87 protein-coding genes (1 of these 87 cut by a window edge) are annotated in these 85,905 nt (G+C 63.8%); 44 read left to right on the top strand and 43 right to left on the bottom strand.

The features are described 5' to 3' along the window. From P4U43_RS03520 to P4U43_RS03465, 12 genes are all read right to left on the bottom strand, one after another. Nucleotides 1–697: CaiB/BaiF CoA transferase family protein (locus P4U43_RS03520; RefSeq protein ID WP_277357461.1), on the bottom strand; the 697-nt coding region annotated here is incomplete at its 3' end. A 100-nt stretch (nucleotides 698–797) separates the two neighbouring features. Further along, complete coding sequence (locus P4U43_RS03515; RefSeq protein WP_277357460.1) at nucleotides 798–1,661, bottom strand: fumarylacetoacetate hydrolase family protein; 864 nt, start codon at nucleotides 1,659–1,661, stop codon at nucleotides 798–800. Next, the gene (locus P4U43_RS03510) at nucleotides 1,661–2,434 is read right to left on the bottom strand and encodes an SDR family oxidoreductase (protein WP_056544655.1); all 774 of its coding nucleotides are present in this window, start codon (nucleotides 2,432–2,434) and stop codon (nucleotides 1,661–1,663) included. Before P4U43_RS03510 ends, P4U43_RS03515 begins: the two co-directional genes overlap by 1 nt. Then, entirely contained in the window at nucleotides 2,435–3,325 is an 891-nt protein-coding gene (locus tag P4U43_RS03505) for a dihydrodipicolinate synthase family protein (protein WP_277357459.1), read from the bottom strand. It lies immediately after the preceding gene. Next, complete coding sequence (gene lhgO, locus P4U43_RS03500) at nucleotides 3,322–4,548, bottom strand: L-2-hydroxyglutarate oxidase (RefSeq protein WP_277357458.1); 1,227 nt, start codon at nucleotides 4,546–4,548, stop codon at nucleotides 3,322–3,324. The genes P4U43_RS03505 and lhgO overlap by 4 nt, the downstream gene beginning before the upstream one ends. Then, on the bottom strand, nucleotides 4,545–5,774 hold the full coding sequence (locus P4U43_RS03495) for an MFS transporter (RefSeq protein WP_056544647.1): 1,230 nt from the start codon (nucleotides 5,772–5,774) through the stop codon (nucleotides 4,545–4,547). Before P4U43_RS03495 ends, lhgO begins: the two co-directional genes overlap by 4 nt. After that, the gene (locus P4U43_RS03490) at nucleotides 5,771–7,951 is read right to left on the bottom strand and encodes a TRAP transporter permease (protein WP_277357457.1); all 2,181 of its coding nucleotides are present in this window, start codon (nucleotides 7,949–7,951) and stop codon (nucleotides 5,771–5,773) included. Before P4U43_RS03490 ends, P4U43_RS03495 begins: the two co-directional genes overlap by 4 nt. Continuing rightward, nucleotides 7,948–8,448 carry a hypothetical protein gene (locus P4U43_RS03485; RefSeq protein WP_277357456.1) on the bottom strand — a complete coding sequence of 167 codons (501 nt, stop codon included), beginning with the start codon at nucleotides 8,446–8,448 and terminating at the stop codon, nucleotides 7,948–7,950. The genes P4U43_RS03490 and P4U43_RS03485 overlap by 4 nt, the downstream gene beginning before the upstream one ends. A gap of 12 nt (nucleotides 8,449–8,460) precedes the next feature. Continuing rightward, on the bottom strand, nucleotides 8,461–9,471 hold the full coding sequence (locus P4U43_RS03480; protein ID WP_277357455.1) for a TAXI family TRAP transporter solute-binding subunit: 1,011 nt from the start codon (nucleotides 9,469–9,471) through the stop codon (nucleotides 8,461–8,463). Nucleotides 9,472–9,533: 62 nt separating this feature from the next. Continuing rightward, entirely contained in the window at nucleotides 9,534–10,127 is a 594-nt protein-coding gene (locus P4U43_RS03475; RefSeq protein ID WP_277357454.1) for a carboxymuconolactone decarboxylase family protein, read from the bottom strand. Beyond that, nucleotides 10,120–10,848: an SDR family NAD(P)-dependent oxidoreductase gene (locus P4U43_RS03470; RefSeq protein WP_056544634.1), complete on the bottom strand. Its 729-nt coding sequence runs from the start codon at nucleotides 10,846–10,848 to the stop codon at nucleotides 10,120–10,122. Before P4U43_RS03470 ends, P4U43_RS03475 begins: the two co-directional genes overlap by 8 nt. 294 nt (nucleotides 10,849–11,142) lie before the next feature. Next, complete coding sequence (locus P4U43_RS03465) at nucleotides 11,143–11,805, bottom strand: GntR family transcriptional regulator (protein ID WP_056544631.1); 663 nt, start codon at nucleotides 11,803–11,805, stop codon at nucleotides 11,143–11,145. A gap of 174 nt (nucleotides 11,806–11,979) precedes the next feature. On the opposite strand from P4U43_RS03465, the gene P4U43_RS03460 reads away from it, so the two are divergent. After that, nucleotides 11,980–12,522, top strand: coding sequence for a hypothetical protein (locus P4U43_RS03460; RefSeq protein WP_277357453.1), 543 nt, complete (start codon nucleotides 11,980–11,982; stop codon nucleotides 12,520–12,522). Nucleotides 12,523–12,561: 39 nt separating this feature from the next. Here the strand turns inward: P4U43_RS03460 and P4U43_RS03455 are convergent, their stop codons facing one another. Next, entirely contained in the window at nucleotides 12,562–12,831 is a 270-nt protein-coding gene (locus tag P4U43_RS03455; protein WP_056544625.1) for a hypothetical protein, read from the bottom strand. 4 nt (nucleotides 12,832–12,835) lie between these two features. Here P4U43_RS03455 and P4U43_RS03450 point away from each other — a divergent pair, with 4 nt between their 5' ends. Next, nucleotides 12,836–13,120, top strand: a complete 285-nt coding sequence (locus P4U43_RS03450) for a hypothetical protein (protein ID WP_277357452.1) — start codon at nucleotides 12,836–12,838, stop codon at nucleotides 13,118–13,120. Between the two features lie 46 nt (nucleotides 13,121–13,166). Here P4U43_RS03450 and P4U43_RS03445 read toward each other — a convergent pair whose 3' ends face one another. Next, nucleotides 13,167–13,952 (bottom strand): response regulator transcription factor, encoded by a 786-nt coding sequence (locus P4U43_RS03445; protein WP_277357451.1) that lies wholly within the window; start codon nucleotides 13,950–13,952, stop codon nucleotides 13,167–13,169. 12 nt (nucleotides 13,953–13,964) lie between these two features. After that, a complete protein-coding gene (locus P4U43_RS03440) occupies nucleotides 13,965–15,617 on the bottom strand; it encodes a sensor histidine kinase (RefSeq protein ID WP_277357450.1) in 1,653 nt (550 codons plus the stop codon). Nucleotides 15,618–15,777: 160 nt separating this feature from the next. Here P4U43_RS03440 and P4U43_RS03435 point away from each other — a divergent pair, with 160 nt between their 5' ends. The 7 genes from P4U43_RS03435 to P4U43_RS03405 all read left to right on the top strand — a co-directional run bounded on the left by P4U43_RS03435 (nucleotide 15,778) and on the right by P4U43_RS03405 (nucleotide 26,421). Beyond that, entirely contained in the window at nucleotides 15,778–16,974 is a 1,197-nt protein-coding gene (locus tag P4U43_RS03435; RefSeq protein WP_277357449.1) for an ROK family protein, read from the top strand. Between the two features lie 418 nt (nucleotides 16,975–17,392). Beyond that, the gene (locus P4U43_RS03430) at nucleotides 17,393–19,363 is read left to right on the top strand and encodes a heavy metal translocating P-type ATPase (RefSeq protein ID WP_277357469.1); all 1,971 of its coding nucleotides are present in this window, start codon (nucleotides 17,393–17,395) and stop codon (nucleotides 19,361–19,363) included. Between the two features lie 20 nt (nucleotides 19,364–19,383). Then, nucleotides 19,384–19,974, top strand: a complete 591-nt coding sequence (locus tag P4U43_RS03425; protein WP_277357468.1) for a DUF305 domain-containing protein — start codon at nucleotides 19,384–19,386, stop codon at nucleotides 19,972–19,974. 175 nt (nucleotides 19,975–20,149) lie between these two features. Further along, on the top strand, nucleotides 20,150–21,511 hold the full coding sequence (locus P4U43_RS03420) for an extracellular solute-binding protein (protein WP_277357448.1): 1,362 nt from the start codon (nucleotides 20,150–20,152) through the stop codon (nucleotides 21,509–21,511). Nucleotides 21,512–21,633: 122 nt separating this feature from the next. Beyond that, complete coding sequence (locus tag P4U43_RS03415; protein ID WP_318532998.1) at nucleotides 21,634–22,488, top strand: carbohydrate ABC transporter permease; 855 nt, start codon at nucleotides 21,634–21,636, stop codon at nucleotides 22,486–22,488. Then, nucleotides 22,485–23,393: a carbohydrate ABC transporter permease gene (locus P4U43_RS03410; protein ID WP_277357447.1), complete on the top strand. Its 909-nt coding sequence runs from the start codon at nucleotides 22,485–22,487 to the stop codon at nucleotides 23,391–23,393. The genes P4U43_RS03415 and P4U43_RS03410 overlap by 4 nt, the downstream gene beginning before the upstream one ends. Nucleotides 23,394–23,397: 4 nt before the next feature. Then, nucleotides 23,398–26,421 carry an alpha-mannosidase gene (locus P4U43_RS03405; protein ID WP_277357446.1) on the top strand — a complete coding sequence of 1,008 codons (3,024 nt, stop codon included), beginning with the start codon at nucleotides 23,398–23,400 and terminating at the stop codon, nucleotides 26,419–26,421. 41 nt (nucleotides 26,422–26,462) lie between these two features. On the opposite strand, the gene P4U43_RS03400 is transcribed toward P4U43_RS03405, so the two are convergent. Both P4U43_RS03400 and P4U43_RS03395 read right to left on the bottom strand, forming a co-directional pair. Next, complete coding sequence (locus P4U43_RS03400) at nucleotides 26,463–28,103, bottom strand: HNH endonuclease signature motif containing protein (protein WP_277357445.1); 1,641 nt, start codon at nucleotides 28,101–28,103, stop codon at nucleotides 26,463–26,465. Nucleotides 28,104–28,172: 69 nt separating this feature from the next. Beyond that, a complete protein-coding gene (locus P4U43_RS03395) occupies nucleotides 28,173–28,664 on the bottom strand; it encodes a DUF4386 family protein (protein WP_277357444.1) in 492 nt (163 codons plus the stop codon). A gap of 392 nt (nucleotides 28,665–29,056) precedes the next feature. On the opposite strand from P4U43_RS03395, the gene P4U43_RS03390 reads away from it, so the two are divergent. Next, nucleotides 29,057–30,355 (top strand): ATP-binding protein, encoded by a 1,299-nt coding sequence (locus tag P4U43_RS03390; protein WP_277357443.1) that lies wholly within the window; start codon nucleotides 29,057–29,059, stop codon nucleotides 30,353–30,355. Between the two features lie 26 nt (nucleotides 30,356–30,381). On the opposite strand, the gene P4U43_RS03385 is transcribed toward P4U43_RS03390, so the two are convergent. The 5 genes from P4U43_RS03385 to P4U43_RS03365 form a co-directional block, all read right to left on the bottom strand. After that, complete coding sequence (locus P4U43_RS03385; protein WP_277357442.1) at nucleotides 30,382–31,137, bottom strand: ankyrin repeat domain-containing protein; 756 nt, start codon at nucleotides 31,135–31,137, stop codon at nucleotides 30,382–30,384. A gap of 217 nt (nucleotides 31,138–31,354) precedes the next feature. Next, the gene (locus tag P4U43_RS03380) at nucleotides 31,355–31,645 is read right to left on the bottom strand and encodes a hypothetical protein (RefSeq protein ID WP_277357441.1); all 291 of its coding nucleotides are present in this window, start codon (nucleotides 31,643–31,645) and stop codon (nucleotides 31,355–31,357) included. Further along, entirely contained in the window at nucleotides 31,635–31,904 is a 270-nt protein-coding gene (locus tag P4U43_RS03375) for a type II toxin-antitoxin system RelE family toxin (RefSeq protein WP_277357440.1), read from the bottom strand. Before P4U43_RS03375 ends, P4U43_RS03380 begins: the two co-directional genes overlap by 11 nt. Then, nucleotides 31,901–32,149 carry a type II toxin-antitoxin system Phd/YefM family antitoxin gene (locus P4U43_RS03370; RefSeq protein WP_277357439.1) on the bottom strand — a complete coding sequence of 83 codons (249 nt, stop codon included), beginning with the start codon at nucleotides 32,147–32,149 and terminating at the stop codon, nucleotides 31,901–31,903. The genes P4U43_RS03375 and P4U43_RS03370 overlap by 4 nt, the downstream gene beginning before the upstream one ends. A 270-nt stretch (nucleotides 32,150–32,419) precedes the next feature. Next, on the bottom strand, nucleotides 32,420–33,535 hold the full coding sequence (locus tag P4U43_RS03365; protein ID WP_277357438.1) for a 3'-5' exonuclease: 1,116 nt from the start codon (nucleotides 33,533–33,535) through the stop codon (nucleotides 32,420–32,422). A 175-nt stretch (nucleotides 33,536–33,710) separates the two neighbouring features. On the opposite strand from P4U43_RS03365, the gene P4U43_RS03360 reads away from it, so the two are divergent. Together P4U43_RS03360 and P4U43_RS03355 are read left to right on the top strand one after the other, a co-directional pair. Continuing rightward, nucleotides 33,711–34,058 (top strand): hypothetical protein, encoded by a 348-nt coding sequence (locus tag P4U43_RS03360; protein ID WP_277357437.1) that lies wholly within the window; start codon nucleotides 33,711–33,713, stop codon nucleotides 34,056–34,058. 184 nt (nucleotides 34,059–34,242) lie between these two features. Continuing rightward, nucleotides 34,243–34,569, top strand: coding sequence for a hypothetical protein (locus P4U43_RS03355; protein ID WP_277357436.1), 327 nt, complete (start codon nucleotides 34,243–34,245; stop codon nucleotides 34,567–34,569). Here the strand turns inward: P4U43_RS03355 and P4U43_RS03350 are convergent. From P4U43_RS03350 to P4U43_RS03335, 4 genes are all read right to left on the bottom strand, one after another. Next, complete coding sequence (locus P4U43_RS03350) at nucleotides 34,559–36,418, bottom strand: glycoside hydrolase family 13 protein (protein WP_277357435.1); 1,860 nt, start codon at nucleotides 36,416–36,418, stop codon at nucleotides 34,559–34,561. The genes P4U43_RS03355 and P4U43_RS03350 overlap by 11 nt on opposite strands. 6 nt (nucleotides 36,419–36,424) lie before the next feature. Further along, nucleotides 36,425–37,360 (bottom strand): sugar ABC transporter permease, encoded by a 936-nt coding sequence (locus tag P4U43_RS03345; protein ID WP_277357434.1) that lies wholly within the window; start codon nucleotides 37,358–37,360, stop codon nucleotides 36,425–36,427. Continuing rightward, entirely contained in the window at nucleotides 37,360–38,955 is a 1,596-nt protein-coding gene (locus P4U43_RS03340) for an ABC transporter permease subunit (protein ID WP_277357433.1), read from the bottom strand. The genes P4U43_RS03345 and P4U43_RS03340 overlap by 1 nt, the downstream gene beginning before the upstream one ends. A 136-nt stretch (nucleotides 38,956–39,091) precedes the next feature. Next, nucleotides 39,092–40,387 (bottom strand): sugar ABC transporter substrate-binding protein, encoded by a 1,296-nt coding sequence (locus P4U43_RS03335; protein WP_277357432.1) that lies wholly within the window; start codon nucleotides 40,385–40,387, stop codon nucleotides 39,092–39,094. A gap of 281 nt (nucleotides 40,388–40,668) precedes the next feature. On the opposite strand from P4U43_RS03335, the gene P4U43_RS03330 reads away from it, so the two are divergent. Then, a complete protein-coding gene (locus P4U43_RS03330) occupies nucleotides 40,669–42,348 on the top strand; it encodes a glycoside hydrolase family 13 protein (protein ID WP_277357431.1) in 1,680 nt (559 codons plus the stop codon). A 38-nt stretch (nucleotides 42,349–42,386) separates the two neighbouring features. Beyond that, complete coding sequence (locus P4U43_RS03325; RefSeq protein ID WP_277357430.1) at nucleotides 42,387–43,403, top strand: LacI family DNA-binding transcriptional regulator; 1,017 nt, start codon at nucleotides 42,387–42,389, stop codon at nucleotides 43,401–43,403. A 9-nt stretch (nucleotides 43,404–43,412) separates the two neighbouring features. Here the strand turns inward: P4U43_RS03325 and P4U43_RS03320 are convergent, their stop codons facing one another. The 8 genes from P4U43_RS03320 to P4U43_RS03285 all read right to left on the bottom strand — a co-directional run bounded on the left by P4U43_RS03320 (nucleotide 43,413) and on the right by P4U43_RS03285 (nucleotide 51,158). Beyond that, entirely contained in the window at nucleotides 43,413–43,691 is a 279-nt protein-coding gene (locus P4U43_RS03320; RefSeq protein ID WP_277357429.1) for a hypothetical protein, read from the bottom strand. 8 nt (nucleotides 43,692–43,699) lie between these two features. Beyond that, nucleotides 43,700–44,419 carry a GAF and ANTAR domain-containing protein gene (locus tag P4U43_RS03315; protein WP_277357428.1) on the bottom strand — a complete coding sequence of 240 codons (720 nt, stop codon included), beginning with the start codon at nucleotides 44,417–44,419 and terminating at the stop codon, nucleotides 43,700–43,702. A 42-nt stretch (nucleotides 44,420–44,461) separates the two neighbouring features. Next, nucleotides 44,462–45,235, bottom strand: a complete 774-nt coding sequence (locus P4U43_RS03310; RefSeq protein WP_404800692.1) for a GAF and ANTAR domain-containing protein — start codon at nucleotides 45,233–45,235, stop codon at nucleotides 44,462–44,464. An 85-nt stretch (nucleotides 45,236–45,320) separates the two neighbouring features. Further along, complete coding sequence (locus P4U43_RS03305) at nucleotides 45,321–46,058, bottom strand: GAF domain-containing protein (RefSeq protein WP_277357426.1); 738 nt, start codon at nucleotides 46,056–46,058, stop codon at nucleotides 45,321–45,323. Nucleotides 46,059–46,534: 476 nt separating this feature from the next. Continuing rightward, the gene (locus P4U43_RS03300; protein ID WP_277357425.1) at nucleotides 46,535–48,256 is read right to left on the bottom strand and encodes a M23 family metallopeptidase; all 1,722 of its coding nucleotides are present in this window, start codon (nucleotides 48,254–48,256) and stop codon (nucleotides 46,535–46,537) included. Between the two features lie 263 nt (nucleotides 48,257–48,519). Further along, nucleotides 48,520–49,422 (bottom strand): diacylglycerol/lipid kinase family protein, encoded by a 903-nt coding sequence (locus P4U43_RS03295; protein ID WP_277357424.1) that lies wholly within the window; start codon nucleotides 49,420–49,422, stop codon nucleotides 48,520–48,522. 82 nt (nucleotides 49,423–49,504) lie between these two features. Then, nucleotides 49,505–49,996 carry a Cys-tRNA(Pro) deacylase gene (gene ybaK / locus P4U43_RS03290; protein WP_277357423.1) on the bottom strand — a complete coding sequence of 164 codons (492 nt, stop codon included), beginning with the start codon at nucleotides 49,994–49,996 and terminating at the stop codon, nucleotides 49,505–49,507. Between the two features lie 4 nt (nucleotides 49,997–50,000). Further along, nucleotides 50,001–51,158: a GGDEF domain-containing protein gene (locus tag P4U43_RS03285; RefSeq protein ID WP_277357422.1), complete on the bottom strand. Its 1,158-nt coding sequence runs from the start codon at nucleotides 51,156–51,158 to the stop codon at nucleotides 50,001–50,003. A gap of 114 nt (nucleotides 51,159–51,272) precedes the next feature. Between P4U43_RS03285 and P4U43_RS03280 the strand changes: the two genes are divergently transcribed. Both P4U43_RS03280 and P4U43_RS03275 read left to right on the top strand, forming a co-directional pair. Then, nucleotides 51,273–52,580: a cation:proton antiporter gene (locus P4U43_RS03280; RefSeq protein ID WP_277357421.1), complete on the top strand. Its 1,308-nt coding sequence runs from the start codon at nucleotides 51,273–51,275 to the stop codon at nucleotides 52,578–52,580. A gap of 58 nt (nucleotides 52,581–52,638) precedes the next feature. Beyond that, a complete protein-coding gene (locus P4U43_RS03275) occupies nucleotides 52,639–53,301 on the top strand; it encodes a DUF2071 domain-containing protein (RefSeq protein ID WP_277357420.1) in 663 nt (220 codons plus the stop codon). 6 nt (nucleotides 53,302–53,307) lie between these two features. Here P4U43_RS03275 and P4U43_RS03270 read toward each other — a convergent pair whose 3' ends face one another. Continuing rightward, complete coding sequence (locus P4U43_RS03270) at nucleotides 53,308–53,586, bottom strand: acylphosphatase (protein WP_277357419.1); 279 nt, start codon at nucleotides 53,584–53,586, stop codon at nucleotides 53,308–53,310. After that, entirely contained in the window at nucleotides 53,583–54,278 is a 696-nt protein-coding gene (locus P4U43_RS03265; RefSeq protein WP_277357418.1) for an SDR family oxidoreductase, read from the bottom strand. The genes P4U43_RS03270 and P4U43_RS03265 overlap by 4 nt, the downstream gene beginning before the upstream one ends. A 164-nt stretch (nucleotides 54,279–54,442) precedes the next feature. Between P4U43_RS03265 and P4U43_RS03260 the strand changes: the two genes are divergently transcribed. The 7 genes from P4U43_RS03260 to P4U43_RS03230 all read left to right on the top strand — a co-directional run bounded on the left by P4U43_RS03260 (nucleotide 54,443) and on the right by P4U43_RS03230 (nucleotide 60,976). Then, a complete protein-coding gene (locus P4U43_RS03260) occupies nucleotides 54,443–55,414 on the top strand; it encodes an aldo/keto reductase (protein WP_277357417.1) in 972 nt (323 codons plus the stop codon). Between the two features lie 7 nt (nucleotides 55,415–55,421). Beyond that, the gene (locus P4U43_RS03255) at nucleotides 55,422–56,405 is read left to right on the top strand and encodes an SDR family oxidoreductase (RefSeq protein WP_404800691.1); all 984 of its coding nucleotides are present in this window, start codon (nucleotides 55,422–55,424) and stop codon (nucleotides 56,403–56,405) included. A 96-nt stretch (nucleotides 56,406–56,501) separates the two neighbouring features. Next, entirely contained in the window at nucleotides 56,502–57,695 is a 1,194-nt protein-coding gene (locus tag P4U43_RS03250; protein ID WP_277357415.1) for a TerC family protein, read from the top strand. 144 nt (nucleotides 57,696–57,839) lie between these two features. Then, entirely contained in the window at nucleotides 57,840–58,826 is a 987-nt protein-coding gene (locus P4U43_RS03245) for an ATP-grasp domain-containing protein (protein ID WP_277357414.1), read from the top strand. 65 nt (nucleotides 58,827–58,891) lie between these two features. Further along, nucleotides 58,892–59,311 carry a ChaB family protein gene (locus P4U43_RS03240; protein ID WP_277357413.1) on the top strand — a complete coding sequence of 140 codons (420 nt, stop codon included), beginning with the start codon at nucleotides 58,892–58,894 and terminating at the stop codon, nucleotides 59,309–59,311. Between the two features lie 119 nt (nucleotides 59,312–59,430). Beyond that, entirely contained in the window at nucleotides 59,431–60,489 is a 1,059-nt protein-coding gene (locus P4U43_RS03235; protein ID WP_277357412.1) for an iron-siderophore ABC transporter substrate-binding protein, read from the top strand. A gap of 181 nt (nucleotides 60,490–60,670) precedes the next feature. After that, nucleotides 60,671–60,976 (top strand): PRC-barrel domain-containing protein, encoded by a 306-nt coding sequence (locus P4U43_RS03230; protein ID WP_056544521.1) that lies wholly within the window; start codon nucleotides 60,671–60,673, stop codon nucleotides 60,974–60,976. 77 nt (nucleotides 60,977–61,053) lie between these two features. On the opposite strand, the gene P4U43_RS03225 is transcribed toward P4U43_RS03230, so the two are convergent. The 4 genes from P4U43_RS03225 to P4U43_RS03210 all read right to left on the bottom strand — a co-directional run bounded on the left by P4U43_RS03225 (nucleotide 61,054) and on the right by P4U43_RS03210 (nucleotide 64,398). Then, nucleotides 61,054–61,287, bottom strand: a complete 234-nt coding sequence (locus P4U43_RS03225; RefSeq protein ID WP_277357411.1) for a DUF6480 family protein — start codon at nucleotides 61,285–61,287, stop codon at nucleotides 61,054–61,056. Then, nucleotides 61,284–61,556: a hypothetical protein gene (locus P4U43_RS03220; RefSeq protein WP_277357410.1), complete on the bottom strand. Its 273-nt coding sequence runs from the start codon at nucleotides 61,554–61,556 to the stop codon at nucleotides 61,284–61,286. Before P4U43_RS03220 ends, P4U43_RS03225 begins: the two co-directional genes overlap by 4 nt. Nucleotides 61,557–61,656: 100 nt before the next feature. Next, nucleotides 61,657–63,042 carry a dihydrolipoyl dehydrogenase family protein gene (locus P4U43_RS03215; protein ID WP_277357409.1) on the bottom strand — a complete coding sequence of 462 codons (1,386 nt, stop codon included), beginning with the start codon at nucleotides 63,040–63,042 and terminating at the stop codon, nucleotides 61,657–61,659. A gap of 42 nt (nucleotides 63,043–63,084) precedes the next feature. Then, complete coding sequence (locus P4U43_RS03210) at nucleotides 63,085–64,398, bottom strand: DUF2252 domain-containing protein (RefSeq protein WP_277357408.1); 1,314 nt, start codon at nucleotides 64,396–64,398, stop codon at nucleotides 63,085–63,087. A gap of 53 nt (nucleotides 64,399–64,451) precedes the next feature. Here P4U43_RS03210 and P4U43_RS03205 point away from each other — a divergent pair, with 53 nt between their 5' ends. From P4U43_RS03205 to P4U43_RS03190, 4 genes are all read left to right on the top strand, one after another. Then, nucleotides 64,452–65,282 (top strand): CPBP family glutamic-type intramembrane protease, encoded by an 831-nt coding sequence (locus P4U43_RS03205; protein ID WP_277357407.1) that lies wholly within the window; start codon nucleotides 64,452–64,454, stop codon nucleotides 65,280–65,282. A 90-nt stretch (nucleotides 65,283–65,372) separates the two neighbouring features. Further along, nucleotides 65,373–66,572, top strand: coding sequence for a mechanosensitive ion channel family protein (locus tag P4U43_RS03200; protein WP_277357406.1), 1,200 nt, complete (start codon nucleotides 65,373–65,375; stop codon nucleotides 66,570–66,572). Between the two features lie 65 nt (nucleotides 66,573–66,637). Beyond that, entirely contained in the window at nucleotides 66,638–67,015 is a 378-nt protein-coding gene (locus P4U43_RS03195) for a DUF7793 family protein (protein WP_277357405.1), read from the top strand. Between the two features lie 38 nt (nucleotides 67,016–67,053). Continuing rightward, nucleotides 67,054–67,458, top strand: coding sequence for a DUF7793 family protein (locus tag P4U43_RS03190; protein ID WP_277357404.1), 405 nt, complete (start codon nucleotides 67,054–67,056; stop codon nucleotides 67,456–67,458). Between the two features lie 6 nt (nucleotides 67,459–67,464). Here P4U43_RS03190 and P4U43_RS03185 read toward each other — a convergent pair whose 3' ends face one another. Further along, nucleotides 67,465–68,499: an NAD-dependent epimerase/dehydratase family protein gene (locus tag P4U43_RS03185; protein WP_277357403.1), complete on the bottom strand. Its 1,035-nt coding sequence runs from the start codon at nucleotides 68,497–68,499 to the stop codon at nucleotides 67,465–67,467. Nucleotides 68,500–68,619: 120 nt separating this feature from the next. Between P4U43_RS03185 and P4U43_RS03180 the strand changes: the two genes are divergently transcribed. The 7 genes from P4U43_RS03180 to P4U43_RS03150 all read left to right on the top strand — a co-directional run bounded on the left by P4U43_RS03180 (nucleotide 68,620) and on the right by P4U43_RS03150 (nucleotide 75,496). Beyond that, nucleotides 68,620–69,720 (top strand): YihY/virulence factor BrkB family protein, encoded by a 1,101-nt coding sequence (locus P4U43_RS03180; protein WP_277357402.1) that lies wholly within the window; start codon nucleotides 68,620–68,622, stop codon nucleotides 69,718–69,720. A gap of 2 nt (nucleotides 69,721–69,722) precedes the next feature. Further along, complete coding sequence (locus tag P4U43_RS03175) at nucleotides 69,723–70,151, top strand: four-helix bundle copper-binding protein (RefSeq protein ID WP_056544487.1); 429 nt, start codon at nucleotides 69,723–69,725, stop codon at nucleotides 70,149–70,151. A 9-nt stretch (nucleotides 70,152–70,160) separates the two neighbouring features. After that, entirely contained in the window at nucleotides 70,161–71,156 is a 996-nt protein-coding gene (locus P4U43_RS03170; RefSeq protein ID WP_056544484.1) for a glutathione S-transferase family protein, read from the top strand. Nucleotides 71,157–71,348: 192 nt separating this feature from the next. Next, nucleotides 71,349–72,401 carry a FecCD family ABC transporter permease gene (locus P4U43_RS03165; protein WP_277357401.1) on the top strand — a complete coding sequence of 351 codons (1,053 nt, stop codon included), beginning with the start codon at nucleotides 71,349–71,351 and terminating at the stop codon, nucleotides 72,399–72,401. Further along, nucleotides 72,398–73,465, top strand: coding sequence for a FecCD family ABC transporter permease (locus P4U43_RS03160; protein WP_404800690.1), 1,068 nt, complete (start codon nucleotides 72,398–72,400; stop codon nucleotides 73,463–73,465). The genes P4U43_RS03165 and P4U43_RS03160 overlap by 4 nt, the downstream gene beginning before the upstream one ends. A gap of 1 nt (nucleotide 73,466) precedes the next feature. Next, nucleotides 73,467–74,354, top strand: coding sequence for an ABC transporter ATP-binding protein (locus P4U43_RS03155; protein WP_277357400.1), 888 nt, complete (start codon nucleotides 73,467–73,469; stop codon nucleotides 74,352–74,354). Then, nucleotides 74,351–75,496, top strand: coding sequence for a siderophore-interacting protein (locus P4U43_RS03150; RefSeq protein WP_404800689.1), 1,146 nt, complete (start codon nucleotides 74,351–74,353; stop codon nucleotides 75,494–75,496). The genes P4U43_RS03155 and P4U43_RS03150 overlap by 4 nt, the downstream gene beginning before the upstream one ends. Before the next feature lie 38 nt (nucleotides 75,497–75,534). Here the strand turns inward: P4U43_RS03150 and P4U43_RS03145 are convergent, their stop codons facing one another. After that, the gene (locus tag P4U43_RS03145) at nucleotides 75,535–76,545 is read right to left on the bottom strand and encodes a diacylglycerol/lipid kinase family protein (RefSeq protein WP_277357399.1); all 1,011 of its coding nucleotides are present in this window, start codon (nucleotides 76,543–76,545) and stop codon (nucleotides 75,535–75,537) included. Between the two features lie 109 nt (nucleotides 76,546–76,654). Between P4U43_RS03145 and P4U43_RS03140 the strand changes: the two genes are divergently transcribed. From P4U43_RS03140 to P4U43_RS03095, 10 genes are all read left to right on the top strand, one after another. After that, a complete protein-coding gene (locus tag P4U43_RS03140; protein WP_277357398.1) occupies nucleotides 76,655–76,915 on the top strand; it encodes a hypothetical protein in 261 nt (86 codons plus the stop codon). Between the two features lie 5 nt (nucleotides 76,916–76,920). Beyond that, nucleotides 76,921–77,724, top strand: coding sequence for an SGNH/GDSL hydrolase family protein (locus P4U43_RS03135; protein WP_277357397.1), 804 nt, complete (start codon nucleotides 76,921–76,923; stop codon nucleotides 77,722–77,724). Nucleotides 77,725–77,752: 28 nt separating this feature from the next. Beyond that, entirely contained in the window at nucleotides 77,753–78,250 is a 498-nt protein-coding gene (locus P4U43_RS03130; protein WP_056546511.1) for a MarR family winged helix-turn-helix transcriptional regulator, read from the top strand. Beyond that, nucleotides 78,247–79,386: a glucose-1-phosphate adenylyltransferase family protein gene (locus P4U43_RS03125; RefSeq protein WP_277357396.1), complete on the top strand. Its 1,140-nt coding sequence runs from the start codon at nucleotides 78,247–78,249 to the stop codon at nucleotides 79,384–79,386. Before P4U43_RS03130 ends, P4U43_RS03125 begins: the two co-directional genes overlap by 4 nt. 252 nt (nucleotides 79,387–79,638) lie before the next feature. Then, on the top strand, nucleotides 79,639–79,875 hold the full coding sequence (rpmB, locus tag P4U43_RS03120) for a 50S ribosomal protein L28 (protein WP_026545364.1): 237 nt from the start codon (nucleotides 79,639–79,641) through the stop codon (nucleotides 79,873–79,875). Further along, nucleotides 79,875–80,042 carry a 50S ribosomal protein L33 gene (rpmG, locus tag P4U43_RS03115; protein WP_019481734.1) on the top strand — a complete coding sequence of 56 codons (168 nt, stop codon included), beginning with the start codon at nucleotides 79,875–79,877 and terminating at the stop codon, nucleotides 80,040–80,042. The genes rpmB and rpmG overlap by 1 nt, the downstream gene beginning before the upstream one ends. 2 nt (nucleotides 80,043–80,044) lie before the next feature. Beyond that, entirely contained in the window at nucleotides 80,045–80,350 is a 306-nt protein-coding gene (gene rpsN, locus P4U43_RS03110) for a 30S ribosomal protein S14 (protein ID WP_026545363.1), read from the top strand. Nucleotides 80,351–80,608: 258 nt separating this feature from the next. Continuing rightward, nucleotides 80,609–80,899 (top strand): HU family DNA-binding protein, encoded by a 291-nt coding sequence (locus tag P4U43_RS03105; protein WP_056544463.1) that lies wholly within the window; start codon nucleotides 80,609–80,611, stop codon nucleotides 80,897–80,899. Nucleotides 80,900–81,025: 126 nt separating this feature from the next. Further along, a complete protein-coding gene (locus P4U43_RS03100; protein ID WP_404800688.1) occupies nucleotides 81,026–83,191 on the top strand; it encodes a cytochrome c oxidase assembly protein in 2,166 nt (721 codons plus the stop codon). Then, nucleotides 83,188–85,197 carry an NHL domain-containing thioredoxin family protein gene (locus P4U43_RS03095; RefSeq protein ID WP_277357395.1) on the top strand — a complete coding sequence of 670 codons (2,010 nt, stop codon included), beginning with the start codon at nucleotides 83,188–83,190 and terminating at the stop codon, nucleotides 85,195–85,197. The genes P4U43_RS03100 and P4U43_RS03095 overlap by 4 nt, the downstream gene beginning before the upstream one ends. Here P4U43_RS03095 and P4U43_RS03090 read toward each other — a convergent pair. Further along, nucleotides 85,194–85,905, bottom strand: partial view of a hypothetical protein gene (locus P4U43_RS03090; protein ID WP_277357394.1) — the 3' portion only. 272 nt of this gene lie beyond the right edge of the window; 712 of the gene's 984 nt are visible here — the last part of the coding sequence; its start codon lies off the right edge, out of view; the stop codon is at nucleotides 85,194–85,196. The two genes, P4U43_RS03095 and P4U43_RS03090, sit on opposite strands and share 4 nt — an antisense overlap.

Raw genomic sequence — 85,905 nt, 5'->3', positions numbered from 1 at the left:
GGTGCGCGTTGCCCATCCGCTGCGGCGCCTCACCGGTGGCCAGAGTGCTCGACGCCTGGTTCACCAGCCCCGCCAGCAACGACGACAGCAGGTTCACGTCAATCCGCTGGCCCTGCCCGGTCGCATCCTTGTGCCGCAGCGCGGCGAGGATCCCGAGCGCCGCGTTCTGTCCGGTCACCACGTCCACGAGCGCCACGCCCACTTTGCTCGGCTCCGAATCCAGGGACCCGGTCACGCTCATCAGTCCGCCGACGGCCTGCACCAGGAGGTCATACCCCGGAAGGTGGGCTCCCGCCGTCGAACCGAATCCGGTGATGGAGCAGTAGATGAGGTCAGGCTTGAGGGCGTGCAGCGTCTCGTAGTCCAGGCCGAACTTCTTCATCACGCCGGGCCGGAAGTTCTCGATGATCACATCCGAGCTCAGCGCCAGCTCCTTAGCGCGCGCCAGCCCCTCGTCGGTCCGCAGGTCACACACCACCGAGCGTTTGTTCCGGTTCACGCTCGAGAAGTACGTGCCGACGCCGTGCTCGTCGACGGGCGGTGTCCAGGAACGGGTGTCATCCCCGGCAGGGCTCTCCACCTTGATGACGTCCGCGCCGAAATCGGCGAGCATCATCGACGCATAGGGTCCCGCGAGAACACGGGAGAAGTCGGCTACCCGAACGCCCTCGAGAGGGCCTGATCCTGACGTGCCCATCGTCATCTCCTTACTTTTGGTGCATCGAGTGGGCGCTGGCTACGTGCTCCCTGCCGGGAACCCGTTCTCAGCGCCCACTCGATGGTGGTGCTCTTGTAACTCAAGGTCCTGCAATCACGGGGTTGGTCAGCGTACCCACGCGCGCCACCCGCGCCTCAGCAACATCCCCGGGCTTGATGTGGATCGCGCCCGGCGTACCTGTGGAGATGATGTCGCCCGGGAACAGCGGCATCACCTTTGAGTGGAAGCTGATGAGGAACTCGGGGCTGTACCGCATGTGCGCCACGGTATTGGTCCGCAGCACCTCGCCGTTCACCACCGTGGACACCTCCATGTCCGCGAGCATCCCGTCACCCACCGCCTCGGCCAGCGGCACAATCCGCGGCCCGAACGAGAAGAAACCGGGAAAGTTTTTGGACCGCGTCAGGAACCGCGGATTCCGCTGCAGGATGTCCTCCGCGGTCTGATCCAGCACGGGCACGACGCCGGCCACATAGTCCAGCGCGTCCTCCACCTCCACATTGCGGCAGTACCGCCCGATGACGACGGCGACTTCCCCCTCCGCCGTGGTCCGCTCGCTCTGCGACGGGATGGGGATGTCCTCGCCCGGGCCGATGACAGTGTGGTCGCCCTTGATGAACGACGCCGGCTCCTCCGGCACGCCCTCGGACAGGTCCGAGGCGTGCTCCACGTAGTTCAGTCCGATGCCCCACAGCATCCGCGGGTGCCGGTAGGGCGCGCCGTAGGTGATGGAGTCCGGATCACGAAACGCGCCGTCGTCGACGGTGGAAACGAGTGACTCCAGTTTGTCGAGCAACTCTTCCGAGAGGATTTCCCGGACGTCGCCCTGCCAGCCGGGAATCAGATCCCGGACCAGTGCGAGCCCGCGTCTGGGATGTACTACGGCGGCAATCTCCTCCGCTCCCTCGCGGATCGAGCACAAGTGCACAGTATGGTTCATCATCAGTAGCTCCTTACCAGTCCGCCGTCGCAGCGGATCTGTTCACCGGTCACATAGGCGGCCGGCTCACTTGCCAGGAAAGCGACGACGGCGCCGAATTCCTCCGGCTTGCCGTACCTTCCGGCGGGGATGGTGGCCTCGGACGAGGCCCGGGCCTCCTCGGGCGTTTTGCCGGTGCGCTTCGCGGCGCCCGCATCCAGCGAGGCCACGCGGTCGGTATCGATCCGGCCCGGCAGCACCATGTTCACGGTGACACCGTCCTTGGCGACCTCGCCTGCCAGCGTCTTCAGGTACCCGGCGAGCCCGGCACGGCCGATGTTGGACAGCGCCAGGTTGGGCAGCGGACTCTGCACACCGGAAGAGCCGACGGCGACAATCCGCCCCCAGCCCCGCTCACGCATCCCAGGCAGCACCAACGAAACAAGCCGGATGTGCTGCACCAGCAGCTGGTTCACGGCGGCCAGCGTCTGCTCATCCGACACATCGGCGGCGCCACCGGGCGGCGGGCCGCCGCTGTTGAGGATCAGTACATCGATGGGCCCGAAGGCCTTCTCCGCCTCGGCGACCAGATGCTCCGGTGCGCCGTCCTGGTTCAGGTCAATCCCGATCCCGACGGCGGACGGCAGCTTTCCTGCCTCGGCCTGCACCACGTCCTCGCGTCGGGCGGCGAGCACCACATTGGCGCCCTCCGCGGCCAGCGCCTGAGCGATGGCCAGCCCGATCCCGGAGCTTGACCCCGGCACCAGGACGTTCTTCCCGTTGAGACCCATTTCCATCTAGGCAAGCTCCTTAACAGCATCGAGGTGTGCGTCGATCATGTCGGCCAGTTCAGCAGGCAGCGTTGGCGCCGGTGGGCGGACCAGGGCTTCGGCGATGATGCCGCGCCTACGAAGGATCTCCTTGCGCAGGGCCAGCCCAATTCCGGGCTGTCCCTCGAAGTTCGCCAACGGTAACCACGGCGCAAAGACGTCGCGGGCGGCACGGAAGCCGCCGTCGTCGTTCGCGGTAATGGCAAGCTGCAGTGCTTCCGGGTGGGAGAAGCCGGTCATGGCGCCGGCGGCACCGGCCGCGAGCTCATCGATCAGGCCGACACCGCCAAGCCCGCCGAACACCGGCACCTCCGTGGCTCGCGTCAACTGGGCAATCGCGGCAGCCGTGGGCGGTGCCTCGGACTTGATGGCCGAGATAAACGGGCAGCGCTCGACGACGGCCAGAATCTGCGCGGTGCTGATCTTCACGCCGGAGGCCACAGGGTAGTCCTGCAGCACGATGTCCGCGCCGGTTGCCTCATGGATTGCGGTGAAGTGGGCGGTGAGCAGGTCCGGGTTCGGTGTATTCGCCTGCACCATGAGCGAGGCGAGGTTCGAGCCCGCAGCCTCCACCGCCGTGCGCGCCTGCTCAATCGCGACGTTAGTACTGCGCGCCGACAACCCCACAATCAGCGGTGTTTCCCCAGCAGCTTCAGCAACCGTTGAGACGGTCAGGGCCTGCTCACGGGTATCCAACGTGCCGCCCTCGCCGAACACGCCGAGCACCACCATGCCGGTGGCCGGAATGTGGGTGTAGAGCTCCACCTCCCGCTTCAGCGACTCGGTATCGACGGCGAATGACGGGCCGGTGAACGGCGTGGCCAGCACACCCCAGAGCCCCTTCTTCAAGTGCGTCATGCAACTTCCTTACTGTCTGAATCAAGGACAAGCGAAACAATGTGCTCAGCAATGGCGAGCGAGGAGGTCGCGGCCGGTGACGGCGCATTCCGTACCGCCAGCACCGATCCATGGTGGGAAATCCGGAAGTCGTCCACCAGCGAACCGTCGCGGTCCAGCGCCTGGGCGCGGATGCCGCTCGGCCCGGGAACGACGTCGTCGACGGTCAGCTCCGGCACGTACTTGCGTGCCTCGTTCACGAAGCGGCGCTTGCTCAGCGAGCCCACCATTTCGACGGCGCCCGTCTTCCAGTGCTGCTTCGCGAAGGCCCGGAAACCGGGGTAGCCGACTGCGTCCCCGAGGTCGCGCGGGGAGACCGTGCCCCAGCCGTAAGCCTCACGGGCCAGCGCCAGTACGGCGTTGGGACCCACCATGACCTCGCCGTCCGTCCGCGGCGTCAGGTGCACGCCGAGGAACGGGTAGCGCGGATCCGGCACCGGGTACACGAGCCCCTGCACCAGTGAACGCTTCTCGGGCTTGAGCAGGTAGTACTCACCGCGGAACGGCACAATCTTCGGATCCTCACGGTCACCGGCCAGCCCGGCCACCCGGTCCGCCTGCAGCCCGGCGCAGATAATCACCGAGTCGAAGATCTCCCAGGTGTCCGTGCCGTTGTGGGTCCCGGTCACCAGCGTCTCTTTCCCGCGCTGGGTGATGCCGGTGACCTCGAATCCCGTGTGCACGGTGCCTCCGGCCGCGACCACGTCTTCCGCAAAGGAACGGGTCACCGCGCCGTAGTCCACGATCGCCGTGTGCGGGGAATGCAGCCCGCCCACTCCCTCAACGTGCGGCTCAAGTTCGCGCAGCTCTGCGCGGTTGATGATCCGCACGCCCGGGACTCCGTTGGCCTGGGCGCGGGTCATGATGTCACCCAGCCGCGATTCCTCCACCGCGTCCCGGGCGACAAGCACCTTGCCGATCTCGTCATAGGCGAGGCTACGCTCGCCGCAGTACTCCTTCAACAGTTCCACGCCGCGTCGGCACAGCTTCGCCTTCAGCGACCCGGGCGTGTAATACAGCCCGGCATGGACCACGCCCGAGTTCCGCCCGGTCTGGTGGGCGGCAAGCGAATCTTCCTTCTCAAGCACGGTCACCGATGCGTCCGGCTGCTGCTGGAGCAGCCGGCGCGCGACGGCGGTTCCCAGGATGCCGCCGCCGATCACCGCATAGCGTGTGGCTGTCATGAAGTCTCCTTTACAGGGTTCGAAAATGGACGCCGCAGCGTGAAAACCGACACGCCGCGTGCGCGGCGAATCATCCTCCGCCCGATGCGGAACGTAATGGCTGCAGCCAACGCAACAACTCCGGCCACCACCCAGGCAGTGGAATACGACGTGGCGCTCACCAGCAGGCCGAACAGCAGCGGCCCGCCGGCCGCGCCGAGCGAGAGCCCGGTCTGCACAACACCGGTTGCAGACGCTGCAGCCTGCCGGTTATCGCGCACGACGGCGAAGTGCAGCAGTCCCGGCCAGGTCCAGCCTGCGCTGTAGGCGAGGAGTGTGCCGGTCACCATCAGCGCTGTGGAGCCGACACTGAGCATGAGATAGCCGACGACGCCGGCCACCAGCAGATTGGCGATCAGTACGTAGGGGCTGCGGGTGGGCATCTTGTCCATGAGCGCACCGAGGAGGATTCGGATGCTGAGGCCCACTACCGCGGCTGCCGCGAAGATGAACCCGGCGGTGCTGGGCTCGATCCCGGACTGCACCATCGAGTCCACGAGGAACACCCCCAAGGAGGTGGCGGCCGCAGCAGCGAGGCCGGCGCCGATTGTGAGGACAACCAGCCCGGCGCGCGGGGTGCCGCGGTCCTCGGGGTGGCCGGCCGTCGTCGTCGTTGTCAGTGGTGCCTGACCGCGGAAGAAGGCCCAGACCGCCAGGCACAGCGCCAGTCCGGCGCCGAAGAAGAACGCGTATCGCCAGCCGAGCACCAGGGCTATGCCCGGAACGGCAAGGCCGCCCAGCAGCGATGCCATTGGGATGGACGACTGCTTCACGCCGAACGCCAGGCCCAGCCGGTTGCTGCCGATGCTGCGGGAAATGCCGAGGTTTGCCGAGGGCTGGGCCATGGCGTTGGCAAGGCCACCGATGAACAGCGCCGCCACCAAAACGGGAAATGACGGTGCTGCACCGGCGCCTGCCAACGCCACGGTCGCGAGAATGGCCGAGAAGACCATGCCCCGCCCTGCTCCCACCCGCTGGACAACTCCTCCGAGCGGGCGGGCGAGGGTTCCGGAGACCGCAAACAGCGTTGCTGCTGCGATGCCCATCTGCGCCGGCCCCAGGTCGAGGTCGTCGCGGATCTGCACCGCCAGCGCGCCCAGAAGGAACGCCGGCAGTACCCCGGTGGTAGTGACCGAGACGGCCTGCAACAGGGTGGTTACAGGCCGCCCGGAGGACGGTAGGTTCACGAGGTCGATTCAGCCGTCCGTGAGCGGTCGGTTCCTGAACGTTCCGGCGTGGTCGAATCGTCATGCGGGTGCCGCTTCATCCGGACCACATGCATCACCAGGCCGAGGGCGATCAGCGCGCCGCCGACGATCAGGTACATCGGCTCCATCACCAGCATCGGCAGCGAGCCGACGCCGATGAGCAGGCGCTCAAGCCAGTTGGCCGGGCCCATGATCCAGCCGCCGGTTGCCACGGCCAGGGCCGCTACGGCGATGGTCGAGACCACCAGGGCCATGAGCACGGTCCCGAATCCGCCCTGCATCAGCAGGCCGATACCCGGGCCGGTGAGCACGAAGATGAACGGAACCAGGAACGCGGAGAGCGTGTACCGCCAGGTGAGCCACATCGTCTTGATCGGCTTGCCGCCGGTAATGGCCGACGCCGCGAACGGGGAGAGCGCGGTCGGAGGGGACACTTCGCTGAGTACGGAGTAGTAGAAGATGAACATCGCGGCGGCGAAGGCTGGAACGCCGACATCCTGCAGCGCCGGGCCAATAATGACCCACGAGATGATGAAGCTCGCCGTCACCGGAACCGCGAGGCCCAGCAGGATCACCGAGATCGCCGAGAACAACGCCGTCAGGAACAGGCTGCCGCCGGCGAAGTCCACAATGATGTTCGCGAGCTTCAGGCCCAGCCCGGTGAGCGTCATGATGCCCACGATCAGGCCGGCCGCCGCCATCACCGGGATGACCGAGAGGGCGCCGGTGGCGCCGGTGGCCAGCGCATCCCAGATGCGCTTGGGGGTCATCCACGACTGGCGGTCCAGGAAACTGAGCAGGAACGCAAGGATTGTCGCGTAGACCACTGCACGGAACGGAGTCATTCCGGTAGCCATGAACACCACGATCGCGATCAGCGAGCTGAAGTGGTAGCCGAAGCGCAGCAGCAGCTTGCCGGCCTTCTGGGTTTCCATGTCCACCGGCTGGGTCTTGAACCTCCGGGCATCCATCTCGATAGCGAGGATGATGCCGAGGTAGTAGAGGAGGGTCGGGATGGTCGCCCAGATCAACACCTCGAGGTAGGAGACGTTCAGCAGGGCGGCAATGATGAACGCCGCAGCGCCCAGGGTCGGGGGAGACATGATTGCGCCGATGCCGGCAGCAGCCAGGACTGCACCACCGTGTTCCTTGGGGTAGCCGGCCTTTTTCAGCAGCGGCCAGGAAATACCACCGAGGGTCACCGTGGTGGCAACACCCGAGCCGGAGACCGTACCGAGGAGGAAGCCCGCCAGCGTGACAGTACGTCCCGGGCCGGACTTGGACTGGCCGAACGCCGAGAAGGACAGGTCGATGAAGAACTTCGTGGCTCCCGACGCCGTCAGCACGGCGCCGTAGATAGTGAACAGGATGATGTACGTCGCCGCCACATCCGTTGGAACTCCGAAAATGCCCTGCGTTCCCATCACGTTGTGGCCCACCAGGCGAATCCACCCGAACGACGACGTCTGGAACGGATCCGGAATATACGGACCGAAGTAGGCGTAGGCGAAGAACCCGGCCACGACGATCGGCACCAGGATGCCCACCGTCCGCCGGCAGGCTTCCAGCACCACGAGGATGGCGATGGTGCCCATGATGAGGTCGAGGTAGGTGGGGATGATCGCCCGGCGGAAGAAGGCATCCCAGTCGGAAATGATGTAGGCAAACGGGACGACGGCGATGATCGCCAGCGCCCAGTCCAGAATGTGCGGGTTGTCGCTCTTGCCGGCCGCCTTGTCTTTGTCCGACCGGCCCCAGCCGCGGTAGACGAGGAACGTCATCGACAGGCCGATCATCAGGAACGCCGGCAGGTAGAACTGGGTGGCCATGGGATTGAACACCCAGTACAGGCCGAAGACGGACAGCGCGACGCCCACTGCCTTGATGATGGCTGCCGGTGTACCGGTGAGGTGCCGGGCGGGCTTCTCCGCCTCGAACTCGGCAATCAGCGCTTCTTCGTCGAACTTGCCGTCCGTGTCCTTGTAAGGATCGGGGGAGCCGTTGAACTTTTCGTCGGCAACCCTGCTGTGGACAGCCCGGTGGGATCCTTTGCCGTGTTTCTCCCCATGGCCGTGCTTCTCGCCGGGCGGCTGATCCTCGGACGGTGGTGACTTATGCGCAGCTACGGCTCCGTTGCCGTCAGGTCGCTCGGTCATTGGGTCTCCTTGATATCTAGCACAACAAACGGATTGGCGTTCCCCACCAGCGGCCACAGTTCCAGCGGCGGCTCTCCGGGGACGTGGAGGGTGCGCTGCCCCAGATCGGTGGCAGCGATTGAGAGGGTGTCAAAGACCACCGGACGCTCAGGGTTCGGCGGTACAACGTAGTTCCGTCGGTCGGACGGACCGGCGGCTGTAGGGGCAACGGGGACGCCGTAGTACTCCTCGAGGACAGCGAGCTGGTCAGCCGCTATCTGCACCAGGCGGTAGGAACCGTCCGGCTGCACCTCGTAGCGTTCCTCGGCGAGGGTCTGGTAGATCGAATTGCGGTAGCTCACCGCGAAGGTGCCCCCGTCAAGGGGCACACGGGCAAGCTCGCCGTCGTCGTTCGTCACTGTCAGGAAACGCTGGGTGGGGCCAGCATTTCCGGCGGTCACGCCGGCCAGTGTGCCAAGGCACACCAACACGGCAACGACGACGGCGAGCTTACGCATGTCCGGTCAGCCTCAGCCGGCCTGGTCGTAGTACGCCTGGGCGCCTGGGCAGGTCTCGACGAAGGGCACGTCACCGGCGGTGGCGGCGTCCATCTCTTCCGCGGCGGGGTGCACCTGGATGAGCTGGTCCTTGTTTTCGAAGAGGGCGGTGGTGATGTCCTCCTGGAGCTGCTCATCCATGCTGGACGGAGCAACAAGGATGTTCGGCGAGGCGATCACGGAGATCGGCTCGGTCTGTCCCTCGTAGGTTTCGGCGGGGATTTCCTGCTCGACGTAGTACTCGCCGTATTCCTCGGCCATCGGAGCTGCGTACTCTCCGATGGGCACGATCACCATGTCGCCGTCGGCCGCGAGGTCGATCAGCGCACCGGTGGGCAGGCCGCCTGACCAGAAACCGGCGTCGATGGTGCCGTCACGCAGGGCTGCCACTGTTTCGGCAACCCCGAGCTGGCGGCGGTCGATGTCAGCTTCGGGATCCAGTCCGGCTGCCTCCAGGGTACGGATTGCGGCAACCTCGGTAGCCGAACCCGGTGCTCCCACGGAGACGACCTTGCCCTTCATGTCCTCGACACTCTGGATTCCGGTGCCCTCAACCGTGACGGGCTGCAGGAAGTTGTTGTAGACGTTGCCGAGCGAGCAGATCTCCTGGGCCTTGCCCTCGAAGTCATTGACGCCTTCAACGGCATCCGCAACGACGTCGCCCACGGCAAGTGCGAGGTCAGCGGCCCCGCTTTCGAGCAGCAGGATGTTGTCTACCGACGCGTTGGTCTCCTGGACCGTGGCGTCGTAACCCTCAACGTTCTCGCGGATGACGGTCGCGAAACCGCCGCCCAGCGGGTAGTAGACGCCGCCGGTGCCGCCGGTTGCGATGGACAGGGTGCCGCCTTCGCCGCTGTCCGCGCCGCCGCCGTCACCTCCTCCGCTGGGTGCCGGGCTTCCGCAGGCGCTCAGGAACAGTGCCGGTGCAAGGAGTACGGCGGCAGCGATGCGCGATCCGCGGACCTTGTTCGTGGTGCTGGTCATGGATATCTCCCTTGATATGTGTTGGGTTTTTGGTGCGGTGTTGATTTTCATGGGTGTGATCTTCACTGCTGGTGCCCCTCCTCTGGAGCGGTGTCAGCCGGGGCTGGGACGTCAGCCACGGCAAGCAGTCCGGCGAGGGTGCGGTAGTACCCTACGAGGACTGAAATTTCGGTGAGCCCGCTGTGCCCGAAGTGCTTCTGTGCGGTGGCGCGGATGGTTTCATTCACTCCGGCTTCCGTCACCAGTTCGCGGGTGAGTTCGAGGGCGGCAGCCTCGCTGTCGGAGACGCTCGCCGGGACGCTGCCTGCCTGCAGTTGGCTCAGTTCCTCCGCTGAAACGCCGACGACGACGGCCGCCCGGCTGTGCGCGTACCACTCGTACTCGGAATTGAGGGCTGCCGCGACAGCGCAGATCACCAGTTCCCGGGTGCGGTCGGGGAGTTCGCCGCCGAATCGAAGCGCGGCGCCGAGTTCCTGGACAGCGTTGCCGATTGCCGGTGCGAAGAGGAGGGCGTTGAACGGGCCGGCGAGGGTGCCGTCGTCGTGCATGATCCGGAACGGACCGTTGGCGCGCGGGCCGGCAGTGATCTTCTCGTAGAGGTCCTGCTGGTCCGGTGACAGGTCCGCGGGCTTCAGGAGGGGGAAGTGGTTAGACAAGGGTCCGCCCTCCGTCCACGTAGAGGACATGCCCGGTGACAAAGGAGGCCTGCTCGGAGGCGAGGAAGAGCACGGGGCCGGTGAGGTCATCGACACTGCCGAGCCGCCCGGCGGGAACCAGCGAGGTGTAGTGCTCGCGGACGCCGGGCTTGTCCAGGTGGGTGCGGGTGAGATCCGTTTCGGTGTAGCCGGGGGCTATGGCGTTGACGGTCACGCCGCTGGAGGCCCATTCGCGGGCCATGACGCGCATCATCTGATTGATGCCGCCCTTGCTGGCCGCGTAAGGGGCGTGATCGGGATGGGCGAGGAGGCCCGAGACTGAAGAGCAGTAGATCTGGCGGCCCCAGCCTGCGCTGACCATGTGCTTGCCCGCGGCCTTGCCGAGGCGGAAGGCGCTCGAGAGGTTGATGTCGAGGGTGCGCTGCCAGTCCTCGTCCGCAGTGTCGAGGACCGGGACCCGCTGGTTCATGCCGACCGCGTGGAGGAGGATGTCGATGCCGCCGAGTACTTCGACCGTTGCCTGGACAGCGTTCTCGCAGCCTTCGGCGGTGGAGAAGTCTGCGGTGAGGCCGTTCTCGTGGGCCGTCAGGCGTGACTCGTCAATATCGGCGACGACCACGCGGGCACCAGCTGCGGTGAAGGCAGCGGCACAGGCTTCCCCGATGCCGCCGGCTCCGGCAATCAGCACGCGCCGATCGGTGAGTCCTAGCCAGTTCTCCACGAATGCGATCCTTTTGCGTCGTCGTTGTTGGTGTCATCGAAATAAGCGCTATTGGAGATTGTATACAAAAATGGGACGGAATGTAACCCCGGTCACACACGAGAAGTTACCAGAGGTAACTTCGTTGCGGGAGGGGTTCGGAGGAGTGTTACGAGAGTGTGACATGTTACTGAGCCGGGGCGAGCAACCTGGACAAAGGTGGACGGAATACCCTGTATGCCAGCCTTGGGTGAGACACTTCGGACCAACTTGCTCCAACTTGAGTCCGGATCGCTCACCACCTCGTCCGGATTCCTACTTGGCGTCGAGGAATTTCCGGAGGGCGTCCACGGCGTGGTCGCGATGCTCATCCATGTGCTTGACGAGCCGGTCGGCGTCCCGGTCCGCGAAGGCGTCGATGATGAGGTTGTGCTCTTCCTCGACGAGGTGGCGGTTGGTCGGAACGCCATAGTAGACAAACCGGTAGGTATCAGTGGCGTCCCAGAGGACCTGGATGAGCCGGTCGAGCCGCGGCATCCCCGAGGCGGAAAGCAGCACAAAGTGGAACCGGCGGTTGGCTTCGGTCATGGGCAGGATGTCCGCTGCGGCGCTGGCCGCCTCGACTTCGCGGGCGGCGTCTTTCATCGCCTGCAGCACCGAGCTGTCGGCACGTTTCACGGCGGCGTACGCGGCTTCAGTCTCCAGGAGCTGCCGGATGCGGTACGTCTCAAGAAGGTCCGCGAGGGAGAGCCGGGCAACTTTGAACCCGCGATGCGGCTCGTAGACAATCTGCCCCTCGCCCTCGAGGATCTTGAACGCCTCGCGCAGCGGAACCCTGCTGACGCCAAGCCGTTCGGCGAGGGCGTCCTGCCGCAGCGGCTCGCCGGGCTGGACTTCACCGGCGATGATCATGCGGCGCAGCTCAGCGAGGGCGAAGGCCTGCGCGGTGGGGGGCCGCTTGGGCGATGTGCCGGCCATCTACGCGTCCTCCCTCTGCTCCCGCTGACTCGTCTATAGCTTCACGACGCTATAGCTTCACGTCGCCGCATTCCTGACGACTCTAGTTCAACACAGCAGCGGGTTTCGGATTGCTCTGGATCTGACCATTCTTGAGGAAAGCTTCGGCCAAAAGCGCATAGTGGCTTGATCTGGATGGGTCACAGTGGAGGAAGACTCCTCCGGACCGGACCGTTCGCCGGCCCGGAGGTCGACTTCTTTGACGGGTTGGGAGCAAATGCGGTGGCCTGGCTGAAGAACAAACGAACCTCGGCAGTATCCGGTGTGCCCGCACTGGCCCGGGCGGCATCGACTGAAGCACTTGAGGACTGTGTTCCCGCAAACCTGCCGGTGCACCGTCCCGAAGTCATCACACAACTGGGTGAGGAACTGGCGACTCTCGCCGATGCCCTCCGCTACCGGGACAACTTTGCCCGGCTCCTGCCCAAGCGCATCCGGGACCTTGAGGCGGATCTTCGGTCAAAGAGCTCCAAGAACCTCGAAGACGCCGAGGGTACTCTCCTGAGCCTCAACGTTGGCGCCACCATGGTCGGAGCCCCGAGACTGCAGTACGTCGCGGACCGGTGCTTGTCCGACTTCCGCGGCGGCCGCGAAATGAGCTGCCTGCCGGCACTCGTGGGTGAAGCCGAGCGGTTCCTCATGTTGCTGTCAGGGCCGGAGGACGCGACCCTCGATTGAGCTTGCCGATCAGTTATCCAATGGTTGCCGGAACGTGATTCATGCCGTCCGCTGTGGGGATACCGTGGTGAAGATGTTGTCGCGATATAGCACCCAGAGATCAGCGGGAATCCTTGCGGTTTCAGCGGCCTTACTCGCTGCCGGTTGTGCGGCTTCGCCTGTCTCGACTTCGCCGACATCCCCACCGACGCAGAGGCAGACACCGACAGCATCCGCACCGACACCCTCCCCGGTGTCACCGTCATCGTCAGAGCCACAGTCCCCGTCCGCCTCGACTCCTGCTCCCAGCAGCTCCGCTCCTGCGCCCAACAGTATGGAGATCTCAGCTCTCCAGGACGTCCTGATTTCCCTGGAGCCCCTCGAAGACGTCATGGTGGGTATGATTCGCGAGGGGGACGTGGCAACCGCCCTCTGCTTTGTTCCGGAAGCCCAAACGCAGGCCGGTGACATTGGAAGCGCAGTCAGGATTGAAGCAGGACAGGACACCGGTTATGTCCCAGTCACCAACTTCCCGCCTGATCCCGCAGACCGGAAAAATCTTTTCGACGTCGGAGAAGACGCCCTGCGCACCAACCTGCCAACCTGTTCCAGCACGTAGTCGGCCTGCGCGCAGTACTAGCGACCGGAGCATTAGTCGACCGGCGTCAGTCCACCGGGATCATCCGGTAGCCCACGCCCCGAACAGTCTTGATGAACCGGGGCTCCCGGGTGTCCTCGCCGAGCTTCTTCCGGAGATTCCGGATGTGCACCTCAACGAGGTGATGATCGTCCGTCCACCCTTCACCCCACACACGCTCGAGCAGGGTCTCCCTGGTCCACACCCGGCGGGCTCCGGTGATGAGCGTTGCGAGCAGATCGAACTCGATCTTGGTCAGCGGCAGCTCCTCACCGCCAAGCCGCGCCACCCGTCCCTCAACATCGACCGAGAGACTTCCATGAACGACGACGCCGTCAACTGCGCTACCCGCTGCGGCTTCAGTTCCAGCCGCGTCCCGTGACACAGCCTCCCGTGACGCAGCGTCCCGTGACCCCGACCCGCCGTCAACGAAGGACCGCGGACGGCGGAACATCGCCGCAACCCTCGCCCGCACCTCGCGCGGACTAAATGGCTTGATAATGAAGTCGTCTGCCCCGATCTCCAGGCCCAATACCCGCTCGATCTCTTCGACGCGGGCCGTGATCATCACAATGTAGGCGTCGGTCTCCGGCCGCAGCTGGCGGCAGACCTCCATGCCGTCGAGATCCGGCAGGTTCAGGTCCAGGGTCACCAGGTCCGGTTTATGTTCCCGCACCAGGGCGAGTGCTTCCCTTCCACTCGCAGTTTCGATGATGTTGAACCCCACCATCGAAAGCGTGAGCACCAGGAGCTCGCGGATGTCGGGATCATCCTCCACCACCACGGCCGTGCGCTCGAAGGAGTCAGTACCCATGGGATGAACCTTTCATGATCGCGGCAGCTTGATGTCCACCGTGGTTCCTGCGCCCAGCTCGGACCGGATGGCAAGCGATCCGCCGTGCCGTTCCACCGCTTCGGCAGCTATCGACAGGCCCAGCCCAGTACCGGGAATCTCTGCGGCCACCGAGTTGGTCGCGCGGTAGAAGCGGGTCAGCAGCTGGGGGAGCTCGTCTGCTGGAATACCCATGCCTGCGTCTTCGACCGTCACCTGCACTGCCCCGTTCTCGGTTGCGAGGCTCACGGTGACCTTCCCGCCGTCGGGACTGAATTTCACGGCGTTGGACAGCACATTCACAAAAGCGCGCTCCAGCAGCGCCCACATGCCCCTCACATACAGCGCCTGATCAGTAGGCAGGACCTGAATCGAGACGTTCTTCCTGGCGGCGAGCGGCAGCAGGTCGGCGGTGACCGTCTCAAGCAGATGAACCAGGCCAATCGACGCGTCGCCGAGCTCAGTACCGGCGTCGAGCACTGACAGCGCAAGGACGTTCTCCACCAGGCTGCTCAGGCGCTGACCGTTGCGCTCGATGATCTCCAGCATCTTCCCCGCCGGCGCGGGCAGCTCACCGCCGTCGCCGTCCTGCAGTAGCTCAACGTACCCGAGGATCGAGGAGAGAGGAGTTCGCAGCTCGTGGTGCACCGTAGCCACGAAACCGTTCTTGGCCGCATCGAGTTCGCGCAGCCTGTCCACCACCTGCTGCTGGCCGACGATCAGCTGGCCCTGGATCATCCCGTGGGCAAGGTTTCCGAGCAGGTGTTGCAGCAGGGCGATCTCGGCGCCCGACCACTTGCGCGCACCGCGGTCAGCGACGATCCACACGACGCCGAACGGCGTAGCGCCCTCGCCGATCGGCAGCAGCAGGCCGCTGCTGTCGAAACCCTCCATTCTGGCGTGAATTTTGGGCAGCGTCTCCGGAACCTCAGTGAGCTGCCCGGCGATCACTGCGAGGGAACCCGAGGTACGCCACAGCTCAGTCCCGAGCACCCACAGTTCATCCAGTAATTCACTGACGTCATTCGGTTGAGCGCTTCCGACACCGCGCTGCCAGCGGGCACCACCGTAGGAAACCCGGGCGTCGTCAAAGGTATGAAGGGTCACGTCCTCAGCGCCGAGTGCTTCACCGATTCCCTGCAAGGCCAGTTCAACCATGTCCGCTGGTTCGTTGGTCTGGCGGATGTCGTCGGAGATGCGCCGCACCCGGTCCCGCAGGAACGCCGATTCATTCCGCCGTTCTTCGCGAAGCCGGTTACGGTGGATCGCGGTATTGACCCGGTGCAGCAGCTCCTCGGAGGCAATCGGCAGCAGCAGGTAATCGCTGGAGCGCATCGCCAGCTCGGGATGGGACGTCACCTGCTCGGCCGACTTCGCTGTCAGCACCACCGGGATATTCCGCGGCAGCAGGTGGTCGGCTTCCTTGGCGATGGTCGCCAGATACTCCAGTGCAATGTCCGCACCGACGACGGCGACATCAGCCGTGAGCTCCCGCGCCGCCTCGATGGCCGGGTTGACTGTGTTGTGCGCGGCGACGGTGAAACCGGCGCTGCGCAGGCCGCCGGCAATCTGGTTGAGCAGGTCGATGTCCGAGTCAACCACCAGGGCAGTGCCCCCGGCAGTAGTGATCTCGCTGGTTGCGCGCAAGACTCGTCCCCTTGTGTTCAAAATTGCAGACCGTTGGTACAGCAGGTTCTGCCGAGTCTAGCGATGTGCCGGTTGTCCCGCTGACGGGGAACGGTAGGATCGTGCATCAGCCGCCCTGACGAAAGGCCTGATCGTGCGCCGTGGCACCAATCTTCCCCGCATGGGGGACTTCAACCAGAGTGTCATTCTCGATGCCGTCCGCCGGTCCAGCGAGGGCCTGAGCAGGGTTGAGCTGGTGGAGCTGATCGGGCTGTCTCCGCAGGCCGTCTCCAACATCACCCGGCGCCTGCTCTCCGAGGAACTGATCGTAGAGGCCGGCAAATCCGGCAGCGGACCGGGCAAGCCGCGGACCATCCTGCGCATCAATCCCTCCGGCCGGTACGCCGTCGGCGTGCACCTGGACCCTGCGCTGATGACGGTGGTGCTGATGGACCTGATGGGGGTGGTGCTGCACCGCCGGGTTCGAGATACGCCGCTTGGCACCGAGCCGGGCCAGATCATCGACGCGATTGCCGGTGAGGTACGCGCCCTGCTCGCCGAATCATCCGTGGACCAGACCCGCATCGAGGGAATCGGGGTGGCACCTCCAGGGCCGATCGATCAGCCGGCGGGCGCCGTCGTCGACCCTCCCCTCCTGATGGGCTGGCACCGAGTTCCGCTGCGGGATGCGCTCGCGGAGGCCACCGAGATGCCGGTCTTCGTCGAGAAGGATGTGACGGCGGCAGCGGTTGCGGAGATCTGGGGCGGCGGCCACGGGAGCACGCAGAGCTTCGTCTTCGTCTATATCGGCACGGGTATCGGCAGCGGCATAGTGGTGGACGGTGAGGTGCTGCGCGGAACCTCAGGCAATGCCGGGGAGATCGGGCACATCGTGACGGATCCCAACGGCCCCGAGTGCGCCTGCGGGATGCGCGGATGCATTGCGGTGACATGTGATCCGCAGTCGCTCGTGCGCGAAGCCGAGCGCGCCGGCGTGTTGAGCACGGAGCGGCACCGCAGCGGCGATGTGGCAGACGGGCTCGTGCGGTTGTGTGCAGCGGCGGAGGCGGGGGACAGGATCGCCTGCGACATCATCACCACTGCTGCCGTGCGCACGGCCCGCGCTGTGTCGGTCCTCGCCAACGTGCTCGACGTCGACCGCGTGGTCTTCGGCGGGCCGTTCTGGGCGCCGTTGGCGAACCGGTACCTGGAGGTGGTGCCGTCGTCGTTATTGGACTTCCGGGCTGCGCGGAGTATCCATCCGGTGGAGGTGGTTTCCACCGGGATCGGCGACGACGTTGCGGCCGTCGGAGCCGCCTGCCTCATGCTTGAGCGGACGCTGGGTCCGCGCGCTGAGCGGTTGATGCTGGCGCGCTAGTTCCCCCTTGATTTTTGCGCACCTCCGGCGACTTCGCATGCCGTGGAAGTCGCCGTAGGTGCGCAAAACTTCCGGGGTTGACAGATACCCCCTGGGGGTATAATTTACTGGTACCGGAGTCAGGAAGTCCGAGCCCGCTTACCGGGCCGCATACTCCTTGAAGGTCATTCGATGCGGCCGTCGCCACGTTCGGTTCATGAGCAGCGGCAGGCCAAACATTCCTCCATCAACGCCTGACTTTCCAGGTCCCTCGGAAGGCTTTTCTCGAGGGCCGAAGGGAATCATCATGAAACACCAGACTTCAGGTCACGCGGGTGCGCAGGTCGCGGACCATGAAACGCCGGAAAACCAGACACATTCCTCCCACGCCGATTCCGAAGTGCATACGCATGGCCAGCATGCCGGGCACTCCACCGCTATGTTCAAGAACCGGTTCTGGATCAGCCTGATCCTGGCCGTTCCCGTTGTCCTGTTCAGCCACATGTTCGCCGAGATCGTCGGCTACACGCTCCCTGACTTCCCTGGCGCCCTATGGATTTCGCCGATCCTGGGCACGGTCATCTTCTTTTACGGCGGCGCACCGTTCCTCAAGGGTGGCATTTCCGAGCTGAAGTCCCGTCAGCCCGGCATGATGCTGCTGATTGCCATGGCCATCAGCGTTGCCTTCATCGCGTCCTGGATCACCACGCTTGGGATCGGTAACTTCAACCTCGATTTCTGGTGGGAACTCGCGCTGCTGGTGGTGATCATGCTGCTGGGGCACTGGATGGAAATGCGTGCCCTCGGCTCAGCCGCCGGCGCCCTCGACGCTCTGGCAGCACTCCTGCCGGATGAGGCGGACAAAGTGACCGACGCCGGTATCGAAACTGTGCCGGTCAGCTCGCTGGCTAACGGCGATATAGTCCTGGTCCGCTCCGGTGCCCGCGTTCCGGCCGACGGCGACATCGTCGACGGCGCCGCCGAGTTCGATGAGTCGATGATCACCGGTGAGTCCCGCACCGTCTCCCGCGCTGCCGGCGAGATGGTGGTTGCCGGCACAGTCGCAACGGACAACGCCGTGCGGGTGCGCGTCACCGCTGTCGGAGCGGACACCACCCTGGCCGGGATCCAGCGCCTGGTCGCAGAGGCGCAGGCGTCCTCCTCCAAGGCGCAGGCACTCGCGGACCGTGCGGCGGCGCTGCTGTTCTACTTCGCGCTGATCGCGGGCATCCTCACGTTCATCGCCTGGCTGCTGCTCGGCAGCCCGAATGACGCGGTGATCCGGACCGTGACCGTGCTGGTGATCGCCTGCCCGCACGCCCTCGGCCTGGCGATTCCGCTGGTCATTGCCATCTCCACGGAGCGCGCGGCCAAGAGCGGTGTACTGATCAAGAACCGGATGGCGCTGGAGCGGATGCGGACCATCGACGTCGTGCTGTTCGACAAGACGGGCACGCTCACTGAAGGCCGTCACGCGGTGACCGCTGCCGCCGCCACCGGCGGTGTTGCAGAGGCCGAACTACTGGCCCTGGCAGGCGCTGCCGAATCCGACAGCGAGCACCCGGTGGCCCGTGCCATTGTGCAGGCGGCGGCGGACAATCCTGACGCCGTAGCCTTCGGTTTCCGCGGCGCCGGGTTCTCGTCAATGACGGGACGGGGAGTGCAGGCGGAAGTCAACGGTTCCCAGATCGCTGTCGGCGGCCCCAACCTGCTCCGGGAACTCTCCCTCGATACGCCGCCGGACCTGAGCGGCGCCGTCCAGGAATGGATGGGCCGCGGCGCTTCGGTGCTGCACGTGGTCCGGGACGGTGCCATCATTGGTGCGCTCCGGCTTGAGGATCGGGTACGGGATGAGTCCTGGGCGGCCGTGAAGGCGCTGCAGGATCGCGGAGTCAAGGTTGCAATGATCACCGGAGACGCGCGCCAGGTGGCTGAGGCCGTCGGTGCCGAGTTGGGCATCGATGAGGTCTTCGCTGACGTGCTGCCGCAGGATAAAGACTCCAAGGTAGCCGAGCTGCAGTCACGCGGGCTCAAGGTGGCCATGGTCGGCGACGGCGTGAATGACGCTCCTGCGCTGGCCCGTTCGGAAGTGGGGATTGCGATCGGTGCGGGCACCGACGTCGCAATGGAATCTGCCGGCGTCGTGCTGGCGGGAAATGATCCCCGCTCGGTGCTGGCGATGATCGACCTGTCCCGGGCCAGCTACCGGAAAATGATTCAGAACCTCGTCTGGGCCACCGGCTACAACGTCCTCGCCGTTCCGCTGGCTGCGGGAGTGCTCGCCTTTGCGGGCATCGTGCTCTCGCCCGCCGCCGGGGCCGTGCTGATGAGCGTCTCCACCATTGTGGTTGCGCTGAATGCGCAGCTGCTGCGCAGGATCGACCTCAACCCAGACCGCATCACCCAATGAATCAGAAGGATCAGACCATCATGAAGCGTTACCTATCCCTTTCAGCGCTCGGTGTTGCCGCCGTCGTCATGCTTGCCGGCTGTGGGGCTGCCGATCCGGGTGAATCGGCAGCCGGCTCATCCGGCAGTGAGGTGTCCGGGGAGCATAACGACGCCGACGTCATGTTCGCGCAGATGATGATTCCCCACCATGAGCAGGCGGTTCAGATGAGTGACGTCGTTCTCGCCAAGGACGGCCTCAGCCCCGAGATCACCGAGCTGGCCACCCAGGTCAAGGACGCCCAGGCGCCCGAGATCGAGACGATGACAGGCTGGCTCGATGCCTGGGGAGAGCCGGTTGAGGGCCACCACATGGAATCTGCTGACGGCGAGGACGGCATGGACGGCATGCTGAGCGAGGACCAGATGGGTGAGCTTGAGGTCGCCCAGGGCGAGGAGGCAGCGCGCATGTTCCTCGAGTCCATGACCGCTCACCACAACGGAGCCGTGGACATGGCACAGGAGGAAATCGAGAACGGCGAGAACCCTGAGGCCATTGCGCTCGCCGAAGACATCGTCGAAACGCAGGAGGCGGAAATCGAGGAGATGAAGGAGTTGCTCGCGGAACTGTAGGCGGCAGGCTCTAGGCTGGTTTCCACCACCGTTGATTTGGCAGGACACACCCTGATTGGTTGGCCATGAGGGGCGTGTCCTGCTCATTCAACCGGGGGATTGTGGGTTAAATCCACTCGATGTACTATTTCCGGTATCGGAAGTCTCCCGATGCCTAAGTTTCAAAGGAGAAACCATGCGCGGCGCCTCTCGAACCATCCCAGCAGCGGCGGTTGCCGCGCTCCTCGTCCTCAGCGGCTGCGCAGGCGGCGGCGGAGAGGAGGAGGCCACGGACAACACCCTGCGGATCATCTACCAGAAGGCCGGCGAGGCCTCTCCGCTGGACACCCTCATGCAGACCACCAAGGAACAGTTCGAGGCCGCCAACGAGGGCGTCACCGTGGAACTTGAGCCGGTCGAGGGCACTGATGAGGACTACAACACCCGCCTTGCGCTCTCGCAGCGCTCGCCTGACACCGCTCCGGACGTCTTCTATGAGGACACCTTTCGCCTCCGCTCCGATGTTGAGGCCGGGTACCTGCTCAACCTCGACGAGCACCTAGCCGGCTGGGATGAGTGGGACGCCTTCAATGGGCGCGCAAAGGAAGCAGGAAAGGCGGACGACGGCGGCACCTACGCGGTGCCGCTTGGCACCGACACCCGGGTCATCTGGTACAACAAGCAGGTGCTCCAGGACGCCGGGATCGAGGTTCCCTGGCAGCCCGAATCATGGGATGACCTCCTCGAAATGGCACGTACCGTCAAGGAAGCGCAGCCTGATTCACGGCCGTTCAGCATGTACGCGGGAACCGGCACCGGTGAAGGCACCGTCATGCAGAGCTTCTACGAGCTGCTCTACGGCACTGAAAGCGGCGGTCTCTATGATGACGAGTCATCGAAGTGGATCGCCGGATCACAGGGCTTCGTCGATTCACTGGCGTTCCTGAAGACTCTTTATGACGAGGAATTCGCCGTCACCCCGGCCGAGGCCCTCGATCCCAACGTGTGGCAGGTAGTCCTCGGCACCATGCTGCCCGAGAACCAGATGGCAGCCACGGTGGAAGGTTCCTATGCGCCGTCGTTCTGGCAGGAAGGCGGCATGTTCGAGTGGCCGGAGTACGCGGACGTGATGGGCGTTGCGCCGTTCCCCACCCAGAACGGCCAGGAGCCGGGAGCGACGAGCATGTCCGGCGGCTGGACCCTGGCCATCGGTGCGGGTGCGGAGAATCCGGACCTGGCGTTCGAGTTCCTCACCACCGCCATGAGCCAGGAGAACCTCCTGCAGTACACGGTGGACAGCTCGCAGATTGCTGTGCGTACTGACATCGCCGAAGCGCCCGAGTACCTTGACGCGAACCCGTTCGTGGCGGATGTCTCGGCGGTGCTTGATGTCACGAACTACCGGCCCGCTACCTCGAACTATGCCGAGATTTCGACGGCGGTGCAGGAAGCCACCGAAGCCGTCATCACCGGAGGAGCCACTCCCGAAGAAGCAGCGGCAACGTACGACGAGGCCTTGACGGCGATCGTCGGCGAAGAGAACGTCGTCGAGGAGTAGCCATCTCCTCCACGGTCACTTCCCGCGGTTCGTCCTCCGGCGCCGCGCGCCGCGGCGGCAGCGGGAACAACAGCCGGGAGCGGGAGCGTAACGGACGGGCCTCCCGCTCCCTGGCATCGGCGTTGAAGCTCATACCCCTCGCGCCGGCGATCATCCTCATCGGGATCTTCCTGGCCGGGCCGATCATCTGGTCCTTCTACGGGTCCTTCACCAACGCCGCCCTGACCGGCCCCAACGCGAAGAACCCCGAGTGGATCGGCCTGGAGAACTACACCACCCTCTTTGCGGACCCGCTCTTTCCGCAGTCACTGCTGCTCACCGTTGTCTTTGTGCTGGTGTCGGCGGTGATCGGGCAGAACTTCCTCGGACTCGGCCTCGCGCTGCTCATGCAGCGGGCGCACAAGGCGGTTGCCGCCGTCGTCGGCGTATGTGTGGTGGCAGCGTGGGTACTGCCGGAAATCGTGGCCGCGTTTGTTGCGTACGCATTCTTCTTCCGGGACGGGACGCTGAATCAAATCACCGGCTTTGCGGGCTTGCCTGCGGTGGACTGGCTCTTTGAGCATCCGATGCTCGCCATTATTCTCGCCAACATCTGGCGGGGGACCGCGTTCTCGATGATGGTCTACCAGGCGGCGCTCAATGACGTGCCGAAGGAGATTACGGAGGCCGCGGAGATCGACGGCGCGGGCGGGGCCAAGACGCTGGTCTTCGTCACGGTTCCGATGATTCGGCGCAGCATCGCCACCAACCTGATGCTGATTACGCTGCAGACCCTCGCCGTGTTCACGCTGATCTACGTGATGACCGCCGGCGGGCCCACCAACCGGAGCACCACCCTGCCGATCATGGCGTACGAGGAAGCCTTCCGCTACAGCGACATCGGCTACGGCACGGCGATCGCGGTGGTCATGCTGATCATCGGCGCCGCGTTCTCCCTCGCGTACATCCGCCTGCTGCGCGAGAGGAAACCCTCATGAGCGGGCCGGTTTCCAGTACGACGACGACGGCGGCGCCCCCGGATTCGCAGCGGTCCCGCAGCGTCCGCCAGGGTGCCCGCAGCCTGCGCCGCGGGGCGCCCAGCTGGAGCGCCAGTGTTGTTCTGGCCGTGATCGCCCTGTGTTTCGTGGTGCCGCTGAGCTGGCTGGTGCTGGCGTCCTTCGATGCTGAAGCGACGTACGAGACTGCCCTGCCGGCGTCCTTCTCGCTGGCCAATTTCACCGCCATTCTGACGCCGGAACAGACGTTTGTGCCGCTGTGGAACAGCTTCATCCTGTCCGGTGGATCGGCGGCGCTGACCGTGATTGCCGCAGTGTTGGCCGCCTACCCGCTGTCCCGCTTCAACACCCGGTTCAACCGACCGTTCCTCTACACCGTGCTGTTTGGCACCTGCCTGCCGATTACGGCGATCATGGTTCCGGTGTACAGCCTGTTTGTGCAGCTGAACCTGCTGGATTCACTCGCCGCGACCACGTTTTTCCTCGCCGCGACGTCCCTGCCGATGGCCATCTGGATGACCAAGAACTTCATGGATTCAGTGCCGGTGTCACTCGAGGAAGCGGCGTGGGTAGATGGCGCATCCGCCATGAAAGCGCTGTGGCACATTGTGGTGCCGCTGATGCGGCCGGGACTCGGCGTCGTGTTCATCTTCGTGTTCATTCAGGCGTGGGGGAACTTTTTTGTGCCGTTCATCCTGCTGTTCTCGCAGGAAAACCAGCCCGCAGCGGTAAGTATTTTCCGGTTCTTCGGGCAGTTCGGGACGGTCGCGTACGGGCAGCTGGCCGCATTCTCGATCCTCTATGCACTGCCCGTGATTGTCCTGTACATCCTCGTCTCGCGTGTGTTCGGTGGCTCGTTTGCCATGTCCGGCGCCCTGAAAGGTTAGCTTCATGCATGACAATCGACTTCTCGTCGAGGCGCGAATCGCCCGGTTCCTTGCCGAGCGGCTGACCCCTGCGGTCTGGCCGGTCTCCGTGCCGCTCGAGATTTCCGCCTGGCAGGCGCCGGGAGAACCGGTGCCGTTCTCTTCCGTCGTCGCCGAGCAGTTCGAGCCGTTCGTTGTGGGCTCCATGTGGGGGCGACCGTGGGGAACCACCTGGTTCCGCTTCACCGCGACCGTGCCGGAGGAGTGGTCTGTCTCTTCCGGGCACCAGCTTGAGGCCGTGATCGACCTCGGATTCTCGACGATCATGCCGGGCTTTCAGGCCGAGGGACTGGTGTACGCGCCGGACGGCCGGGTGATCAAGGCGCTTGAGCCGCTGAACATGTGGGTTCCGCTCGATGCGGCCCCGGGCACCGCCGTCGAGTTCTATGTTGAGGCGGCGTCCAACCCCAACGTGATTGACGGGTTCGATTACCAACCCACTCCGCTGGGGTCGCTGTCCACCGCGGGTTCGGATGCGCTGTACACGTTCCGCCGGGCGGAGGTGGCGCTGTTCGACCGCGAGGCGTGGGAGCTGGGCCAGGATGTCTGGACGCTGAACGGACTCATGCATGAGCTGCCCGTGGACCTGCCGCGCCGGCACGAAATCCTGCGCGCACTGGAGAAGGCGGTCAACGCCGTCGACCCAACGGATATCTCCGGGACAGCATCGGCGGGCCGCGCGTGTCTTGCTGCGGTGCTGGCTGCGCCTGCGCACGCGAGTGCGCACCGGCTGCACGCGGTGGGGCATGCGCATATCGACAGTGCCTGGCTGTGGCCGGTCCGCGAGACCGTGCGGAAGGTGGCCCGGACGTTCTCCAACGTGCTTGAGCTGATGGACCGCAATCCGGACTTTGTGTTTGCTGCTTCGTCGGCGCAGCAGTACGCGTGGCTCAAATCGTCCTATCCGGAACTGTTCGAGCGGGTCGCGGAGAAGGTCCGGTCCGGGCAGTTCGCGCCGGCCGGCGGCATGTGGGTGGAGTCGGATACCAATATGCCGGGCGGCGAGGCGCTTGCGCGGCAGTTTGTTGCCGGTAAGCGCTTCTTCCTCGAGAACTTCGGCGTGGAGCCGCTGGAGGTGTGGTTGCCGGATTCCTTCGGGTACTCGGCTGCACTGCCGCAGATTGTCCGTGCGGCGGGGTCGGAGTACTTCCTCACCCAGAAGATCTCGTGGAACGAGACGAACCTGTTCCCGCATTCGTCCTTCAACTGGGAGGGCATTGACGGCACGAGGGTCTTCACGCACTTCCCGCCGGTGGACACCTACAACTCGGATCTCAGCGGTCCCGATCTTGCCCGCGCCCAGCGGAACTACCGGGAGAAGGGCGCCGCCAACACCTCGCTGGTCCCGTTCGGCTGGGGCGACGGCGGTGGCGGACCCACCCGGGAGATGCTCGCCGCTGCTGCCCGCGCCGCTTCCCTCGAGGGGTCGCCGACTGTGACGCTGTCTTCTCCTGCACGGTTCTTCTCGGAGGCAGCCGCCGAGTATCCGGATGCACCGGTATGGTCCGGTGAGCTGTACCTTGAGTTCCACCGCGGCACGTACACCTCGCAGGCGCGAACCAAGCGGGGCAACCGCCGGTGTGAACACCTGCTGCGTGAGGCGGAGCTGTGGTGCACGATTGCTGCCGTGCGATCGGGGTTCGAGTACCCGTATGACGAGCTGGAAACCGCCTGGCATACGGTGCTGTTGCAGCAGTTCCATGACATCCTGCCGGGATCCTCGATTGCCTGGGTCCATGAGGAGGCCGAGCGGAACTATGCGGCGGTTACGGCTTCGCTGGAGTCGCTGATCGGCGCGTCGTTGGAGGCGCTGCTGGGCGACGGATCAGCGACAGCCGCGCTGAATGCCGGCCCCTATCGTGTGGAGGGTGTGCCTGCACTGGGAGGTGCGGCGCCGTCGTCGTCGGCTGTTTATGAACCGGCACGCGAGGGGTCCTCGTGGGTGTTGGAAAGCGAATCCCTGCGGCTGACGGTTGATGAGAACGGGTTGTTCACCTCCTTGGTGGTTGACGGCTTGAGTGCGTCCGGCGGGCGGGAAGTCATCCCCGCGGGCACGAGCGCCAACGTGTTCCAGCTGTTCCGGGATACGCCGAATCAGTGGGACGCCTGGGATATCGATGAGCATTACAAGTTCAATGTCACCGAGCTGACCGAGGCGGCGTCCGTTGATGCGGTCGGTTCCGTGTTGCGGGTGGAGCGGGTGTTCGGGAAGTCGCGGCTGGTTCAGCGGATTTCGTTGAGTGCTGACGGCACCGCGGTGAACCTGTCGATCGAGGTTGACTGGCATGAGCAGCAAAAGCTCCTCAAACTCGCGTTCCCGGTGGATGTGCTGGCTGATCGTGCGGCGTCGGAGATCCAGTTCGGGCATATCCAGCGACCGACGGCCACTAACACGTCCTGGGATGCTGCGCGGTTTGAGACGGTGGCGCACCGCTGGGTCCACGTGGGGGAGCCCGAGTTTGGGGTGTCGCTGGCGAATGATTCGACGTACGGCTATGACGTCACCCGGGCGGAGTCGCCGTCCGGTGTTCCCCACACGCTGCTTCGTGCGTCGCTGTTGCGGGGGCCGCTGTTTCCGGATCCGCAGGCTGACCAGGGAGCGCATACCTTCGAGTTCTCGTTGCGGCCGTCGTCCGGTATCCCTGAGGCGGTTGCGGAGGGCTATCGGTTGAATCTGCCGGTGCGTACGGTGGCTGGCGTGGGGTCTTCAACTGTTGAGCCGGTCCTGACGGTCTCCAACCCAGCAGTGGTGGTGGAGGCAGTGAAGCTGGCCGAAGACCGGAGCGGTGATGTTGTGGTGCGGCTGTACGAGGCGTTCGGTGGGAGGGCTTCAACGGTGCTTTCGGCCGGCTTTGAGTATTCCTCCGTGATTGCCACGGACCTGTTGGAGCGGCCGGTTTCGGCGGACTGCGTCCAAACCACCGACGACGGCGGTGTTGCTCTCTCGCTGCGACCCTTCCAGTTGGTGACGCTGCGGTTTCGGCGGTAGGCCTGTATTGGGGGCTGACGAGGGGCGTCGTGCATTCTCCGCTAGAACGGTGGCGGTAGTTCGGGTGGTTCGACGTAGGTCTCACCACCGAGCGACGTGACGTTTGGTGTGCCGGAGTCGTCCTGCCCGATAGACCAGAGGCCCTCGGTCTTCATCATGTGGTGTCGTTTACACCGAGGCCCGAGATTAGTCAGCGACGTTTGCCCGCCGTGTGCCCAGGGGATGATGTGGTCGATTTCGCAGGACCACGACGACCGGTTGCACCCCGGATGAATACAGGTCGGGTTGGTGATTCTCACCCAATCCTGAAGGTGTTTCGGTGGCCGGTATCTGTCTCTGCCGACGCTGAGCACCGCGCCCGTTTCAGGGTGGACGAGGATTCTGGTGAAGCTCGGTGCATGCGCTGCGAGGTTCCTGGCCGTTTCGGGGTCCATGGGCCCGTATCCATCGAGGTAGCCGTTTTCACAGCCCTCGAGATCCGGGGCGGCGCTCTCGATGGCGAGCGCGCCGGCAACGCGTGGCGCTCCTGCATGGGCTTCTTGCGCAACAGCCTCCACAGCGTCAGCGGGTAAGTTCACCGCCGCGCTTTCATCGAAGTCGGTGCCGCGTGCGCCGGAAAGATCCTGCCAGTCAGTGCGTTTGTGACCGAGCAGGGTCATCACGGGAACGGTGACAAACACTGTGGCTCCTACCCCGCGGAAGCCCGTGCCCTTCTCCGGGTCACCGGTGCAGGTATGGGTGAGGACGTCAGCGAACACATCCGCACGCAACTGTGACAGAGTGCGGGCCTCGTCGCGACCCTGCAAGGAGCGGGCCGCGGCGTCCACACGGTTGAAGATCCCGTGTGCCTGCTCCGCGGGAAGATAGGCGCTGAGCCAGGCCATACCGTCCCGCTCAGGCTCCACTGCAACGCGGCGATCTTTCACCTCACGGGTTTTCCGTTCGATGATCGACTCGGGATGCAGTTTCTCGCGGAGCTGCCTGCAGCGCCGGACGAGCTTGGGGCGCGTCAGCGCGCCGGCCGTTTCCAGGACCGCATCCTCAAACCCGGCCGTGGCCTCTGCCGGAATGCATTGCGATTCCTGAACGATGACCTGCGCCTGAGTGGGGCTAATGGTGCCGTCGTCAAGCGCCTCCCACGTTCCCGGTAAGTCTTCCCTCAAACGCAGCGCTTCACCGAGCATTTGTTGCGCTGCCCTTCCCGGCACCCGCAGCAACGGGGCGATTTCCTCAGCCGCCATGGTGAAGCTCAGATCCGGAGAGGTGCCACCCTCCCCGGGCTTCCCCAAAGCGGTGCCGTCAATTGCGCGAATATGGTCGAAGACATCAGCGATCAGTACGGCCTGTCTGGCTGCGGCCCAGGACGCCAACCGCTGTGCTGCCCGGAGTAGGTCGAGACTGTCAGCGATGGACCGCGACCGCCGGGACTCTGACGACCGAATGTTCTGCAACCGGCCAACCAGTTGGTACGCCGATGCTGAGTCCACGGCGGCGCGGGAACGCGCCTCGGATTCGCCGTCGTCGAATTCATCATCCCAATCCAGCGAAAAGGACTGGCCGGGATGCAGGTCCCACCAGCGCTGGTCCGCCTCAGCGTAGGCGGCATCGAGAACGCGCTCGTACGCTTCTTCGCGAGTCAGCCCATCGGCTTCCTCGAGCGTCTCCCACATCCTGATTCCCATAGAAAACAGCTAATCATCCGGCTCTGACATTCTTGGATCGATGCCTAAAGAGCCGGAAGAAGCCGCCCTTCACCGTGCTTTCACACGCAGCGATCCGGGATGCGAAGACTTACGTTCCCGCCTGTCTGCCGTCCACATGACGTAGCCTGCCGACGCGATCGCGAGCTGGAACGGAACGGCAAACAGGACTGCTGAGGTCTGTTCGTTTGCCACCAGCAGCAGTGCGCTGCTCACCACAAGGAAGACGCCGATCCACCGCGGTAGCACTCCTGAGCGGAGGATGAAGATGCCGATCAGCACAAACCCGATAATGAGCGCCACCATGCCGACGACGACGAAGTAGGGCATGCCGGAAAAGTCACCATCGAAGAACGCGGCCTGGAGAAGGACCGCTGCAAGCAGCACCAGAAAGCCCGGGGCGGCGAATCCCAGCCCGGTGTGCATGAGCCTCGGCGGACGTCCGGATAGACGTGCCCTGAAGGTCAACCCAATGATCCCGATGAGAACGAGGATGGCCGCAACAGAACCAAGGCCGGTGACAAGACCTGACGCAGTCCGCATCGATTGAGCGCCGCACTCACTTCCGACGCAGCCGCTCGGTTGGAGGGAGTGGAGGACTATCGCGAGTGAGCCCAAGGCTCCGCCGGCCAGAGCGGAGGGCCCGGCCAGGCGAGAGCTCCAGTGCGTTTGGAGAAAGTCCCAGGACATGAATGACCGCCATCAATAAGGAGACCCAGGAGAAATGATGCTTTATGGTCGCCCGGCGGCAAGTTCGGCGTCAAGAGTAGTCTGAACGACCGGCGGGCAGGCTGTGCCCGGTCCAAGGCCCCCTAATCGCCCGTCATGGTCAGCTCGCGAAGAAAGACGACTTCATCTTCGAGATTTCACCAACAGATGGCGTCATCGTGCTGGAGAGTATAGGTACGCGTTGCCTCCACCAAGGAAGGTGCATCATGACCAAGTGGCGAGTCCGCGACTTTCACACCACCGATCTGGACGGAATACTGCACCTCTGGGAGTCTGCCAAAGCTGCAAGCGCCGAATCCGTCTATGCGCTTTCGGAAGTGTTGGCATCGTGCGAGAAGGATTATGCCGTTGTCGCGGTGGAGGGCGATCAGGTGATCGGCGCCGCCGTCGGGAGGGCAGCGCATGATCAGGGGTGGATCGTTTTTCTGGCCGTCCTGCCTGAGTATCGCAGCAGCGGAATCGGAACGGCGCTGCTCGCCGGCGTCGAAACCCGTATGGCGCCACACGGCTTGAACAAGCTGTCGGCGCTGATGCCGGAAGCTGAAACTCGGGTGGGAGCATTCCTTGCCCGGGGTTTCAGCCTGAAACAGAACCTGCGCTATCTCGAGCGGAAAATTCCGGTTCAGCGGCAGGAGCTCGAACCGCTGAGTTCACTGGGAGGCAGGGTACTTGCACGCGGCCTGTGGGAGAACGTTTCCGGGATGCGCAAGGAAAAGGAACTGCTGGAGCGGCGCCTGGTGTTGCCCCTGGCCAAAGCGGATCTGGCTGACGAATTCGGGGTAGTGCCTCCACGCGCCGTCGTTCTCTTTGGTCCGCCGGGCACCGGCAAGACGACTTTCGCGAAAGCAATTTCCTCACGGCTTGAATGGCCTTTCGTGGAGATATTCCCCTCGCGGCTGGCTTCCGATTCCAAGGGACTCGCGGGAGCCTTGCGAGAAACGTTCCTGGAGGTCGCGGAGCTTGAGCACGCGGTCGTTTTCATCGATGAGGTCGAGGAAATTGCCTCGCATCGGTCGGGTGAGCCGCCGTCTCCGCTGCAGGGCGTCACCAACGAGTTGTTGAAGATCATTCCGGCCTTCCGTGAACAGCCAGGCAGGCTCCTCATCTGTGCCACGAACTTCATCCGCACCCTGGACTCCGCGTTCCTGCGCCACGGACGCTTCGACTACGTCATCCCCATTGGACTTCCGGATCAGCAGGCGCGCGAGGCAATGTGGCAGCGTTTCATTCCTACCTCAGTGGTGAACGACGTCGATGTGCCCCTTCTGGTGCGGCGCACCGATGGGTTCACTCCAGCAGATATTGAATACGCCGCGCGGAGCGCTTCGCAGCGGGCGCTGGAGAAAGCGGTCTATGGCAACGGTGGCGGTGGAGCCACGGAGGGAACCACCAAGGGTCCGGCCACCCAGGACTACCTGGACGCGATCGAGGACACGCGGACCACCGTGAGCGAAGAGGTGCACCGGCAATTCCTGGAGGATATCGACGTCCTCGGGCGGGTGTGAGGAACGACGACGGTCGAGCCTGCGCTCTACTGTTCCACCGCTGTGCGCAGAACGGCAGCGACCTCTTCGAAGCCCAGAGAAGTGGCTTGCTGCAAAGGCGTCAGACCATCACCCTGGGAGGGAGACCTCACATCGGCACCGTCGTCGACGAGCAGCTGCACGGTCTCCACGTATCGGGGCGAGCCATCGCCGAAGATAATCGCCTCGTTCAATGCGGTCCAGCCCAGGTTATTGACGTGGTTAACGTCCACATCGGTCTCCAGCAGCCTACGCACCACGTCCGCGTGGCCACGCTCCGCGGCGCGGATCAGAGCGGTGCCGTTGAAACTGTCGAGCGCGTGGACGTCCGCACCGTTGCTCAAGGTCAGCTCCAGCAGCTCGAGGTAGCCCTCACTTGCCGCGATGAGGAATGCGCTCTGTTGAGTCTCGTCCTCGTAGTTGACGTCAGCACCGGACTCGATGAGCCGGCTGGCTTCGGCGACGTCGTTCTCCCACGCAGCGTCGATCAGGTTCTGATTCAGCGCGATCTGTTCTTCGGGGGCTAGCGACCTGGAAGTAGCCGGTGGGCTGCTCGGCGGTAACTCCGGAGCGGACTCCACGGCTCCCGGGGACGTGCTCGACGTGCTCGGTGAACTCGACGGGCTGGGTGAAGACGCGGACCCGGAAGGCGTCTGTTGCGTCTGACCGGTCACTTCGCCGCCGTTGCCGGTGCAGCCGGTCAGCAGTAGCAGGAGGCCCAGAACAGTGGCCGGCACGGAGGCCCTCACCGGGAAGCCTTCCATGAGGTCACCGAGGGGTTACGCCAGAACTTCGTAGGGACCATTCCCATGCGCGCTAGCATACGCCAGCCATGATCAGGACGACACTCAAGTGCCCCGGCAAAAACTGCCCGTAGGTGCAGGGTCGCCGCTTCGAACCGGCGGGCTTGCGCCTGCGGGCAGTTTTTGGGCTCGGGCCGGCCGTTTCTGGGGGTATCGGGTGCGGAAGGCTCACACCGGGTCACGCGGAAGGAACCGAACCGCCGGCAACAGCCACAGCCCAATCCCGAGCCCGTCGCCGCGGAAGACCACCGAGCAGGTCCGACGGAAGCGAAACGCTCTCAAACCCCGAGCGTGAAGCCATCACCAATACCGATGCCGAAGTATGCTCACGGACGTACACCAGCACATCGCCCTGCGCATACACCCACCACAGTCCTCCGGAAGCCAAGGCCGGCACATCCCGACGCAACCGGCCAAGGTGAGCAACGGCGTCGTATCGTCGCTTGGGCTCCGAACTGCTAGTCGACACGTCCGCGGTAGACGTCCTTGCGATGGCCAAGAGTGACGACGACGATCAACAGGATGTCATCCTCAATGGTGTAGATAATGCGGTAGTCGCCTACTCTTACGCGCATGCCGGGCCTTCCCTGAAGCGCCCGGGCGGCAGGAGGCCGGGGGTCTTCGCTGAGAAGGGCGATGGCTCCCTGTATTCGGCCGCGGTCCTTATGGTCCACGCGGCGGAGGGCTTTTACAGCGGCGGGACGTAACTCGACGCGGTAACGGGTCATGTCCAGCCGAGGTCGGCCTTGACCTGGTCCCAGGGAATGTTCTCCCCTTCCTCAGCCATTGCAGCGTCGAACGCCTCAATGTCTTCGCTGTCCTCGAGCGCTTCCACCATGCGCTCATAGTGTTGTGGGCTGATCATCACTGCTTCAAGCTTCCCGCGCCGTTCAAGGAAAACGGCGCCGTTTTGCGCGTCCTCGATCAGTTCGGGGAGATGCGCTCGTGCGTTCGTCACGCTGACGGTGGTCATAATCTAAATGTACGTTTCGAGATCAGCGATGTACATATTAGCGCCCAACTCTCTCAGCGCCTGAGATTGGCGAAGGGCAGTTGCCCATGGATTAGGAAGAACTCATCCAGAAGAAGCTCGTCTTCGACAGTCGAGGCCGGTCGGTCGGATACGGGCAACCACGAGATGAGAAGATTCGTCGAGTTAGAAAGCTGCCAGATGTAACGACCACCCCGATGGCCTACCGGTTCACCATGCCCAAACCGGGCCAACTCAATTTGTCTTGCACAATCATGCTCCAATCAGTTGCAACAGATAGTCTTCGCTCACCACCGGAATGCCATAGTCTCGCGCTTTGCGCGCTTTGCCCGACAGGCTGTCAGGATCAGCAGCGACGACGAGCTTCACCTTCTTCGTCACTCCGGAGTGAGGCGTGTAGCCTGCGTCGATAATCAGCTGTTCCAACTCGGCGCGATCACGTTGCATCTGGCCCGTCAGAACGATGGTGTCTCCAAGTTCGAGCCCATTCCGTCGCTCGAAAATTGCAGCAGGAGCTGATGGGCGGGTGTCGAGTCCTTCTGCGACGATTTCCTGAGGGACGTCCAAAAGCTTGGCAACCAGTCCGAGGTCGTGTTCTTCGTCCTCGGTGATGACTCCGTCACCCCAAGCTGCTTCGACGAGAGTATGAACGTAGTGTCGGTGCAGGTCGCGTACGGTTTCACGGGCGACTCCGAGTTCATGGGCGAGGTCGACCAGAGCGCTTCCTTCCGTTGCTGACAGATGCCGGTCCAGCAGTGCGCGGTCGAGGAGGGCCAAGTACTGTTCGTGTTCGTGCGGACCGCTGTATTCAGGCAGACGCTGGGAGATTCGGGCGAGGAAGTGAGGTTCCACGAAGTCGATGGGTCGACGCAGTACGGGCGCAATCGGAGGGAAGGTGCCGTACGACTGCCATTTCAGGCTGGCACCGGTATGGAGGTGGTCGTCCCACAGCTGTAACTCGCGGTCGAGATCGATGTAACGGCCAAGTAGCTGAGCTGCCGCAAAGGCATCGTCGCCCGCGCTGTGTGATCTACCTGTTTCGATGCCGAATGAGTCACAGCAATCGCGGAGTGCACGGCCGGCGCCCGGAAGGTAGGTGTGTGCCAGCCGCATGGTGCATAGTCCGCTCAAGTAGCCGGTAGGGAGAGGTGTACCTGCGGATGCGAACTCGTGCGCAAGAAAGCGGGAGTCGAAGGAGAGGTTGTGAGCGACGAGGACGCTTCCGGCGAGAACATGGGTAAGAGTCGGGATGAGCTCGTCAAACGAGGGCGCTGCAAGAACGACATCCCTGGTGGCGGCCGTCCCACGGTGACACTCGTCGAAGGGCAGGACTTCAACACCACACGCTGCGGAGCCTGGCAGAAGCAATAGGGCGGATCAGCGCCATAATGGTCAGATGGGGATGCCTCGAACGTCTCACCACACACTGACCCAGCGGTCAGCGGCGATACTCGCAGCAGGCTTGAGCGGCTCCTGTATCGCCCTGACTGGGTGCAGCACTTTCGGCCCCGGCGCTCCGCCCTGCATGCCGCCCACACATTCGGTGAGCCCGTCAACCGTCGAAATCGGTGAAACGGTGACGGTCCACGCGCAGGATGCTGAGTGCGATCCCCGCTACGGAGGGAGCGCCGAAATTCAGGTAATCGTCACCGACTCACTTGGCCGGAAGATTATCGACACAACCGCACCCATGAACGACGCCGGCGGCTTCAGCTATTCGTTCGAGGTCCCGGAAGAGGCCGCGACAGGGAAAGCAGCGGTTGAGGCTTACCCGCATAACGTTGACTGGTGTGATGACACCGGCCGGAATAATCGTGTGTCCGAGGCTGACGTGCCGCTGCAACGAGTGTCCTGCGCAGCCCGGATTGAACCGCTCACGATCACCGGCTGAGCGCTTCGCCGGGTCAACCGCTTGGCTCCCGGGGGGATCCGACGTCGGAATGTCGACCACAGGCAAAATCAGCTCGACCCTTGTCTTTGCCGGACGCGACGCATACTCTTCGAGAGCTGGCACCCCCTCACAGGCATCCAGAATCATCGCGTCGCCTATCTGGCGGGAAATCGAGCAGGGTGAAATGAGGTCTACCCGAAGTAGCGCTGGTCAGCAGCGATCGTCCCCGCTGGTCGCGGGGGCCTGTATCGCGTTCGCTGTCGCCGGTGCACTGGCCACACTTGGCTGTGTTCTCGCCCTCTACGTTGAATCATCAGGGCTGGGCTCTCCCCGGGATACCGGAATGCGTCCGGGCTACTCAGCTCTGCTGATTGGAGGTGCAGTCGCCGGCATCGCTCTCCCAGCGGCGGCGTGCTTCACAGTACTGCGCGGTTCGCGACGAGTGGTGGTAGTTGTTGCTGTGCTGGCTGCCATAGCGGTGGCGCTCGCAGTACTGGGAATCACGGGCTGAAACCATACCCAACCCCCGGCAACTGCCACAGCCCAATCCCGAGCCCGTCGCCGCTGAAACCTACCGAATCGGCAGCCCACTCCGCCGAGATACTGCCCGTACTCCACAGTTCTGTAGGCTGACCGTCCAAAGGGACACCAATCAGGTCCAACGGAAGCTGAACCTCGTCAAACCCAGACCGTGAAGCCACAACCAACACCGAACCGGACACGTGCTCACGGAGGTAAACCAGCACATCGCCCTGCGCATACAACCACCGCAGTCCTCCGAAAGCCAAGGCAGGGACATCCCGACGCAACCTGCCAAGGTGAGCAACGGCGTCGTACAGGTCCTGATGCGATGTCGTAAGTGAATCCCACGGCATCGGCGTCCGGGAGTCTTCACCGTTGATGCCTTCAAGACCGAACTCGTCACCGGCAAAGAGCGTCGGAATCCCGGGCATCGAGAACAGAATGCCCAGCCCGATCAGCTGTCCACCAGGAACCATGACGGTCGAAGCCCGCGCCGTGTCATGCGTGTTCAGCGCGATCATGTTCTGCGTCCGGACCTGCCACGGAAATGCCGCCGCAAACACTGCATGCAGCTCCACGAACTGCTCGGCCGGAATACGGTTGGGACCGGGCAGGGGAGTCCCGAAGAAGTTGACGTCCGAGGACCCAGCAAGCCATTGCCACAGCGGACGCGTGAAGTTCGAGTAAGTCATGGCCCCGTGCCAGGTGTCGCCGTCGAAATCCTGCGCTGCATCATTGGTCGATTCCGCAAGCAACAGCGTGTCAGGATTGACAGACCGCATCGTCGAGCGCACGGCAGAAGCCACCGAATGGTTCAGGTCCACGTCCCCATGGCGGCCGGTCATATTCGCCACATCGACCCGCCAACCGTCCAGATTGAACGGAGCCTGCAGGAACCGCGCGACGACGGACCCCGGCCCGCTCACGAAGCGGTCCCGCAACGCAGGGGAGAGCCAATTCAGCTTGGGCAGGCTCGGCACACCAAACCACGACGCATACTCGGAGCCGTCCTCGGAAAAGTAGTAGAAACCGGCCTCCTCGGAGGCAGGATCGGACGACGCCGTCCGGAACCACTCGTGCGCAGCTCCCGTGTGGTTGGTGGTGAGGTCACCGATCACCTTCAAGCCCCGCTCATGAGCCGCCGAAACGAGCCGGATCAGCGCCTCATCGCCGCCGAGCAACGGATCCACCATGGCGAACGTCGATGCGTCGTACCGGTGGTTGGAACGCGCCGGAAAGAACGGCGTCAGGTACACCACCGTGGCGCCGAGCGAGGCGATGTGATCGAGCCGCTTCGTAATGCCGTCGAGGTCGCCGCCATAGAACTGGTACGGCGTATCGGGGCCGGTTGGCTGAACCGGAGCATCCCAATCGCAGGGAACCGCCCAATCCGGGGCTTCGGATGCCGCCGACGTAGAACGCCCGAACCGGTCCGGGAAGATCTGGTAGATCACGCCGCTCCGCGCCCATGAAGGTGCAGGCTCATGGGTCACCATCCGGAAGTCGTGCACATCAGGCGTATCCCGGGTGAAGAACCCCTCGGCGTTCAGCCAGTGCCAGGATGAGCCCTCGGAAGCGCCAACCTCCAGCAGAAACCGGTACCGCGTCACAGGATTCACCAGCAGAACTGAGGCCTCCCACCAGTCCCACGCACCGTCCGTGCCGAGAAGGACCGCCTCGTCATAGTGTGGCTCCGCATCACGCAGCGACCGGACAAACACCCGCTCGACCGAACCGAACGCATGCGGCACCCGAAGACGGACCGGCACCGCAGCACCGAGATCGGGGGAGGACGGCACATACAGTGCCGATCCGTCGTGATGCGGAACCTGGAACATCGTTCCTTAGCCCTTGACCGATCCGGCCGCGAGCCCGTTCACGATGTACTTCTGCAGGTAAAGGAACAGCGCCATGACCGGCAGGGCAGCCAGCACAGCACCGGCGGCGAACACTCCCCAGTTCTCGGACCGTTGCTGACCCACGTAGGAGTACAGGCCAACCGCCAGGGTCTGGTTGTCCGGGTCATTGAGCACCACGCTGGCAATCACAAACTCGCTGCTCAGCCCAATGAAAGCCAACAGCCCGACGACGGCCAGGATCGGCGTCACCAGCGGCAGGATGATCGTGAAAAATACCTGAACGTGGCTGGCGCCATCGATGCGCGCCGCCTCGTCCAGGGACGCCGGAATGGTGTTGAAGAACCCGTACATCAGGTAGGTATTCACACCGAGCGCGCCGCCGAGGTACACCATGATCAGCCCTAGCTGGCTGCCCAGTCCCAGCCACGGCACCACATCGGTGATGAAGTTCAGCAGCAGGAAAATTGCGACGACGGCAAGCAGCTGCGGAAACATCTGCAGTACCAGCAGGGACAGCAGGCTGACCCGGCGGCCCTTGAACCGCATGCGGCTGAATGCATAGGCGGCCAAAGCCCCGAGGAAGACCGTTGCCGCCGAGGTGACAACGCCGATCACCAGCGTGTTCATAAACCACTTGCCGAACGGGCGGTTGGGATTGCTGAACAGTTCCTCGAAGTTGCCGAAGTCAATCCGGCTGAAGAGCACGTTGGAACCGGCCATGGTGCCAGTGGAGTTCAGGGCAGCAGACAGAACGTACAGCAGCGGGAAGATCGCAAACGCCGTGGTGATGACCGCGACCACGTGCCGCCACCCCTTGTCACGGAACCACGCACCGAAGGACTGTTTGCGGCGTTCCGGTGGCGGCGTCGTCGTGCCGTGACTGGGCGTAGCGAGGAGCGGTGTGGGGGTTTCGGTAGCCATTAGTTGATCTCCTCGAGAGACTTTGTCTGCCGGAAGCTGATCACGGAGATCACGGCAACGATGAAGAAGATGATGATGGACAGCGCGCTTGCGAGGCCGTAGTCACGCCCCACGCCGCTGCCGAACGCAACCTCGTACACCATGGTGATCAGGATGTCCGTTGCGCCCACGTTGACCGTGGTGTCCGACAGCCGCGGGCCGCCGTCGGTAAGCATGTAGATCACGTTGAAGTTGTTGAAGTTGAACGCGAAGCTCGCAATGAGCAGCGGAGCAACCGAGACCAGCAGGAGCGGGAGCTTGATGGAGGTGAAGAGCTTCCACGGGCTGGCGCCGTCGAGCCGTGCGGCTTCGTTGACGTCCTCGGGCAGCGACTGCAGCGCACCGGTGCACACCAGGAACATGTAGGGGAATCCGAGCCACAGGTTCACCAGCAGCACGCTGAACTTCGCGAGCAATGGATCCGTGAGCCACGGGATGTTCGCGCCGCCGAAGAACGTGTTGTTGACGTAGCCGAATTCCGGATTGAGCAGACCGGACCAGACGAGGCCGGCAAGGAAGGCGGGAAACGCGTAGGGCAGGATCATCAGGATGCGGTAGATCTTCTTGCCGCGAAGGTTCGGGTGGTTGAAAGCGTTGGCCAGGAACAGGCCGAGCGCAAACGTGGACAGCACCGAGATCAGCGCAAAGGTGAACGTCCAGAGGGTCACCTGCAGGAGGGGTCCGCGGATGTCCTCATTGGAGAATGCCTTGACGAAGTTCGCAAAGCCGACGTCGATCTTCCAGCCGGTGTTGAGTTGCTGACCGTCCGCAGAGACAAAGGTTCCCTCGCCGGAGTCTGAGTAGACCGTTCCGGTTTCAGTGTCGGTGAAGGTGTCGGACGCGTCGTCGTAGACAAGGGTTGGGCTGAACACGTACGCAGTGGAGCCGTCGCTGGTGCGCAGGGTTCCGTCGTCGGGATCTTCAGAGAACGGGACGGTCAGCGCAAGGATCTCGGACTGGTTCGCGAGGATCTCGTCGAACTGCAGGGTGCGGTAGTCCTCGAGTTCGGTCGCCTTGCCGGTGCCGTCGGTGACGGCGTTGGAAACTTCTTCGAGCGGTTCTTCCGTGCTGCCGATGCTGATGTCGCCGTCGGGATCGGTGGTGAGGAAGTGGAAGTCGCCGCCCTGCTCAACGATGGTGACCCGGTAGGCGGGGGAGTCCGGTACCCGCTGCTGCGCCGCCAGCTGGATGGACGAGATGGCGTCTTCCTTGGTGCTGTTGTGGCCGTCACCGTAGTTGGTGAACGCAACGTAGCCGCTGAAGATCATGACGAACACCTGGAAGAGCAGGAGGAAGAAAATTCCCGGGGCCAGGTACTTGGCGGGCAGCCCGCCGCGCCGGAGGTAGATCCAGTTGATGAGTAGTGTGACCGCAGCGGCCAGCACCAGCACTATCCACTTTTCCTGCAGAAACAGGACAATCAGGACATAGACGGCAAAGGCGTCAACGAGTCCCAGCAGAATGATCTTTGCGAGGAGACCGGCAACGGAATCTGAAGGGCGAAGGGTCCGGGACCGCTTCGTGGACTCGGCGGGGGAGGCAGTGGTGGTGGGCATGCGGCGGAGCTTTCGTTGAGGGCACTTCGGCGAAGCGGGCCGGGCAGGTGGAAGGCAATGAGGCAGGTATGCAGGTAAAGCGAAGCCGCTGTGGGCCGGGGTCTGTCCGGCCCACAACGGCTTTCAAAGGGTGTAGCTATCCGGCAGCGATCTTCTGCTCGATGTTCTTCACCATTGCCGGCCAGGCCTCTTCCGGCTTGACGGCGCCCTTGATGAGAGCGAGTTCGGTTGCGCCCCAGTCGGCCCAGACTGCCTGCATCTCGGGTACGGCGGGCATCGGAACGCCGTTGGCGCCGATTTCACCGAATGCGGCAACTACGGGATCTGACGCTGCCTTGTCGAAGGACGCGGTCAGTGCCGGGGGACGGCCGCCGACGCTGAACATCGCGTCCTGCGCCTCTTCGGTGGTCAGGTAGTTCACTGCAAACTCGTTGGCTGCGAGAGCGTTGGAGCTCTGCGAGGAGATGAAGAAGCCGTTGACGCCGATGAACGGCTGGGCGGGCTCATCACCCACGGTGGGCAGCGGATCGATGGCCAGGTTGATGCCGGCCTCCTGTGCAGCAGGAACGTTCCACGGGCCGGTCAGGTAGTAAGGGGACTCGCCGGCGAGGAACTTCTCCTTGGCGATGTCTCCGGTGATGTTGGAGTTCAGGACGCCGGAACCGGTGTCGCCCCACTCAACAAGCTTCTTCGCGAACTCAACGCCGTTGGGCTCACCGAGCATCAGCTTCGAGGGATCGTAGCTGCCGTCCTCGTTCTGAGCGAAGACAGGAACGCCCATCGAGGTCTGGAACGGGTACATGTGGTACGGATCCGCCTGCTTGGGATCGAGGCCAACCAGGAACGGGAACTCGGCTTCGCCGGCGTCAACCGCTGCCTGGCCCTTCTCGATGACCTGATCGAAGGTCTCGGAAGCCTCGGAGACCATATCGGTGTTGCGCAGCAGCGCGATGTTCTCGACTGCGTACGGCACGCCGTACAGGCTGCCCTCGTAAGACATGGCCTGAAGTGCGGACTCCTGGAACTCTCCAGCCTTGTCTCCCAGTTCGATGGGAGCAACAACGCCGTTCTCCACAAAGGTACCGATCCAGTCATGCGGGCCGACGATCAGGTCTGGTCCGTTGCCGGTAGGCACCTGGGTGATGAAGTCATCGCGTACCGCTGCGAAGTCCTTCACCGCAAGGTCGATCGAGATGCCGGTATCTTCCTTGAAGTCGGCGGCGATCTGCTCAAGTGCCGGAGCGCGCTCCGCGTCCACCCACATGGTCAGGGTGGTCGATCCGCCTTCAGCGAGGTCGGTTGGCGCAGCGGATTCTCCCGCGGCGGTGTCGGTGGATCCGCCACCGCAGGCAGTGACGGCCAGCATCGCGACGGACAAAGCCGCGGTGGCCAGCGTCCGGCGATTCAGGAGTCTGGTTGTTTGCACCTTCATTGGTGAACCTTTCTGTGGCGCCGCGAGGCAGCCGATACTGAGGGTTTGCGCTGCATAGCGCGGTTGTAAATGGAAGACCTGTTTGGTTGCGCCGAACACGTCGGATCCGAAACGGAACCAGTGAGGCACAACACATCGTAAGCGCTTACGGCCAGTCTGTACAACAACACGGCTGGGATCGCCCAGTTTCTGCGGAATACCGGCATTCGCAAGAGTGGGGGTAACTTCTCATTCATGTAAACGCTTCCATTTTCTCGGCAACCGGGGTTAGCATGTTCCTCATGCCCAACGCTGTTTCCCTGGCCCCTGCTGTGTCCGCGCAGTCTGTAGCGCCCGCTTTCCACGAACCCCTTCACACCGCTCACGACGACGACGCCTGGTGGCGCTCGTCCGTGATCTACCAGGTGTACCCGCGATCTTTTCGGGACCTGAACGGCGACGGCCAGGGGGACCTCGCCGGGATCACCGCCGAGCTGCACCAGCTGGCCGACCTCAGCATTGACGCGATCTGGATGTCGCCGTTCTACACCTCCCCGCAGCGCGACGGCGGCTACGACGTCGCCGATTACTGCGACGTCGACCCGATGTTCGGAACGCTCGACGACTTCGACAAGCTGACTGCCCGCGCATCCGAGCTGGGCATCAAGGTGATCGTCGACCTCGTTCCCAACCACTGCTCCAGCGAGCACCCGCTCTTCAAGGCTGCCCTCACCGCCGGGCCGGGCTCGGACGAACGGGCCATGTTCATTTTCCGCGACGGCACCGGACCGGACGGCTCAAACCCGCCGAACAACTGGCAGTCCCACTTCGGCGGGTCCGCCTGGACGCGCACACTGAACGACGACGGTACGCCCGGCCAGTGGTACCTCCACCTCTTCGATTCCTCACAGCCGGACTTCAACTGGGACAACCCTGCCGTCCACGCCGAGTTCGAGCGGATCCTGCGGTTCTGGCTGGACCGCAACGTCACCGGTTTCCGCGTTGACGTTGCGCACGCACTGGTCAAGGCAGACGGGCTGCCGGACTGGGGCGGCCGCCCCGACGGCTGCTCCTCGGACGGCTACCCGGGCCACGCCGCGCCGATGTTCGGCCAGAAAGAGATCCACGACATCTACCGCCGGTGGCGGTCAGTTCTTGCAGAGTACGACGGCGACCGCATCCTCTGCGCGGAAGCCAGCATTGATCCGCTGTCCCGTCTGGTCAACTGGGTCCGCCATGATCAGATGCACCAGGCCTTCAACTTCGCCTACCTGCACCACCCCTGGAACGCCGCTGAACTTCGCGGGATCATCACTGATTCGCTGCAAGCGTTCGACAGCGTGAATGCACCAACCACCTGGGTCCTGAGCAACCACGATGTCACCCGGCACGCTACGCGGTTAGGCGAAAACAATCCGGAGGTCGGGCTCGACCGTGCACGGGCGGCGTCGTTGGCCATGCTGGCACTCCCCGGTGGCGTCTACCTCTACCAGGGCGAGGAGCTCGGCCTGCCCGATCACCTGGACATCCCGGACGAACAGCGCCAGGACCCGACGTTCATCCGCACCGGCGGAGAACGCGTAGGCCGGGACGGGTCCAGGGTCCCGCTGCCATGGAGGGCGGACGAACCGCACTACGGATTCGGCTCCACCAGCGGCGGGTGGCTGCCCCAGCCGGAGGACTGGTACACGCTGGCGCGTGACGTCCAGCAGACCGATCCAGATTCCACCCTCAACCTGTACCGTTCGGCGCTCGCACTTCGCAAACAGCTCCGTCTCGGTGCCGGCTCGCTGAGTTGGGCTGCGGATTACATGGACACGGACATCATCGCGTTTCTCAACAATGACGTCATGGTGATCATGAACATGGGAGAATCTGATGCCTATGTACCATCGGGCACGGTCATCGCAGGGAGTCACGCGGATGCCGGTGCAGAGGGCGTCCTGGCGCCGAACCGGTGCGTATGGATAAAACTCAACTAAGAGGACCGCGCCCGTCCTTTGCTCTGAGGGAGGGCACCGTGGTTGGCATCAAGGATGTTGCAGCGCTCGCCGGCGTCTCAACTGCCACGGTATCCCGTGCCCTCAGCGGCAACGGCCAGGTGTCCGAGCGGGCACGGTTGAAGGTTCTTGAGGCTGCAAAGCAGCTGGACTTCGTGCCGTCCTTCTCGGCATCATCACTTGCCTCGGGCAGGAACCGCAATGTCGGCGTCGTTGTTCCATCAGTCAATCGCTGGTATTTTTCCCAGATTGTGGACAGCGTTGCGGCGTCACTTCTGGACGCTGGCTATGATCTGACGCTGTATAACGTGAGCGACGGCGCGGGCCACCGGGACCGCGTCTTCTCCGAGTTCCTGCTGCGCCAACGCTGCGACGGCGTCATCTCCGTTTCCCTGCAGCTGTCCGAAACTGAACTCGGACAGCTGCTGGCGGTGGGCAAGCCGATTGTCGGTATCGGTGGTCCCCTTCCCGGCGCTGACACCATCAGCGTCAACGAGTTCGCCATTGCCCAGTTGGCCACCGAACACCTGATCAGTCTGGGACACCGCGGGATCGCCTACATCGGCGGGCCTGAGGACGCTGCCAGGGACTTCAATATCTCGGAAGGCCGCCGCCGCGGCTACGAGGTAGCCATGGAAGCTGCCGGTCTGGAAATTCTTCCCTCATGGCTTGCCTATGCGGACTTCACGATTCCCGGTGGATATGCCAGCGCCAAACAGGTGCTCGGGTATCCCCGGAACCGTCCCACCGCCGTCTTCTGCGCCTCGGATGAGATGGCGATCGGCGCCATTGTTGCCGCACGGGAACTGGGAATCAGGGTTCCGGATGCCCTCTCGGTGATTGGCATTGACGGACATGACCTCGGCGAGGTTTTCGGGTTGACCACCATCGCGCAGTACCCGGCGTTGCAGGGAAGCCGTGCCGTGCAACGAATGCTTCAGCTCTTCGCCGGCCCCGCCGAGTCGGGAGAACGCTCCAACCACACGGCCCACACCGAGATGATTGTGCGTTCCAGTACCGCAGCGCCGGCAGAGTAGCGTGCGCTCTCAGTCCTGCGGGGCGTCCGCCGGCGGCAGTTCGTCCGAGTAGGGAGCGCGCGGACCGGATCCGTCGGCGCACAATCCGTTCGCAGCCATGGCCAGGAGGTCGCGTTCCAGTTTCGGCAACGAGATCAGGCTCTGCAGGTAGGCGTCCACCTCATACTCTCCGGCGGAACCGCCGATGCTGAAATAGCGAAGCCACAGCTCGCCCGTGGTGATGTCCGCTCGCGCCAGGACCTCGCTGAGACCCTGGCGCTGTTCAGGTTCGTAGCTTTCAAAGCCCACGATGAACCTCAGGTGTTGCGGGCCGTGGTTCCGGCCACCAGCTCAGCGCTGACGCCGCGAAGGGAGGTTCGCTCCTGCCTAGCGGTCTTCATCAGCTCCATCAATGCCTGCTCAGAGGTGAGGCCTTTCCGTTCAAGGAGTATTCCGCAGGCCTGGTTGATCAGGTCCCTGCTATGGAGCGCCGTCTGCAGGCCTTCGCTCATGCGCTCAACGGTTTCCCTGCTCTGGATATGGGACAGGAGCGTTGCCGCCGGGCTGACCAGAATATGCATCAGGGAGGTTGTCTCGATGGTGAAGACACCGGGTTCTCCTGCGTACGCTTTCAATGCGCCGATGGCGTGCCCTTCCACCATGAGCGGCACGCTCGCCACCGAGCGAATGGGGAGCTCCCGGACCGCCGCGCTCCACTCGGGCCACCGGCGATCAAGAGCGACATCGTCGACAAGCACCTGCTCCTCAGAGGCCCAGGCCGTGAGGCAGGGTCCCTGCCCCAGCTCATACTGGAAACGGTCTGCTTGCTGCACGACGGGGTCGGTGAAACCCGTGCTGGTCCTCTGCCCGCTGGAATCGAGGATGCTGACTCCCGCCCCCACGGCGCTGGGAATCGACTCTTTCACCGCCTGGGCCAGGTGGTGGACGGCGTCGTCCACTTTCTCTTGCGTCAGCAGCACCCCCAGAATGCGGCCGACGGCGGCGGACAGCTCATCCAGTGGCGGTTTCTTGATCATGGTGTGCCTTCGGCTTGACGGGCAGGGTGCAGTTCGGAGGGCTTACTCGTCGAAATCCGGAGCTTTGTCATGATCACCTGCTACCCGACCGATGACGCCTTCGGCCAGCGTGTGCATTTTGGTGTTGCGGTGGCTGCTGGCATCAACGAGGATCTGGAACGCCGTTTCTCGGGAACAACGGTTCTCGGCCATGATGATGCCAACTGCTGTAGCAATAGTCGTCCGGGATTCCAGCGCCGCACTGAGATTGTCCTTGAGCTCATTGAGCTGCGCAATCTTCAATGCAAGGTGAAGCGCCCTGGCTGCCTCTTCTGCAACGTCCTGCGCAGCAAGGATGCTGTCCTCCGAGAATCCGCGGACGCGCGGTGAGTAGAGGTTGAGGACTGCCTTGCCGGAGTTTCTGACGTCCATGGGCACTGAGAGAATGGACTGCACATCACAGGATTCCGCGGCACGCATATAGTCTGGCCAGCGGGTTTCGTTCTCCACCTCCGCAACGCTGATGATGGCGCCATCGCGGAGCGCGGTCAGGCACGGACCGTCGCCGTAGCTGTTCTGCACTTCATCGAGTGTTCTGGAACGCTCGTCGCTGCTGGCTACCGTCAGCGGTTTCTTCCGGCGAAGAACCGTCACTCCACAGGAGATGGGATTGTCCGGCAGGGAAAGCTGCTCGGAGGCCATCCGACTCAGCTCCGTTAGGAATTCCTGGACATCAGCATTGTCCGCGAGCAGATCCTGCAGCTGCATCACCAGTTCGGCACTCTCTGTACCGACCGGTTGGAGAAAGGCGCGACCCTGTACTTCCACGTCCGGCATCCTTTCTGATCGGAACCTCGAATATCATCTTCCCGTGCTCGGCTCATTTTTGAAACCTTGCGCCTTCCTGCCTGTGCCCTACGAGTCAGCCTGGCTGATTCGCGGTGCGGCTGATCACCGTTCTCGCGCGGGCCGTGTCGAGTAGCTCTTGGGCAACAGCCTGCACCCGTCCGTCGTGGTGCCGCGCAGCAACGTGCAGCATCAGCATTGCTGCTTCGCGACTGCAGCGGTTTTGAGCCATGACGAGCGCCACGGCTGCATCGACCACCGCGCGGGATCTCAGTACGTCAGACAGGTCGTCAGGATAGTGTTCCGGTTCGTGGACGCGCAGAGCCAGCTGAAGAATGGTGGATAACGAAGCGGCGTGCTCTTCCACGGACTCAACCATCGCGGCGTCAAATGCAGCAATGTCCCTGGAGTAGCAGTTGAGCGCGCCGGCCGAGGCATGATCCATGAGGATCGGGACGGCAAGGATCGATTGAATGTGTTCGCCTGAAATTGCATCTGCGTATCGCTGCCAGCGTGGATCGTCCGTGAGTTGAGGGATCAGGACTGTATGACCCGTGCGCAGCGCGGTGAGGCAGGGGCCGTCGTCGAACGCATACTGCTGCTCGTCCAGGCGCTGGGCGAGGGCGCTGCTGCTGGCAACGGTGGTAGGCCCGCCGGTGCGCTCCACCGTGATGGCGCAGTGCATTGGGACGTCCTGGTTGAACAGCGAAGCGGAAATGGTGCTCAGACCGAGCAGGAATTCTGTGAAGCCCGGGCTCTCGAGCAGCAGAGCCTGCAGCTTTTCACTGTCAGAGATGTCGCGGTCGGGGGCCATGCGGCCTCAATTCTGTACGAACGCCAGAGCAACTACCCCGACTGGCGGCAGGCTACTCGATGCGCACCCTGCCCGTAGGACACCGGACCGCCATAGCGGAAGGCTTCCTACTATCGAGACTACGCTCCCTCAGCAGCGCGGAGTCCGTTTGACCGGTACTAACTGCAGCCGGGTACCAACTGCAGCCCCGGGACCAACTGCGAGGGTGCCAACTGCAAGGGGCGGCGCCCGCCGTGCGAGTCGTGCATGAAACGGGAAGGGCTTTCTCATGGTCGTGAACCTCCGGGGGTCTCAGAGAGGGGGGAATCACGACGTTACTTGGGGCAAACAACTGATTGGCGAACTTGCCCATTATCGGGACCAATATCGCCCTGGGATCTTGACGGAACGGTCCTGACACAATATGAGCCCCAGAAGTTTCAGGGGCTCATATTGCGCTGTACGTGGTGGCACGGCGCGGTGACCGGTACCTTGCGTTATGGCGCGATGGTCAAACCTGGATCGGCTTCCCGTGCAGGCTCTGTCCCGGTGATTCCGGGCGTTGGTGTAACGGAGACCGAAGCGCACAGTTCCCCAGCCGTGATCGGCTCGCCAGTCAGCGGGTGCAGCTGCGGGTCTTTGGTGTCCTCGTCGACGACGATGGACTCCGGGTCGATTGCGGGATCGCAAGCCTCCAGTGGATCGGTCACCGAGACTGTCGGGGGAGTAGCGGGAGGTGGGGTGCCGGAGTCTGTAGACGGCGGCGGTGGATCGGCGGGCGCCGGATCAGGGATGACAGGCGTTGGTTCCACGGGGGGTGTGGGATCCACCGGTGGAGTTGGGTCAGCGGGTTGAGTCGGATCAGGCGTCACCGGATCCACAGGTGGAGGCGTCGGCGTTACAGGATCCACGGGCGGCGTCGGAACGGGCGTGTTCGGCGGCGTTGGATCGAGAGTTCCGGGCGGCGTGCCGGGGTCGGTGGCCGGCGGCGTTCCAGGCTCTGTAGGCGGAGGAGTCGTCGTCGAAGGCGGCTGTGTGCCCGGCTTGGACGGAGTCCCGGAAGGCGTTCCCGACGGCGTGCCCGGCTTGGAAGGCGCTGTTGACGTTCCGGGAACCGACGTACTTGGCGTATCCGAGGGCTGTGTAGCCTTCTTACTGCCCGAAGACGTGCTGCCCGAAGAAGCGCTGCTCGTAGACGTGCCGCCGGAGGACTTGCTACTCGAGGACTTGGTGCTGGAAAGTGCCTTGCCGCTCGCCCGCGGCCCCTGAGCCGCCACTTCCGCATCCACACGGGCGGGTGACTTCAGCGCAACCGGCTCAATGGCCCCAGCGGTAGCGAGGTAGGCAACCCAAGCGGTGTCGTCGTCGTTCCCGTTGCCGGTCCCCGGGGTGAAGTTGACCAGGCTCGGCATCTCAACCGGGCCACTGCCGTCCAGCGGAATCAGCTTCCAGGCGTCGGGATCAGTGTGACCGCCGTCGAGGATGGTTTCGAAGTGCAGGTGGCACCCGGTGGACCAGCCGGTGGTGCCTACCGTGGCGATGACCTGCCCGGCTCCCACGCGGTCTCCGGCCTTCACCCCGATCCCCTCCAGGTGGTTGTAAGTGGTGACGAGGCCGTTGCCGTGGTCAAGCTCCACGCGGTTACCGCCGCCCCAGGGATGCCAACCGGCGGCACGGACAACACCGGCATCCGCTGAAAAGACGCGGGTTCCGCAGGGTGCCGCGAAATCCTGGCCGGAGTGAAATTCATTGTGCTCCCCGGTGATGGGGCTGGTTCGAAGACCGAACGGCGAACTGGGGGTCAGGAACTGCAGGGGAGAGATCAGCATGCCCTTGCCAGGGCGCGGCGTGGAGCTGAGGGACTCAACCGATGACCTCTTGTCAGCGGTAGCCGTGGCCCGTGAAGACTCCTGCGCGCCGGGAACCTCACGCCCCGGTACCAGCGAATCCGTGGTGCCGAAAGGCAACGCTGTCCCTGGACCCACGAGCTGCTGCTCACCCACATACCCGGTCACCGGAACGATGGCGTCAGAGAAACTTCCTGCTCCCTGGGCGAGCACGGTGCCGGTTGCACCCGCACCGGAGGTCAACGGTGTGGATCCGGGATAGCCAAAGGAGTAGATGACAGCCAGAGCAAGGCAAACGCTCACACCAGACCGAACCGCACGACGACGGCTCCTCAGAACGCTGTGGCCCGATGCCGGCCTGACTTCACTCACTGGTAACTCCCCATATGTTTCCCCTGATGAAGGTCCGTTACGACCGAACCCCGGGGAGGAATCCGAACAATCAGCCTTCGCCAGGTGCCCGCGAGGGGCCCGAAATTGCTGGTGGCTGACAATCAGCCTACTGGGCTGTTTGCCATGGAGATAGAGTGCTCCGCCACTCTTGTGGAAACCTTGAGTGAACTTCGTGAGCGCTGCGGCAATACCCGGAGTTCAGTGCTGTTTGCTGCGGAGCAGGTGCTACTGAAAGGCGCATGCTACTGCGGGGCGATGACGTGCCAGGCGTCACACACGACATCCCACCGGCGGTGCGGGAACGGGCCCCACAATTCACCGTCATTGCTTACCCTGAATCCATTGCCGTCAACCGCGGTGATTTCAACAGTCTCCCCGCGCCCGATCCGCACATCAGTGCGCCGCGCATGGTCGCCGCTCTTGAGGCCGAGGGCGTACCCCACCCGTGCAGCGGAACCCACCGACTCCCAGAGCACGACGTCGACAAGCCCGTCATGCGGGTTGGCGTCCGGGATGAGCCGGGCGCCTCCGCCGACGGTGCCGCCCAGGCCGAGGGCCACCATCAGCAGCGGCCTGGATCCGTCATGCAACAGTTCACCGTCCACCCTCACGCTAAGGTGCTGCCCGGGAGAGCTGAACCCCGCAGCGACGGCACCCAGCGGGTACCCGAGCTTCCCGGCCTTCACCTTTTTCAGCTTCTTCTTGAGGTCAGCGCCCTTGGCCGCGGCATCCGCGCCGATCCCCACGTGGACAGCATTGACGGCAACACGGTCTTCGCTGACCAGCAGCTCCATGGCGCGTGCCGGCCCGGACATCACACACTCGGCAGCCTGCAGCGGATCGAGCGGAATTCCCAGTGACCGTGCGAGGTCGTTTCCGGTACCCACGGGGATGATGCCGATGGGCCCGGCGGAGGCCAGTGTGCCGGTCTTGTGCAGGCACTGGATCGCGGCGTGGACCGAGCCGTCGCCGCCCAGCAGTACCAGGTGCCTGCCGTCCAGGCTTCCGAGGGCTGAATCCAACTCGTCCAGGTCCTGGGTGCGGGCAAGTTCAAAGGACGTGCCCCGCCGTGCGGAAGCGGAGGCAAGGAAGGAGGCAACGGCGTCGACACTGCGGCGGTATGCGGTTCCGGCGGACGCGTTCACGACCGCCAATATGCCCTGACTATGCACAGGTGCTCTCGTCTGCTGGGGATGGGGACAACTGAACCCACACTAGTACGGGCGGTCAAGCGGAGGCGAGGGCCGCCGTCGTACCGTCAGTTGCACGAAGGAGGTCAGCGGGCGCGAGCTCGATCTCAAATCCGCGGCGGCCACCCGAGACGAGGATTGTTTCGAAGGCAAGCGCGGATTCGTCGAGCACCAGCGGGCTGCGGTGCCGTTGTCCCAGTGGTGAGATTCCGCCGAGCACGTACCCTGTCCGCCGTTCAGCGGCAGCGCGGTCCGCCATGGCGGCGCGCTTGCTTCCACACGCGGCGCCCATTGCTTTGAGGTTCAGTTGGCGGTTGACGGGAACGACGGCGACGGCCAGTTGGGTGCCGGTGTCCACCATGAGCGTCTTGAAGACGCGTGCGGGGTCAACCGCCAGCTTCTCGGCGGCCTCGGTTCCGTAGTGTTCAGACGAAGGGTCATGCACGTAGCTCAGGGTGCGGTGCGGGATGCCCAGCCGGTTCAGCAGTGCGGTGGCAGGAGTGGCGGCGGAAGTTTTGCGTGAACCCACACTGTCACTTCCGTCCGGTAGGGCCCTGGACAGCCCGGTTCCGGCCCAGTGACTTGGCCTCGTAGAGGGCGGCATCCGCGGTTGCGAGGACTGCGGCAAGGTCTGTTGATTCCGAGTTGATCGCAGCGATGCCGTAACTGACGGTCGGCGGCTCGAATCCCTCCGCGAAGGTGGCACGTGCAAAGCGGGCGCTGAGCTGGTTCACGATCGCTTCGGCACGGTTCGAGTCCGCACCGGGCAGCAGGATGACAAATTCCTCCCCGCCGTGGCGGCCCACCAGGTCGGTGGAGCGCACCGTGGCCACACAGATATCCGCGAACGCCTGGAGGACTCCATCTCCTGCGGCGTGCCCGTGAGTGTCATTGACGGCCTTGAAGTGGTCGAGGTCTGCCAGCACCAGGGCGCCGGGAGTCCCGTTAGCGCGAATCCGGTTCAGCTCGTTCAACGCCAGATCCGCAAATCCGGAACGGTTGAGCAGGCCGGTAAGCCCGTCCCGGGTAGCGCGAAGGTGAAGGTCATGGGTCACCTGCTCGTTACTGAGCGCTGCCATGCTGAAGGAGACCACAACCAGAAGTACCAGGGTGATGAGGGTGGTGATCGCGGAATCGAAGTAGGTAGTGAAAGTGGGTCCGTCCGGTCCTTCCGCCAGGAAGACGAGCCATCGCCCCAGATAGTAAGCGGCGAGAAGGCCGGCGGCGAGCGCGAGGGATTTGGTGACCCTGCTGGAGGAGCGCTTGATACCCCAGAGCTCCACGGAAGCCAGGGCCAGCAACAAGCACATGAAGGCGAGGAACACAGGGCCGCCTGACCAGTCGTTCGTAGCCGGGCTGTCCAGTGCCGAGACCAGCAGGGTCACCGCCGGTCCGGCGAGAAGCTGCCACACGGGCGCAGGGCGGGCGCGCAGCGTTCTGGCGCTGGCCCAGACGCTGGCCACGCCGAGCACCAGCAGGGCGTTCCCGGTGGGGTTGGCCCAGACCTGGTGAGCCGTTCCATCCAGCAGGTAGGCCGCGGACCCGGTGAGGAACAGGGCGAGGGCAACGCACCACCAGGCGCTGTAGATCGAGCGCGTGCGCTGAAAGGTGACGAAGTAGAAGAGGCCCAGCAGCGTCACAGCAACCACAGCGAAGACAAAACGCACCGTGGTCGTGTCGAGAAATTCCATGAGCCCCCCGGCGGTAGCGAGATGGGCACTAGTATCCCATCCGGGGATGCTGCCCGCGACGAAGAGCTTCTGCCCGAGTATCTTTAGGCAACATCCATGCGAGAAGGAGCCAGAGTGCTCAAGCTTTTTGAGGGACCCAGCATTATCTATACGGTGCTCGGCATCATCGTCTTTGCTGCCGCGTTGCTTCCGCGCCTGCTGCGCCGTGTCCCGATCTCCATGCCGATGGTTTTTCTCTCCGCAGGGGTCCTGGCCTTCGCGCTGATCCCGTACCTGCCTACACCCGATCCGGTGAAGTATGAGGTGGTCACCACGCACTTCACCGAGGTGTGCGTCATCATCTCCCTGATGGGTGCGGGCCTGGCCCTCGACCGGCCTCCCGGCTGGCGGTCCTGGTCCACCACCTGGCGGCTCCTCGGAATCGTCATGCCGATCTGCATCCTCGTCTTCACAGTCCTTGGCTACGTGTTCCTGGGACTTGGGCTGGCCAGTGCAATCCTGGTGGCCGCCGCGCTGGCTCCGACTGACCCGGTCCTGGCCTCGGAAGTGCAGGTTGGTGAGCCCGCGGACGGCGAAGAAGGGTTCGACCGCGAGGATGAGGTCCGCTTCGGGCTGACCAGCGAGGCCGGACTCAATGACGGCCTGGCCTTCCCGTTCGTCTATCTCGCCATCACCATCAGCCTCGTCGGGGCCGCACCCGGCGCCTGGTTCCCGCAGTGGTTCCTCGTCGACGTCCTGTGGCGCATCGGGTTCGGTGTGCTGCTCGGTTACGGAACGGGCAAGCTCCTGGGCCGACTCTTCTTTTCCTCCCGCGCGGAATCGTTCCGGCTGTCCACCCACTCCGAGGGGTTCGTTGCGCTCGCTGCGACGTTCCTGGCATACGGCGTGACCGAAACGTTCGAGGGGTACGGCTTCATCGCCGTCTTCGTTTGCGCCATCACCATCCGCTCGGCGGAGCGCAACCACGGGTACCACCGGGTGCTGCACAGCTACGTGGAACAGCTCGAACGGCTGCTGTCCGTGGTCATCCTGGTGCTGCTCGGCGGGGCTATCGCGAGGGGGCTTCTCGAAACCATCGGCTGGACCGACGTCGTTCTTGCGCTCGCGTTCCTGATCCTTGTCCGGCCTCTGGCAGGATTCCTTGGACTCCTCGGCGGCCAGACGGGTACGCGGGAGAAAGTGGCGCTCGCGTTCTTCGGAGTCCGCGGTATTGGTTCCCTCTACTACCTCGGGTACGGCTTGAGCAACGGTGATTTCGACGCCGAAGCGAACGAAGTCTGGGGTTTCGTCGGCCTTGTCGTGGCGCTTTCCGTTGTGCTGCACGGAATCACGGCAACGCCCGTCATGACAGCGCTCGATCGCCTCCGCCGGCGAAAGGCCCAGGTTGATGGCCGGGGAGACATGCCGATAACCCATGTTTGATCTCTTCGCCCCTCCTCCGCGGTGGCCGGAGCCCCCGCCACTGCTTACGCCCGCGGTCATGGACCAGTTCTGGGGCTATGCCGTCTTCCTCCACTGGCGCATTCCATCCTCCGCGGCGGCCCGCTTCATGCCCGCGGGAACAGATCCGGACGAGCACGACGGCGACTCCTGGGTGGGGCTCATCGGCTTCCGCATGCGCGGAGCAGGTTTTGGACGCGGGGTGCCGGTGCCGTATTTCGGTACGTTCACGGAAGTGAATGTACGGCTCTACTCGCGGGACCGGAACGGCGTGCGCGGCGTCGTTTTCCTCACCCTCGACGCGTCCCGGCTGGCCGTGGTGCTTGGCGCCCGGGCGGCAGGTATCCCGTACGTCTGGTCCCGCTGCCGTGCCTGGCACGGCCCCGACGGCACCGGCTACTCAGTGGACAGGCTCCGGGGCGCGTCGTCGTCCTTCTCCGTACTGCCCACCGGGAGCGTTGCCGCCGATCCGCTGTCCGTCCACCTGACCGCGCGGTTTGGCCTGCACTCGCGGTTCGCCGGCCGGACCCTCTACATCCCCAACACCCATACGCCGTGGCCGCTTCAGAGCGCGGTACTACAGCACTGGGATGACTCCCTGGTGCAGGCTGCAGGCCTGGCAGTGGAGGGTCCTCCGGAATCGGTGCTTTATTCGCCGGGCGTGCAGACCCAGTTCGGGATGCCCCGCAGGCTTGAAGGGTGACCGCCGCTAGTCCGTGACGAAGCCTGTGAGTCCGCTGGCGCCGTCGTCGTGCAGGTCCGCTTCCACCTTCTCAACGCGGCCGGGAGCATCCGCGGAGCGCAGCCACTTCAGCAGCTGTTCAACGGCTGACGACGGTCCGGCCGCAACAACCAGCACCGAACCGTCCGGCCGGTTGGTGGCCGAACCGACCAGCCCGAGCTGCTCCGCCTGCTGCCGGGTGCGGTAGCGGAAGCCGACGCCCTGGACCTCGCCCGTCACCGTCGCGGTGAGCCGAACCGTGCTCATGCCATTCCCGAGGGACGGATATTGAGCGACTCCACTGCCGAATCACGCGAGGCGTCAACTGCAAGACGCACTGCCTTGGCTACCTGGGCCGGCTGGATCCAGGCACCGGGGGAGTACTCCTTGCCCTCGAAGTCGTGAAGTTCGGCCTGCATGTCCGTCGCCACCCGTCCGGGGTGGATCGAGGACACCCGGACGCCGTTGGGCCGCTCCTCTTCCCGAAGGGCGTCAGTGAGCGCGCGGAGGGCAAACTTGGTGCCGCTGTAGACAGCCGAGCCCGCGCCGGAGCTGTAGCCCGAACCCGAGTTGATCGCGATGACCTGCCCGCGGGCCTCGCGGAGGGCAGGCAGCAGGAGCCGGGTCAGCTTTGCGACGGCGAAGACGTTGATGTCGAAGCTCGTTCGCCACGTCTCGTCATCGAGATCAGCAACCGCGCCCATCTGCAGGACCCCGGCGGAGTGCACCAGGACATCCAGGCGGTCGATGCCGGCGACGTCGGTTTCCGTCACTTCCCGCACATCCACGGCGAAGGGCTTCGCGGACGGGTAGGACGCCGCGAGGGCGTCCAAGGCCGTGCGGTCACGACCGCCCAGCAGTAGGTGATGGGTGGGCGCGAGCTCATCGGCAATGGCGCGGCCGATGCCCCGGGAGGCTCCGGTAATAAGCGCCACGGGCAGCGGATTCGAAGAAGTCATGGGTGAAATCCTAGGCGCCGGGGAACTTTTGCGCAGATCCGGCGGGCCCGCCGCGCTCCAAGTCACCGGAGGTGCACAAAAGTTACCCCCTAGCGCACGCGCGCCGAGCTTGGCAGGATGGAAAGCGGATTCCCGCACGTTCATCCCGAGAGGAACTTTTCCTGATGCAGTACACCCACCTTGGCCGCTCCGGCCTGTCTGTTTCCCGCCTGTGCCTCGGCACCATGAACTTCGGGCCCAAGACCGAAGAAGCGGACTCACACTCCATCATGGATTCGGCCCATGCCTCCGGGATCAACTTCTTCGACACCGCCAACGTGTACGGGTGGGGCGTGAACAAGGGCCGCACCGAAGCGATTGTGGGGCGCTGGTTCGCAAAGGGTGGGGGACGCCGTGAGAAGACGGTGCTGGCCACGAAGCTCTACGGTGACATGGATGAGTGGCCCAACAACGGCAAACTGTCCGCACTGAATATCCGCCGCGCGCTCGACGCCAGCCTGAAGCGTCTCCAGACCGACTACATCGACCTCTACCAGTTCCACCACGTCGACCGGAACACGCCCTGGGACGAGATCTGGCAGGCCGTCGAGGTTGCCGTCCAGCAGGGCAAGATCCTGTACTCCGGCAGCAGCAACTTCGCCGGCTGGCACATTGCCCAGGCGCAGGGGGCCGCTGCTCGCCGCAACTACACGGGCCTCATCAGCGAACAGTCCATCTACAACCTGCTCACCCGCACCGTGGAGCTCGAAGTTCTCCCTGCCGCCCAGGAATACGGGCTTGGCATCATCCCCTGGTCGCCGCTGCATGGCGGGCTGCTGAGCGGTGTCATGAAGAAGGAGAATGAAGGCGTCCGCCGTCTCGAGGGCCGTGCCGCCGACACCCTTGAAAAGCACCGGGATCAGATTCAGCGCTACGAGGATCTGGCTGAGAAGCTCGGCCACTCGCCGGCGGACCTGGGCCTTGCCTGGCTCCTTGCGCAGCCTGCCGTCACGGCGCCGATCATCGGCCCACGAACCCAGGAACAGCTCGACGGCGGGCTGCGTGCGCTTGAGATAGAGCTCGACGACGACACCCTGTCCACGCTCGATGACATCTTCCCGGGCCACAAGACCGCGCCCGAGGATTACGCGTGGTGAGGTCCGCGTGAAGATTCTCTGTATCGGCGGGACCGGCGTCATCAGCACCGCCGTCGTCGACCGGGCGCTCGCGCAGGGCTACTCTGTCACCGTCCTGAACCGGGGAACCACCATCGAGCGCCCGGTGGCATCGCGAGCGGAAGTGCTGACCGCCGATATCCGGAAGCCGGACGAAGTCCGTGCCGCGCTCGGTAACCGCACGTTCGACGTCGTCGTCGACTTCGTGGCTTTCACCCCCGACCACATCGCTGCCGATATTGAACTGTTCACCGGGCGAACCGGCCAGTACGTGTTCATCAGTTCGGCATCCGCATACCAAAAACCGCCGGCAGCCCTTCCCATTCGTGAGTCCACTCCGCTGCGCAACCCGTTCTGGCAGTACTCGCGGGAGAAAATTGCCTGCGAGGACCTGCTGGTGGCTGAGTACCGGGAGCGCGGCTTCCCCGTCACCATCGTGCGGCCGTCACATACGTACGACCACACGAAGATCGCCATCGCAGGCGGCTGGACGGACATCGCACGGATGCGGGCGGGACGGCCGGTGTTGGTCCACGGTGACGGCACCTCTCTGTGGACGCTGACGCACAGCACTGACTTCGCGAAGGCATTTGTCGGGCTGCTTGGACTGCCGCAGGCGATCGGGGACAGCTTCACCATCACCTCTGACGAGTTTTTGACCTGGAACCGGATCTACCAGTTGTTCGCGGAGGCCGCGGGAGCGCCGGAACCGGAGCTGGTCCATGTCGCGTCCGAGACTATCGCCGCGCACCTTCCGGACCTCGGTTCCCAGCTGCTCGGCGACAAGTCACACTCTGTGATCTTTGACAACTCCAAGATCAAGGCATTAGTGCCGGACTTCATCTGCACAACCCCGTTCGCCCTCGGCGCGCGTGAGATTGTCGCCTGGTATGACGCCGATCCCAACCGTCAGCAGGTTGACTTCGAACTTGATGCAGCATTCGATCGCATCATTGCCGCAGCCCAGTCTTGACCGGTACAGGACTTTTACCGGTAGCTGAACTGCTTGCAGGGGTGCTGAACGTGGAACTACGGTGAAGTTACAGCCCACTGTCGAGGAGATATACGCATGGAAGTGCCCACACTTGTCTGGATTCTGACGATCGCAGGAATTGTGGGGCTGCTTCTCTTCGATTTCTTCTTCCACGTGCGCAAGGCGCACACCCCGTCCCTGAAGGAAGCCAGCGTCTGGTCCGCCATCTATGTGGGCATCGCGGTGCTGTTCGGCGTGGGAGTGCTGATCTTTGCCGGTCCCCAGTACGGCACGGAATATTTCGCCGGGTACATCACGGAGAAGGCACTCTCCGTGGACAACCTGTTTGTCTTCCTCATCATCATGACCACGTTCAAGGTGCCGCGGGCGGACCAGCAGAAGGTGCTCCTGTTCGGCATCGTCTTTTCGCTGATCGCACGGACCGGGTTCATTTTTCTCGGTGCCGCGCTGATCAACTCCTTTGCCTGGGTGTTCTACATCTTCGGCCTCATCCTGCTGATCACGGCCGGCAACATTCTCAAGCCGAAAAACGTGGAGGAGGAAGAAACTTTCATTGTCCGGATGGCGCGCAAGTTCCTGCCAGCCACGGAACATTACGACGGCGACAAACTCTTCACGGTTGAGAACGGCAAGAAGGTCCTTACCCCGATGCTGCTGGTGATGGTGGCCATCGGCGCTACGGACATCCTGTTTGCGCTTGATTCCATCCCCGCCATCTTCGGTCTGACGCAGAGCGTCTTCATCGTCTTCACCGCCACCGCTTTCTCCCTGATGGGGTTGCGCCAGTTGTACTTCCTTCTTGATGGGCTGTTGGACCGGTTGGTTTACCTCTCCTACGGCCTCGCCGCGATCCTCGGTCTCATCGGGGTGAAGCTGATGCTGCACGCGCTGCACGAGAACAACGTCCCGTTCATCAACGATGGCCAGCCGGTCAACGTGGTGGAAATTTCCACCGGGCTTTCCCTCAGCCTGATCCTCGGCATTTTGTTGGTGACGGTCATTGCTTCCCTGGTGAGCCCGAAGGGGAAGGCCAAGACCCTCATCTCCGGTGCCCGGCGCCACGCCATCGAGTACCTCGACCTCAACTACGAGACAGACATCAACGAGCGGGAGCGTATCTTCGAGAAGATGTGCGCCGAAGAGGCAATGCTCAAGAAGCAGCCGGAAAAGTACAAGCGCTATATCCGGAACGAGACCGAGTTCAAGGCACTCCTTACCCGTGCCCACGAGGAGCATGAAGCCGCACTCGAACGCGAGCCAACGCGCTAAAACGCGCACGCCCGAGCCAAAAGCGCCGGGGAGTGGCAGATTCGTGGGGACGTCCCCACGATCGTGCCACTCCCCGGCGCTTTTGGGGTCCAGGTGGGAGGCGCGAGGTGGAATAGCCCCTTCGAGAGAGAGGTTGCACCGAACATGACTACGTCGGAAGCTCCAAAGATCTACGCCCTGCACGAGAACCCCGAGTGGTTTCCTCCGTTTGCCCGTGCCTTCGAGCAGGAGGGGCTCCAGTTCGAGGAGTGGCTGCTGACCGACGGCGTGCTGGACCTCGACTCGACGCCCCCGGAAGGTATTTTCTGGTCGCGGATCAGCGCTTCAGCGCATACGCGGAACCATGATTTGTCCAAGGACTATGCGCGGGCAGTGCTGTCCTGGCTCGAAGCTCACGGCCGGCGGACCATCAATGGCAGGCGGGTCCTTGAGCTTGAGATGAGCAAGGTAGACCAGTTGACGGCGTTGAAAGCGGCGGGCATCGACACGCCCCGGACGGTCGCGGCCATTGGACGCGATCGAATCCTGGACGCGGCGGAGGGTTTCCAGGCCCCCTTCATCACCAAACACAATCAGGGCGGGAAGGGCCTGGGAGTCCGCAAATTCGAGAGCCACGCCGAACTGGCCGAGTATGTGGTGTCGGATGAATTCGAGGAGCCGCAGGACGGCATCACGCTGATCCAGGAATTCATCCAGGCAGCCGAACCGATCATCACGCGTGTGGAGATTGTGGGCGGCGAGTTCATCTACGCGATTCAGGCGGATACAGCCCGCGGCGGTTTCCAGCTCTGCCCGGCGGACGCCTGCGCCATCGATCCCGCCACGGGAAAGCCGATCATGCCACCGGGGGCCACCATTGAACCTGTTGCCGGCCAGCAGCTCTTCAGCCTCCGCCGTGACTTCGACCATCCGATCATAGAGAAGTACGTCGAATTTGCCCGACGGAACAACATCGAAGTGTGCGGAATCGAATTCATGGAAACCGCAGACGGGCGCGTACTGACCTATGACGTGAACACCAACACCAACTACAACGCACTGGTGGAGGCCGAAGCGCCGCGCTCAGCGCCAGATGCGCTCGCCAAGTACCTGGCGGAGGTAGCAGCCGGGCCGGCGCCGTCGTTCGTGTAAAAGCCGGCGCTCAGCGGTAGCCTCGAAAGTGCGAGCCCCACCCGCCATGGAAGGAGCGAAAAGCAATGCCGAAGGTAACGAAGTCAGGCAAGGTCAAGACAGACGAGCTGCCCAGCACTCTGCAGCGGTCGGACAAGTTGGCACAGGAAACCTATGCCCGGACGCTCGATTCCGCGGAGGAACAGTACGGTGACGGCGAACGGGCGCACCGCACTGCGTACAGCGCCCTGAAACACACCCATGAGAAGGTTGGCGACCACTGGGAGCAGAAGGACGCCAAGGGACCCTCCGATGAGCAGGCGGAAGGCGGTCGCGGAACGGCGAAGGAAACCGCCGGCGGGGTGAACGCCAATGCCACCAAGGAGCACCTCTACGAGGTTGCGAAAAAGCTTGAGATTCCCAAGCGCTCAACCATGACCAAGAAGGAACTGGTCGACGCCATCCAGAAGGCCAATGAGCGGGAGACCCGTAAAGCCCGGAACTAGGGGCCAGGCGCCTATTACGCAACACAAACATTTCGTAATAGCACCAAGCGTAGGCTAGCCTTACTTTCGTAACCATTCCGACGGTCCGTTCACGCCGTCTCGAAAGTCAAGGAGACCTCATGGCCCCCAACCGTGTGCGCGGTCTGATAGCCGCAGCAGCCATCGCGGTACTGTCCCTCTCCGCATGCTCAACCGGTCCGGCAGGCGGCGGCTCGGAAGCAGCCGGAGCCAATGAGGCCGGCTCTGCTGATGCCTTCCCCGTCACCATCGAGCACGCTTTTGGTGAGACCGTTCTCGAGGAAAAGCCTGAACGCGTTGCAACGGTGTCCTGGGTCAATGATGATATTGCGTTGGCGCTCGGCGTGGTGCCCGTTGGAATGCCGGTCAATGAGTACGGCGGAAACGAGCAGGGCTCCGTCCCGTGGAAGGACGCCAAGCTGGAAGAGCTCGGTGCTGCCATCGGCACCGAGAACGCGCCCGTCCAGTACTCCGAGGCTGATGGAATTGCGTTCGACGAGATCGCTGCCACCAACCCCGATGTCATCCTCGCGGCCTATTCCGGTCTCACCGAAGAGGATTACAACACCCTGAGCGAGATTGCCCCCGTTGTTGCCTACCCCGAGGTTGCCTACGGCACCGCGTGGCAGGATTCCACCGCAATGATCGGTAAGGCGCTTGGCCTGACTGAAGAGGCTGAACAGCTGGTCAGCGAGACCGAAGACAAGATCGCCGAGGCCGCGGCCGAGTACCCAGCCATCGCCGGCAAGACGTTCATCTTCGGCAATCTGGAGCCGGCCAACTCCGAGGGCGTGAATATCTACACGGCCAGCGACAACCGCCCCCGTTTCCTCACCCAGATTGGAATGGAGATGGCCAGCGTCGTTGAAGAGAACGCCACCGGAGAGGAATTCTTCATTCCCTGGTCAGCCGAGCGTGCCGATGAGCTTGAGTCCGACATCTTCGTGACCTGGGTTCCGGACGAGGCCACCAAGGAAGCAATCTTCGCAGACCCGCTGCTGAGCCAGATTCCGGCTGTGGAGTCAGGCGCGCTCGTCGCGGATGCCGACAACACCCTCACCCTGTCCATCTCCGCCGCCAGCCCACTGTCCCTGGTCTGGGCGCTGGACAAGTGGCTTCCGATGATCAACGAAGCAGCAGAAGCCGCCGAAGCAGCCTAACGCTCAAGGCAACACCAGTAGGGCAGGCAACACCAGTACGACGCCGGCACGCGCCGGCGGAAGGGCGTTCCACTTCGGTGGGGCGCCCTTTCCGTAGGTCCAGCGAGAGCTCCATCGTTGCCTTTCTGAGCCTCATGCACTGGAATGGTCAGGGTACTTCTCATCGAAGCTCGGAGGCATCATGGACAACCTGGAACTGGAAGAACTGCAGGCCGCCACGGCATGGGATGCCAGCGGAGAAAAACTCGGGAACGTCACCCAGGTGCATCTCGACGGGCTCTCGAACGAGCCGGCCTGGGTGACTGTTGGTCTCGGTCTTTTGAACACGCGGGAGCACTTCGTGCCGCTCGCAGGCGCCCGGATTGATGGCGAGAACCTTTATGTCGCGGTGTCCAAGGATGCCATCAAGGATTCACCGGATTTCACGGTAGAGGAAGGCCTGACCGCTGACCAGGAGGCTTCCCTGCGGGACTACTACCGGGTCTGAGATTGCAACAGTGAAGCGGCCGTCCCCCATGGGTTTCGGCCGCTTCGCTGTGGAATAGAGCGCCTGACCGAACAGGCCTAGTCGAACAGCCCGACGATATAACCGACAAAGAACAGCAGGCCGAGCAAAACGAAGATACCGATCAGCACCAGCCAGATGCGGGACGCGGCCTTCCCGGGTGCACCTTCCTCGTGACCCTGCGGCCCACCGGTGCTCGCCTCTGCCGGAGGAGTCTCACCCGGCGGAACGCCGCCGCCCGGCTCCAGTCCGGTGACCTTGTCTTTCTCCGGATCCGGATTCTGGCTGCTCATCCGAGCTCCTGCCCGGGCTGTTCCGGCGATGCGGATGATGCCGACGCCCTTGGGGTCCAGGACATCGTGATGTTTGCACCCTCCTCGGTTTCACTGAGGTACAGGTGCAGGTCTTCCCCGTAGAGGTTCTCGTCTTCTACGACATCCCCGGCCTCGTGGGCCAACTCCACCAGACGGCTGATTGCCACGGCCATGGCCCGGCCCCAGTCCTGTGGGTGCTTGCTGTCCGACTCCTCGGTAACTGAAAACTTCTTCTCCGCGCTGCCCATGGCTACTCCTGACTGCCCTCGTGACGATGCTGCGGCTTTCTGCCGGTGCCCGTTGATAAGCAAGCTTTGTAGTGATGCTCGTCCCACAGTAGCAGTCGGGTCACCAGGAGTCTTTCCCTGCTCCCCGCACCGCCTTGCGTGCAGCGTGGCCAATGATTGAGCTGTAGGTAGGGTAGGCGAACTTCACGCGGGCCAGCGTGGCGACGTCAGTACCGGCCGCCATTGCGGATGCAACGGCCTGAATGACCTCTACCGCATTCTCGCCCACCGCGTGCGCACCAAGGATCAGCTCGCGGTGCCTGTCGGTGACCAGTTTCAGAAACCCCTGCTCCCGGTCATCAATGATGGGACGCTCCACGGAGCCATAGGGAACAACGACGACGGCGCACTGGGCGTCCCGCTCCCTGGCCATCGCCTCGGTGAGTCCCACCCCCGCGTAATCCGGATCCGTGAAACCTCCCTCAGGGAGCAGATGGTGCGGTGTGGTGCGGTGTGCGCCCAGGACCGCGTTCTCCGCAGCTGTTTCACCCTCGAAGACTGCCGCCTGCACCAGCATGGAGGTTCCGTTAGCGTCACCGGCAACAAAGACGTGCGGCACATTTGACCGAAGGTAGTTGTCCACCGGTATGGCTCCCCGGGCGGTGGCGACGCCCGCAGCCTCCAGCCCGAGACCAGAGATGTTCGCGGGCCAGCCGGCTGCCATGATGACCGCTCCCACGCGTGCTGACTGTGCGCCGCCGGTTCCCTGCCAGCGGATTTCCAGGGCGCCGTCGTCATGCTTTTTGATGCCGTCCACACCGCCGATGCCGACATCCACGGTCACGCCGCGGGAACGGAAGCCGTCCGTGACGGCGGTGGAGACGTCGTGGTCCTCGGTGGTGAGGATGCGCGGCGCAAGGTCCAGCAGGGTGACCCTTGAGCCGAGGGCATCAAAGATGGTGGCCAATTGCGCGCCGGTATGACCGCCGCCGATGATCGCGACTGAGTCCGGCAGTTCGGGGAGGTCGAGGACATCGGAGGGAAGCACCGCGTGCTCAGTCCCCGGGATGGGAAGCCGTCGTGCACTTCCGCCCACGCACAGGATGACAGAGGCGGCGCTGACCGGGCGCCCGTCAATCGACACCTCATGCGGTGAGGTGAAGGACGCCTCACCCTTCAGCAGCGTGATGTCCAGCTGCTGCATGGCCTCGCCGTAGCCCTTGGCATCCAGAACGCGGTCCACGGTGGTTCGGACCCGGCGAATCAGTTGCTGCCAGTCCACGGCGGGCTCATGCACCACAATCCCGTAGTCCCGCGCAGTGCGTACTTCCCGGTACAGGCGGGCGGTTTTCGCGAGCACCCGCGTGGGCACGCAGCCCGAGTTCACGCAGGTTCCGCCCAGCCGCGCACGCTCGACGACGGCGGTACGTGCTCCCAGCTCTGCCGCCCGTGTTGCTGCCGCCATGCCCGCGGGGCCGGCCCCGATCACCAGTACATCGAAATCCATAACGACCTCTTCCTGACCGCAACTTTTCGCGCAGACAATCCCTCAGGTGGACGGAACGCCCGGAATGCGGTTTTCCCGGAACGCATCGACGAAGAGCGCGTGATCATCACGGACCGTCCGCGCATAGTCGAGGGAGAACGTCAGGATGTCCTCGATAAACTCCTCCCGGCGCCCCTCGATTACCTGCATGATCGCCCGTTCCGTCTGGAAGTCCACCAGGTCCTGGTCGCTGTCCTCGTCCGAGGCACAGTGCACCTTGGCGGTGGCCCTGCCCAAATCCACGAGCACTGGTTCAATCTCGTCAGGCTCGGTGAGGTTATCCCAACGCAGGTCCGCCTTGTAGGGGGAGAGCTCATCAACCACAAACCCGACGCCGTCCACGGTGGTATAGCCGAGGAACGTGTCGGTGTGGACCTGTAGGGCCCGCTGGCTGATGACAGTGCGGTGGCCGTCATGCTCGAAGTACGAGCGCACCCGATCATCCGTGACGATGCGGCTGGGCGCGGCCTTGTTTCCCTGTTTCATCGAGATGATGATGTCGTTTTCCAAGGCCTCGTTGAAACCCTCGATGAGTACGTTGTACGCAGGCAAACCTGCGCTGCCGATGCCGAAACCCGAGCTGCCGACGATGTCCTTGACGTTGTAGAAGATTTCCCTGTGGGACCGCTTGTCTTCGGGAATGGTGCTGAGGTATTCCTCGAACGCCTTCGCCACCATGGCGTGCTCCGCTTCCTCGAGCCTGCGGGTCTTGCGGTTGTTCTGGAAGTGGCGCTCGTGGTCTTCCACGAAGGTCATCGCGTCGAGCAGATCGGTGCGCCGCGAAGCGCGCGCCGTAAGCAGCACAGAGTGAATGGTGCCCGAGGTGTTGCCGAGGTGAAGCGCGAAATCGTCCTGCCCGGCGTCGTCGTAATGTTTCACCTGGTCGAGGTAGGCGGAAAGGTACGTGCGGGCCAGGGAGCGCACGGCTTCCTCCGGAAGCGCCTTCTGCCAGCACATCAGCGCCAGCGAGGTTGTGAACCGGCGCAGGTCCCAGGAGAAGTGACCGAGGTAGGCCTCGTCGAAGTCGTTGATGTCGAAGGTGAGCTGGCCCGTACTGCTCATGTAGGTGCCGAAGTTCTCCGCGTGAAGGTCCCCGTGAATCCAGATTCGGCTGGTGTTGTCATCAGCCCACTCATCCGTCATCTCGCGCATGTCCGCGTAAAACAGGCAGGCGCTGCCGCGGTAGAACGCGAACGGATCAGCCGCCATCTTGCGGAACTTGGTCCGGAAGCCGTGCGGGTCCGCTTCCATCAACGGTTTGAACGCCTCGACCAGGGTGTCGGCGATGAGCGATTCGCGTTCGCTGTTCTCTACCATTTCGACAGTCTAGGGGTGCGCCCTGACAGCGGGGCAAGGCGTAAGCTCAAACCATGATCACCACGGCGAGCCTTGACGCGCGCCCCCGGGTACTTCCTGTCGTCGCAGCCGCGCTCGTATCCGCATCCGGCTTCCTCATCTTCGCGCTCGAGCAGAGGATTCCCGGCTATCTGATACTTGCTGCAGCGCTGGCAACTGCCTACTTCAGCGGCAAAGCACAGCATGGCAAGAGCCTTTTCAGGGATCTGCTGCTGCTGGCCATCGGTCTCGTCATCATCAGCGCAGTCCCCATCACCACCGACATCAGCTTCAGCCACATGGCCGTCATGGGTACGGCCATGATCCTGGCCGTCGCGGTGCCCTACCTGCTGTCCCGCTTCGTGTTCAAAGACCACGCCATCCGCTTCCCGGTCCTGACGGGCCAAAAATGGAACCGGACGGAACGCTGGTACCTGCTTGCCGTCGTCGTTATCGGGTATGTGCTCCTGCCGGTCTATATGATCCCAACCGGTGTCTACGAGAACTGGCCTGCGGCCTCGGATCCCGGAACAATAGCGCGGTTATTCCTGGGGACCAACGTCCTGGGGATCTGGGATGAACTGTTCTTCATCTGCACCGCGTTCACGCTGCTGCGCCGTCATCTTCCCGACTGGCAGGCCAACCTCCTGCAGGCGGTCCTGTTCACCTCGTTCCTGTGGGAGTTGGGCTTCCACTCGTGGGGCCCGTTCCTCATCTATCCGTTCGCCCTCATTCAGGCGTGGATCTTCTCGAAGACGAAGTCGCTGAGCTACATCGTGAGCGTGCACCTGCTGTTCGATTTCGTGCTCTTCCTCGTACTGCTGCACGCGCACAACCGGGAGTGGTTTGCGATCTTCCTCTACTAGGTACCGACCAGTCCTCAACAGCCCGTCCGGTCCTCAACAGGTGGAAGCGGGATTGGACTGACCCCCGGGGACATCTGAGACGGTAGGGGAATGGATTTTCTCGAGGTGCTCACCCCATTCCTGGCCGTGGCGGGCGCGGTACTTGCCGCCGTCGTACTGGGGTGGATCCTGCGCCGGGTGGCAACACGTTCCTTGCGGAAAGTGCCGCAGATTCAGGAGGTCACCCGGAAATCGCGTGCTCCCCTGCAGGCTGTACTCGCGGTTCTCGGCGTCCGCATAGCCCTCGGCGCCACCGCCCGGGACACCGCCTGGTACCCGCCCGTGGACTACGCGCTGGTGCTGGCGCTCATCGTGTCCCTCGCGTGGCTGCTGGTCACGGTGCTTTCGATTGTTGAGACGGTGGTGTTGCGCCACTACGAGAATTCCAGCCGCGATAACCGGCGTGCCCGGCGGCTCAAGACGCAGATCATGCTCGCCCGGCGGGTTGCAGTTGCCGTCATCATCACCCTCACGCTCGCCACCGTGCTCCTGACCATCGACGAGGTCCGCGCGCTGGGAGCCGGAATTCTGGCCTCTGCCGGTCTCATCTCGATCGTCGCAGGGCTCGCCGTCCAGAGCTCCCTGAGCAACGTGTTCGCCGGAGTGCAGTTGGCCTTCACGGACGCGATCCGCGTGGAGGATGTGGTTCTTGTGGAAGGCGAGATGGGGACAATCGAGGAGATCACCATGACCTACGTGGTGGTCCAGTCCTGGGATGAACGCCGCCTCATTCTTCCCTCCACCTATTTCACCTCCACACCGTTCGAGAACTGGACGCGCCGGCGCTCCGAGCTGCTGGGAACAGTTGAGCTGGACCTCGACTGGCGCGTGCCGATCGAGAATATGCGTGTCCGGTTGCGCGAGATCCTCGACGCATCCGAGCTGTGGGACAACCGCACCGGCACCCTTCAGATCACCAAGGCCACGGACGGCATGGTCCGCGCCCGGATCCTGGTGAGCGCGGCAGACAGCGGAGCTTTGTGGGACCTGCAGTGCCTGGTCCGTGAGCAGATGGTCGGCTTCCTCCAGAGCCGGTTCCCCGACGCGCTGCCGCGCCAGCGCTGGGAGGCGGTGTCGCCGTCGTCATCGGCTGCGCCAACCAGCAACCGCGCAACCAACGACGACGCAGGCAAGCACCCCAGCGACGGCCGCCTCTTCACCGGCTCCCCGGAGGCAGAGAAGAGACGAGCGGACTTCAGCGGACCGGGCGAGGATGTGCTCGACGAGCGGGAGGCACGCACAGGATCCTGACGCAGCCGTGTGAGGTGGGATACATTTGCCTCCGGAGCAGCTGAGCGCGGGAGGGGTTGAACGGAGTGGAGTCTGGCCGCCGTTTCGCCCTTGCCCTCGAGAACGGCTGTGTCCGCGTGGAGTGGAACGAGGGCATCACGGTCACCGAGCAGGATGCACTGGATCTGGTTCAGCGGCTGGAGGAAGTGAACCCGGGGCGCTGCGATCCGATGCTAGCGATCCTGAACTCAATGGTTTCGGTGGAGGCCGCAGGGCAGACTGTCTTTGCTGAGCACCTGAACGTGGCTGCGCTGGCACTGGTTGGACCAACAGCGGTAGACCGGCTGATTGCCGCGTTCTTCGACGGCGTTCACCGTCCGCGATACCCCACGCGTTATTTCTCTGACCCGGAAGCCGCGCTTGACTGGCTGCTGACACCGGGACACTACACATCTGAAATGTAAATGCTGGGGGACAGTGAATGCTGGGGGACAACCGAATCATGGCACCGATTTCCAACGACAATCTGCGCGACGCCGGCCTGCGCTTCGAGCTGACGGACGAGGGCGCGTTCCTTCGGCTGTGCTGGAACCCCGGAATAGTCATGGAACTGCGGGACGTGCAGGCGAGCGTGACGGCCGTGGAGGCAGTCTCGCCCTCCTGCAGGCGTCCGCTGCTTGTGCACATTGACCTCGTCGACGGGATAAGCGCGCCGGCCCGGAACCTCCTGCTGGAGGAAACGTGCTCCAGCCGTACGGCGGTCCTCGGAACGGATGAGGTGGCGCGTGTGATGACCGCTTTCAACTATCGCGCTGCCACGCCCAGCCAGTACTTCACCGATGAGGCGGAGGCGATCGAGTGGCTCACCTCCGAGGGTGAGGACGGCTTCGGCGCTGGCAGAGGATAAGGCCCGTCAGCCACCGGGACGCAGGCTGGGGGAGCCGTGCACTCCCACGCCACCTGCCAGACCGTCAATCACCTCGCGCATCGCCGCAACCGAGGACCGCGAAGGCTCCCAGCCGAGCAGCGTGCGCGCCCGGTCAGTGTTCATGACCGGAGCCTGCGAGGCCATGTCGATCCACCCGGGATCAGTCGCCTGGATGTGCAGCGCCCAGGACGCCGCCACCACCGCACGCAGCACGGGGACCGGCAGATCGAACACGCGCTTCGCGCCCAGCAGGCCGCCCAGCAGACGCGGCGTCAGGATAGGATCCGCAGCAATGTTGAAGGGCCCCGAAGCCCGCTGGTCAACAATCCGCCAGTAGGCGTCGGCCATATCCGCCGCGTGCACCGCCTGGAACACAAGCTCCGAGGGAATCGGCAACACCGGCAGGCTCAGCTTGTTGAGTATGGCTTTCGGGATGAGCGGCCCCAGGAAGTACCGCCCGATTTCCTCGCCGGCGTCGGCCTGGAAAATGAGGCCGGGACGCACCCTCGCCACAGGAATCTCCGGAAAGTCCCGTTCGAACGCGTCCAGCAGGGCCTCCTGCTCGGCCTTGTGCCGGCTGTAGTGGGACGTTGCGATACCGCCGGTGGGCCAATCTTCAGTCACCACCTGATCCTTGCGCGCAGGGCTGTACGCCCCCACCGAGGATGCGCAGACGAAGTGCCGTACGCCGGCATCCGCGGCTGCATGCAGCGCGTTTTCCGTGCCGGTCACATTGGTGCGGTGCATCGCCTCCTCATCCCGGTTGGGCTGGATGGCCCAGGCAAGATGTACGACGGCGTCAGTCCCCTTCAGCGCGTCGATAAGCCTTGCGCGCCCGGCGTCAGTGCCGACGTCGGCCGTGTGCCACTCGACGCCGCCGTAGGGCGCATGGTCCTGCGAAGGCTTCCTCCGGGAGATGCCAACCAGCTCAATGTCCGGGTTTTCCAGCCGGGCCTGCTGAAGGCGGCGGAGGAGCGCCGTCCCTACGTTGCCGGTTGCCCCGATAACAGCGATGCGCATGTGGAACCCTTCAATCGATGTGCGGCCTGAAACCCACACTAAAGGGTCGACCACTTATTGCAATAGTAAGTATCCTTATGGTTCGGTTGGTGTAGGCAATTCTGAACCGGAGGTAGAAACGTGACCACTAAAGATCCCGCGAAAGCGGATTCGGCGGAGGAAGCCACGCAAGCCAAGGCAGCCTCGAGCCCCCACCCTGATGACTCGCGAAAACCGGACGCACCGACTGACCTTGCCAAGCCGGCCTGGGGTTACGTTTTCAAACGGACCGTCAGCGAGTTCGGCAAGGACCAGTGCACGGACCTAGCCGCTGCACTGACGTATTACGCAGTCCTGGCGATCTTCCCGGCATTGCTGGCGCTGGTTTCCATTCTTGGGTTCTTCGGACAGGCCGGCACCACCACGGACACCGTGCTCAACATTCTCGGGAACGTCTCGTCGCAGGCCGAAACCACGCTTGAACCCGTCATTACGCAGTTGGCCTCGTCGGAGACCGCGGGCCTGACGTTCGTCATCGGCCTTCTTGGCGCCCTGTGGTCGGCTTCGGGATTTGTCAACGCATTCTCGCGGGCAATGAACCGGGTCTACGAGGTTGAGGAAGGGCGCCCGTTCTGGAAGCTGCGTCCGGTCATGCTGCTGATCACCGTCGTCGTACTGCTGCTGGTGGTCCTGATGGCGCTGCTGCTGATCCTCTCCGGGCCGGTGGCCGAAGCAATCGGCGGCGCAATCGGTCTCGGCTCAACAGCCCTGACTATCTGGAACATCGCCAAGTGGCCGGTCATGGTGTTTTTCGCAGTGCTGATGATCGCGGTGCTGTACTACGCGACGCCAAACTTGCAGCAGCCCAAATTCAAATGGGTGAGTATCGGGTCACTCATCGCGCTTCTGGTGCTTGCTCTCACAACGCTGGCTTTCTCTTTCTACGTGTCCAACTTCGGCAGCTATCAGGAGACTTACGGCGCCATTGCCGGCGTCATCATCTTCCTGCTGTGGCTGTGGTTGGCGAACCTCTCCTTGCTCTTCGGAGCGGAGTTCGATGCCGAACTGGAGCGCGGCCGCGAACTGCAGGCGGGAATCGAGGCAGAAGAAACAGTGCAACTTCCTCCACGGGACACCAAGGCCGCAGAGAAGAAGCGCGACAAGCAGATCGAACTGGTAGACAAGGGTCGCGAACTGCGCCAGAAGTACGGACGCGATCGCGATGCCCGGACAAGGAGCTAGCCATGACGCACATTGCAGACATGATCATCGCCCACCCGCACCCCTCCGGGCATCTGGAGGCCGGAGACCTCGCAATCGCCATTGAGGCATGCCTGGACTGTGTGGCATCCTGCGGCAGCTGTGCAGACGCGTGTCTCGGCGAGGAGGGTATTGCTGACCTTCGGCACTGCATCCGAACGGACCAGGATTGCGCTGACATCTGCCTGGCCACTGCCCGGATGCTCCAGCGCCAGGGTGGCCACCATCCCGCCGTGCTGGCGCCGCTGCTCGAGGCGTGCCTGCAGGCCTGCCGGAACTGCGCCGAGGAATGCGAGCGGCACGCCTCCATGCACGATCACTGCAAGATCTGCGCGGAGGCTTGCCGCCGCTGCGAAGCTGCCTGCTCGACGCTGCTCGAGAAACTGCGCTCCAGCGGCGAATCCAGCCACTAGGGTGGCACCATGAGCGAATCCGAACACAGCACGAAGGGCGCGTACGTGGACTCCGGCAAGGAATTCAAGCGGGATACGGCCTACATCGAAACGCGGATCACACGGGACGGTGCCGACGGTTTTGCGGTGGAACCAGGCCGTTACCGGCTCATCGCCGCCCGCGCCTGCCCCTGGGCCAACCGGGCAATCATCGTGCGCCGGCTCCTCGGGCTCGAGGAAGCTATCTCGCTTGGAACGCCCGGGCCTACGCATGACAAACGCTCCTGGACGTTCGATCTTGATCCGGACGGCAAGGATCCGGTGCTCGGGATCGAGCGGCTCCAGGAGGCGTACTTCAAACGGGACCCGGATTACCCGCGCGGCATTACCGTGCCCGCGATTGTCGATGTCCCTACCGGCGCCGTGGTCACCAATAACTTCCCGCAGATCACCCTGGACTTCTCTACTGAGTGGAAGGAATACCACCGCGAGGGAGCTCCGGAGCTCTACCCGGAGGAGCTGCGTGAAGAGATCGACACCGTCAACAAGCGGGTGTTCACCGAGGTCAACAACGGCGTGTACCGGTGCGGTTTCGCCGGCTCGCAGGAGGCGTATAACGATGCCTATGACCGTCTCTTCGCGGCGCTGGACTGGCTTGAGGAGCGTCTGACCAACCAGCGCTACCTCGTCGGCGATTCAATCACCGAAGCCGATGTGCGGCTCTTCACCACCCTGGTGCGCTTCGACCCTGTCTATCACGGGCACTTCAAGTGCAACCGGAACAAACTGACCGAGATGTCCGCATTGTGGGGATACGCGCGGGACCTCTTCCAGACGCCGGGCTTCGGAGACACCATCGACTTCGAGCAGATCAAGAAGCACTATTACATCGTGCATGAGGACATCAATCCCACGCAGATCGTGCCGAAGGGTCCCTCCCTGGAGAACTGGCACAGCGAGCACCAGCGCGAACGCCTGGGCGGCAGCCCGTTCGGGCGCGGAACCGCGCCGACCGCTGCTCCCTGACAGGAAATTTTGTGCAGCTCTGGTGAGTCCGGCAGCCGTCGGGCTCACCGGAGCTGCACAAAATTTCCGGGTTATGTTTCCAGAAATAGGGAACATAACCGTTTCCTAATCCAGCCGTGCATAGGCTAGCCTTACTTAAGTCCGTTCCGGTGATCGTCCGGCGAATTCAGGTGTTGGCTCAAGGAGGCATGCATGGCACTCGATGCGCCTGCCTCCTCGGCCGTTCTCCCCCCGCAGCGCACATCGAAGCGGCCATCAGCACGTGGCCCGAAGCTCATCGCTGCCATTGTCCTCCTCGTCGTCGCCAGTGCTGCGTCCCTGGCGATCGGAGCCCGGCCGATCAGCATGGAAACCCTGGTCCAGGCACTCACCGCCTTCGACCCTGCCAACGGAGACCACGCCGTGGTGGCCTCCCGCATCCCGCGGACCATCGTGGGCCTGCTCGCCGGAGCCGCGCTCGGACTGGCCGGTGCAGCCATGCAGGGCGTTGCCCGAAACCCCCTCGCTGATCCCGGTATCCTCGGCGTCAACTCCGGCGCAGCGCTCGCCGTCGTGCTCGGCATTTTCGTCTTTGGCGTCACCAACTTCACCGGCTACATCTGGTTCGCCTTCCTCGGCGCCGCAGTTGCCGCGGTCCTCGTCTACGCGATCGCGAGCCTGGGACGCGACGGCGCCACTCCCGTGAAACTGGCCCTCGCCGGTGCAGCGCTCTCCGCGGGCATGGTCTCTCTGCTCAATGCAGTGCTGGTCTCCAGCCAGCAGACCTTCGATACGTTCCGGTTCTGGCAGGTGGGTTCCGTTGCCGGCCGAGGCTGGGACGTTATCGTTCCGGTGCTGCCGTTCCTCGCGTTTGGATTCATACTCACCCTGCTCACCGGCAAGGTCCTGAACAGCCTGTCCCTCGGCGATGACATTGCCCGCGGACTCGGCCAGAACGTCACCCTAGCCCGCGCTCTCACGGCACTCGGCGTCGTCGTACTCTGTGGAGCCGCTACCGCGGCTGCCGGCCCGATCGGCTTCATCGGGCTGGTCATCCCGCACATGGTGCGCTCGTTCACGGGTCCTGACTACCGGTGGATCCTGCCCTTCTCAATGATGCTGGCGCCGGTTCTGCTGTTGTCCGCGGATATCCTTGGCCGCGTCATCCTTCCGCCCGGCGAGGTGCAGGTTGGCATCCTCACGGCTGTCATCGGCGCTCCGGTGTTCATCTGGCTGGTGCGGCGCCGGAAGATGGCCGAGCTATGAGCCTCGCCACCCGCCCCACCCCCACCGCTGAACGTACGGGTAACGAGACTTTGGTTCTCCCGAATCGCCGCCACCTGCGCATCCGGCGCATGGTGAAAATCGGTGCACTGGCATTCCTTGTCGTTGCCCTCAGCGCCGTCACGCTCCTGCTGGGCCGCTACACCGTAACCATCCCCGACTTCTTCCGCATCGTGGCAGGCGCCGACATCCCGGGCGCCAGCTTCATCGTGATGGAGAACCGGATCCCGCGTGTTTTGATCGGCATCATGATCGGCGGCGCCTTCGGGGTGGCCGGTGCGGTGTTCCAGACAATGCTGCGCAACCCGCTCGCCAGCCCGGACATCATCGGGATCAGTTACGGAGCCAGCGCGTCAGCTGTCTTCGCAATCGCGTTCCTCGGTGCTTCCGGCCTGGTGCTGTCCGGTTTCGCGATGGCCGGAGCACTCGCTGTTGCCCTGGCCATCTACTTCCTGTCCCGGCGCGGCGCGGTGGCCGGCTATCGGCTCATTCTGGTGGGTATCGGGTTCTCAGCGGTCCTGCAGTCAGTGGTCAGCTTCCTGCTGACGCGCACCGACATCAGGGTTGCATCAGATGCACTCACGTGGCTCAATGGCTCGCTCAACTCGAGCAACTGGGACCGGGTGACCATACTGTTCCTTGCGTTGGCGGTCCTGACGCCCGCAGTCGTCGTACTGTCCCGTTCGCTGCGCGGGCTGGAACTGGGGGATGACACCGCAGCCGGCCTGGGCGTGAACGTGGAGCGCTCACGGCTGGCCCTCATTGTCACCGGCGTACTTCTGGCGGCGGTTGCGACGGCGGCAGCCGGACCGGTTGCCTTCATCGCGTTCCTCTCCGGGCCGATCGCGCGGCGTTTCCTCGGCGGCTACCGCCCGCTGGTGACTGCCGCGCTGGTCGGGGCCGTGCTTGTCCTCGCGGGAGATTTCCTGGGTGCCAACCTGCTTCCGGGTGTCTCCCTGCCGGTCGGAGTAATTACGGGCGTCCTCGGCGCCCCGTTCCTCCTCTGGCTGCTCGCTACATCCAACCGCTCAGGCCAGGGAGGCTGACATGAGGTTGCACGCTGAAAATCTGACCCTTGCGTATGACAACCGCCGGGTAGTTGAAGACCTGACGGTGGAACTGCCGGCAGGGAAGGTCACCGTCATCGTCGGGGCGAACGCATGCGGCAAGTCCACGCTCCTGCGCGGCCTGGCGCGGCTGCTCAAGCCGGCGGCCGGCACTGTGCTGCTGGACGGCAAGGACATCCATTCGCTCTCCACCCGTTCAGTGGCGAAGACCCTTGGCCTGCTTCCACAGACGCCGATCGCGCCGGACGGCATCGCCGTAGTGGATCTGGTGGGCCGCGGCCGCTACCCCCACCAGGGCTGGTTCCGCCAATGGAACACGGACGACGACGCCGCGGTCGCCTCCGCGCTGCGCGTCACCGACACTATTGAACTGGCTGACCGCAACGTCGACGAGCTGTCCGGCGGTCAACGCCAGCGTGTCTGGATTGCGATGGCGCTGGCGCAGCAGACCGACATCCTGCTGCTTGACGAGCCCACCACCTTCCTCGACGTGGCGCATCAGGTGGAAGTCCTCGACCTCATCACTGACCTGAACCGCAGTGCCGGCACAACGGTCGCCATTGTGCTGCATGACCTCAACCTCGCTGCACGGTACGCGGATCACCTCATCGCAATGAAGGACGGCCGGATTGTTGCCGAGGGACCGCCGTCAGAGGTTGTTACGGAGGCGACCGTGGCGGACGTCTTCGGTCTGGAATCCCGCGTCATTCCGGATCCCGTCTCGGGTACTCCCATGGTGGTGCCCCTGGGGCGGCACCACTCAGCACCGAAAAACGTAACCACAGAAACCACCCGGGATGGCATCGCGGGTTTTTTAGCGAACCCGCAGGACGGGCTACCCGCACTGACAATGGAGGCAGCATCGTGACAGAAGTCAGTACCCGCCGTAACCGCAGCGCGGCGGCACCGTCAAAGACTTCCGCCGGGAATCAGGCGGTCATCCCGGCTGTCCGCGCCTTCAACGTGGTGGTGAACCGCGTGGAGCGCATCAGTTCGAACTTCCGGCGCATCACCTTCGGCGGGGCTTGCCTGTCGGATTTCGGTGTGCAGGGTTCTACCCTGGACCTGCGCATCAAGGTAATGATTCCGCCGGCCAACGGCGAGTGTGCCGATCTGGGGGCCCTTATGGACGGCGAGGGCAGCGGCTGGTACCAGCAGTGGCTGTCCCTTGAGCCGTCAGAACGCGGTGACATGCGCACCTATACGGTCCGTGATTCCCGCTGTGATCAGGAGACTCCCGAGCTGGACGTCGACTTCGTGATGCACTTCGATGCAGCCGGCAACGGCGGACCGGCTTCCCAGTGGGCCGCTGCGGCTGAACCGGGGGACCGGGTGTGGCTGATCGGGCCGAACATCCATGCCGCAAGCTGCTCCACTGCCGGCGCCTACGGAGGTATCGAGTGGCGTCCGGGGCTGGCCCAGAATGTATTGCTTGCAGGCGATGAGACCGCTGTCCCGGCGATCAGCGCCATCCTCGAGTCGCTGCCGAAGGACATCAAGGGTCACGCTTTCCTGGAGGTTCCGCATGGCTCGGACTGCCAGGACATCCAGACCAGGTCCGGGGTAGGCATCAGCTGGCTGGTGCGTGGCGGCAGGCCGCACGGTGAACTGCTCGACGCCGCCGTCCGGCAGGCCGTCAGGGTTCCGGGCTGGGTATCCCTGTCCGCACCGTTCCGCGTCAGCCTCGGAAGTGACACCCCGTCCGGCCAGGCGCTCGCTGCAGCAGCCGGCAGGGCGGGCGGACCGGAGCGTGCAGCCGGGCCGGAACCGGAGGACATCGACGTCGACGTGACCATCCTGTGGGAGACCCCGCAACTCCTGGACGCAGCTGCCCTTGACGGCTCCCTCAACCCGGACAAGCCCTCCGGCGCATTGCCCTTTTACGCGTGGATCGCGGGCGAAGCAGCGGTGGTGCGCGGCCTGCGCCGTTACCTGGTGCGCGACGTCGGCATCGACCGCAAGCAGGTCGCGTTCATGGGCTACTGGCGCCAGGGCAAAGCCGAGGGCTAGTACACACGGGCGCTACCCAAGCCGAGGGCTAAAGCGCCTTACGGCGTCGGGTCGGCGAGGATCGCCGGGTCCTTCTTCCCGTAGGGCATCCGCAGCCTCAGGGAGTTCGGCTCCACCCGGAAAGCCATGTGTGTGCCCTTGCCCAGGGAGTCTCCGTCCAGCTCGATTTCCAGCGGGGTCTCAGACTCCACCTCGGCAGTTTTGCACTGGAAGTACTCGAGTGAGGGGTCCTTGCCCTTTCCACGCGCAAGGAGCTTGCCGAGTACAGCAAACCAGCCTAACTTTCCGCTCGGCGCAATGGTCATGATGTCCAGCAGTCCGTCATTGAGTTTCGCGCCCGGGAAGATTTCCAGCCCGCCCATGATCTTGCCGCAGTTTCCGCCCATGACGCTGCGCAGGCGGCGGGTGACACGCTTGCCGCCGTCAATTGAGATGGAAACCTTGGACGGCTTTCCGGGAAGGTTCCGGATGCCGGCGTCGACATAGGCAAGCCAGCCCACCTTGTCCTTCAGGTCATCCCGGGTATCCGCCATCACCGCCGCGTCAAAGCCCAGCCCGGCCATGACCAGAAAAACGTGCGCGTCCTGAGCCCTGTCGACGTTCACATGCACAACGTCGATCATCCGCTCCGTACCTCCGAGCGCAGCTTCGACGGCTCCACGGGGATCATCGACGTCGATATCGAGGTTGCGTGCAAGGAGGTTGCCGGTGCCCAGCGGCAGCAGGCCAAGTGCCGTCGCGGTGCCTGCCAGCTCTTCCGCCACGCACCGGACGGTGCCATCGCCGCCGGCTGCAATAACGACGTCGACTCCCGCCTTCAGCGCTTCCTGCGCCTGGCCGTGGCCCGGGTCATCCTCGGTGGTCTCCAGGAACAGTGGTTCCGCCCAGCCCTGTTCGAGGCTCAGCTCGGTGACAATCGCCCGGATATCCTCGTCGGTGGGCTTGACTGGATTGAGAATCAGGGCTGCGCGCCTGGTCCGGGATTCCGGCTGGCCTTCGGCTTCAGGAGTGCGCTGCTGTTCAGACTCGGTATCCGGCAAGGAAGTCATAGGTTTTCTCCTGACGAGGGGTTTGTTCCCGAGCTTAGCGTCTGCGCCTGTCACGTGTACGCGCGGCCGCGCGGGACTATGCTGGGTGGGCAAAACAGAAGGAGGAGCCATGACTCAGGACCAGTCCAGCGCAGACGAAGCCAAGGGACAGGAAAACGGCGGGCAGGAGGGCAACCCCTTCGGCGGGTCTCCTACTTTCCCCGACCCTTCGAATACGCGCGCTACGGGCAGCGCCACCGGCTTCAACGGCTCCTATGGGGAGACCGAGCACCACACCCAGCACGAGTACGACGCCGAGCACCAGCAGGGAAGCTCAGAAGCTGATTCCGGAAGCGATGCCAGGAACAGCGGCTCCAGGAAAGAGGACTAAGAGCATTGGGCGAAGAAACCACCTCTTTTACTCACCGTTACGTCGCACTCGGGGATTCGTTCACTGAAGGCGTGGGGGACTGGGACCCACGCAGTCCCAATGGCGTGCGGGGATGGGCTGACCGCGTCGCCGAGCAGCTGATTCTCGCCGACCCGTCCTGGGGCTACGCCAACCTCGCCATCCGCGGCCGCAAGATGCGGCAGATCCTCGGTGAGCAGGTGGATGCGGCGCTTGCGCTCAAGCCCACGCTGGTGACCATCTACGCCGGCGCCAATGACATCCTGCGGCCCTCCATTGATCTCGACGCACTGTTGGCAGAGTACGACGCCGGAATCGCCCGCCTGCGCGCCAGCGGTGCCGCGGTGGTGCTGTTCACGGGGTTCGACTCGTCGAAATCAGCAGTCTTCGCCAAGACCCGGGGCCGGACTGCGATCTACAACGAACTCGTCCGTGAAATCGCTGACCGGCATGATGCCGAGATCGTGGACTACTGGCGGATGCGGGAATTCCAGAACTGGGGGTACTGGGACGTGGACCGAATGCACATGGCCGCAGCCGGCCACACGCTGATGGCAGCCCGGGTTCTGGAAGTCCTGAAAGCCGCACACAGCATCGAGGTTCCCGAGCTTGAAGCGCGGCCTGCAGCAACCCGCCTCGCCCAGCTCCGGACGGACGCGCTCTGGGCCCGCGATTACCTGGGGCCCTGGGTGGGCAGGCGGCTGCGCGGGCAGTCTTCCGGAGACACTGTGACCGTGAAGTATCCCGAGCTGACCCATCCGGTGTGGACAAAGGAAACCACGTCCCCGTGACGGCGGCGCTTCTGAAAGAATGGGAACCATGACAGGCGCGCGCTGGTTGAATCCCGCGGAAAGACAGGCATGGCTTGCCCTCTACGGGGTGGCTACGCTGTTGCCGGGCACGCTGGACGCAGACCTAAACCGCCGTGCCCGGGTGACTCTGTTCGACTATCACGTCCTTGCCATGCTGTCCGAGGCTGAGGAGCGCACACTTCCCATGAGCGAACTCGCGGGCCGTTCCAATGCCTCGCTGTCACGGTTGAGTCATGTGGTCACCAAACTGGAGAACCGCGGTTGGGTGCAGCGGAGCCAAAGCACCCGTGATCTCCGGGTCACCACAGCCACCATCACGGCCGAGGGGCTCACCAACCTGCAGGAACTGGCGCTCGAGCACGTCGAGCACGTCCGCCGGCTGGTCTTCGACGGGCTTGATGAGCGGGATATCGCGGATCTCGAGCGGGTGGGCAAGAAGATCCTCGCGCGGCTCGATGAGACGCATTGGATCCTCAAGCAATCGCAGCCCGTGGGATCGGCATGACGGAGCCGTCTGTCCTGGCCATCATCCTCGCCGGCGGTACCGGCGGGAGGTTGGGTGCGCTGACGGACGGCAAGGCCAAACCCGTGGTTCCGGTGGGCGGAACCTATCGGCTGATCGACATCCCGCTGTCCAACCTCCACCACAGTCACATCTCGGATGTCTGGGTGGTGGAGCAATACCAGCCGAAGTCCATCAACGACCATCTCGCGAACGGCCGTCCCTGGGACCTCGACCGCACCAACGGCGGTCTGCGGGTGTTACCGCCCTTTCAGGGGGACCACGGCGAGGGGTTCGCAGCGGGCAATGCGGACGGCCTCTACCGGCAGGCGGAATTCATCCGCGAGTTCAATCCGGATCTGGTGCTTGTACTCAGTGCAGACCACCTCTACCAGCTCGACTACCGCGACGTGGTGAAAACCCATCAGGAGACCGGTGCTGTCCTCACGATGGTCACCACACAGTTCGACGGCGATGCCTCCCAACATGGTGTAGCGGAGGTGGAGAACGGCAGGGTCACAGGATTCCAGTACAAGCCCGAGGAACCCCGCACCGATGTGGTGGCGGCGGAGATCTTCCTTTATTCCACGGACGTGCTGCTGGACACGCTGGTCGAACTGCACCAGCGCGACGGCGAGCTGAAGGACTACGGTGACCAGCTGATCCCGCATCTGGTGGAACACTCCACCGTCGCCGAGCATCGCCTCGAGTCCTACTGGTTGGACCTCGGCACACCGAAGAACTACCACCGTGCACACATGGACCTGCTCGCTGGGGACGGTCTGGCATTCGATGATCCCGCGTGGCCGATCCTGAGCGCCAGCCCGCGCCGCCTGCCTGCTTTCATCACTGATACCGCGCAGGTGGGATCAAGCCTCATCTCCCCGGGTGCCACTATCTCCGGAACCGTCCGGCACAGCGTGATCGGGCCGGACGCAGTGGTGGAGGAGGGCGCCGTCGTCGAGCATTCGGTGGTGCTGAATGGTGCCCACATTGCCGCCGGTGCGGTGCTGCGCTGGACCATTGTCGATGCCAACGCCCAGCTGGCTCCCGGTCAGAAGCTCGGGGAATCGGACGCGATCACCGTCGTTGACGTCGATGGAAACGCGACGCGCCCGGACGAGTCGGACGGCAGCTGAGGCTCCCGCGATTGGTCTTAAGGCCTGCTCCCTCCTAGAATGGAAGGGCATCAGGTGGCGGAGCGTGCGCAATTGCTCCGGCTGGCGGGAGATTTCTTCTTCCGAAGGCCGGTAGTTAGGGGCTCAGGTTGCGCTCTTATCGCGAACATCCGGCGGTCTTTTGACCGTCATGACGGTGACGTCCCTGAACGCATTCCACGGCAGGTAGAACTGTCTGTTCACCTGCTTTTATTCAACATTTGGAGGATCGTCATGGCAGCTCACTGCCAAGTGACTGGGGCCGAGCCGGGCTTCGGGCACAGCATCTCGCACTCGCACCGGCGCACCAAGCGCAGGTTCGACCCGAACATTCAGAAGAAGCGCTACTGGGTTCCGTCCCTGCGCCGCAATGTAACGCTGCAGGTTTCAGCCCGTGGCATCAAGACCATCGACGTGCGCGGTATTGACGCCGTCGTCGCCGAGATCCAGGCGCGGGGAGTGAAGCTCTAATGGCAAAGGACAAAGACGTACGTCCGATCATCAAGCTGAAGTCCACGGCCGGTACCGGGTACACCTATGTGACCCGCAAGAACCGCCGTAATGACCCGGACCGCATGGTTCTGATGAAGTATGACCCCAAGATCCGCAAGCACGTCGAATTCCGAGAGGAGCGCTAAACATGGCTAAGAAGTCAAAGATTGCTCGTAACGAGCAGCGCAAGGTCATTGTTGAGCGCTACGCTGCCAAGCGCCTCGAGCTCAAGAAGACCCTTGTTGATGAAAACGCAACGGACGAGGCACGTGAGGCCGCACGCCTCGGCCTGCAGAAGCTGCCCCGCAACGCTTCGCCGGTTCGCCTGCGTAACCGCGACCAGATCGACGGACGCCCCCGCGGCACCCTCCAGAAGTTCGGCATCTCGCGTGTTCGCTTCCGTGACATGGCGCACCGCGGCGAACTGCCCGGTGTAACCAAGTCCAGCTGGTAAGCAGCCAGGGCTGAGACTGCCCCGTTGAAGTACAACTCAGGACGGCGACTCCGGTCGCTGTCCTGAGTGCTTTAAGCGGACCGGTACATCCTCAGAGGCCGTCTCGGTGCGTGGAATTGGCCTGAATAAGGCCAAAAACCGGGCAAAAGTCCCCTAATCTGCGGGACTTTGCGATTGAAGCTGGTAGGTTTTCCTCCAGAAGCTTCGCCAGAACGGTGAGGTTCTGAATAATCCGTACGAGGTCCAGGAGGACATACATTGGCTAAGAAAGAGACCAAGAACCGCAGCGAACTGGTGGCCGAGGTAGCAGCGAAGGCTGACACCAGCCAGACTGCCGTGAACAGCGTGCTGGATGCCCTGTTCGACGTTCTCGCTTCCTCCGCCAAGAACGACGTCAAGGTCACCATCCCGGGCTGGTTGGCAGTCGAGCGCACCGAGCGTGCAGCACGCACCGGCCGCAACCCCCAGACGGGTGAAACCATCGAGATTGCAGCAGGCAGCAGCGTCAAGCTCACCGCCGGCTCCAAGCTCAAGGCTGCCGTCAAGTAGTCAGCTGATTCGAGGGCTGTCACCAACCGGTGGCAGCCCTCGCTTCGTTTAACCCTGAGAACAGGCAGTTTCACCGTCCGTGCGCCAAACCACCTTAGTTGGCCGTTGTTCTACTGCGGGTAGACAATGGGAAGCGTGGCCACAACAACGAACCAGTCGAAGCACGGCAGCGCCGGTGCCACCGGTGAGCGAGGCGTCAAGCCGGGCTGGGTGATCGCCGCAGGAGTAACAGTTCTTCTCGCGGTGGTGCTTGCGCTCGCGTTCTCCGGAGCAGCAGCACCACGCCAGTTGAGCGACCCGGGCGTACTCACACGGTGGGGCCTGCCTGTGTCAAAGGCACTCCACAACGTCTCCGTCGCCGCGGTCATCGGCTCCCTTGTCTTCGCGGTGGTGATCCTGCCGCGGCACGTCCGCCGGGGCAGCGGATCCAGCCGTGCGGGCGACCCCCGCGGAAATGATCCCAGCCCGGACGCTGACGAGACTCCCGCTTTCGCCAGGGTCATGGCGCTCGCGTCCTGGGCAGCTGTCGCCTGGACTCTTTCGGCGCTGGCAGTCCTGGTGCTGACCTACTCGGATGCTGCGGGGCTGCCCCTCAGCAGCGATCCCGCGTACACCCAGGGCCTGGCCTCCTACCTGACGGACTTCGACACCGGGCGGGCCTGGCTGTCCACCACCATGATCGCGGCAGTGGTTGCCACCATGACCTTCGGCGCGCGGTCAAGCCTATGGCTTGCACTCACGCTCGTGCTGTCGATCGGCGGCCTGGTTCCCATGGCCCTGATCGGCCACTCAGCGGGCGGCGATGACCACTATGCCGCGATCAACTCCATCGCGCTGCACCTCGTGGGCGTTTGCCTGTGGGTAGGCGGGATCATTGTCCTTGCCGCGATCGGCGGCAAGCTTGGACCCCAGACGACGACGGTGCTGAAGCGCTTCTCCTCGCTTGCCGGCTTCGCCTTCGCGCTGGTCTTCCTCTCGGGCATCATCAACGCGAGCCTGCGCATCGGCAGCCTCTCCCAGCTCGGCTCCGAATGGGGGCTGCTGGTGACCTTCAAGGCGATCGCCACCATTCTCCTCGGTGGTATCGGACTGATGCACCGGCAGTGGATCATTCCGCAGCTGGATACCAACATGTCAGCCCGACGCGTGCTGTGGCAGCTCATCGCCGTCGAGCTTGTGATTATGGGTGCCGTTTCCGGTGTTGCCGTTGCGCTGGCGAGGACGGCGCCGCCGCGCTCCGAAGAATTGCAGCCTGACGCCACCCCTGCGCGCATCCTCACCGGCTACGAGCTGCCTCCGGAGCCGACGCCGATGCGCTGGCTCACCGAGTGGCGCCCCGACTGGCTGTGGATCGCCTTCACCGTCACTGTTGCTGTTGCCTACATTCTGGGCGTGATGAAACTGCACCGCCGCGGTGATTCCTGGCCGGTGCTCCGGCTCGTTTCCTGGTTCATCGGGCTGATCGCGCTGACGTACTTCACCTCCGGAGCTCCCGCCGTGTACGGCATGGTGCTCTTCAGCGCTCACATGATCGACCACATGGCGCTCACCATGGTGGTTCCGCTGTTCCTGGTGATCGGCGCACCCGTCACGCTTGCACTGAAGGCGCTCACACCCCGCGGAGACGGCAGCAGGGGCATCCGTGAATGGATCCTCGTGATCGTCCACTCGAAGTTCTCGGCGCTCGTCACCCATCCGCTGTTCGCAGCGGCGAACTTCGCCGGGTCCATCGTGATCTTCTACTATTCGCCGCTGTTCGGCTTTGCCCTGCGCGAGCATGTGGGCCATGAACTCATGAACCTGCACTTCCTGCTCACCGGGTACATCTTCGTGCTGACGATGATCGGCACAGACCCGATCCCACGCCGTGCACCCTACCCGCTGCGGCTGGTACTCCTTTTCGCCACCATGGCCTTCCACGCTTTCTTCGGTGTTGCACTCACCGGCGGCACCTCGCTGCTGCAGGCGTCCTGGTTCGGAAACATGGGCAGGGAATGGGGGCCGTCGGCGCTTGCGGACCAGCAGATCGGCGGTGCAGTGACCTGGGGCATCGGTGAAATCCCGACTCTCCTCCTGGCGATCGGCGTGGCCGTGATGTGGTCCCGGAGCGATGCTAAGGAGTCGCGGCGCACGGACCGGGCCGCTGATCGGAATAACAATGCCGAGCTGTCGGCTTATAACAACATGTTCGCCTCACTGGCAGAGCGGGACCGCACCGGGTCCTCGAGAGCCAGTGGGCCACACGACCCTCCCGCAGGACAGCGCACAACCCCCACAGGAGACCCTGAATGACCGAAACTTCGCTTCGCGTCGACTACCGCGTTCGCGCTTCAGAACTCGTCGGCCGGAACTGGCTAAACACCGGGGGCAAACAGCTCAAGCTTGAGGATCTGCGCGGGAAGATTGTCCTGCTGGATTTCTGGACCTTCTGCTGCATCAACTGCCTCCATGTGCTCGATGAGCTTCGGCCGCTCGAGGAAAAGTACTCGGATGTTTTCGTCACCGTGGGCGTCCACTCGCCCAAGTTTGAGCATGAGGCGGATCCCGTTGCCCTCGCGGCGGCAGTCGAGCGCTACGAGATTCACCACCCGGTCCTCGATGACCCGGAACTGGACACCTGGCAGGCCTACACCGCCCGCGCCTGGCCCACTCTGGTGGTCATCGATCCGGAAGGTTATATCGTTGCCCACCTGTCCGGCGAGGGGCACGCGGCGGGACTGGAGTCCCTCGTTGAGGAACTGGTGGCCGAGCACGAGGCGAAGGGCACCCTGCACCGCGGCGACGGTCCGTACGTGCCCGCTGAACCGACCGCCGGCAATCTCCGCTTCCCGGGCAAGGTACTTGCACTGCCTGCTACCAACACCTTCCTGGTGGGGGACAGCGGCCACCACCGGCTGGTGGAACTTGAGGCTGATCTCGAGACCGTGCGGCGCACCATCGGCTCCGGCACACGCGGTTTTGCAGACGGCGGTCCGGGCGATGCCCAGTTCAATGAACCGCAGGGCCTTGCCCTCCTTCCGGCACCGATCGCGCGGAAGGTGGGTTACGACGTCGTAATTGCGGACACCGTGAACCACCGGCTGCGCGCGGTGTCGCTTCAAACCGGTACGGTGACCACTATCGCGGGCAACGGTGTCCAGCGACTGCTCGATGCCGGCAACCAGGTCAAGGCCCGCCCGGCGGAGCTGCAGGAGGTCTCCCATGATCTCGGTGGTGACGCCGCTGACATACCGGAGGACGCCGCGCCGCGGCTGGAGGACACGTTCCTCGGTACGGACGCCCTCGCAGTCTCGTTGTCTTCGCCGTGGGATGTCATCTGGTCCACCACCCTGGAACGGGTTGTCGTGGCCATGGCGGGCACCCACCAGATTTTCACGTTCGATCCGCTCACCCACGCCGTGGACATTCTCGCGGGCACCGGGCTTGAGGGCCTGCTGGACGGTGATTCGTCTGCTGCCTGGTTTGCCCAGTCCTCCGGGCTGGCTGAAGATGCGCACGGAAACATCTGGGTCGCTGATTCGGAAACCTCCGCACTGCGGGTCCTGAGCTTCCTGACGGTCAACGGCAGGAGCCGGACGCAGGTGCAGTCGGCCATCGGTACCGGGTTGTTCGACTTCGGGTTCCGCGACGGTGAGGCCGGGCAGGCCCGCCTCCAGCACCCGCTCGGTGTCACCGCCCTTCCGGACGGGTCGGTTGCTATTGCCGACACCTACAACGGGGCTATCCGCCGGTATGATCCGGCAACCCGTGAGGTTTCCACGCTCATGCGCGGATTGGCCGAGCCCTCTGACGTACTTGTTGACCAGGCGCCGCTGGAATCAGGCGGTGAACCGCTGCTCATTGTTGTCGAGGCGAACAAGCACCAGCTCGTGCGGCTTCCGATTCCCAGGGAGGCTCTTGCGGTGGATGAGGGTGCCTCGCAGACGCAGCGGCCCAAAACGGCCGTGGCTGCAGGGGACTTCGGCGTAACAGTCCGGTTCAGTGCGCCGAAGGGCCAGAAGCTCGACGACCGGTGGGGAGATCCGACGCAGCTCAAGATTTCTTCATCGCCGGAGTCCCTCCTGGTGTCAGGTGCGGGGACCGGAGTGGGCCTGACACGTCGTCTGGTGCTCTCCGGTGATGTTCCCGAGGGCGTCCTGCATATCACCGCGCGTGCTGCGGCCTGTGACGGTGAGCCCGGCGGCGACATACCGGACCATGCCGCGTGCCACCTCTACCAGCAGGACTGGGGAATCCCGGTGACCTTCGATTCCACCGGTGAAACCGAACTGACGCTCGATCTGCGGGGGCTGGACTAGTACTCCACCACGGGGGTCACGGTGATGTCCTCGTCGGTAACGGCGAGGCGCGCGGTGAAGCCGAACTCCTGCGGCACGCTGACGGGTTCAATGATGCCCGTAAAGAGGTCCTGCAGGCTCGTCTCCAGCAGCACAGTGCCGGTGAGCGGAGAAATCACCCAGTCGCCGTTGAAGGGTTCAATGCGTACTTCCGGGTATTCCGTGATGGACCAGGTGATGGGCCCGGCTACCCGGTTCCCGGTTTCGAAACCAAACGGGCAGTTGGCCGGTTGGAACACGGTCTGCTTGGCGCACGTGTCGAGGAACGTCTTCAGCTGGGCGGTCACAGCCTCGGTCAGTGCCGGCGTTGCTGCCGTGGCGAGATTCAGGGTGACCGGCGTCTGCTGACGGCCGGTGACGGCGGCTGTCTGGGCCGGCGCAGCGAAGTGTTCGCTTGTGTAGTGGGCTTCCACTTCGGTGGGGTAGAAGGCCGCAAACCGGTTGCGTCCTTCGGGCATCAGCACCCGCGTGCCGTTGAGTGTGGCCTCGTTCTGGTTGATGACCGACACTTCCAGTGTGGGCAGGGTTGAGGGGACAAACTCCCACCGGTTGAAGAACAGCCACTCAGTGCCGGTCTTCTCAAGGAGGAACGTGGTGGTGTGCGCGGTGTCATTGACGGTGTAGGAGACGCCAATTTCAACGCGGTTTTCGCCCGCCGGTTGCGGCGTA

Origin of the sequence: Arthrobacter vasquezii, assembly GCF_029455255.1 — a bacterium.
Taxonomy (GTDB): Bacteria; Actinomycetota; Actinomycetes; order Actinomycetales; family Micrococcaceae; genus Arthrobacter_D; species Arthrobacter_D parietis.
The sequence above is the reverse complement of the archived record's forward strand: the minus strand, read 5'-3'. Positions and strand labels throughout refer to the sequence as shown.

Bases quoted from the DNA above. Each gene is read 5' to 3' on its own strand.
- P4U43_RS03460 (WP_277357453.1), top strand. From the start codon at position 11,980: ATGGGTCACAGTGGAGGAAGACTCCTCCGGACCGGACCGTTCGCCGGC.
- P4U43_RS03405 (WP_277357446.1), top strand. From the start codon at position 23,398: ATGCATGACAATCGACTTCTCGTCGAGGCGCGAATCGCCCGGTTCCTT.
- P4U43_RS03355 (WP_277357436.1), top strand. From the start codon at position 34,243: ATGAGGTCTACCCGAAGTAGCGCTGGTCAGCAGCGATCGTCCCCGCTG.
- P4U43_RS03425 (WP_277357468.1), top strand. From the start codon at position 19,384: ATGAAGCGTTACCTATCCCTTTCAGCGCTCGGTGTTGCCGCCGTCGTC.
- P4U43_RS03385 (WP_277357442.1), bottom strand. From the start codon at position 31,137: ATGGAAGGCTTCCCGGTGAGGGCCTCCGTGCCGGCCACTGTTCTGGGC.
- P4U43_RS03210 (WP_277357408.1), bottom strand. From the start codon at position 64,398: ATGGTAGAGAACAGCGAACGCGAATCGCTCATCGCCGACACCCTGGTC.
- P4U43_RS03145 (WP_277357399.1), bottom strand. From the start codon at position 76,545: ATGACTTCCTTGCCGGATACCGAGTCTGAACAGCAGCGCACTCCTGAA.
- lhgO (WP_277357458.1), bottom strand. From the start codon at position 4,548: ATGACAGCCACACGCTATGCGGTGATCGGCGGCGGCATCCTGGGAACC.
- P4U43_RS03310 (WP_404800692.1), bottom strand. From the start codon at position 45,235: ATGCCGGACGTGGAAGTACAGGGTCGCGCCTTTCTCCAACCGGTCGGT.
- P4U43_RS03130 (WP_056546511.1), top strand. From the start codon at position 77,753: ATGACAGGCGCGCGCTGGTTGAATCCCGCGGAAAGACAGGCATGGCTT.
- P4U43_RS03445 (WP_277357451.1), bottom strand. From the start codon at position 13,952: ATGGGTACTGACTCCTTCGAGCGCACGGCCGTGGTGGTGGAGGATGAT.
- P4U43_RS03245 (WP_277357414.1), top strand. From the start codon at position 57,840: ATGACTACGTCGGAAGCTCCAAAGATCTACGCCCTGCACGAGAACCCC.
- P4U43_RS03100 (WP_404800688.1), top strand. From the start codon at position 81,026: ATGGGAAGCGTGGCCACAACAACGAACCAGTCGAAGCACGGCAGCGCC.
- P4U43_RS03420 (WP_277357448.1), top strand. From the start codon at position 20,150: ATGCGCGGCGCCTCTCGAACCATCCCAGCAGCGGCGGTTGCCGCGCTC.
- P4U43_RS03480 (WP_277357455.1), bottom strand. From the start codon at position 9,471: ATGACCAGCACCACGAACAAGGTCCGCGGATCGCGCATCGCTGCCGCC.
- P4U43_RS03185 (WP_277357403.1), bottom strand. From the start codon at position 68,499: ATGCGCATCGCTGTTATCGGGGCAACCGGCAACGTAGGGACGGCGCTC.
- P4U43_RS03260 (WP_277357417.1), top strand. From the start codon at position 54,443: ATGCAGTACACCCACCTTGGCCGCTCCGGCCTGTCTGTTTCCCGCCTG.
- P4U43_RS03435 (WP_277357449.1), top strand. From the start codon at position 15,778: ATGGGGGACTTCAACCAGAGTGTCATTCTCGATGCCGTCCGCCGGTCC.
- P4U43_RS03510 (WP_056544655.1), bottom strand. From the start codon at position 2,434: ATGGAAATGGGTCTCAACGGGAAGAACGTCCTGGTGCCGGGGTCAAGC.
- P4U43_RS03430 (WP_277357469.1), top strand. From the start codon at position 17,393: ATGTTCAAGAACCGGTTCTGGATCAGCCTGATCCTGGCCGTTCCCGTT.
- P4U43_RS03450 (WP_277357452.1), top strand. From the start codon at position 12,836: ATGGAGATCTCAGCTCTCCAGGACGTCCTGATTTCCCTGGAGCCCCTC.
- P4U43_RS03265 (WP_277357418.1), bottom strand. From the start codon at position 54,278: ATGACTTCTTCGAATCCGCTGCCCGTGGCGCTTATTACCGGAGCCTCC.
- P4U43_RS03165 (WP_277357401.1), top strand. From the start codon at position 71,349: ATGGCACTCGATGCGCCTGCCTCCTCGGCCGTTCTCCCCCCGCAGCGC.
- P4U43_RS03220 (WP_277357410.1), bottom strand. From the start codon at position 61,556: ATGGGCAGCGCGGAGAAGAAGTTTTCAGTTACCGAGGAGTCGGACAGC.
- P4U43_RS03095 (WP_277357395.1), top strand. From the start codon at position 83,188: ATGACCGAAACTTCGCTTCGCGTCGACTACCGCGTTCGCGCTTCAGAA.
- P4U43_RS03270 (WP_277357419.1), bottom strand. From the start codon at position 53,586: ATGAGCACGGTTCGGCTCACCGCGACGGTGACGGGCGAGGTCCAGGGC.
- P4U43_RS03370 (WP_277357439.1), bottom strand. From the start codon at position 32,149: ATGACCACCGTCAGCGTGACGAACGCACGAGCGCATCTCCCCGAACTG.
- P4U43_RS03395 (WP_277357444.1), bottom strand. From the start codon at position 28,664: ATGCGGACTGCGTCAGGTCTTGTCACCGGCCTTGGTTCTGTTGCGGCC.
- P4U43_RS03485 (WP_277357456.1), bottom strand. From the start codon at position 8,448: ATGCGTAAGCTCGCCGTCGTCGTTGCCGTGTTGGTGTGCCTTGGCACA.
- P4U43_RS03200 (WP_277357406.1), top strand. From the start codon at position 65,373: ATGGATTTTCTCGAGGTGCTCACCCCATTCCTGGCCGTGGCGGGCGCG.
- P4U43_RS03465 (WP_056544631.1), bottom strand. From the start codon at position 11,805: ATGGCCGGCACATCGCCCAAGCGGCCCCCCACCGCGCAGGCCTTCGCC.
- P4U43_RS03155 (WP_277357400.1), top strand. From the start codon at position 73,467: ATGAGGTTGCACGCTGAAAATCTGACCCTTGCGTATGACAACCGCCGG.
- P4U43_RS03285 (WP_277357422.1), bottom strand. From the start codon at position 51,158: ATGGAATTTCTCGACACGACCACGGTGCGTTTTGTCTTCGCTGTGGTT.
- P4U43_RS03205 (WP_277357407.1), top strand. From the start codon at position 64,452: ATGATCACCACGGCGAGCCTTGACGCGCGCCCCCGGGTACTTCCTGTC.
- P4U43_RS03250 (WP_277357415.1), top strand. From the start codon at position 56,502: ATGGAAGTGCCCACACTTGTCTGGATTCTGACGATCGCAGGAATTGTG.
- P4U43_RS03335 (WP_277357432.1), bottom strand. From the start codon at position 40,387: ATGAAGGTGCAAACAACCAGACTCCTGAATCGCCGGACGCTGGCCACC.
- P4U43_RS03330 (WP_277357431.1), top strand. From the start codon at position 40,669: ATGCCCAACGCTGTTTCCCTGGCCCCTGCTGTGTCCGCGCAGTCTGTA.
- P4U43_RS03125 (WP_277357396.1), top strand. From the start codon at position 78,247: ATGACGGAGCCGTCTGTCCTGGCCATCATCCTCGCCGGCGGTACCGGC.
- P4U43_RS03230 (WP_056544521.1), top strand. From the start codon at position 60,671: ATGGACAACCTGGAACTGGAAGAACTGCAGGCCGCCACGGCATGGGAT.
- P4U43_RS03515 (WP_277357460.1), bottom strand. From the start codon at position 1,661: ATGATGAACCATACTGTGCACTTGTGCTCGATCCGCGAGGGAGCGGAG.
- P4U43_RS03190 (WP_277357404.1), top strand. From the start codon at position 67,054: ATGGCACCGATTTCCAACGACAATCTGCGCGACGCCGGCCTGCGCTTC.
- P4U43_RS03160 (WP_404800690.1), top strand. From the start codon at position 72,398: ATGAGCCTCGCCACCCGCCCCACCCCCACCGCTGAACGTACGGGTAAC.
- P4U43_RS03170 (WP_056544484.1), top strand. From the start codon at position 70,161: ATGAGCGAATCCGAACACAGCACGAAGGGCGCGTACGTGGACTCCGGC.
- rpsN (WP_026545363.1), top strand. From the start codon at position 80,045: ATGGCTAAGAAGTCAAAGATTGCTCGTAACGAGCAGCGCAAGGTCATT.
- P4U43_RS03340 (WP_277357433.1), bottom strand. From the start codon at position 38,955: ATGCCCACCACCACTGCCTCCCCCGCCGAGTCCACGAAGCGGTCCCGG.
- rpmG (WP_019481734.1), top strand. From the start codon at position 79,875: ATGGCAAAGGACAAAGACGTACGTCCGATCATCAAGCTGAAGTCCACG.
- P4U43_RS03315 (WP_277357428.1), bottom strand. From the start codon at position 44,419: ATGATCAAGAAACCGCCACTGGATGAGCTGTCCGCCGCCGTCGGCCGC.
- P4U43_RS03225 (WP_277357411.1), bottom strand. From the start codon at position 61,287: ATGAGCAGCCAGAATCCGGATCCGGAGAAAGACAAGGTCACCGGACTG.
- P4U43_RS03375 (WP_277357440.1), bottom strand. From the start codon at position 31,904: ATGACCCGTTACCGCGTCGAGTTACGTCCCGCCGCTGTAAAAGCCCTC.
- P4U43_RS03490 (WP_277357457.1), bottom strand. From the start codon at position 7,951: ATGACCGAGCGACCTGACGGCAACGGAGCCGTAGCTGCGCATAAGTCA.
- P4U43_RS03390 (WP_277357443.1), top strand. From the start codon at position 29,057: ATGACCAAGTGGCGAGTCCGCGACTTTCACACCACCGATCTGGACGGA.
- P4U43_RS03400 (WP_277357445.1), bottom strand. From the start codon at position 28,103: ATGGGAATCAGGATGTGGGAGACGCTCGAGGAAGCCGATGGGCTGACT.
- P4U43_RS03235 (WP_277357412.1), top strand. From the start codon at position 59,431: ATGGCCCCCAACCGTGTGCGCGGTCTGATAGCCGCAGCAGCCATCGCG.
- P4U43_RS03215 (WP_277357409.1), bottom strand. From the start codon at position 63,042: ATGGATTTCGATGTACTGGTGATCGGGGCCGGCCCCGCGGGCATGGCG.
- P4U43_RS03350 (WP_277357435.1), bottom strand. From the start codon at position 36,418: ATGTTCCAGGTTCCGCATCACGACGGATCGGCACTGTATGTGCCGTCC.
- P4U43_RS03140 (WP_277357398.1), top strand. From the start codon at position 76,655: ATGACTCAGGACCAGTCCAGCGCAGACGAAGCCAAGGGACAGGAAAAC.
- P4U43_RS03305 (WP_277357426.1), bottom strand. From the start codon at position 46,058: ATGGCCCCCGACCGCGACATCTCTGACAGTGAAAAGCTGCAGGCTCTG.
- P4U43_RS03275 (WP_277357420.1), top strand. From the start codon at position 52,639: ATGGACCAGTTCTGGGGCTATGCCGTCTTCCTCCACTGGCGCATTCCA.
- P4U43_RS03410 (WP_277357447.1), top strand. From the start codon at position 22,485: ATGAGCGGGCCGGTTTCCAGTACGACGACGACGGCGGCGCCCCCGGAT.
- rpmB (WP_026545364.1), top strand. From the start codon at position 79,639: ATGGCAGCTCACTGCCAAGTGACTGGGGCCGAGCCGGGCTTCGGGCAC.
- P4U43_RS03240 (WP_277357413.1), top strand. From the start codon at position 58,892: ATGCCGAAGGTAACGAAGTCAGGCAAGGTCAAGACAGACGAGCTGCCC.
- P4U43_RS03505 (WP_277357459.1), bottom strand. From the start codon at position 3,325: ATGACGCACTTGAAGAAGGGGCTCTGGGGTGTGCTGGCCACGCCGTTC.
- P4U43_RS03345 (WP_277357434.1), bottom strand. From the start codon at position 37,360: ATGGCTACCGAAACCCCCACACCGCTCCTCGCTACGCCCAGTCACGGC.
- P4U43_RS03175 (WP_056544487.1), top strand. From the start codon at position 69,723: ATGACGCACATTGCAGACATGATCATCGCCCACCCGCACCCCTCCGGG.